Origin of the sequence: Planomicrobium sp. YIM 101495, from assembly GCF_009707665.1 — a bacterium.
Classification (GTDB): Bacteria; Bacillota; Bacilli; order Bacillales_A; family Planococcaceae; genus Planococcus.
In genome coordinates, this window is sequence record NZ_WLZW01000004.1 from 113,822 (window position 1) to 219,991 (window position 106,170).

98 protein-coding genes and 6 riboswitches (1 of these 104 running past the window's edge) are annotated in these 106,170 nt (G+C 50.5%); of the genes, 77 read left to right on the plus strand and 21 right to left on the minus strand.

Annotated elements, in window-relative coordinates; all coding sequences use genetic code 11:
* Positions 1-52, plus strand: the end of a protein-coding gene (locus GIW82_RS12945) for a dienelactone hydrolase family protein (protein WP_154750367.1). Its footprint begins 413 nt before the window's first position; 52 of the gene's 465 nt are visible here — the last part of the coding sequence; the start codon falls outside the window, past its left edge; it ends in the stop codon at positions 50-52.
* Between the two features lie 234 nt (positions 53-286).
* Here the strand turns inward: GIW82_RS12945 and GIW82_RS12950 are convergent, their stop codons facing one another.
* Entirely contained in the window at positions 287-982 is a 696-nt protein-coding gene (locus GIW82_RS12950) for an Ltp family lipoprotein (protein ID WP_154750368.1), read from the minus strand.
* A 276-nt stretch (positions 983-1,258) separates the two neighbouring features.
* On the opposite strand from GIW82_RS12950, the gene GIW82_RS12955 reads away from it, so the two are divergent.
* The 5 genes from GIW82_RS12955 (at position 1,259) to GIW82_RS12975 (ending at position 5,659) form a co-directional block, all read left to right on the plus strand.
* A complete protein-coding gene (locus GIW82_RS12955; RefSeq protein ID WP_154750369.1) occupies positions 1,259-1,840 on the plus strand; it encodes a hypothetical protein in 582 nt (193 codons plus the stop codon).
* Positions 1,841-2,055: 215 nt separating this feature from the next.
* The gene (locus tag GIW82_RS12960; protein WP_230309391.1) at positions 2,056-2,997 is read left to right on the plus strand and encodes an S-layer homology domain-containing protein; all 942 of its coding nucleotides are present in this window, start codon (positions 2,056-2,058) and stop codon (positions 2,995-2,997) included.
* A gap of 333 nt (positions 2,998-3,330) precedes the next feature.
* The gene (locus GIW82_RS12965) at positions 3,331-4,251 is read left to right on the plus strand and encodes an ABC transporter ATP-binding protein (protein WP_370456233.1); all 921 of its coding nucleotides are present in this window, start codon (positions 3,331-3,333) and stop codon (positions 4,249-4,251) included.
* Complete coding sequence (locus GIW82_RS12970) at positions 4,244-5,200, plus strand: ABC transporter permease (protein ID WP_154750370.1); 957 nt, start codon at positions 4,244-4,246, stop codon at positions 5,198-5,200. The genes GIW82_RS12965 and GIW82_RS12970 overlap by 8 nt, the downstream gene beginning before the upstream one ends.
* 33 nt (positions 5,201-5,233) lie before the next feature.
* The gene (locus GIW82_RS12975) at positions 5,234-5,659 is read left to right on the plus strand and encodes a DUF4064 domain-containing protein (protein ID WP_154750371.1); all 426 of its coding nucleotides are present in this window, start codon (positions 5,234-5,236) and stop codon (positions 5,657-5,659) included.
* Positions 5,660-5,718: 59 nt separating this feature from the next.
* On the opposite strand, the gene GIW82_RS12980 is transcribed toward GIW82_RS12975, so the two are convergent.
* Positions 5,719-6,450: an SDR family oxidoreductase gene (locus GIW82_RS12980; RefSeq protein WP_154750372.1), complete on the minus strand. Its 732-nt coding sequence runs from the start codon at positions 6,448-6,450 to the stop codon at positions 5,719-5,721.
* A gap of 234 nt (positions 6,451-6,684) precedes the next feature.
* On the opposite strand from GIW82_RS12980, the gene GIW82_RS12985 reads away from it, so the two are divergent.
* The 12 genes from GIW82_RS12985 to GIW82_RS13040 all read left to right on the plus strand — a co-directional run bounded on the left by GIW82_RS12985 (position 6,685) and on the right by GIW82_RS13040 (position 17,886).
* Entirely contained in the window at positions 6,685-7,200 is a 516-nt protein-coding gene (locus tag GIW82_RS12985; protein WP_154750373.1) for a hypothetical protein, read from the plus strand.
* A 643-nt stretch (positions 7,201-7,843) separates the two neighbouring features.
* The gene (yiaA, locus tag GIW82_RS12990; RefSeq protein ID WP_154750374.1) at positions 7,844-8,305 is read left to right on the plus strand and encodes an inner membrane protein YiaA; all 462 of its coding nucleotides are present in this window, start codon (positions 7,844-7,846) and stop codon (positions 8,303-8,305) included.
* A gap of 96 nt (positions 8,306-8,401) precedes the next feature.
* The gene (locus GIW82_RS12995; protein WP_154750375.1) at positions 8,402-9,139 is read left to right on the plus strand and encodes a plasmid pRiA4b ORF-3 family protein; all 738 of its coding nucleotides are present in this window, start codon (positions 8,402-8,404) and stop codon (positions 9,137-9,139) included.
* 92 nt (positions 9,140-9,231) lie between these two features.
* Positions 9,232-9,588, plus strand: coding sequence for a hypothetical protein (locus GIW82_RS13000; RefSeq protein WP_370456234.1), 357 nt, complete (start codon positions 9,232-9,234; stop codon positions 9,586-9,588).
* A 95-nt stretch (positions 9,589-9,683) separates the two neighbouring features.
* Positions 9,684-10,478, plus strand: a complete 795-nt coding sequence (locus GIW82_RS13005; RefSeq protein WP_154750377.1) for a hypothetical protein — start codon at positions 9,684-9,686, stop codon at positions 10,476-10,478.
* 223 nt (positions 10,479-10,701) lie between these two features.
* Positions 10,702-11,457, plus strand: a complete 756-nt coding sequence (locus tag GIW82_RS13010) for a gluconate 2-dehydrogenase subunit 3 family protein (RefSeq protein WP_154750378.1) — start codon at positions 10,702-10,704, stop codon at positions 11,455-11,457.
* 17 nt (positions 11,458-11,474) lie between these two features.
* Entirely contained in the window at positions 11,475-13,187 is a 1,713-nt protein-coding gene (locus tag GIW82_RS13015) for a GMC family oxidoreductase (RefSeq protein WP_370456235.1), read from the plus strand.
* A gap of 18 nt (positions 13,188-13,205) precedes the next feature.
* The gene (tatA, locus tag GIW82_RS13020) at positions 13,206-13,409 is read left to right on the plus strand and encodes a twin-arginine translocase TatA/TatE family subunit (RefSeq protein WP_154750379.1); all 204 of its coding nucleotides are present in this window, start codon (positions 13,206-13,208) and stop codon (positions 13,407-13,409) included.
* A gap of 10 nt (positions 13,410-13,419) precedes the next feature.
* Positions 13,420-14,280 (plus strand): twin-arginine translocase subunit TatC, encoded by an 861-nt coding sequence (tatC, locus tag GIW82_RS13025; protein ID WP_154750380.1) that lies wholly within the window; start codon positions 13,420-13,422, stop codon positions 14,278-14,280.
* A 54-nt stretch (positions 14,281-14,334) separates the two neighbouring features.
* Positions 14,335-14,524, plus strand: a riboswitch (cobalamin riboswitch).
* 167 nt (positions 14,525-14,691) lie between these two features.
* A complete protein-coding gene (locus GIW82_RS13030; RefSeq protein WP_154750381.1) occupies positions 14,692-15,237 on the plus strand; it encodes a hypothetical protein in 546 nt (181 codons plus the stop codon).
* Positions 15,234-16,202, plus strand: a complete 969-nt coding sequence (locus tag GIW82_RS13035; RefSeq protein ID WP_154750382.1) for an ABC transporter substrate-binding protein — start codon at positions 15,234-15,236, stop codon at positions 16,200-16,202. Before GIW82_RS13030 ends, GIW82_RS13035 begins: the two co-directional genes overlap by 4 nt.
* A 253-nt stretch (positions 16,203-16,455) precedes the next feature.
* Entirely contained in the window at positions 16,456-17,886 is a 1,431-nt protein-coding gene (locus GIW82_RS13040; protein ID WP_154750383.1) for a carbon starvation CstA family protein, read from the plus strand.
* A 71-nt stretch (positions 17,887-17,957) separates the two neighbouring features.
* On the opposite strand, the gene GIW82_RS13045 is transcribed toward GIW82_RS13040, so the two are convergent.
* Complete coding sequence (locus tag GIW82_RS13045) at positions 17,958-18,542, minus strand: helix-turn-helix domain-containing protein (RefSeq protein WP_154750384.1); 585 nt, start codon at positions 18,540-18,542, stop codon at positions 17,958-17,960.
* A gap of 191 nt (positions 18,543-18,733) precedes the next feature.
* Here GIW82_RS13045 and GIW82_RS14940 point away from each other — a divergent pair, with 191 nt between their 5' ends.
* Both GIW82_RS14940 and GIW82_RS13050 read left to right on the plus strand, forming a co-directional pair.
* Positions 18,734-18,898, plus strand: a complete 165-nt coding sequence (locus GIW82_RS14940) for a hypothetical protein (protein WP_230309392.1) — start codon at positions 18,734-18,736, stop codon at positions 18,896-18,898.
* The gene (locus GIW82_RS13050; RefSeq protein ID WP_230309393.1) at positions 18,850-19,794 is read left to right on the plus strand and encodes a mechanosensitive ion channel family protein; all 945 of its coding nucleotides are present in this window, start codon (positions 18,850-18,852) and stop codon (positions 19,792-19,794) included. The genes GIW82_RS14940 and GIW82_RS13050 overlap by 49 nt, the downstream gene beginning before the upstream one ends.
* Before the next feature lie 179 nt (positions 19,795-19,973).
* Here the strand turns inward: GIW82_RS13050 and GIW82_RS13055 are convergent, their stop codons facing one another.
* Entirely contained in the window at positions 19,974-20,414 is a 441-nt protein-coding gene (locus GIW82_RS13055; RefSeq protein ID WP_154750385.1) for a VOC family protein, read from the minus strand.
* A gap of 139 nt (positions 20,415-20,553) precedes the next feature.
* Here GIW82_RS13055 and nadX point away from each other — a divergent pair, with 139 nt between their 5' ends.
* From nadX to GIW82_RS13090, 7 genes are all read left to right on the plus strand, one after another.
* Positions 20,554-21,333 (plus strand): aspartate dehydrogenase, encoded by a 780-nt coding sequence (gene nadX, locus GIW82_RS13060; RefSeq protein ID WP_370456236.1) that lies wholly within the window; start codon positions 20,554-20,556, stop codon positions 21,331-21,333.
* Positions 21,334-21,442: 109 nt separating this feature from the next.
* A complete protein-coding gene (locus tag GIW82_RS13065; RefSeq protein WP_154750386.1) occupies positions 21,443-22,393 on the plus strand; it encodes a sugar-binding transcriptional regulator in 951 nt (316 codons plus the stop codon).
* 86 nt (positions 22,394-22,479) lie between these two features.
* Positions 22,480-23,118, plus strand: a complete 639-nt coding sequence (gene deoC / locus GIW82_RS13070; RefSeq protein WP_154750387.1) for a deoxyribose-phosphate aldolase — start codon at positions 22,480-22,482, stop codon at positions 23,116-23,118.
* Positions 23,119-23,151: 33 nt separating this feature from the next.
* Positions 23,152-24,504 carry an L-fucose:H+ symporter permease gene (gene fucP, locus GIW82_RS13075; protein WP_154750388.1) on the plus strand — a complete coding sequence of 451 codons (1,353 nt, stop codon included), beginning with the start codon at positions 23,152-23,154 and terminating at the stop codon, positions 24,502-24,504.
* A 15-nt stretch (positions 24,505-24,519) separates the two neighbouring features.
* A complete protein-coding gene (locus GIW82_RS13080; protein WP_154750389.1) occupies positions 24,520-25,533 on the plus strand; it encodes an aldose 1-epimerase family protein in 1,014 nt (337 codons plus the stop codon).
* 22 nt (positions 25,534-25,555) lie between these two features.
* Positions 25,556-26,458 carry a ribokinase gene (gene rbsK / locus GIW82_RS13085; RefSeq protein ID WP_154750390.1) on the plus strand — a complete coding sequence of 301 codons (903 nt, stop codon included), beginning with the start codon at positions 25,556-25,558 and terminating at the stop codon, positions 26,456-26,458.
* A gap of 201 nt (positions 26,459-26,659) precedes the next feature.
* Positions 26,660-28,162, plus strand: a complete 1,503-nt coding sequence (locus GIW82_RS13090; protein WP_154750391.1) for a phytoene desaturase family protein — start codon at positions 26,660-26,662, stop codon at positions 28,160-28,162.
* A 56-nt stretch (positions 28,163-28,218) separates the two neighbouring features.
* Here GIW82_RS13090 and GIW82_RS13095 read toward each other — a convergent pair whose 3' ends face one another.
* Positions 28,219-29,295: a CdaR family transcriptional regulator gene (locus GIW82_RS13095; RefSeq protein WP_154750392.1), complete on the minus strand. Its 1,077-nt coding sequence runs from the start codon at positions 29,293-29,295 to the stop codon at positions 28,219-28,221.
* A 133-nt stretch (positions 29,296-29,428) separates the two neighbouring features.
* On the opposite strand from GIW82_RS13095, the gene GIW82_RS13100 reads away from it, so the two are divergent.
* From GIW82_RS13100 to GIW82_RS13110, 3 genes are all read left to right on the plus strand, one after another.
* A complete protein-coding gene (locus GIW82_RS13100; protein WP_370456237.1) occupies positions 29,429-30,598 on the plus strand; it encodes a glycerate kinase in 1,170 nt (389 codons plus the stop codon).
* Positions 30,595-31,035 carry a DUF4181 domain-containing protein gene (locus GIW82_RS13105; RefSeq protein WP_154750393.1) on the plus strand — a complete coding sequence of 147 codons (441 nt, stop codon included), beginning with the start codon at positions 30,595-30,597 and terminating at the stop codon, positions 31,033-31,035. The genes GIW82_RS13100 and GIW82_RS13105 overlap by 4 nt, the downstream gene beginning before the upstream one ends.
* 120 nt (positions 31,036-31,155) lie before the next feature.
* Positions 31,156-31,749, plus strand: coding sequence for a hypothetical protein (locus GIW82_RS13110; RefSeq protein WP_154750394.1), 594 nt, complete (start codon positions 31,156-31,158; stop codon positions 31,747-31,749).
* A gap of 135 nt (positions 31,750-31,884) precedes the next feature.
* On the opposite strand, the gene GIW82_RS13115 is transcribed toward GIW82_RS13110, so the two are convergent.
* From GIW82_RS13115 to GIW82_RS13125, 3 genes are all read right to left on the minus strand, one after another.
* Complete coding sequence (locus tag GIW82_RS13115; RefSeq protein WP_154750395.1) at positions 31,885-33,066, minus strand: iron-containing alcohol dehydrogenase; 1,182 nt, start codon at positions 33,064-33,066, stop codon at positions 31,885-31,887.
* 14 nt (positions 33,067-33,080) lie between these two features.
* Positions 33,081-33,929 (minus strand): AhlS family quorum-quenching N-acyl homoserine lactonase, encoded by an 849-nt coding sequence (gene ahlS, locus GIW82_RS13120; RefSeq protein WP_154750396.1) that lies wholly within the window; start codon positions 33,927-33,929, stop codon positions 33,081-33,083.
* A gap of 123 nt (positions 33,930-34,052) precedes the next feature.
* Positions 34,053-35,246 carry an MFS transporter gene (locus tag GIW82_RS13125; protein ID WP_154750397.1) on the minus strand — a complete coding sequence of 398 codons (1,194 nt, stop codon included), beginning with the start codon at positions 35,244-35,246 and terminating at the stop codon, positions 34,053-34,055.
* A 77-nt stretch (positions 35,247-35,323) separates the two neighbouring features.
* A riboswitch (purine riboswitch) is annotated at positions 35,324-35,423 on the minus strand.
* A 236-nt stretch (positions 35,424-35,659) separates the two neighbouring features.
* On the opposite strand from GIW82_RS13125, the gene GIW82_RS13130 reads away from it, so the two are divergent.
* Together GIW82_RS13130 and GIW82_RS13135 are read left to right on the plus strand one after the other, a co-directional pair.
* The gene (locus GIW82_RS13130) at positions 35,660-39,424 is read left to right on the plus strand and encodes an AAA domain-containing protein (RefSeq protein WP_230309394.1); all 3,765 of its coding nucleotides are present in this window, start codon (positions 35,660-35,662) and stop codon (positions 39,422-39,424) included.
* A 1-nt stretch (position 39,425) separates the two neighbouring features.
* Positions 39,426-40,163, plus strand: coding sequence for a hypothetical protein (locus tag GIW82_RS13135; protein ID WP_154750399.1), 738 nt, complete (start codon positions 39,426-39,428; stop codon positions 40,161-40,163).
* Positions 40,164-40,234: 71 nt separating this feature from the next.
* Here the strand turns inward: GIW82_RS13135 and GIW82_RS13140 are convergent, their stop codons facing one another.
* Positions 40,235-41,134 (minus strand): glycine betaine ABC transporter substrate-binding protein, encoded by a 900-nt coding sequence (locus GIW82_RS13140; protein ID WP_154750400.1) that lies wholly within the window; start codon positions 41,132-41,134, stop codon positions 40,235-40,237.
* A gap of 471 nt (positions 41,135-41,605) precedes the next feature.
* Here GIW82_RS13140 and GIW82_RS13145 point away from each other — a divergent pair, with 471 nt between their 5' ends.
* Positions 41,606-42,451 (plus strand): class I SAM-dependent methyltransferase, encoded by an 846-nt coding sequence (locus tag GIW82_RS13145; RefSeq protein WP_154750401.1) that lies wholly within the window; start codon positions 41,606-41,608, stop codon positions 42,449-42,451.
* 49 nt (positions 42,452-42,500) lie between these two features.
* Here the strand turns inward: GIW82_RS13145 and GIW82_RS13150 are convergent, their stop codons facing one another.
* Entirely contained in the window at positions 42,501-42,965 is a 465-nt protein-coding gene (locus GIW82_RS13150; protein ID WP_195914056.1) for a DinB family protein, read from the minus strand.
* 305 nt (positions 42,966-43,270) lie between these two features.
* Between GIW82_RS13150 and ltaS the strand changes: the two genes are divergently transcribed.
* On the plus strand, positions 43,271-45,256 hold the full coding sequence (gene ltaS / locus GIW82_RS13155) for a lipoteichoic acid synthase (protein WP_154750403.1): 1,986 nt from the start codon (positions 43,271-43,273) through the stop codon (positions 45,254-45,256).
* A 45-nt stretch (positions 45,257-45,301) separates the two neighbouring features.
* Here the strand turns inward: ltaS and GIW82_RS13160 are convergent, their stop codons facing one another.
* The 3 genes from GIW82_RS13160 to GIW82_RS13170 form a co-directional block, all read right to left on the minus strand.
* Complete coding sequence (locus GIW82_RS13160; protein WP_154750404.1) at positions 45,302-45,439, minus strand: hypothetical protein; 138 nt, start codon at positions 45,437-45,439, stop codon at positions 45,302-45,304.
* Positions 45,405-45,953 carry a sugar O-acetyltransferase gene (locus tag GIW82_RS13165; RefSeq protein ID WP_154750405.1) on the minus strand — a complete coding sequence of 183 codons (549 nt, stop codon included), beginning with the start codon at positions 45,951-45,953 and terminating at the stop codon, positions 45,405-45,407. The genes GIW82_RS13160 and GIW82_RS13165 overlap by 35 nt, the downstream gene beginning before the upstream one ends.
* Positions 45,954-46,103: 150 nt before the next feature.
* A complete protein-coding gene (locus tag GIW82_RS13170) occupies positions 46,104-46,670 on the minus strand; it encodes a DUF4256 domain-containing protein (protein ID WP_370456238.1) in 567 nt (188 codons plus the stop codon).
* Positions 46,671-46,818: 148 nt separating this feature from the next.
* Between GIW82_RS13170 and GIW82_RS13175 the strand changes: the two genes are divergently transcribed.
* Positions 46,819-47,100, plus strand: coding sequence for a YhdT family protein (locus GIW82_RS13175; RefSeq protein WP_154750407.1), 282 nt, complete (start codon positions 46,819-46,821; stop codon positions 47,098-47,100).
* On the plus strand, positions 47,097-48,584 hold the full coding sequence (gene panF, locus GIW82_RS13180; RefSeq protein ID WP_154750408.1) for a sodium/pantothenate symporter: 1,488 nt from the start codon (positions 47,097-47,099) through the stop codon (positions 48,582-48,584). Before GIW82_RS13175 ends, panF begins: the two co-directional genes overlap by 4 nt.
* 63 nt (positions 48,585-48,647) lie before the next feature.
* On the opposite strand, the gene GIW82_RS13185 is transcribed toward panF, so the two are convergent.
* The 3 genes from GIW82_RS13185 to GIW82_RS13195 all read right to left on the minus strand — a co-directional run bounded on the left by GIW82_RS13185 (position 48,648) and on the right by GIW82_RS13195 (position 51,216).
* Complete coding sequence (locus tag GIW82_RS13185) at positions 48,648-49,067, minus strand: universal stress protein (RefSeq protein WP_154750409.1); 420 nt, start codon at positions 49,065-49,067, stop codon at positions 48,648-48,650.
* A 23-nt stretch (positions 49,068-49,090) separates the two neighbouring features.
* The gene (locus tag GIW82_RS13190; protein WP_154750410.1) at positions 49,091-50,503 is read right to left on the minus strand and encodes a SulP family inorganic anion transporter; all 1,413 of its coding nucleotides are present in this window, start codon (positions 50,501-50,503) and stop codon (positions 49,091-49,093) included.
* An 89-nt stretch (positions 50,504-50,592) separates the two neighbouring features.
* Entirely contained in the window at positions 50,593-51,216 is a 624-nt protein-coding gene (locus GIW82_RS13195; protein WP_195914057.1) for a hypothetical protein, read from the minus strand.
* 164 nt (positions 51,217-51,380) lie between these two features.
* Positions 51,381-51,555, plus strand: a riboswitch (cobalamin riboswitch).
* Between the two features lie 159 nt (positions 51,556-51,714).
* On the opposite strand from GIW82_RS13195, the gene GIW82_RS13200 reads away from it, so the two are divergent.
* From GIW82_RS13200 to GIW82_RS13240, 10 genes are all read left to right on the plus strand, one after another.
* Positions 51,715-52,197 carry an acyl-CoA thioesterase gene (locus GIW82_RS13200; RefSeq protein WP_154750411.1) on the plus strand — a complete coding sequence of 161 codons (483 nt, stop codon included), beginning with the start codon at positions 51,715-51,717 and terminating at the stop codon, positions 52,195-52,197.
* A gap of 3 nt (positions 52,198-52,200) precedes the next feature.
* Entirely contained in the window at positions 52,201-54,477 is a 2,277-nt protein-coding gene (locus GIW82_RS13205; protein ID WP_154750412.1) for a ribonucleoside-diphosphate reductase subunit alpha, read from the plus strand.
* Between the two features lie 12 nt (positions 54,478-54,489).
* Positions 54,490-55,527 carry a ribonucleotide-diphosphate reductase subunit beta gene (locus tag GIW82_RS13210; RefSeq protein WP_154750413.1) on the plus strand — a complete coding sequence of 346 codons (1,038 nt, stop codon included), beginning with the start codon at positions 54,490-54,492 and terminating at the stop codon, positions 55,525-55,527.
* Positions 55,508-55,993 carry a flavodoxin domain-containing protein gene (locus GIW82_RS13215; RefSeq protein WP_154750414.1) on the plus strand — a complete coding sequence of 162 codons (486 nt, stop codon included), beginning with the start codon at positions 55,508-55,510 and terminating at the stop codon, positions 55,991-55,993. The genes GIW82_RS13210 and GIW82_RS13215 overlap by 20 nt, the downstream gene beginning before the upstream one ends.
* Positions 55,994-56,056: 63 nt before the next feature.
* Positions 56,057-56,179, plus strand: a complete 123-nt coding sequence (locus GIW82_RS15000) for a hypothetical protein (protein WP_255475173.1) — start codon at positions 56,057-56,059, stop codon at positions 56,177-56,179.
* A gap of 142 nt (positions 56,180-56,321) precedes the next feature.
* Entirely contained in the window at positions 56,322-57,044 is a 723-nt protein-coding gene (locus GIW82_RS13220) for a hypothetical protein (protein WP_154750415.1), read from the plus strand.
* Positions 57,045-57,059: 15 nt separating this feature from the next.
* The gene (locus GIW82_RS13225) at positions 57,060-57,446 is read left to right on the plus strand and encodes a GntR family transcriptional regulator (protein WP_154750416.1); all 387 of its coding nucleotides are present in this window, start codon (positions 57,060-57,062) and stop codon (positions 57,444-57,446) included.
* On the plus strand, positions 57,443-58,405 hold the full coding sequence (locus GIW82_RS13230) for an ATP-binding cassette domain-containing protein (RefSeq protein WP_154750417.1): 963 nt from the start codon (positions 57,443-57,445) through the stop codon (positions 58,403-58,405). The genes GIW82_RS13225 and GIW82_RS13230 overlap by 4 nt, the downstream gene beginning before the upstream one ends.
* A gap of 5 nt (positions 58,406-58,410) precedes the next feature.
* Positions 58,411-59,343: an ABC transporter ATP-binding protein gene (locus GIW82_RS13235; RefSeq protein ID WP_154750418.1), complete on the plus strand. Its 933-nt coding sequence runs from the start codon at positions 58,411-58,413 to the stop codon at positions 59,341-59,343.
* Complete coding sequence (locus tag GIW82_RS13240) at positions 59,336-60,565, plus strand: ABC transporter permease (RefSeq protein ID WP_154750419.1); 1,230 nt, start codon at positions 59,336-59,338, stop codon at positions 60,563-60,565. Before GIW82_RS13235 ends, GIW82_RS13240 begins: the two co-directional genes overlap by 8 nt.
* A gap of 54 nt (positions 60,566-60,619) precedes the next feature.
* On the opposite strand, the gene GIW82_RS13245 is transcribed toward GIW82_RS13240, so the two are convergent.
* Positions 60,620-60,793: an SDR family oxidoreductase gene (locus GIW82_RS13245; protein WP_230309395.1), complete on the minus strand. Its 174-nt coding sequence runs from the start codon at positions 60,791-60,793 to the stop codon at positions 60,620-60,622.
* Positions 60,794-60,807: 14 nt separating this feature from the next.
* Between GIW82_RS13245 and GIW82_RS13250 the strand changes: the two genes are divergently transcribed.
* From GIW82_RS13250 to GIW82_RS13275, 6 genes are all read left to right on the plus strand, one after another.
* Positions 60,808-60,975 (plus strand): SCP2 sterol-binding domain-containing protein, encoded by a 168-nt coding sequence (locus GIW82_RS13250; RefSeq protein ID WP_370456239.1) that lies wholly within the window; start codon positions 60,808-60,810, stop codon positions 60,973-60,975.
* Between the two features lie 238 nt (positions 60,976-61,213).
* Positions 61,214-62,647, plus strand: a complete 1,434-nt coding sequence (locus GIW82_RS13255) for a M20/M25/M40 family metallo-hydrolase (protein ID WP_230309396.1) — start codon at positions 61,214-61,216, stop codon at positions 62,645-62,647.
* A gap of 35 nt (positions 62,648-62,682) precedes the next feature.
* A complete protein-coding gene (locus tag GIW82_RS13260; RefSeq protein ID WP_154750421.1) occupies positions 62,683-63,048 on the plus strand; it encodes a DUF6508 domain-containing protein in 366 nt (121 codons plus the stop codon).
* A gap of 100 nt (positions 63,049-63,148) precedes the next feature.
* A riboswitch (SAM riboswitch) is annotated at positions 63,149-63,260 on the plus strand.
* Positions 63,261-63,389: 129 nt separating this feature from the next.
* The gene (locus tag GIW82_RS13265; protein ID WP_154750422.1) at positions 63,390-64,499 is read left to right on the plus strand and encodes a 5-methyltetrahydropteroyltriglutamate--homocysteine S-methyltransferase; all 1,110 of its coding nucleotides are present in this window, start codon (positions 63,390-63,392) and stop codon (positions 64,497-64,499) included.
* A 177-nt stretch (positions 64,500-64,676) separates the two neighbouring features.
* On the plus strand, positions 64,677-65,738 hold the full coding sequence (locus GIW82_RS13270) for an LLM class flavin-dependent oxidoreductase (RefSeq protein ID WP_154750423.1): 1,062 nt from the start codon (positions 64,677-64,679) through the stop codon (positions 65,736-65,738).
* Positions 65,735-66,685: an ATP-grasp domain-containing protein gene (locus GIW82_RS13275; RefSeq protein WP_154750424.1), complete on the plus strand. Its 951-nt coding sequence runs from the start codon at positions 65,735-65,737 to the stop codon at positions 66,683-66,685. Before GIW82_RS13270 ends, GIW82_RS13275 begins: the two co-directional genes overlap by 4 nt.
* Positions 66,686-66,966: 281 nt before the next feature.
* Here GIW82_RS13275 and GIW82_RS13280 read toward each other — a convergent pair whose 3' ends face one another.
* Positions 66,967-67,488, minus strand: coding sequence for a hypothetical protein (locus GIW82_RS13280; RefSeq protein WP_154750425.1), 522 nt, complete (start codon positions 67,486-67,488; stop codon positions 66,967-66,969).
* A 96-nt stretch (positions 67,489-67,584) separates the two neighbouring features.
* Here GIW82_RS13280 and GIW82_RS13285 point away from each other — a divergent pair, with 96 nt between their 5' ends.
* From GIW82_RS13285 to GIW82_RS13300, 4 genes are all read left to right on the plus strand, one after another.
* Positions 67,585-68,274, plus strand: coding sequence for a response regulator transcription factor (locus GIW82_RS13285; RefSeq protein ID WP_154750426.1), 690 nt, complete (start codon positions 67,585-67,587; stop codon positions 68,272-68,274).
* The gene (locus GIW82_RS13290) at positions 68,267-69,277 is read left to right on the plus strand and encodes a sensor histidine kinase (RefSeq protein ID WP_195914058.1); all 1,011 of its coding nucleotides are present in this window, start codon (positions 68,267-68,269) and stop codon (positions 69,275-69,277) included. The genes GIW82_RS13285 and GIW82_RS13290 overlap by 8 nt, the downstream gene beginning before the upstream one ends.
* A 105-nt stretch (positions 69,278-69,382) precedes the next feature.
* Complete coding sequence (locus GIW82_RS13295; protein WP_154750427.1) at positions 69,383-70,150, plus strand: ABC transporter ATP-binding protein; 768 nt, start codon at positions 69,383-69,385, stop codon at positions 70,148-70,150.
* Positions 70,143-72,128 carry an FtsX-like permease family protein gene (locus GIW82_RS13300; RefSeq protein WP_195914059.1) on the plus strand — a complete coding sequence of 662 codons (1,986 nt, stop codon included), beginning with the start codon at positions 70,143-70,145 and terminating at the stop codon, positions 72,126-72,128. The genes GIW82_RS13295 and GIW82_RS13300 overlap by 8 nt, the downstream gene beginning before the upstream one ends.
* A 219-nt stretch (positions 72,129-72,347) precedes the next feature.
* Here GIW82_RS13300 and GIW82_RS13305 read toward each other — a convergent pair whose 3' ends face one another.
* On the minus strand, positions 72,348-73,844 hold the full coding sequence (locus GIW82_RS13305) for a peptide MFS transporter (protein WP_154750429.1): 1,497 nt from the start codon (positions 73,842-73,844) through the stop codon (positions 72,348-72,350).
* A gap of 277 nt (positions 73,845-74,121) precedes the next feature.
* Here GIW82_RS13305 and GIW82_RS13310 point away from each other — a divergent pair, with 277 nt between their 5' ends.
* The 4 genes from GIW82_RS13310 to ilvD all read left to right on the plus strand — a co-directional run bounded on the left by GIW82_RS13310 (position 74,122) and on the right by ilvD (position 77,887).
* Positions 74,122-74,877: a hypothetical protein gene (locus GIW82_RS13310; protein ID WP_154750430.1), complete on the plus strand. Its 756-nt coding sequence runs from the start codon at positions 74,122-74,124 to the stop codon at positions 74,875-74,877.
* 47 nt (positions 74,878-74,924) lie between these two features.
* Complete coding sequence (locus GIW82_RS13315) at positions 74,925-75,581, plus strand: reverse transcriptase-like protein (protein WP_154750431.1); 657 nt, start codon at positions 74,925-74,927, stop codon at positions 75,579-75,581.
* 97 nt (positions 75,582-75,678) lie between these two features.
* A complete protein-coding gene (locus GIW82_RS13320) occupies positions 75,679-75,936 on the plus strand; it encodes a hypothetical protein (RefSeq protein WP_154750432.1) in 258 nt (85 codons plus the stop codon).
* A 229-nt stretch (positions 75,937-76,165) separates the two neighbouring features.
* Positions 76,166-77,887 (plus strand): dihydroxy-acid dehydratase, encoded by a 1,722-nt coding sequence (gene ilvD / locus GIW82_RS13325; protein WP_154750433.1) that lies wholly within the window; start codon positions 76,166-76,168, stop codon positions 77,885-77,887.
* Positions 77,888-78,083: 196 nt separating this feature from the next.
* On the opposite strand, the gene GIW82_RS13330 is transcribed toward ilvD, so the two are convergent.
* Complete coding sequence (locus GIW82_RS13330; protein ID WP_154750434.1) at positions 78,084-79,247, minus strand: DNA/RNA non-specific endonuclease; 1,164 nt, start codon at positions 79,245-79,247, stop codon at positions 78,084-78,086.
* A 194-nt stretch (positions 79,248-79,441) separates the two neighbouring features.
* Between GIW82_RS13330 and GIW82_RS13335 the strand changes: the two genes are divergently transcribed.
* On the plus strand, positions 79,442-81,043 hold the full coding sequence (locus GIW82_RS13335) for an aminotransferase class V-fold PLP-dependent enzyme (protein ID WP_154750435.1): 1,602 nt from the start codon (positions 79,442-79,444) through the stop codon (positions 81,041-81,043).
* Positions 81,030-82,889: an LTA synthase family protein gene (locus GIW82_RS13340; protein ID WP_154750436.1), complete on the plus strand. Its 1,860-nt coding sequence runs from the start codon at positions 81,030-81,032 to the stop codon at positions 82,887-82,889. The genes GIW82_RS13335 and GIW82_RS13340 overlap by 14 nt, the downstream gene beginning before the upstream one ends.
* A gap of 71 nt (positions 82,890-82,960) precedes the next feature.
* Here the strand turns inward: GIW82_RS13340 and GIW82_RS13345 are convergent, their stop codons facing one another.
* The gene (locus tag GIW82_RS13345; RefSeq protein WP_154750437.1) at positions 82,961-83,407 is read right to left on the minus strand and encodes a hypothetical protein; all 447 of its coding nucleotides are present in this window, start codon (positions 83,405-83,407) and stop codon (positions 82,961-82,963) included.
* Between the two features lie 320 nt (positions 83,408-83,727).
* Between GIW82_RS13345 and GIW82_RS13350 the strand changes: the two genes are divergently transcribed.
* From GIW82_RS13350 to GIW82_RS13420, 15 genes are all read left to right on the plus strand, one after another.
* Positions 83,728-86,688 carry an AAA family ATPase gene (locus GIW82_RS13350; RefSeq protein ID WP_195914060.1) on the plus strand — a complete coding sequence of 987 codons (2,961 nt, stop codon included), beginning with the start codon at positions 83,728-83,730 and terminating at the stop codon, positions 86,686-86,688.
* Position 86,689: 1 nt separating this feature from the next.
* The gene (locus GIW82_RS13355; protein ID WP_154750439.1) at positions 86,690-87,715 is read left to right on the plus strand and encodes an McrC family protein; all 1,026 of its coding nucleotides are present in this window, start codon (positions 86,690-86,692) and stop codon (positions 87,713-87,715) included.
* 27 nt (positions 87,716-87,742) lie between these two features.
* Positions 87,743-88,156 carry a (deoxy)nucleoside triphosphate pyrophosphohydrolase gene (locus GIW82_RS13360; RefSeq protein WP_370456242.1) on the plus strand — a complete coding sequence of 138 codons (414 nt, stop codon included), beginning with the start codon at positions 87,743-87,745 and terminating at the stop codon, positions 88,154-88,156.
* A gap of 21 nt (positions 88,157-88,177) precedes the next feature.
* The gene (locus GIW82_RS13365; protein WP_154750440.1) at positions 88,178-91,075 is read left to right on the plus strand and encodes a DEAD/DEAH box helicase; all 2,898 of its coding nucleotides are present in this window, start codon (positions 88,178-88,180) and stop codon (positions 91,073-91,075) included.
* Between the two features lie 73 nt (positions 91,076-91,148).
* Complete coding sequence (locus GIW82_RS13370) at positions 91,149-91,475, plus strand: nucleoside triphosphate pyrophosphohydrolase (protein WP_154750441.1); 327 nt, start codon at positions 91,149-91,151, stop codon at positions 91,473-91,475.
* On the plus strand, positions 91,468-93,888 hold the full coding sequence (locus tag GIW82_RS13375) for a DEAD/DEAH box helicase family protein (RefSeq protein ID WP_154750442.1): 2,421 nt from the start codon (positions 91,468-91,470) through the stop codon (positions 93,886-93,888). The genes GIW82_RS13370 and GIW82_RS13375 overlap by 8 nt, the downstream gene beginning before the upstream one ends.
* A gap of 668 nt (positions 93,889-94,556) precedes the next feature.
* Positions 94,557-96,026 carry a nicotinate phosphoribosyltransferase gene (locus GIW82_RS13380; RefSeq protein ID WP_154750443.1) on the plus strand — a complete coding sequence of 490 codons (1,470 nt, stop codon included), beginning with the start codon at positions 94,557-94,559 and terminating at the stop codon, positions 96,024-96,026.
* 13 nt (positions 96,027-96,039) lie between these two features.
* A complete protein-coding gene (gene nadE / locus GIW82_RS13385; RefSeq protein ID WP_154750444.1) occupies positions 96,040-96,867 on the plus strand; it encodes an ammonia-dependent NAD(+) synthetase in 828 nt (275 codons plus the stop codon).
* 206 nt (positions 96,868-97,073) lie between these two features.
* Positions 97,074-97,226 (plus strand): hypothetical protein, encoded by a 153-nt coding sequence (locus GIW82_RS13390; protein ID WP_154750445.1) that lies wholly within the window; start codon positions 97,074-97,076, stop codon positions 97,224-97,226.
* 105 nt (positions 97,227-97,331) lie between these two features.
* On the plus strand, positions 97,332-98,282 hold the full coding sequence (locus GIW82_RS13395) for an AAA family ATPase (protein WP_154750446.1): 951 nt from the start codon (positions 97,332-97,334) through the stop codon (positions 98,280-98,282).
* Positions 98,279-99,490 (plus strand): DUF58 domain-containing protein, encoded by a 1,212-nt coding sequence (locus GIW82_RS13400; protein ID WP_154750447.1) that lies wholly within the window; start codon positions 98,279-98,281, stop codon positions 99,488-99,490. Before GIW82_RS13395 ends, GIW82_RS13400 begins: the two co-directional genes overlap by 4 nt.
* Positions 99,487-101,670: a transglutaminase TgpA family protein gene (locus tag GIW82_RS13405; RefSeq protein ID WP_370456240.1), complete on the plus strand. Its 2,184-nt coding sequence runs from the start codon at positions 99,487-99,489 to the stop codon at positions 101,668-101,670. Before GIW82_RS13400 ends, GIW82_RS13405 begins: the two co-directional genes overlap by 4 nt.
* 32 nt (positions 101,671-101,702) lie before the next feature.
* A riboswitch (purine riboswitch) is annotated at positions 101,703-101,804 on the plus strand.
* A 112-nt stretch (positions 101,805-101,916) separates the two neighbouring features.
* Positions 101,917-103,470, plus strand: a complete 1,554-nt coding sequence (gene guaA / locus GIW82_RS13410) for a glutamine-hydrolyzing GMP synthase (protein WP_154750448.1) — start codon at positions 101,917-101,919, stop codon at positions 103,468-103,470.
* Positions 103,471-103,617: 147 nt separating this feature from the next.
* Positions 103,618-104,187: a signal peptidase I gene (gene lepB, locus GIW82_RS13415; protein WP_154750449.1), complete on the plus strand. Its 570-nt coding sequence runs from the start codon at positions 103,618-103,620 to the stop codon at positions 104,185-104,187.
* A gap of 118 nt (positions 104,188-104,305) precedes the next feature.
* Positions 104,306-104,407: riboswitch (purine riboswitch) on the plus strand.
* A gap of 103 nt (positions 104,408-104,510) precedes the next feature.
* Positions 104,511-105,845, plus strand: coding sequence for an NCS2 family permease (locus GIW82_RS13420; protein WP_154750450.1), 1,335 nt, complete (start codon positions 104,511-104,513; stop codon positions 105,843-105,845).
* The last annotated feature ends 325 nt before the right edge of the window (positions 105,846-106,170 follow it).

The following is a 106,170-nucleotide window of genomic DNA, read 5'->3' on the forward strand; positions in this document are numbered from 1 at the left end:
CATCGTGCCGACTGGAGATGTATTTTTGATCTATAGTGAACACGAAAAATAGTTTGATCCGGAAGAACTGAAGGCGAAGTTAGCCGCGCATTCACAGGTGACGATGGAAATTGTTGATGGTGCCCATGGCTTTGCGGATCCTTATTCGGCGAACTATGACGCGGGGGTTACGGAAGGTTTGTTGGCCCGAATTAGGAGGTGCGCTTGTGATTAAGGGTGGCATGCCAAAGTAGATTCATCTAATGAAAAAAGATACGAGAGGCTTCTCGTATCTTTTTAAAATAGTTTACTCTAAATTATCAATTGCATATTGTGCTTCCTCAGCAGTGAACTGTTCACCATATTCGGAAACTAGTTGATCATAAACAGCTGAAGTGGACATTGCCATTTCTTCTGCATACGACTCAGCTTTTTTCAAAGCATTTTCTTTCCAATCGTGCTCAATATTATCGATAGCATATTGTGCTTCTTCTTCTGAGAATTGTTCACCATATTCAGATGTTAATTGATCATATACGCCTGCTTTTGACATATACATCGTTTGAGCATAGGACTCAGCTTTCTTCAATGCATTCTCTTTCCAATCATGCACAAGATTATCCATAGCATACTGTGCTGCATCTTCCGGGAAATGCTCGCCATACTCAGAAGTCAGTTGGTCAAATACACCTGTTTTTGACATATACATATTTTTAGCATAAGACTCAGCTTTTTTGAGAGCTGCTCTATGTTCTCTCGGTGTATCGTCTTCTTCTACCTCTTCCACTTCTTCGACGATCTCAGTTTCCTCCACATTTTCTAATTCCGTGGATTCTTCTGGAGTTGCCGTTTCAGCGTTCGTAGTATTTTCGGCTTCAACCACTTCACTTGCTGTATCTGTTTCTTCATTTGGAGAAGCGATTGCAAAAATTATAATCACTGCTATTAACCAAACCCACCATTTTTTATAAAATGGCTTATTAACTTTTACCTTTTTACTCATTTTCTTCATCCTCTCAAACCAATCTCAACTATTTATAACACATTATTACAATTTTTTATATTGATTAGGTGTATTTTGTATTTTTTTATAATTCAATTTACCTTATAGCAATCGGAATTTTTAGGTATAAAGGGAATAGGTGAATTAGATTTCTATTTTAAAAAGTTAAAGTATCTTAAAATCAGCAAGTGTAGGAGCTGATTCTCAGCAGGAATATTACCCCGCCGCGGAGAATGGAGTACGAATGGAATCTTGCCAATCAAGGGGGCGCACGCATTGATCAGGACGGTCTTTATTGCTTTAGGAGTCGGGTTCATCCTTTACATGTTAAGCAGCTTCGCCTATTTGGTTGATTTTTTGTTTTTAAATTCAATCGTCAGCTTCATCTTTTATTTCGGACTGCTCGTTGGGGCGGTCTGGAGTGTGTTGAAGTTGGACCGTCTGATCGCGAAAGGGCGCTTCATGGTGCCAATCCAAATAGTCGGCATTTTGGTGGTGGGACTATTTTTCGTTTATCAGATGTTCACGCCGCACTTCTACTCAGACCGATATTTGAAAGAAACAGGCCTGGAAAAAGTGGAGCAGTATCTTGAGTTGGGGGAACTCGGCTTGACGGGTGAAGCGCTGCGGGAGCGGACGGAGGAAGTCGCTGTTAGAGAAGTGGCATATGCGATTTCTTTGTACGGAACCAATCCGCGGCCTGAGGGAGTTAAGCAATTTGAAATCCTGGAGTTGAATCGCAGCTATAACGTGTTTGAAGTGGTGGTTGGAACCGACACGAATGACGAGAAAGCAAGCTATACCTTCTCGCGCGTCGGGCTCGGCTTCAAAATCAGCGGGCAGTCTTCATTTCAATAACGAAAAAAGAGTCGGCATCCCGGCTCTTTTTTCATGGAAACAGAAAGGAAACCCGGCTGAAGAAGCACGCGTCAAAACGCAATGAATTTCATCGAATAAATGGATAATTACGACATTAAAAAATATTTTTTTCCACCCTCTTGCTTTTCGGGATTTTCGATATATATTAATAAAGCAAGACAAAAAATACCAAACAGACGACAGGGGATAGAGTGTTGACGAACAAGTTATTTATGGCTGCATCAGTTGCAGTGGTTGCGGTGGCGAGCGTTTCTGTACCAGTGAATGCAGAGGGCGGACATACGTTTACGGATGTAGGGGCATCTTATGACGAGGCGGTCAGCTTTTTGTATGAAATGGGAATCATTAACGGGAAGACGCCTACGCAATTCGGTACGCACCACCAGTTAACACGTGGAGACGCAGCGGTGATTTTGGCGAATGCACTCGGCTTAGATACAGAGGATGCACCAGACGCCGGTTTTACAGATTTGAATAGCCGCATCAAAGGATCGGTCAATGCATTGGCGGAGTGGGAAATCGTTTCGGGAGTTACGAAAACACAGTTCAAACCGAACGAGCCATTGAGCCGCGGTGCGATGGCGAAGTTTTTAGTGGCGGGATTCGAGCTTGAAGATTTCGAAACGCCTGTACCGTTCACGGATGTCGCTGGCGTATTTACTCCATACATTGGAGCACTTTATGGAACAGGCATCACGAACGGCAAGTCCGCGACATCTTATGGCACGTACGATAACATCACGCGTGGTGAGTTCGCGAACTTGCTTTTCCGAACGTTCATGTTCATCTTCGATGAAGAGGACTCTTATCCGGACGTCTACTATCCGATAGTGTACGATGTAGCGGCATTGACGCCGACATCGATCGGGGTGGAATTCGAAGAGGCAGTTCCTGAGGAGTTCACTGCTCAAGAGATGAGCGATTACCTATTCTATATCGTCGAGTTTGAAGACGGTGAGATTGTGGAATTCTTCCCGACAGCTTACGAACTCGCTGACGACCGTTACGTGCTGACAGTCAGCCAGAGCGAATTAGACCTGAGCGGCAGAGCCGGGACGATTCTTGTAGCAAACTTGTTCACAGACACGATTATTCCTTTCGATTTTACAGAGCAGCCGGAAATGGATGCCGAATAACAGAACTGCGTTTGCCTATTGAAGGCGAGCGTAGTTTTTGTTTAGCGGGTAATTTAACCTTGCGGACAGTAAAGATACCGCTCCGGACAGTATTTCTTGAATGCGGAAAGTATTTGGCCTGTTCCGGCCAGTATTTACAAATAACTGGAAAACGGAATGGCCGAACCAACCGCTCGATTCCTGATGGGACAGTATCCACGCCAAATCGGACAGTATCGCCAATTATCCAGAAATTACACTAATACTTTTTCGAAAAAATATCTCACTTTGAGGAACTTTCCCAATGTTCATTCGTAAACATATTATGCGGAGGATAATTTGGAGGTGCGCAACGTGGTGAAGGCAGCAATGCAATTGGTCAATTTGAAAAAGACGATCGGAAAGAAGCCGATCATCAAAGGGCTTGATTTTGAAATCAGGGCCGGCGAAGTGTTCGGGTTCTTAGGCCCGAACGGGGCAGGGAAGACGACGACGATCCGGATGATGGTTGGGTTAATCGACATTACGGAAGGCGATGTGTTGATCGAAGGGAAGAGCATCAAGACGGATTTCAAGGGTGCAATCCAGCATGTCGGGGCAATCGTCGAGAATCCCGAGATGTATCCATTCCTGAGCGGTTGGAAAAACTTGAAGCAATACGCACGCATGGTGAAAGGCGTGACGGATCAGCGGATCAAGGAAGTCGTGGGATTGGTCGGGCTTGATAAGGCAATCCACGAGAAGGCAGGGCGCTACTCACTCGGAATGCGTCAGCGGCTCGGGATTGCACAGGCGCTTCTACATAGTCCATCGATTCTGATTCTGGATGAGCCAACAAATGGACTGGATCCTTCGGGCATCCGGGAAATCCGGAAGTACATACGTAATTTGGCTGAGAAGGAGAATGTCGCGGTCATCGTTTCGAGTCACTTGCTGACGGAAATCGAATTGATGTGCGACCGGATCGGCGTCATCAAGAACGGTGAACTGATCGCGATTGAAGAAGTGAAGGGCACAGAGAATGAAGAGTTGCTGAAAGAGGTTCACCTTGAGGTGGAACCGCTGGAGACGGCGAAAGCTTTCCTCGAGACACAGCTGGCCAACGAAGTCGGCGTGGATGGCAAAGAACTTTCCATATCGGTCAAGCGTGAAGAGATTCCGCACATCCTGAAAGGTTTGGTGGAGCAAGGAATCAGTATCTATAGTGTCCGCGTCATGCAAGCCACACTGGAAGATAAATTCTTTGACCTGATTGGAGAGAATACCATTGAGTAATTTCATCAACCTGATTTGGAATGAGCAGATCAAATTATATGCGAGAAAAGCGACGTGGGTCATGTTCGCTATCCTTTTGGTCATTGTCATCGGTGGCGCAATCATCACGAAGTTCTTTGGAGTCGAGACGGATTTCAAAGAATACGGCGACGATTGGCAGACGGAATTGCAAGCGGAAAATGAGCGATTGACCGCTGAGATGTCGGAGGATGAATTTGCCAGCTTCACGAATCCTGTACTTATTGATAAAAATAATTACCATTTGGAAAACGATCTTAAGCCGCAGCCATATGACGGCTGGGCATACGTGCTGGACAATAGCTTCCTGACGTCGGTCATCAGCTTGTTCACAATCATCGTCGCAGCGGGCATCATCTCGAATGAGTTCAAGTGGGGCACAATCAAGCTCTTGCTGATCCGCCCGATTTCGCGGACGAAGATCTTACTTTCCAAATATGTATCAGTCTTGATTTTCGCCTTCACCATGCTTGTCTTCTTGCTGTTGACATCGTGGATTGTCGGTGCGATCATGTTTGGAGTAAACGGCTTGAACCCGGTCGTCGTGCAGAACTTGATATCCGGTTTCGCACATAACAATGTGCTTGGTGAAATCGTGACATCTTACGGCTTCAGTCTCGTGACCTTGGTGATGATGGCGACATTCGCCTTCATGATCTCCGCCATTTTCCGAAGCAGCAGTATGGCAGTCGGTTTGGCGATCTTCTTGATGATGGCCGGCAATACGATCGTCGCGGTGCTGTCGAAATATGAATGGGCGAAATACATCCTGTTCGCCAACACGAATCTCGAGCAGTACACGAACGGCATGGGACCGGCTATTCCGGGCATGAGCATGACGTTCTCGATCATCGTGCTTGTCGTCTACTTCGTCATTTTCATCGTGGCAGCTTGGACAGCATTCACGAAGCGGGACGTCGCAGGAAACTGATTTCAATTTGAAAACAACTAGGAGGAATTTGGAATGAAACGTACACCAGAAATTATTTTAGGGATTATCGGGGCTCTCGGCTACGCATTCATGGCAGCACTTGGAGGATTCATGCTTTGGCTGCAAGGCAACAAAGACACAATGGAAGAAGCAATGACAGGAACAGGCGATCCGGAATTGGACTTGACGATGGAAGAGTTCGACACGGTCATTGATTTACTTGGCGCAGGTGGAACGATGCTACTCGCGTCTGCAATCGCTGCAGTCGTCCTTGGAATCGTTGCGATGATCTTGTTGAAAGGTAACAAAAAACCAGTCGTTTCAGGTATCATCTTCTTGATCGTTGCGGTCGGTGTTTCCATCACGACTACAGGCGTCGGAATCTTGGCTGGTATCTTCTACTTGATCGCTGGAATCATGTGTCTAGTGCGCAAACCAAAACAACAATTGACAATGTAAGAAAGCATCAGAAAACCCCCACGGAAAATGATTTCCGCGGGGGTTTTTTGCTTCCAAACTTATTTCTGCTGTCTCGGACGAATTAAGATTTCGTTGACGTCGACGTGTGCCGGCTGTTCGACCGCATAAGCGATTGCTCGTGCAATATCGTCCGCTTGCAGAAATTCCATCGCTGGGCCGCTTGCGAATCCAGAAAGAACGTCTTCGTCCGTAATCGTATCCGTCAGTTCCGTCGCGACCGCACCTGGTGACACGATTGTCGCGCGGATGTTCATCGCTGGATCGAGCTCCTGGCGCAAGCCTTCCGTGATCGCACGCACTGCGAATTTCGTACCGCTGTATACTGCGCTTCCAGGCGTGACGTCATGTCCGGCAACGGAAGAGATGTTAAGAATGTGGCCTTCGCCGCGCGCTTCCATGTGCGGAAGAACCGCCGCAATCCCGTACAAGACGCCTTTGATGTTGACGTCCACCATACGGTCCCACTCGTCGATTTTCAATTTATTCATGAACGACAATGGCATCAAGCCTGCGTTGTTGAGCATGACGTCGATCCCTCCGAACTGCTCGATCGCCGCCTCTGCTAGTGCTTTCATTTCTGCTGCTGACGTTACGTCCGTCACCTGATAAGCTGCGCGTCCACCAGCTTCCTCGATTTCCTGCTTCAATGCCATGAGGCGGTCTTCACGTCGCGCCGCCAGCATGACGGAATATCCTTTATCCGCGAATTCTTTTGCTGCTGCTTGTCCGATGCCACTGCTGGCACCAGTGATGATTACTGTTTTGCCCATCATCCATTCACTCCATTTCTATAAGCTGTCTCGTTTCGAGCACTGCCTCTAGTTTACGCCTAAACTAGGGTTTCGTGTGCAGTACTGGCGAAATTTTCGGTTCAAAGCCGGATCGGACAGTATTCGATCCAAATCGGATACTATCCGATCTGCTAGAAAACAACGGATTCAAAATTGTAAATCGATTGTCGGTCTGCTACGCTATTTAAAAGAAGCGACTGGAGGGGACTGGACATGGAGAAAATTTCGTTGGCAGAAGCCGTGAAACTGAAGAGTGTACTGGCAAAACGGATTCACGAATTGGAAGAAGAGATGGATCGCGTGGCGTTTGCGGAAGTTGAAAAAGGAAGCAAGCCGCCCAAGCAGGAGCGTCCACTTTCAATAGTAGAAGCAGAAATCGATGAGATTCGGAAGGATTTCCGGCTTCTCGACAAATTGATGTACCGTGCCAATTATGAAAACGAAGTGGACTTTAACGGCGACAGCTTGACGATTGTCGAAGCGATCGAACTGGCTACGCAGCTGCGTGCGAAAGCCCGAAAATTCAAAGGATTCGGGACGGCTGTGAAAGAATCGCCGCTTTACGGATACGGCGACAGTGTGCCGATCGTCCGGATGGCGATGTTCGATCCTGAAGAGTACCGGGTGAAGGCGGTCGAGGCGGAGCGTTTGGCTAACCGGCTGTCCAATGCCATCAACACGAAGAACTATTCCGTCATGCTCGATTTTGACGCAGAGAAATACTTTTAATCCTTGGAGCGGTGAGACTCCGCTCCAAGGCATGGAAGGAACCCTTATTTGTGCTTCGGTACAATTGCCTAATGGAAACTGGCCAACCAATGACCGATTCCCCGTTACGCTGTTACCTGTTCCCGATCACCAACTAAGGCAATTGACGGTCGATGACCAACTACAGTCGAGTTTTCCCCTCCTTCCATGAGATCCTCCTGCTTGCGAGCGGGGGGATTTTTTTGATGTTTAATGTGATGGCAATCAAAAGATGTCCTGCACTGAGGTTTTTCAAAATGCTCTTTATCTAACAGGATTGTAGCGGTCCAGCGAAGAATAAGTAGAAAGAGAAGAAATAAGTTCAAAACAAAAGGAGCATTCTCCTGTCCATAACCACCGGAGTTTCCGCTTTGTTTGTGCTGCTCGGCGTTGCGGTTTCGACGGCTTTCATTCTTTTGCGTTTAGAAAGAGTGTGTTCCAGCTGCTCCGAACAGGTTTTCATCTATCACGGTGAATCTCGCTAAAAAATGTTATGATAAAGACCATCATAACATTTTGAAAATTGAGTAAGTGTGTTAAGGAGATTGCAACCGCGTGTGTTTTTTCGCGTCTTATTGAAGAAAGAGAAATAGAATCTAACCCAAACTGAAAGGAGCTGGGAAGTATGTTAGGTGAAAAAGAAGATGATGTATTCACGAAAAAGCCGGCGGAAAAACGCAGGCTCGGCGAACCGACAAGCGCGTTCAAAGGCGCGGCTTGGGGTGCTTTGCTGATCGGGGTGTCGACGTATTTGATCGGGCTGTACAATGCGGAGATGGAATTAAACGAAAAAGGGTATTATATCACCGTGATGATCCTCGGACTTTATTCGGCGGTATCGCTCCAGAAAGCCGTCCGGGACCGTGATGAGGGGATACGCGTCACGAACTTGTACTACGGGATCAGCTGGTTTGCATTGATCGCTGCGATTTCGCTCATGGCGATCGGCCTGTTCAACGCGGGCAGCATCATTTTGAGTGAAAAAGGCTTTTACGGAATTTCCTTCGTCTTGAGTTTGTTCGCCGTCGTCACAGTCCAAAAGAACGTCCGCGATACAGAAGAAGCGAAGAGTATGGATGAGTCTTGAGAAGAGGAACAAGTAATGGGAGCTCTTGTCCACTGAAACGGGCAGGGCTTTTGTTTTGAGACAACCACACCTACAGAAAGTAAGGTGATCCATTCAATGAAATCCTATATCATCAAATTCGAACTGGAGCATTCGGAGCCGCTCATTCGGCGGCGGGTGATCATGCCGGCGGGCGCGACATTCAAAATGCTCCATGAAGTCATCCAGCAATCGACGAATTTTCAAGGAGGGTATCCCTCTGACGGATATCATCTGTTTGAATTCGATCTGCCGGAAGAGTACATTCGCGTGACGAACGATGAGGAAGCGTACACGGAACATCAAGGATTCAAAAAGAACCGGAAAATGTTCGCGGAGCGTTTGAAAAATGCGGAACCCGAGTTTCGGGAGTTCGAGGAACGCTATCAGGAGCGGCTGTCTGCAGTGGTCCGAAAACCTTCGGGCATCAAGATCGATACGTATTTGGAAAAGTACGGAGAGCTTGACTATTTGTATGATTTCGGCGATGGCTGGCGGTTCTTGATTCGCTTGGAGGACATCGTGGAGGATTATCATTTCGGCTTCCCGACACTGCTGGGCGGAGCGGAGACAGCGCCTCCGGAAGATGTCGGAGGAATTCCAGGGTTCTATGAATTTTTGAAGGCTTACCGGAATACCAAGCATCCGGAGCACAAGGAGATGAAGCAATGGACAGAAAGCCAAGGCTTCAAGGAGTACGATCCGGAAAGGATTAATGGCAGACTGAAAAACCGGCAATACAAGAAAACGGATTGGAATCAGATCCATCATGAGAACTACCGGGTAATCGAGGATAAATATCGGAAGAGCTGGTAGCTTTTTCTGACAATCATTCGGCGTCCGGAAAGAAGGTGTGTAGTATAATGATCGACTTTTTTGAAAGAAAGGCAAGGTTCACGGGCTTGGAAGTGTGGGAAATCCGGTGTGGCGGCTCACGTTATCAATTGTTTATATCGGATGAGCAGCGGAAGACTGAACTGGCCGACCTGGATTTGCCGGATACGCGGATAGAGGAAGATATGCGGGAAAACTTGATCAAGGGTGTTGTTTATTCCGGGGCGCCGGTCGAAGATGCGCATATCGAAGCGCTGGACTGCTTCACAAAGCAAATGACAGATCATGTTGCACTCGCGCATTGCCATGTGGTGCTGACGTTTCAGAAGGATGCTACGAAACGGAGTTTCGAACGGATCTTGCGGGAGGACTACGGGGTGGATTATGAAGCGGTTCCGCTTGAGCAGCTATGGCATTTGAATCAGGATTGAATTGTATACGAAAAACGTCTGTCATCCGGCAGGCGTTTTTTTCTGTGGGAAGGGAATTAAGGGTGTAAAGACATTCATGAAAGGAAGTGGGGACGATGAAGAGGAAATTGATGATGGGCGTCATGCTTTCGCTGCTGGTTGCCGGATGCGGCGCAGAAGACAGCGAGGAAGTGACGGAGCCCGAACAGGAAGTTCCGGCAGCGCCCGACTCTCCTGACGAAGTGGAAGACCAAGAACCGGAAGAAGACTCCGGACAGCAGCCTGAAGAGAACGAGACTGTGACCGACGATGTGAAGGAGCAGCTCACAACCGAAGTTCCAGTCGTCTTGCCTGAAGACATTGAAGCGTTGATGGGAGCTGGAGTTTCAGCGGTAACGCAATCGGATAGCGGTTCGTACATGGTCGCATTTTACCGAACGGTATCCGCGGTGCCGGTCAATGATCCATCACTTGGTGAACAAGAAGAACCGTTCGCTGTCTTCAAAGGCACGCGTCTCGGAAGTGCAGAGGAGGCAGCTGCCGAGATCAACTACCAGGATACTGGCGAAAGTGATGGGCTGTCGGATGTTGACCTTGGACACGGCATCACTGGTGTGCGTGAAGGCGCAGCCGGTTCACAGTATATTTCCTGGAATGAAGGGCGCTGGTCACTTGCGGTACGCGCGATGACTGATCAAGGCGATAGCTTGATAGAAGACGCGAAAGCGATTGTTGCATTCCTGGAAGAGCATCTCCTGCCTGCACCGCATCAAATCGGTGCTGCCCAGTTCGATGCGACCGATGACGGCGATTGGAACCAGCTCATCGTTTGGCAGGAAGAAGATGTTCTCTACGAAATAACGACAACGGAAGATTACGAAACGGCACTTGAGTTTGCAGTGGAGGATTGATGGGGATGAAATTTTATCCGAAGCGGAAAAGTGTGAAATAGAAAGAAGCTTTTGAAGCCAAGGGGACCCTCGAAATCCCCTCGGCTTTTTGTGTCTCCTCAGCTTTTTTCAGCACTTCACATTAATTTTTTCTAGCACATGTGTGTAGAAATTTTAAAAGAGGGTATTTGAATTAAGTATTCATAATTTTTTAAAAATAATAAAAAAAGGGAGGAAAATCAGGATGACAAAAGAGGATAAGAATTATTCCAGACGCGACTTCCTCAAGACGTCGGGAATCGCGACTGGAGCTTTAATCGGCGGTGGAATCATTGGCGGTTTAATTGGTGCGAATGTAGGCAACGACAACGCAAGCACTCCTCCTGGTTCGACGGCTGGCGAACCAGGTGAAGGAGGAGCAGGCGGCGTCAGGGGTCTCATGTTCTTCAAGAATGACGCAGAGTTCCAAATTTTAGCGCAGGCGACAGAGCGTATCTTTCCGGAAGACGATTTAGGCCCCGGGGCAATCGGCCTCGCGGTTCCTTACTTCATTGACCAGCAGCTCGCGGGGGCTTACGGTGAGAATTCGCGGGAGTATATGCAGGCGCCGTTCCTCGAAGGACAGAAGACACAAGGGTACCAAAGCCGCTTGAAGCGGAATGAAATGTTCCGGCAAGGTCTCCAAATCATGCAGCAGGAAGCACAGGACCGGTTCCAGACGGATTTCGTCGATCTCGAGGGAGAGCAGATGGACGAAATCTTGACGGCTTTCCAGGAAGAAGAGATCACGATGAAAGGCGTTTCGGCTTTGTTCTTCTTCCGGCTATTGCGTGCGGCCACTTTAGAAGGGGCTTATGCGGATCCTATTTATTCCGGAAACCAGAACATGGAAGGGTGGAAAATGAAAGGTTACCCGGGACATCAACTGTCTTACTTGAACCAGATCGATAGCGAGGAGTTTGTGGAAATAGAGCCTAAGTCGCTCGGTACGCAACATTAATCAAAGGGGGAATTGTGGTGGTCACAAATTTGGAAAAAGTGGATGTAGTAACGGTGGGGGTCGGGTGGACAGGCGGAATCATCGCGGCAGAATGTGCGAAAGCAGGATTGAAAGTCGTGGGACTGGAGCGTGGGCGTGAACGAGGAACGGAGGATTTCGCGATCGTCCACGATGAATACCGTTATGCAGTGCGCTATGAATTGATGCAGGACGTCTCGAAAGAAACTGTCACGTTCCGCAATAACCGGCAGCAGAAGGCGTTGCCTATGCGGCAGCTCGGATCATTTTTGCTAGGTGAAGGTCTCGGTGGATCAGGAACCCACTGGAATGGCCACACGTGGCGTTTTTTGCCGTACGATTTCCAGATCAAGACTTTGACTGATGAGAAGTACGGAGCGGATAAGCTGGCACCGGAGTACACGCTGCAAGACTGGGGCATCACGTACGATGAACTGGAGCCGTATTTCGATAAGTTCGAGAAGACGGCCGGCATTTCAGGTGAAGACATCAATCCATTCTGGGGGAAACGATCCAATCCGTTCCCGACACCTCCGATGAAAAAGACCCCGATTTTAAAAAAGTTCGAGACGGCCGCAACGAATTTAGGCTATACGCCGTTCATGCTGCCTTCCGCGAATTTATCGGAAGCGTACGTGAATCCGGATGGGGCTTCGATCAACGCCTGTCAGTATTGCGGATTCTGTGAACGGTTCGGCTGTGAGTACGGCGCAAAAACGTCGCCGGAGATCACGGTGGTCCCGACGGCGCGGGAAACCGGGAATTACGAAATCACTTTCAATGCGAATGTTGTAGAGGTTGTGAAAGAAGGGGATCGTGTAACCGGTGTCCGCTATTTCGATACGGTCACGTTCGAGGAATTCTTCCAGCCGGCGGAAGTCGTCGTGCTGACGAGCTATATCATGAACAACGCGAAACTCTTGATGGTCTCCAATATCGGAGAAATGTACAATCCGGACACTGGGCAAGGGACGTTGGGAAGAAATTATTGCTATCAGATTTTGCCGGGCGCTTCCGGGTTTTTCGAAGAAAAAATGAACACGTTCATGGGAGCAGGATCGCTTGGCATGACTATCGATGACTTTAACGGTGACAGTTTTGATCACGGCGACTTGGATTTCATCCACGGTGCGAGCCTGTCGATGACGCAGACGGGTATCCGCCCGATTTTGACGAATCCGGTACCGCCGGATACGCCTTCATGGGGAGCGGAATTCAAGAAGGCGTCCATCGAGAACTTCAATAAAACGTTGAGCATCGGCGGACAGGGAGCTTCGATGCCACACCGTGAGAACTATATGGCGCTCGATAGTACGTATAAAGACATTTATGGCGTGCCGCTCTTGCAATTGACATACAATTTCACAGACCAGGACCGGGCGCTTCACAAATTCCTGACGGAAAAATCCGCGGAAATCATGAAGGAGATGGGCGCGAAAACGGTAGTAGCGGGCAGCCCGATTTCAGATTATGACATTGTTCCTTACCAAACGACGCATAATACTGGTGGAACGGTAATGGGAGCGGACCCGGCTACCAGTGTGGTGAACAACTACCTGCAGCACTGGGATGCAGAGAATTTATTCGTGGTAGGCGCCGGGAATTTTGCACATAATGGCGGTTATAATCCGACAGGAACAGTCGGGGCACTTGCCTATCGCTGTGCGGAAGGCATCATTAATTACAGCAAAAATGGAGGATCACTCGTTTAATAAAGGAGGAGACATGTTATGGGCGGTTTAGCTTCAATCGGCGTTCCAGGGTTGATTATTATATTGGTGATTGTGTTGATCTTATTTGGACCTAGAAAGCTGCCGGAAATTGGCGGCGCGGTCGGCAAGACGTTGTCTGAATTCAAGCGTTCAGCGAAAGACATCATGGATGACGACGAGACACCCGAAACGAAAGAAGAAACAAAATCCGAAAAAATTTGAAGGTGGTTAAATGGATCCGTATGGAGAGCGTAAATTAGTCAGTCCGCTGCAAAAGAAAGCGGAACAGCCAGAAATCCCTGCGGTGAAAATCCCGGATCCGCCTGTCACGGAAGCGACAGCGCCACAACCTCCGGATCCGCCGGAAGGGGATTCGGAAGAGCCTGTGGAATCGCTAGTCGACCATTTAGGGGAGCTGCGAAAGCAATTGATCAAGAGTTTGTTCGTGTTCTTTTTCTTCCTGGTCGTTGTTTTTGCGACGCTGAATTTCTGGTTTCCATATGTGGTGAGAGGGCACGATCTCGTCATCCTTGGCCCGTTGGAAATCATCAAGTTCTACACATCGATTTCAGTCACGCTGGCGCTGGGATTATCGCTGCCATTCCTGAGTCATTTCATTTGGCAGTTCGTAAAGCCGGGGCTGAAAGATGAGGAGTCGAAGTTTCTCGGCTTGTATTCGCCGGTCATGCTGCTGCTATTCCTCTTCGGTGTGGCGTTCGGGTATTTCATCGTCAATCCGCTAAGCTATCAGTTTCTAGTAGGACTTGGCGCAACGAACTTCGCGGTGATGATTTCGGCAAGCGAGTATGTCCATTTCCTGATTATGACGACGGTCCCACTTGGGCTCTTGTTCGAGATGCCAATCGTGGCGTTATTCTTGTCGACACTCGGACTATTGACTTCGGGCTCGATGAAGAAGGTACGAAAATGGTCGTATCTTGTGCTCGCAATTGTCTCGGCATTGATTACGCCGCCAGATTTCATCAGCCAGCTGCTGGTGCTGGTTCCGATGGCGGTGTTGTATGAGATGAGTATTTATATCGTCAAACGGATGGAGAATAAGAAAGAGAATTTGGAGTCGCCTGTGCTTTAATGACTGATAGGGTGCTCATTCTTTGGACGGATATGCTACAATTGAACCAAGTAAATATTCATGCAGGGAAAAGGTGCTGAGCAATCAGCGTAACAGGGAATTCGGTTGAAATCCGAAGCTGTTTCCGCAACTGTAAGTGTGGATGAAACGAGGAATGCCACTGATCGGGAGTTATCCGGTCGGGAAGGGCCTCGGAGTAAAGTGATGCACGAGCCAGGAGACCTACCTTTTTCTGAACGTATTTTCGCTCTTCGGAAGATAAGGGGATTTTGCGGCAACTTTTCCTATTGACCGCTTTTTTTCGGTTTGCCGATAGTTGGAGTGCCATCCTTATTCCTGGGATGGCACTCTTTTTTTGCGGAACGATACGCCTGCTGATATTTAACTGATTTGTCATCAGGAGGTGAAAAAATGAAAAAGGATATCCGTTTTGTCTGTTACCCTTTCATGCGTGAAAGTGCTGCGACTGTGGATTTTGAAATCCGCACCGACTCCATGACGACACGGGTGGGAGAAGCGATTTCCCTCTTGGAAGATGTGCCGATGGTGTATGAAGATCTCCGCTACTTGCAGCCGATGTGCTATCACTTGAACGGCTCTGTACGCGGGAAGCTTGCTGTGACAGAAGAGGACCTTGATGTGCTTAGTGAAATGTACGACCGTTACGTCGCGCAAGTCGAAGAGGAAATCAGCACATTCGTCTTGCCGCAAGGAACATATGCCGCAACTGTTTTGCATGTATGCAGAAGCGAAGCGAAAAAATCCGTCCGTGCTTTGCACAAAGTTTCACTGGAGCGGGAAGTGCCGGAACACTTATTCGACTATACAGGACTGCTCGCGAATCTCTTCTTCGCAATGGCTGTCTTCGTTAATAAAACGCACGGCGTACATGAAATTCCATTCGTCAGTAAGTCATACCCGACCAGACCGAAAAGAAAGAAGGAGCTTAAATCATGAAAATCAATGGAATCCATTTATCTGCACTACTCGCCGCTGCTCTCCTGCTCGGCGCATGCCAATCCGGTGATACTTCAAGCGAGACACCGGAAGAGACAGCACCACAAGAAGAAACCACATCACCAGAGGAAGCGGAAACTTCCAGTTATACAGTCATAGACGATCTTGAAAAAGAAGTGACGTTCGAAGCAGTACCTGAAACGGTCGTTTCGCTGATTCCGAGCAATACGGAGATTGTCTTTGCTTTGGAAGAAGGCGAAAAACTTGTTGGTGTAACGGATTATGATACATATCCGGAAGAAGCGCTGGAGATCGAGCGCATCAGTGATTCGGTTGAATTCAACGCAGAGCGCATCATCCAATTGGATCCGGATGTCGTCCTTGCCTATTCCACAGGAGAAGCGCCGGCCGGACTTGCTTTACTTGAAGAGGCAGACATTCCGGTATTCGTCATCCAGTCCGCGACATCATTCGAAGACGTCTACGGAGATATTGAACAGCTCGCTGCAGTCTTAGCTGCGGAAGAAAAAGGCGAGGAATTAATCGAAGACATCCAGGGGCAAATAGAAGAAGTGCAACAAAAGCTCGCTTCGGTTGAGAAGAAACAAATTTACTTCGAAATCAGTCCGTCACCGGATATTTACACAATCGGCCAATCGACTTTCCAGCAAGAAATCCTAGACCATGCCCAAGTTGAAAACATTTTTAGTGACATGACCGGTTGGCCGAGCATTTCGGAAGAAGAAGTAATCACCCGCAACCCAGCGGTTATTTTGAGCAGTGTGACGTATATTGAAGATCCAATCGCTGAAATGAAAGCGCGCAGTTCATGGGACAGCATTACAGCGGTTCAAGAAGATGCGATTCACATACTTGACGCGGATGTGACGTCACGTCCCGGTCCACGTATCGGTGAAGCAGTCGAACTTGTCGCAAAAGCGGTTTACCCTGAATTGATGGAATAAGAAAAAAGTGCCGGACCTATGTCTGGCACTTTTTATCTTTTGGCCCAATGAAGAGAAGAAGACGTTCTACAGGATTGGAGTTTACTATTGTTCAAAATCAAATTGACTAATTGAAATGACTATATTATCCTTATAATTCAGAAATGATTAATAGATGCTATTCTTTCGAAGAAGGAGAAAAGACAGTCCGGGGGATTGGGAGCAGGCAATCTATTGCGTAAGCAATCACCAGAAAGAAACAGGAGGGGAAAACATGATTACATTTATTGTTTCGATTGCTTTGCTTGTGGTTGCATATTTTACATACGGAAAGTATATTGAAAAATTATTCGGTCCAATCGCCGGACGGAAAACACCGGCTTACGCCAATCATGACGGCGTCGATTTCGTGCCGATGAACAAACATAAAAACTCGTTGATTCAGCTGTTGAATATCGCAGGTACCGGTCCGATTTTCGGCCCGATCATGGGAGCGCTTTACGGCCCGGTCGCATTTTTGTGGATTGTCATCGGCTGCATTTTTGCAGGAGCGGTGCACGACTACTTGACGGGGATGATTTCCATTCGCAACAAAGGTGCACATATTCCAGAGCTTGCCGGGAAATTCCTGGGGGCAGCTTCGAAGCACCTCGTGAACTTTTTTGCATTGCTGTTGTTGCTGCTTGTCGGAACGGTATTCGTCACGACGCCAGCGTCATTGCTTGCAATACTTCTGGATGGCAAAGTAGCTGTCGCAATCTTGATTGCACTTATTTTCGTTTATTATTTCCTCTCCACTATTTTACCGATCGACAAAATCATCGGCCGTCTTTATCCTTACTTCGGTGCCGTTCTTTTGATCGGGACAATCGGAGTCGGAGGAGCGCTTTTGTTCTCTGAATATAAGATTCCGGAATTGAACTTGACGAATATGCATCCAGACAATTTGCCGATTTTCCCGATGCTGTTCTTCACGATCACTTGTGGAGCGTTGTCTGGATTCCACGCGACGCAATCACCGATCATTTCACGGACGACGCAGAATGAATCACAAGGCCGCTACATCTTCTACGGCATGATGATTGCGGAAGGGATCATCGCGATGATCTGGGCTGCAGCTGCGATGAGCATTTTCGATGGCCAGACACTATCAAGCATGATCAGCGAAGGGACTCCTTCCGCGGTCGTCAACGAAGTATCCATGACGCTTCTTGGTGCTGTTGGTGGTACGATCGCTGTTCTCGGTGCGATCGTCCTGCCGATCACTTCAGGGGATACGGCATTCCGTGCTGCGCGTTCGATCATTGCGGACTACTTGAAAATCGATCAGCAGAAAGTCATTAAGCGTCTGATGATCGCACTGCCATTGTTCGCAATCTCGATCGTCTTGACGCAGATCGACTTCAACTTGCTGTGGCGCTACTTCTCTTGGGCGAACCAAGCGACTGCCGCAATCGCACTATGGATCGCGACGATGTACTTGTACATTCAAGGTAAGAACTACTTTGTGGCATTGGCGCCAGCCATTTTCATCACATATATGGTATTTGTCTACATCTTGAACCAGAAGATCGGCTTCAACCTTGATTTGAACATCTCGTTCATTATAGGGCTGATTTTGACGATCATCCTCATGGGCATGTTCTTCGTCAAAGCGCGGAAGAACCGGGCCGACGATATCGAGACATCTGTAGCGGTAGACTAATCGGATAGAAAAAGGAACTGCCCCCGTCTCCCATTGAGACGGGGGCAGTTCCTTTAGGTTCTTGTCGGATTTCACACAAGCTGATAATACAAACCGAACTTCGTATCATACCAAAGCAGCTTGCCGTGCTTCTTTTTCGGGATACGGCTTTGCAGGCTCCATTCGGGGAATTGCTTGATCAGTTGGATCTGGTCGCCGGTTGCGAATGCCAGGAATGAGATGTAGTGCTCTTTTGTCATCGGATGGTCGCTCGAAATGAACCATTCCTGATCCGACTCCGTCAAAAGCAGCTTATTGTCATCCGTTGCTTTCTTCGCCTCCAGCTGTTCCAGCTTTCTCCCGCAGCAGGAAAGTGTAACGTCTCCTGTTGCGAGGACGATGTTATGACATGTGGTGCAAACAAAATAATTGGCTTTTTTCATGTTACCTCCTATAAAATCATTGGCCGGCAATTCGCCGTCCAGTATATTTTCGATATTCACTCCGAAGACAGCAGATAAACTCGGAAGCAGTGATACATCCGGGTAGCCTTGACCGCGCTCCCATTTGGAAATCGTCCGGTCGGACAGATGCAATTGCTCCGCTAATTGTTTTTGGGTGAAGCCTTTTTCTTTTCGTAAACGATAAATCAAATCGCCGACTTTTTGTGTATCCATTCGATCTCCTCCTGCGTATCTTTTATCATAATGAACGGTTCCTTCAACTGCAACAAACGCTCCGTAGAGTCCGAGGCTGAGGAAATCTATCCAAGAAAGAGACGGGCAGCGGGTGTTTGTTGCGGGCAGTAACAGGGGAACTATTTTAGAAAGGGTGTATCGGATGATGGCAAGGAAGGAGGGGGGAGGAATTGGACAATGCTCAAGTCTTCAAGGGCATCGAACTGTTGAAGGATTTGTCTGTGAGAGAGTTCTTCATGTTCTTCGTTTACCTATCATTGATCTTTATTCTCAAAATAGCGATTGAATGGATCTTAAAGTTTATCCTGAAGCGGACGAGTACAGTGAGCGGGTAATTCCGGTCGCCGAAACCATTTTGAACTGGCTGGCATTCTACAGTTCGATCCTGCTATTCTTGTTTTATTTCTGGAAGGAAAGATGGCTGACGTATCCATTTTATGAAACTGAAGGCGTGCAAGTGACTGTCTTTTTGATTGTGGTTGTCATCATGATCGTCACTTTTGCCAGCAGAATCGTGAAAACTTTCAACCGCCATATCATGCCCTATATATACGAGCAATTCGATATTGATGTCGGTTTGAGTTTTACCATCAACCGACTGATTTACTACATCGTGATGTTCCTTGCCCTAGCGCTGAGCTTTACGACTGTCGGACTCGACCTCACCGCATTAGGCGTCGTTTTCAGTGTGCTCGGCATCGGAATCGGGTTCGGTGTCCGCAATATTGCGGCGAATTTTGTATCCGGCATCATCATCCTGTTTGAACGGCCGATGGAAGTCGGTGAGATGGTCGAAATCGATAAAAAGATCGGGAGGATTACAAGGATCAAACTGCGTTCAACTGTCGTAGAAACGCTGAAGGATGGAACACTGATCGTGCCGAATCAATATTTCATCGAACAAATCGTCAAAAACCGCTCCAGCGCCGAATTGTTCGCGCGAGTGGAAGTAAGTGTCGCTTACGGCAGTGACACAGCAAAAGTGGAAGAATTGTTGGATGAAGCAGCGGAAAGAGAGATGTCGGCGATGAAAGGTGTCCCAATCGATCAAAAGCCAGACGTCCAATTTATTGGATTCCGCAATTCAGCATTGGATTTCCAAGTCGAAGTGCATGTCGTCAATGTAGAAATGAAAGAACGATTGGAAAGTAGAATCCGGCATGCGATTGCAAGATCATTTTTCGAGCATGGCATTGAACTGGCAAAAGCAGCCCCGCCTGCAGCAGAGTAGTTCAGTGAAGCGAAAAGGAATGCCGGATGTCTGGCGGGTGCGAAGAGGTAAGGTAGCCGACCTGACAGCTCCGCATCAAAAGAGGCTAGGATGATTGTTTATATGATTTTTGCTGAAACAACTTGATCAGAACGAAAAAAACGCCTTCCTAAACGAAGGCGTTTTCTAATGCCACTTGGTTATACTCCTTGCTCCGGGTCGACGGAAATCTGCCATTCGATGCCGAAACGGTCTTGCAGTGCGCCGTAAAGCGGACTCCAGAACGTCTCCTGCAATTCCATACTGACACCTCCGCCTTCCGATAGCTTCTGAAAAGCGTTGCGAGCTTCTTCCTTGTCATCCATCGTGAGCGTAACCGAGACGTTTGTGCCTTTTTGGAACGGGATGCCCATACCAGGTGGGACATCGGAAATCATGATCGAATCGCCATTCGCAAACACAAGCTGTGCGTTCATGACAAGATCCGCCGCTCCTTCCGGCATCCCTTCCATATCCCCTCCGTGTGCGTCTCCATAAGTCGAAATGCCAGCCAATTGTGCTCCGAGAACCTCTGCGTAAAAATGCGCTGCTTCCTTGCCATCTCCGTCAAAGTTCAAATAAGGAAATACTTTGGTGATCATTCGAATTCCCCTTTCCGGGATGAAGCTGATTTGTTACAGAAATTATAGCATGCATCGCTTTTTTCGTGAAAGAATATTCTGAAACGACAGCGAGAAACGTGTAGAATTGAAGTAATCGATTGTGAGGAGGAGATGCACGGTGAACATAGGGATTATCGGAACCGGCAATATCGCAACGTATTTATTGGAACAAGTGAACGAGAACAGACTGGCGGACGGGAAAGTCATAGCCATCTTCGGCCGCAACATTGAAGCCGGAAGTGAGCTGAGCGAACGATTCGGCGCGGACTTCTACACGGAACTCCGCCGCTTTTTGGAACTGCCGCTCGACCTCCTCGTGGAAGCGTCGACAGTCGAAGCGGCAGGCGTTTACGCACGGGACATTGTCGCAAGTGGCAAGGATCTCGTCGTCAGCAGTATCGGTGTCTTTAAAGACTTGCCGCTGCTGGATGAACTTACCGCACTGGCAACGTCGAAAGGCTCACACATTTACTTGCCGTCCGGAGCAATCGGCGGGCTGGACCTTCTGCAGTCGGCTGCATCGGCAGGCGGACTCGAACAGGTGCGCATCTCGACACGGAAGTCACCGTCTTCACTCGGCATCAAAGCGGATGCGGTGGAAACCCTTTTCGAAGGAAGTGCACGAGCAGCAGTCGAGAAATTTCCGAAGAACATCAATGTCGCGCTTGTCCTGGCACTCGCAGGCATCGGGGCAGAGAAGACGGAAGTGCGGATCATCGCCGATCCGGAAATCACCCGCAATACGCATACGATTGAAGCGGAGGGCGTTTTTGGACGGATGCAGCTGCAAGTCGAGAACAACCCGATGCCGAGCAATCCGAAGACAAGCTTGCTCGCGGCACTCAGCATCCTCGCTGTGCTGCAAAACCGCAACAAGGCACTGCGGATCGGGAACTGAAAGTCGGCGAAGCAATTCCGATTTCTTGCAACAATAAGGTTTCTAAATCAAAATAAAGTACGGAGTTATTTTGGAAGAAGGGAATACAACACGGAAAGGTGGTTGGCCATTGATAGATGAGAAGGATTTGATGAGCATCGAAGTAGCACGGATGTATTATGAATTTGACAAGACGCAGCAGGAAATTGCCGAGACGTTATCGATTTCCCGTCCGACCGTATCGAAGCTATTGAAGCATGCGAAAGAGAAGAATTTTATACAGATCACGATCGAGAGTCCGGTCGATGCGATCGGTTCGCTCGAACAAGGCTTGAAAGAGAAATTCGGCTTGAAGGATGCCAAAGTCGCCTATGTCAGCAGGAGCCGGATGCGCGATGTTGATTTTGATTTACGCAACCTGCTCGGCAAGGTGACAGCGGAGTATTTGGCCGACATCGTCAAAGACGACGATCGGATCGGGCTCAGCTGGGGGGAGACATTGTTCCAGGTTTCCCAGGAACTGAAGCCGAAATCACTGCAAGGTGTGGAGGTCGTCCAGCTGAAAGGTGGCATGAACTTGGTGGAAGCCGGGACGCACGACCAGGAAATCATGATGCAATTCGTCAAGAACTTCAACGCAAAAGGCCAGTACATCCCGCTGCCGGTCGTGTTCGAAACGGAAGCTGCCAAACAGACGATGCTGAACCAGAAGCAAACACAGAAGATCATCGACAAGATTTCCGGGATCAACATCGCACTCTACACCATCGGGACAGTGACGAAAGCTTCGCTGCTTCACCGGATGCATTACACGACGGATGAAGAATTCGCCTACTTGGAGGAGCATGCGATCTGCGACATTTGTTCCCGCTTCATTGACGAACACGGAGAAATTTGTCTGGAGGACCTGGATGCCCGCACGTTCGGCATCGGCTTGGATAAGCTGGCGGAAGTCGAGAACAGCATCCTCGTCGCTGGTGGGGAAGAGAAGCTGGAAGGGATTTACGTCGCCCTACAGAAAAAGATTCCGAACGTCCTCATTACGAACAGTATGACAGCCATTAAACTACTTGAACATTAATTGTTTGGAACAAATGTAAAATATTCATTTTACATTTGTTCTTTTTTGTGGTATTTTTTTAACAATCAAATAAAGGAGTTGGCGAAATGGAGAACAACAAATACATCGACCATACCGTATTGAAAGCGGAAGCGACGCGCCAGCAAGTCGAACAGCTAGTTGCAGAAGCGAAAGCGCATGACTTCGCAGCCGTCTGTGTCAATCCGCATTGGGTTTCCTTATGTGCAGACTTGTTGAAAGGCACAAATGTAAACGTATGCACGGTCATCGGCTTCCCGCTCGGTGCGAATACGACTGCAGTGAAAGTGTTCGAAACGGAAGATGCGATCCGCAACGGTGCGCATGAAGTAGACATGGTCATCAACATCGGCGAATTGAAGAGTGGAAACATGGCATTCGTCGAACAGGACATCCAAGCGGTTGTGGATGCAGCGAAAGAGAAAGCGTTGACGAAAGTCATCATCGAAACAAGCCTTTTGACGAAAGATGAAATTAAAGCGGTTTCAAAAATCGTCGCAAAAACAGGCGCGGAATTCATCAAGACATCCACCGGCTTCTCGACAGGTGGCGCGACAGCAGAAGACGTGCGCTTGATGGCTGAGCACTCGGGAGAAGCGGTCGAAGTGAAAGCTTCCGGCGGGGTACGCACACGCGAAGATTTCGACGCGATGGTGGAAGCCGGTGCGACACGGATCGGAACGAGCAACGGCATCGCTTTGATTTAATCGTTTCACAAACATAAAGGGGAGTGCGAGGAAATGAGTACAATCGATACAAACACGGAACCTGCGGAAAAACGCAATCCGTTGAATTTGATCAAGATGAATTCGAAGCAATTGAAAGATGGCTATTTGGATAAGACACCGATTTTCCAGTTCATCCTGCTATCACTTCTTTTCCCGTTATGGGGAGCGGCAGCAAGCCTGAATGATATTTTGATCACGCAATTCAAGCATATTTTTACGCTGAGCGACTTTGCCACGGCATTTGTCCAAAGTGCGTTCTACGCAGGATATTTTGTCGTAGCGATTCCTGCATCGCTGATCATCAAGAAAACGTCGTATAAGATCGCGATTTTGATCGGGTTGATCTGCTACATCATCGGCTGTACGTTATTTTTCCCGGCCTCGGCTGTTGCGACGTATTCTGTCTTCCTGATGGCACTATTCGCCATTGCGGTCGGCCTCAGCTTCCTTGAGACATCGGCCAATACATACAGTTCACTACTCGGACCGAAGAAAACGTCGACACTTCGTCTGAACATCTCACAAACGTTCTATCCACTCGGTTCGATCTTAGGGATCGTCCTTGGGAAATACTTAGTGTTCGGCAGTGGTGCCACGCTTGAAGAACAGATGGCCGGCATGACTTCGGCGGAACAGACGATCTTCGCGGCGGAAATGCTGCAGAAGACATTGTTGCCGTATAAATACTTGATCATGGTGCTGATTGTTGCACTGATCGTCTTCATGATCACGGAATTTCCGAAAAGCAAACCGGCCAAGGCGGCGATCGAGAACGCAAAAATCTCGGAAACGCTCAAATATTTGGCTAGTAACAAAGAGTTCATCAAAGGCATCATTACACAGTTCTTCTATGTCGGGATGCAGACAGCGGTCTGGTCGTTCACGATCCGTCTTGCGATGCAATTGAATCCGGCTATCAATGAACGCGATGCGTCGACATTCATGATCTACAGCTTCATCGCATTTTTCTTAGGGAAAATGATTGCGAACTTCATGATGAAAAGAATCTCGCCGACGAAAGTGCTGATCGGCTTCTCGGTCCTCGGCTCTCTTGCCACGTTGTACGTAACATTCGTTCCGAACATGTCGGCGGTGTACATGGCGATCGTCGTCAGCGGCCTGTTCGGTCCTTGTTGGGCAACGATCTATTCGAAGACGTTGGATGTTGTCAAAGATAAACGCCATACGGAAACAGCCGGCGCAATCATCGTCATGAGCATCATCGGCGGTGCGATCATCCCGCTTGCACAAGGATTGGTTTCGGATCTCTCGGGCTCGCTGCAATTCTCGTTCATCGTCGCATTCGTCTGCTTCATGGTCGTCGTCATTTATGCCGTCGGTCAATTGCGCCACAAAAACGTCTAGAAGGGATTTGTTCCGATGTATACGTATTTCTTGAATAAAGCGGATTTCACAACCGAACAAAAAGTGCTCCTGCAAAACGATCATTTCACAGCGGAAAGCTTCCTGTATCCGTCAGGCATTGCCGCTTTGAAGATTTCCAACGCCAAAGGGCACATGATCATCTTGCCATTCGACGGCCAAATCATTTGGGATGTGGTCTTCGACGGCAAGTCGCTGACGATGGACAACATGTTCAGCGAACCGAAAAGAGGCAATGAAATCATCGACACATACGGCTGTTTCGCGTTCCACTCGGGCCTGCTTGCGAACGGTTGCCCGGGACCGGATGATGTCCACCCGCTGCACGGGGAATTCCCGACTTCAGCGATGGACCGCAGCTACTTGATGTTCGATGAAACGACGATGACGATTCATAGCGAATTCGAATATGTCAAAGGCTTCGGCCATCACTACATGGCGAAGCCGTCTGTCACGATGACAGCGGGCACGGAAGAAATCGGCATTTCCTTGGAAGTGCAGAATCGATCGAACTACCAGAAGATGCCGCTCCAATACATGTGCCACATGAATTACGCATACGTAGAAAACGGTGTCATGACGGAGAACATTCCGGAAGATGCATTTTATTTGCGGACGTCGGTGCCGGGTCACGTCAAGCCGAATGATGACTGGAAAGCCTACATGGCGAAGCTCGAAGCTGACAAGGAGCTCATCTCGGTGCTCGACCGGCCGGAATTGTACGATCCGGAAATCTGCTTCTTCACGAAGAACTTGACGGACTACACAGACACGGCAGAATTTGAAATGAGCTATAATGGTGACAGGAAGTTTTTCATCCGTTTCGATACGGAGGAGTTCCCGTACGCGACGAGATGGCTGCTGAACAACGCAGACCAGAAAGTGGCGGCATTCGCCTTGCCGGGCACCTCGACGCCGGAAGGCTACCTTGCGGCTGAACGGGCTGGGACAGTGATCGAGCTGGAGCCAGGGGAGACACGCGTCTTCAACGTCCGGACGGGCATTAAATAATAGGTAGAATGGGGTTAATGAAATGGACATAGCAGTCATTGGTTCGAATATGGTCGATTTGATCACGTACATGGAACGCATGCCTGAAGAAGGAGAAACACTGGAAGCACCGGAGTTCGAGATGGGCTGCGGCGGGAAAGGCGCGAACCAGGCGATCGCAGCTGGCCGCCTCGGTTCCGACGTCTTGATGGTCACGAAAGTCGGCAACGATCTGTTCGGCCAGAATACGATCGAGAACTTCAAGAACAACGGCATCCGCACCGAAGCGGTCGAAGTCGGGACGAGAACGAGCGGTGTTGCACCGATTTTCGTCGACCCGCATGCGAAGAACCGCATCCTCATCATCCAAGGTGCGAACAACGAATTGCGTCCGGAATCGCTTGAGCAGCACCGCCCGGCAATCAAGGAAGTGAAATTGATTATCCTGCAATTGGAAATTCCGCTCGAGACGGTCTACGCAGCGATCGACATGGGTGTGGAGATGGGGATTCCGGTCCTTTTGAATCCAGCGCCGGCGAACCCGGAACTTGATATCGAATACGTCAAGAAGTGCACGTACTTTGCACCGAACGAATCAGAGCTTGGCATTTTGACAGGACTGCCGGTTTCGAGCTTGGCAGAAATCAAGGCGGCAGCTGCCACTTTGGTCGACAAAGGCGTCAACAACATGATCGTGACGATGGGGGACAAAGGCGTCCTATGGATGGACGGACAGAACGAACTCGTCATTGAAGGAAAGAAAGTCGATGCCATCGATACGACAGGCGCTGGCGATTCCTTCATCGGCTGCTTCGCACACTATTTGACGAAAGGCGAGAGCATCGAGTATTCATTAGGAAAAGCGAACCTCTATGCGGCGCAGGCTGTCCAGAAACGCGGCACGCAGTCGTCCTATCCGACAAAACAAGAATTCACGGCATATTGAACAACGCATTGGAAGCCATCATTACTGGGGACAGTTCCCGGGGAATGATGGCTTTTCTGTTGGCTGAACTTATATGTTTATTATACGAGGCGGGTTTCCACAACTGGAAGCAAGGGAATAGGAACGGTGATGGCGATGAAGTGAACGAGCCGTTTGGAACGTTCCGGAACAGAAAATACTTTCAAGAAGGACGGTACATATATGACCAATCCAACTAAATCCGTACTTGTAATCGGAGGAGGACTCGGCGGCTTATCCGCTGCGATTTCCCTTGCACAAAAAGGGTACAAAGTTTCTTTGTACGAGAGGAACGAACATCTTGGCGGGAAACTGAACCGCCTTGAGCAGGATGGTTTCGGCTTCGACCTTGGCCCGTCCATTTTGACGATGCCGCATATTTTCGAGAAGCTGTTCGAGGGAAGCGGCAAGCGCATGATCGATTACGTGCCGATGCAGCGGCTGAACCGGGAGTGGCGCGCGTTTTTCCCGGATGGCATTGCACTTGACCTGTTTCATGATCTTGATGTGATGGAAGCGGCCAACCCTGCGCTTTCAAAGAAAGACATCAAAGAGTATTACGCATTCTTGAAATATGCGAAACGGCTTTATGAGATGACGGAGAAAGGATACCTCGAGCGCGGTTTCGATACAGCACAGGAAGCGGTAGCCTATCACGGTGCGCTCGCCTCGTTGAGGGGGTTCGATCTGCCCCATGATCTGCACAGCTCGATTTCCAAACGCATCAGTAATCCCCACTTGCGGGATATGCTTTCCTATTTCATCAAATACGTCGGATCTTCGCCGTACGAAGCACCGGCGGTTTTGAATATGATGGCTTATATGCAGCATGCGCAAGGCTGCTGGTATGTGCCGGGCGGTATGCATAAGTTGGCGGAAGGATTGGTCCGCTTGGCGCAGGAGGCAGGGGTGGACCTCCATACCGGCATGGGAGTGAGGTGTGTGCAGACCGACCGGAAACGCGGGATCACGGGCGTCGAACTTGATGACGGCTCGGTGAAAAAAGCCGATTATTACGTGTCGAACATGGAAGTGATTCCGTTTTACAAAAAGATGGTCGATGCGAAGCCGAAATATGTGGAAAAGCTCGAGAAGAAATTCGAGCCGGCGAGTTCCGGCCTGGTCTTGCATCTCGGCGTCAAAAAAACGTATCCGTTCCTGAATCATCATAACTTCTTCTTTTCGGAGAATTTAAAGGAGCAGATGGAAAAAGTATTCATCAAGCACGAATTGCCGGATGATCCGACAATCTACCTCGTCAACACGAACAAAACGGACCCGGCGCAAGCGCCACCGGGCCACGAAAACTTGAAAATCCTGCCGCATATCCCGTACATCCAGGACCATCCGTTCACACCGGAAGACTATGCGAACTTCGAGGAGCGTGTACTGGAGAAGCTCGAGCGGATGGGACTCGCCGGATTGCGGGACAATATCGTCACGCGCGATGTTTGGACGCCGCATGACATCGAACGGATATACGGCTCAGACCGAGGGGCTATTTACGGCACGGTTTCCGACAAGAACAGCAACGGCGGCTTCAAGCATAAAAAAGAAAGCGAACTGTACGATAACCTGTACTTCGTCGGCGGCACCGTCAACCCGGGTGGCGGCATGCCGATGGTGACGTTGAGCGGCCAACAGGTGAGCGAGAAGATTGTGGAACGCGATGCGAAAAGAAACTGATTCGATCGAAGAAATGAGCCAGCCCCTGCATGGATCCATGCGGGGCTGGCTCATTTTCACTTCTGGATTAACAGCGCCAAATGGAGGGAGACGGCATCTTGGAAGTGTGCGGGATCGAGACCGGTCACTTCCTTGATTTTCTTCAGCCGGTAGCTGAGCGTGTGGCGATGGATCGCAAGGGCATCGGCGGCTTCCGCATTGTTCCGGTTGCATGCAAAGTACGCGGTCAGCGTCTCGCAGAGAGGGGTGTTCAGCTTTCCGATGACGCGGTCGGTGAAACGGTCGAGCTCGGTTTGCGGATTGCATTTCAGGAGGGCGAGCAGTTCCACATCCTCGTAGCGGATCAATTGCTGGCCGGGCATTCCGAAGGCGAGTGCGTTTTTGGCGGCCAAATAAGAATCCCGGACATCGAAAATCGTGTCGACAGCTGTCCCCATGCCAATCCGGACGAAATTCGTTTTCTTGAACAGCTGGATGACGCCTTGCAGCTTCGTCTCGAGCTTCACAGGTCCGTCGTTCGTCAGCAACAGGAAAATTTCGTTCAGCTGGGAATGGCCGACAGCGATGACTTGTCCGTGGAACCTTGTTTCGAGCTGTTCGATGATCCGTTGCGATAAGAGCGGCGGTTTTTCCAGCTCAATCAAGACGGTGACATAGGACGTTTTCTTGTCGAGGCCGATCTGCAAAATCCGTTCACGTACCGCGGCGGATAGCGGCTGGCCGCTCGTCAGTTCTTCGAAGATCAATTCGTCGCGTTTCCGGTTCCACTCGATGCTGGAAGTGATGAGCGACTGGTGGATCATCATCTCGGTCGTCAGCTGGACGAGTTCCGAGATTTCCTTCAGCTCATCCGGGTCCCCCGTCACGCCGATCACTCCGACAAGTTCGCCTTGGAAGCGGACCGGCAAGTTGACACCCGGCTTCACACCGCGCAAAGTGGCTGCGTCTGTTTCCGTCAACCAGACGGTGGTGCCGCTCTTGACGGCTTCTGCAGCTCCTTCATGGATGGAGTCGATGCGTTCTTTGTGGCCGGAAGCGAGGATCATGCCATTCGTATCCATAACATTCAAGTTCCGGTTCAGGCGGATCATCGTTTGTTCGACGATTTCTTCTGCCAATTGTTTTGTAATCATACAAACTCCTTCTTGTACAAGTATTCTGAATATTTAAGGAGGCAATATATACATTCAGTATAATGTATCTTCTTGCATGATTCATTATAATTTTGTGTAAGCGTTTAACCGATTGTTGGGAGGTTTGTCAAAAGTGAAGATTATGGCAGCACCAGATTCATTCAAAGGCACGTTGTCCGCGTTAGAGGCGGCACGTGCGATGGCAGAAGGCGTCCAATGCGCGGATCGTGAAGCGGAAGTGATTCTTCTGCCCGCAGCAGACGGCGGGGAAGGTACGATGAGCAGCATGGTCAGTGCGACCGGCGGCACATTTGCCACGCACGTCGTGGAAGATCCGCTCGGCCGGAAAGTACATGCACGTTACGGTGTGCTTGGCGATGGCAAGACGTGCATCGTTGAAATTGCGGAAGCATCAGGCTTGCCTCTCCTGAAGAAGCGAGAGCGTTCTCCGCTCACGGCCTCTTCTTACGGGACGGGGGAATTGATCCGCCATGCACTCGATGCCGGGCTCCGGACATTCATCATCGGTCTCGGCGGCAGCGCGACGAATGACGCGGGGGCGGGCATGGTGGAAGCACTCGGCATGAAATTGCTGGATCAGAATGGTGAACCGTTGCCGCGTGGTGGCAGAGCACTCGGAGATCTTGCCACGCTCGATGTGACGGCATTCGATCCGCGCATCAAAGAAAGTACATTCTTGATTGCTAGTGATGTAGAGAACCCGCTTGTCGGCGAACAAGGCGCATCCGCTATCTTCGGACCGCAAAAAGGTGCATCAAAAGAAATGGTCGCATATCTCGATGCCAATTTAGCGAACTTCGCGAACGTTGTCGAACAGCACAACGGCATCGCTCTTCATACGAAGCGTGGCGCGGGTGCGGCAGGTGGGGCAGGAGGTGTGCTTCAGGCGTTTTTCAACGGACAGATGCGGCGAGGCATCGATGTGGTGCTTGAAGCCATTTCGTTTGCGGAACACCTTGAGACGGCTGATGTCGTGTTGACCGGAGAAGGCAAGACGGATAGCCAAACCCTATCCGGCAAAACGCCATTTGGCATCGCAGAAGCGGCGGAGGAAAAAGGAAAGCCGGTCTTGCTTGTATCGGGTATGGTCGACGCGAGTAGTCTACACTTGCTTGCGCCTCATTTTACGGAAATCCATTCGGTCGTCGGGGAGACGGTCTCGAAAGCGCAGGCGATCGAGCACGCGTATGAAGAGTTGAAGAAGAAAACTGAAGCAGTCATCAAAGCATATTTTAAAAAAATAGAAGGGGAGATAAGAAGTTCGGGGGACTGTGCGGAATGATTGAAAACTTATTCCCGATGGTTAGTTCTGTTCGGCTCGTGGTGTTCCTTCTCGCATCGGCTATTGCCGTGTTTATTTTCAACTGGCTGATGAGAAAAGTGATGGAGGTGGAACGGAAGCCAATCTTTTCTTATAACCATCTGAATGAATTTCACAAAAAGGCAGATTGGACCATTCGTTGGATTACGGTTGGCGGCTATATTTTTCTTCTCATTTTTGCATTTGACAGCTTCATTTTCGGGATGTTTCTGTTAGGGATGGTTTCCGTTTCGGCACAGGAGATTTTACGGATGATAATGGAGAGGAAATACGCAGAAAACCCGAAAGATTATCTCTATACGTTCATCACACTGGTTACTACATTCGTAATCGTCTTCAGCATTGCCCAGCTGTTGTTTCCGGATCTGTTCCAGGAGATGCTCACGAATTCATTTTGATGCATCAGAAGGACCCGTCAATTAATGGCGGGTTTTTTTTCTTACGGCTTGCGACTTTCTGAAACGCGACACGTCTACTAGTGAAAGTGGATCGAAGAAAGTAGGGGTCGGATGAAAAGGATGGCTTTGTTAGTGGTCGCACTGCTCCTGATGGGTGGATGCGGGGCAATCGGGATGCCCGGGGCGCAAGTGGAGATCGATTGGGTGGATTTTGTGCATCTCAATGACGAGCAATATACAGCGATGGGTTCCGAAGTGATCGCCGGACCGGAATGGATCGGAGCGGAGCTCGGGGAAGTGGCGTTCAACGTGTCGGACAATGTGAAGGATTCAAGCTACCGGACGAAAAATGGTGATGCGGCATTTCGGGATGTCGGGACACCGATTTTCGAAGTGATTGATTCACCGGGCTTCGTTGCGGTTCAAGATGCAGCGGAAGTGCATGGCTACAGGATTTACCGGGCAGAAGCTGCACGGGATGCGCAGCCAGTTCGTTATCGGGACATGGATTTTGCGGATGTGGTGAAAGTGGAGTTCCATGAAGGATATACACAGCCATCACTCCGGAATACATTGACGGAGCCGGAAGAAATTGATCAGCTGCTGGCGTTTTTGGATGACAGCCAGGTGGATTCGACATTCTCGCCGGCAGGACAGGAACAATTTTACACGATGGTGTTTTATAGGGATGCACCGCTCGCACAATCGATCTAGTTGATGTATGACGGCACGACGTGGTTCTGGTATCCATGGGATTTGAATGTCATCGATACGGAGATTGGGAAGTTGGTCGGGGAATGAAGAATGGAGAAAGCGGAGATGCCGATTGGGGGCATCTCCGCTTCATTTTTACTCCGGCTCCACCGTTTTCCCGTCAAACGCGGACTGATAGATTTTCCGGATATCATCTCCCGAAAGCGGAAGAGGGCTTCTTGCAAGAATCCGTTTTTGTTTGACAGCATCTTCCGTCAAACTGTCGAGCGCAGAAACAGGAACATCGAAGCCGCCTAATGTATCCGGGATGCCGACATCCTGGACGATGCGTTTCAGTTCATCGACACAACGATAGGAAGCTTCTTCATCCGACAGGAAGGCGGAGTTGCTGCCGAGCGCATCAAGAATATCGGCCATGCGCGTCTCGCAGCTCTTGCGGATATAGCTCATGACATACGGCAGGAGTACCGCGTTCGAGTCGCCGTGTGCGATATGGAACTGACCACCGAGTGGGTAGGCAAGCGCATGAACACCCGCGACGCCGGCATTGAAGAATGCCAATCCCGCAAGAAAACTGCCATGGCTCATGTCGGTGCGGGCTTGCTTGTCCTCACCATAAGCTACAGCTGTTCGGAGCGAACGAGCGATCAACCGGATGGCTTGCAGTGCTAGACCGTCCGTTACAGCCGTCGCATTGACGGAAATATACGCTTCGACTGCGTGCGTCAATGCATCGATGCCGGTCGCTGCGGTCACTTTCCCAGGAACCGATACCGTCAGCGCCGGATCGACGATGGCGAGGTCAGCGAGCAGGAAGTCATGCGTCACGACATCTTTCGTCGTTTCGAGTGATAGTACTGCGATGTTCGTCACTTCCGAACCGGTGCCGGACGTCGTCGGAATGAGGATGAGCGGCAGCCCTTTCCGCTCGATGCTTTTCGTGCCGGTCAAATTCAAATAATCCGCGACTTTTCCTTCATGGGTCGCCATGACTGCGGCGAGCTTCGCCAAGTCGAGTGCGCTGCCGCCACCGATGCCGACGACCATGTCGAAATTGCCGGAGCGGGTGAAGTCGGTCAAATGTTCACCGGTCGCAAGCGGGGGTTCCGGAACGACTTCGGTATACAAAGTCACGTCATAGCCCGCTTCACGGAGCGGATCTGCCGCTTGATTGGTAAGACCGATCTTTGCAAGCAGAGGATCTGTAACAATCAAGATTTTCTTCGGGCTATGCCGGCCGACTTCCGGGACGAGCTGTTCGAGTGCGCCCCAGCCGGTGTAGCTGAGCGGAGCGAGCACCAATTTCGCAAAACTCATGTCAGTTCCCCCTGTTATTCATAGTAGCCTTCGGTCGATTTGCGGAACGTCTTGAATTGATCCGCGTCGTGACCGAACCAGACATCCGAATTTGTTTCCTTGGCAAGGCGGCGGATTTTCTCGACGGCGTAATTGTAGCCGACGGAATCGTAAAGAATGCCAGGCGGCTTGACAGGTGGTCCGAAACTTTCTGCTGTATAGATGGCGTCCGATGCGAGAATAATGCCGCCAGTTTCTGGCATATTGATCTGCAGGCCAAGCATGCCCCACGCATGGCCGCTGCCGAAATTGAGCAGCTTGATGCCTTCTGCGAGGTGCAGACCATCTTCCGTCCGTTTCACGGTTTTCCACTGCAGATTATTTTTGATCCAAGCGTCGATGTCTCCCCAAATGTACGCGCCTTCTTTTTCATTGCGCGCATACGTCTGCAAGGCGCCGTTCAATTCATCTTCGTGGACGATGATCGTCGCATTGGTGAAGAGCTCGAGACAGCCTGCGTGGTCGAGATGCAGGTGGGAAGCGACCACGTACTTGATGTCCTCAGGCCGTGTGTTCAGCTCCTCCAGCCGGTGATGCAAATAACATTCTTCCGGCATGTCGATCGGGAACAGGGTCTGCGTCACTTGCCCCCAGCGGCCGTTCGGTCCCATGGCTTCCGGATTGCAGGCGGTGTCGAACAGGATCTTGCCCTCCGGGTGGTCGATCAGAACGGTGTAGACGGGGAAGGTGACCATCTCGGTCTGGGCATTCGGATTGTGGATCGATGCCGGGTTGTGCATGGCAATCATGTAGTTTTTATCCATGGTGAGAGTGCCATTGTCCATGACATACAGCTTCGGGTTCGCTTTGATGATACCAGTCATTCAAATTCCTCCTCTCATAGTTGAGAAAATAGTATCATAATTTTCAGTTTATTGATAGTTGAATTTTCAAATGAATTAAAAAACCCCACTTCCGGGAAAATGGAAGCGGGGGTAGTGAAGGCATTAAGCTCGTTCGTCTGTCATTTCTTTTTTCGTGGATCCGGTCTTTCTGGAGACGGCAGGACGCGTCAAGGAGAAGATTGCGCATAAAAGCGCGACAACTGCGACAATACCACCGACCCATGTAGTGCTCGTGACAGATCCCGTTTCGGTCAGGACGAGGCCTCCGATTGCCGATCCGAGCGCGATGCCGACTTGCAAAGCAGAGTTGTTGAAGCTTTGCTGGATGTCGGACGTGGCCGGGTCGGTTTCAATCAAGTAGCTTTGCTGTGGCGGGGCAAGTGCCCAGCTCAGAGCGCCCCAGATGACCATGACCGGCAGGAAGAGGAACAGCGAGAACGTCGTGAGCGGCAAGACGAACAGAATCAAGGCAAAAGAGGCGATGACGATCAAGATGCTCTTCTTCGAGCCGATCGCGTCGGACAGGATCCCGCCGAATGCGCCGCCGCTGACTGCTGCGATGCCGAAAATCAAATAGCAAATACTGACCCAATAAGCGTTCAGGCCGAGCACGGATTCAAGGAACGGCGTGAAGTAGGCGTAGACGGTATAATGCGCAGCGAGCATGAACAATGTCGCAAGGTGCGCACTGCCGATCTTCGCACTGGCGACCGCTCGCAGCTGCTGGGACAACGGAACTGCCCGTCCGCCTTGGATCGGCTGGATGAACAGGGCGATCAAAATCATTGAACCGATCGAGAGCGCGGCGATGGCAAGGAAGATAAAGCGCCAGCCGAACAAGTCGGAAATGATGATCCCGATCGGCACACCGAGCACGAGGGAAGAACTGACCCCCATGAAGATCAGACCGATCGCCTTCGCACGATAAGGCGGTTCGACGATCTTCGCTGCGATTGTCAGCGACAAGATGATGATGAGCGCCGTGCTGCCGGCTGTGACGACACGTGCTGCCATCATCCAGGCGAAGTTCGGGCTGAAGTAAGTGACGATGTTTCCAACGAAGAAAATCGATAGGGAAATGAGATACAGTTTCTTCCGTTCGACTTTTGCGGTCATGACGAGCAGGACCGGTCCGGCCACTGCAAAGACAAGGGCGAAGACGGTAATCAATTGCCCGGCTGCACTCAGCGTGACATCGAATTCGTCGGCGATGGCCGGCAAGATGCCGCCGACGATCAATTCGACCAGTCCGACCGCGACGGTGGCCAAGGCGAGAATATAAACTTTCAAATTCATGTAACATCACTGATCCTTTCCAATTGTGAGAGATGGCGATTTTTTTCAGAAAACAGAAAAAAATCCTGATTACAGAAAACGAGCGGTTCGTTTGCTGTAATCAGGATTTTATGGTTCCTGGTAGAGACCCTCATGCCGTATTCTTGAGGTTATACAGAAGATATTCGGTTCGTTTCCTTCTAAAATACTACTATAGGATTGGGGCTTTTGCAAGAGAGGGAATCGAAAGGAGAACTTGGGAGCTGCGAAGAATAACGCCTCCGAACCGGACGAAGAAAAAGTTCTGCTGGATAGATGATAAAGTCCTCCCGAAAATGATATGATTGAACGATGGGCAAGAATGGAAAACGGATGAGATATCCGGATTTTTCAGTTTTGAAGAAGAACAGGTGAATCAAACGATGGCAAAATCAATGACTACAATATATGAAACTTCATTGCGTCTGACGAAGACCGCCGAGGAGAAGATGCGCGGATTCGGCGTCAGCGAGCAGGCACTGTTTGCAGGGGACCGGCCATTTGCAGCATTGATCGAGCGGTATCCGTCAGAGACGGGCGAACCGCTGTCGGTGGCGCTTCTTTTTGGCGCGGACGAAACGGCGCGGCTTACGAAAAAAGAACTTGGAGGGTCGCTTGTCCTGCATGGCGTCTTCACGGATGATCAATTGCTGGCGACGAATGTGACGCAGCGAAAAGCGGGGCAGGCACGGACAAATTGGCAGCAGGAAGGCGCATTCCTGTTCAGCAGAGGGCGCAGGACCGCTGCGCGTGAATTCTTGAAAATGGTCGAACGCATGACGCCGGCGAAAGAACGCTCGGACTATGTGAAGAAGCGGATCACCGGCTGGGAAGGCTACTTGAAAATCCAGGAGCGCGGCATGGACATTCCGGATATGCGCAGCAGCTATTCGAAGCTTGCGTTCAATCATGACTTCAGCCGCATCACTGTTTCCGGCTGCCAATTGAAGAGTGACGAATGGAAGCAGCTGAGAGGCTTGAGCGTGAAATTGGACGGCATCGACGGAGATGTCGGAACCGTGCTGAAAGCGCAGGCGAAGGCGCGTACCGTCGAAGTGGAGCTGCAGCCGTATGCAATCGAGCAGCTCCGGAAGAAAGCATCAGCGCTTCAAAGCCGCCACATCGTGTTCAGTAACTTCGCAGCGCTCAGCCAGATCCGGAGGTTGCGCCGCGGCTTTCAAGACTTGGAAAAAGGCTTCGCCACCAATCCGGACTTGGACCGCATTCTGTTCGAGGAAAAGCCGCCGGTCAAGCCGCTCAAAGCGTTCGAGAAGCTGCATTTCCAGAACCGGCTAAACGAATTCCAGCAACAAGCAGTCGCCGGGGCGATCGCAGCTGAGGACCTGTATGTCATCCAAGGACCTCCCGGAACCGGGAAGACGACGGTCATCTCGGAAATCTGTTTGCAGAACGCGAAAAAAGGCTTGAAGACGCTCGTCGCGTCGCAATCGAACCTTGCCGTCGACAATGCTCTCGGCCGGCTGCTGGCGAATAAAGACGTCCGGATTTTGCGCGTCGGCCGCACGGAAAGTATCGAAGAGGACGGTAAACGCTTTATCGAAGAAAACGTCGGGCAGTACTGGAAAGACCATACGCTGAAAGAAGTTTCCGAGCAGTACGAAGCGCGGAAAGGCCGCAGCGCACAAGTCGCAATCGACCTTGAAGAAACAGAACAGGCATACGAGCGCCTTTTGCCGGTTCACGAGCAGTGGAAACTTGCAGTAGAAGAAAAGAAACAAGCCCAGCAGCAAACCGAGAACATCCTACGTGCACTTGAAGAACTTCGGACTACGGTGAAAGCGGAAAGTGCGAAGAAACAAGAGACCGAGACGAACAAGCAGAAGCTTGTTTTACAAATAGAAGAACTTGAGCGGAAAGCTGCGGAATACGAGTCGATTCTCTCGGGTGGCAAAGACGTGGCCGGGTTCGAAGCGAAAGAACAGCACATTCGCGAACACATCAGAGAGCTGGAGCGGATGATCGCCGCGAAGGCGTTATTGGTCCAAATCGATGCGAAACAACGGCAAGTGGAGGAATTCCGGAGCGGCTTCAACCGCGCATCGTCGACCGACGGACAGCTTGAGCAACCCTCTCGTGCGCTCAGTGCCATTCGTAAAATGGATGAGCTGGAACGGTTCATGGCAGAACACCGCATCGAGGACGGAATTTCAGTGACGTATCTTGTCAATAAGATGGAAATGTCAAGGCAGCGTGTTGTGGAGTGGAAAAAGCTGAGCAAATTCAACGAGCAATTAGCTGCGGCAATCACCTACGTGGAAGCACGTGCGAGACTGCATCCAAGTCAGCTGGAAGAAGCGAAACGGCGTGCAGTACAAGGGACGGAATCGTTCACAGGGGCTGAAATCGAGGGATTCCTCGAAACGCTGCGGGGCGTGCTGAAAGGTCCGCAACGCAGTGATATGCGTATTTTGCAGACTGCGCTCGGCGAGCTTTACAAACGCCAGCAAAGCTTGTGGAGACGCGGAGCGAAGCTTGAGACACCGGAATATTACGCTGCAGAGGCGAAAAAGATCTTTCAGAAACTAAAAGAAGCAGTGGAAGAGCAATTGATGGAGCGCATGCAGAAGGATGCAACGCTTGTGGAGAAATGGAAGGCGGATATGACAGCCGCTGAACAAACCTTGTCAACGCTCGAACAGAAATACCGTTATTTGACGGACGGAATGATACAAGTACCGGATCCGGAAAGCGCGGTGCGTGAGCAGCAGGATGCACTTACAAATCTTGAAAAAGAACGGCAGCTGCACGGCCAGGCGCAAGGACTGCTGGAAGAAAATCAGGCAGAACAGAAAACGAAAACGGCACAGCTGAACGAAACGGATGTCCTGCTCGCCGAACTGAACACAAATATTGAACAGGCACAAGAAAAAATCGCCGACCATGAAGAAGAAGCGGCATCGCTCGGAGCGATTCTCGCATCACAGCCGGAAGTGGAATTCGAGGCGGTAACGAAACAATTGGCGAGCAAGGCATTCGACCGTGAATCGTTGCGCCGGGAACAGAAGAACTTGCCGCTGCTGCAGTCCGTCCAGAAGAAATGGCTCGAGTTGCTGAAGGAAGCGGACAGTCATGACTTGGACGAAATCCGCAAGCTGTACATCCGTCATGCCAACGTCATCGGCACGACCTGCGTCGCTTCGGCAAGAAAGGATTTTGCGGAAAACTATCCGAGTTTTGATGTCGTCATCATCGATGAAGTGTCGAAAGCGACACCGCCGGAACTGCTCTTGCCGATGCTGAAAGGCAAGAAGATCATTCTCGTCGGAGACCACCACCAGCTGCCGCCGCTTCTCGGCAACGATACGCTGGAAGAAACGCTGGAAGAGATGATCAACGAAGACAGCACATTCGAAGGCAAGAAGGAGCTCGAGCAATTGCTTGCCGAATCGTTATTCGAACGACTCTACAAAAACTTGCCGGCTTCGAACAAAACGATGCTCGCCATCCAGTACCGGATGCACGCGGACATCATGGAGACGATTGCACCGTTTTACGCGAAGGAGCAGGACCGTCTGCAATGCGGCATTGCAGATTCGGATGCGGAGCGGGATCACGGACTTGAATCTTCGACCGTCAACCGCAGTAACCACTTGATGTGGATTGACCTGCCGAATGAGCCTTCCTTCTTTGAAGAGCGGATGAGTGGCGGGAAGAGTTTGTTCAACGCTTCTGAGCTGAACGAAATCCGGACGCTTTTAGTGGAGCTGAACGAAGCTGCAGCAGCCGCTAAAAAGGCGGGACAGATGCCTCCCGATGGCAGGAAAAGCATCGGCGTCATCAGCTTTTACGGAGAACAGGTCAAGCGCATCCAGCGTATGATCGACCAAGAGTTGCGATTGCCGCACTTGCTTCTCCGGACAGGGACGGTCGACCGTTTCCAGGGAAGTGAAATGGATGTCATCCTCCTCAGCATGGTGCGCAACAACCGCAACGAGTACGGGGATATCGGGTTCGCGAAGGATTACCGCCGGCTGAATGTCGCACTGTCGCGGGCAAAGGAACTGCTTGTCTTGATCGGCAGCACAGACATGTTCACGAAACGGGCAAAGCAGCCTGCAGTCAGGAACATGTACAAGCACGTGCTTGACGTAGTCGCGGCAAAAGACGGACTGAAGCAAGTACAAGGAGCGGAGAATTGAGATGGATGCACTATTGAAGAAGCTGCACACGGAACTGCTCGTGCGTCCCGGCATATCGATCGTCGGAGAGAAAGCGTGGAGCTTGCCGCTCGTTTCCTACGACGTCACATTCAGCCAGGTCAAACGGCTGAAGATGGATATCTTGATGAAGATGATGCTCGCAGCGTTCAAAGAAACAGAAATCCGCCGGGCCGTGACGCTTGCAGATATGCTGCTTGTCGAGGAGTTGTTTATCCGCGACTTGATCGAAAAGATGAAGCGCGCACGACTGATCCGCTTCGAGCCGAAGGGGTATGAGCTGACCGATAAAGGCCACGCCCATTTGGAACAAGGGATTTTTGAAGAGGAGATGGACGGCGGGGAAGCACTTGTTTTCCACAGCCCGGCTCATCAAAACTTTCTGTTGGAAATCGGAGAGGTGGAAGCACCGGGAAGTTTGCCGATTTACCGTTATGCCGAAGAGCCAATGGTCGATACGGGTGCCATCAAAGGGTTGCTTAGCGCAGAGCGTTCTGAAGAGACGGAAGGCGGCTTCCGCATCATCGTGACGGGCATTACTGGCTGTGAGAAGAGGGAAGAGCATAGGATCGCGTGTGCGGAATTCCAGCTGTACGACCGGGACCAGGATATTTTCTATGCCCGCGTCTGGAATACGGGCAGCGGTTCGTGGGATGAAGTACTCAGCAAGGGGATCGAGGAGCGTGAAGTTGTTGCTTGGCGCGAGGCGATGAAGAAGTAATGCAGAAGAAAAGAACTGTTACGGGAGTGGAACCCACTCCTGTAACAGTTCTTTTTGTTTCATCTATTTCTTTATTCTTTCGGCTCCAAGTCTTCAATGGAATCGATCTCCATGTAGCTAGGAACTGCCAGGCCGTTCTTCGCGCCTTGCAAGTTGCTGCCTAGGTCGTCCAGGTTGTCTTTATGGTTTTCATAGAGCGCGCCGTGTGCAATCGGCAACCACGGGGCGATCGAGGCATCTGCTCCGTCATTGACGAGCGCCTCGAACATGACGGCCGGGTCGACATCCGTCACCGTGACGCTATATCCTTGGCTCTCCAAAACGATTTTGATGACGTTCGAAGAAGCACGTTCCGAATCCCAAGGAGTGGAAACGAGTGCAATCGAAGTGCCGCCGCCTTGCTCAGCACCTTCTGTCCACTGATCCACAGTGTCTTGATTCTCTTCAATCCAGTTTTGCGCTGCTTCTTCGAAGGAAATGTCCTGTGCTTCATGCATCACGGACTCCATGTCTTCAACTTCCCATGCGAATGCATCAAGGATTTGATAGGCACCAGGCATGTCTTCTTCAAGGCCGAGACGCGCGATTGTGTGGATGCCTTCTTCGCCTCCGAATGAACCTTCAGGATCTTCCAAGAACTTGATGTCGAATTCCGCGAACTTCCAGTGCGGGCTCCAGCCGCTTACGACGATCGGCTCTTCATTGTCGATGGCTTGGCGCAATTCCGTGACCATGCCGGCAGTGGAACTTTCATGAAGCTCCCAACCTTCCAAGTTCTCGTAATCCTCCAATGCGTCGTGCGTAAGTCCAGTCAACCCTGCTCCAGGTTCGATCCCTGTGATCGTGTACTCGAGCGCTTCGCTGATCGAGCTGTTGCTTTGCCCAGACGCCTCTTCGTCACCTCCGCAGCCTGCCAGTAATAATGAAGCGGATAGTGCGACTGTCGTGCCAACTACTTTCAACTTAACCAATTCGACTTCCTCCTTATGAAATGAAAAACGGTTGTTCGTTTTGATCGATCAATCCGGTGATGCAGAAAGAAATGCTCGCTCATGAACAAAAAATATTTCGGGTGGTGCTGCCATATGCAGCTGCGCACAGCATTTCGGCTGTATGTTGGAGCTTGGTAACCGTGTAAATGCCGGTGATTAAAACAAAGTAGGGGATTGTATGCGGATTAATCAGTAGCGATAGCTGAGGCAGTCGTGCATGCATATAGGTTTGTTCTATGGATTCGGGTGAAACGAAATGCCCAGCAAGATTCCTGTCTGCAGTCCATTCACCATCGAGTGAAAAATCACAACCATTACCAACCGTAACACTTCTAAGGAATGAATCCAACCGATAGGTCCGATGATTTCCTGAAAAGTGAATAAAGGAAATCAGTTCCTCTTTGCCGAAAGGGTAGAGCCAGGGAATGCCAGTGGAAAAGAGGCAAAAGCATGACACAGCAAACAATCAATGAAATTGTCGCCTGCATGGCCATTGCAGGCGATCACAAAGACGTACAAATGATCCAGACGAGCCACCGCCTGAAGCTGGCTGAATTTTGGGGCATCAACGAAGGTGACCGCGTGCTGGAAATCGGTTGCGGACAAGGGGATACGACCGCGGTGCTGGCACATCTCGTCGGAAAAAGCGGGCAGGTGCACGGCATCGATAGCGCACCGGAGACGTATGGTATGCCGATCACACTCGGCGACGCCATCGCGACATTGCAGCGATCGCCCCTCGGAGAACGCATCCACGTCGACTTCGAAACGGATGTCTCATCTGAGGAAATCACTTTCGCGGACAGGCAGTTCGATGTCGTCGTGTTGTCCCACAGCTCGTGGTATATGCGGTCAGCCGATGAACTGCGCGCCATTTTAGTAAAACTGCGGAAGTGGGGCAAGCGGCTCTGTTTCGCTGAATGGGACGTGCGCATCCAGACAATCGAACAATACCCGCATTTGTTGGCGGTGCTGATCCAGGCACAGTATGAAGTGTTCAAGGAGAAGAGCGAAGCGAATGTCCGGACGCTGTTCACGCCGGCCGAGCTTCAGCAACTGATCACAGAAGCCGGCTGGACGATTACGGCGGAGCGGTCGATCGATTCACCGGACTTGCAAGATGGTGATTGGGAAGTACAACAGCTTCTTGCCGACTTCGAGACGGAAACGGAAGCGCTCGAGACGATGCCAGATAAGCTAAAGAAATTGCTCGAAGCAGAGATGAATTTATTGAAGCATGCGGCTGCGACGACACCGATTAGCCCGCTCGCAGCATTTGCGCTCACAGCGGAATAAGAAACGAGCCATCCCTGCAGAGCGGATCTGCAGGGATGGCTCGTTTTTCTTATGAATTTTTGATTGCAGCTTTCCGGATGTCCTTCATGCTCGTCAAGTGCATCGCATCATGGGCAAACATGAACAACACGACTTCGCCGAGCGTCGTCATTTTCATGAATGGCTGCGGGAGCAGCGTATCCAGCTTTCCTTCGATTTGTGTGCGGAGCTGATCCGGCTGTTCGATGACGAACTTCTTCAGCTCGTCCAGTGACGGAACATCATCGCCCCAGTTCTTCGGAGAAGTGCCTGTCGCGAAAAGATCCGGGTAAGAGGCCGGCAGTTGTGACGGGATCCCGAGTGCGTTCGTGACCACGCCGTCAACAGAGACGAGTATGTGTCCTGCATTCCAACGGACCGAGTTGTTGTAAGGGGCCGGGATCATGTCAGCTTGTTCCTCCGTTACACGGTCGAGTATATCGTGAATCCAGCTGCGCCATACTTTCCACTGGCTATAAATGATTTCTTCGTTCATCTTCATCCCTCCAATTAATAGTTATCTTCTCTATACTACCGCAAAAATAAACTTTCGAAAGAAATTGTGAATAATTCTGTAAATAATGAACAATCCATCTTCCGGAAAAGCACGATAAAAAAGGACGCAACGTTGCACGAATGCTGGAAACAATGAAACTTTCGGCTGTCTTTATCGTCTATATTTTAGTACACTAATAGACGTCGTTCTTTTAAACAAAATAATAAAAATTGGATAATTCAGGCACTAGACATCTGCAAGAAGCCATTCAGACAATTATTCACTATGAGAAGGTGCAATTCAACATGGAAAAAAACGATTCGATAAAGAAGAAACCACGCAATAAATTCATCCCGCTCCTTGCGCTGGCTGTCGTGATGCTGTGGTTAAAAACATACTACATCCAAAAAACACAGTTCAAATTGGACGTCGAAGGATCGCTTCAGGAATTCCTGCTGTTCATCAATCCGCTCGGCTCCGCAATCTTGATTTTGAGTATTTCACTGCTGTTCAAGAAAAAACGGAAGTATTACGCATTGCTCGCGATTTACTTCGCAGCAAGCTTCATGACTTATGCAAATGCAGTGTACTACCGCTTCTTCAGTGATTTCATCACACTTCCGACACTGTTCCAGACGCAGAACTTCGGCGATCTTGGCGGCAGTGTGCTGACATTGATCCAACCGACGGACTTCCTGTTCTTTGCGGACGTCTTACTGATCGGAGTGATCGTCTTCTCAAAACGTTTCGAGAAGAGTACGCACACATTCAAGAAACGCGCAGTCGTCCCGGTCATGACTGCAGCACTGGCCATTTCGTTCTTCAACTTGGCGCTTGCGGAAGGCGATCGCTCGGACTTGCTGACACGTGGATTCGACCGTACGTACATCGTCAAATATCTCGGCTTGTACAACTATGCTGTGTATGACGCGGTGGAAACTGTGAAATCTTCTTCACAGCGCGTACTGGCGGACAGCGACAGCGTAACGGAAATCTTGAACTATACGAAGTCCAACTACGCGAGCCCGAATGAACAATATTTCGGAGCTGCTGAAGGAATGAACGTCATTTATCTGCATTTGGAATCGATCCAGACGTTCTTGATGGACTACGAACTGAACGGGGAAGAAGTGACGCCGTTCCTGAACTCGTTGACGCGTGATCCGGAAACGTTGTACTTCGACCGTTTCTACCACCAGACAGCGCAAGGGAAGACGTCTGATGCGGAATTCATGCTGGAGAACTCACTGTTCGGTTTGCCGAAAGGCTCTGCTTTCATCACGAAAGGGCAGAATACTTACCAAGCAGCACCAGCGATTTTGAAAGATAAAGGCTATACATCAGCCGTGTTCCACGGAAACAACGCGACATTCTGGAACCGCTCGGAAATTTATAAAGCATTCGGTTACGATTATTTCTTCGACATCGATTCGTACAAAGCCGATTCACCGAATGACATGGCGGAATATGGCGTCATGGACAAGCCGTTCCTCGAGCAGTCGGAAGTATTGCTTGAATCATTGCCGGAACCGTTCTATACGAAATTCATTACTGTCACACACCATTTCCCTTACAAGATCGCTCCCGAATTGACGACGATCGACAAGGCGACAACGGGTGACGCGAGTGTCGATAACTACTTCCAGACAGCCCGCTATGCGGACGAAGCGATCGAGCAATTCTTCACGTACTTGGAAGAGTCCGGTCTTGCGGACAACACGATGGTCGTCATGTACGGAGACCATTACGGCATCTCGGACAATCACAACCGCGCGATGAGCGAGTTGCTTGGCAAAGAGATTACGCCAGTAGAGAATACGAAGCTGCAGCGTGTGCCGCTCTTCATCCACGCACCTGGCCTTAAAGGCGGCGTAGACCACACGTACGGCGCACAAATCGATCTGCTGCCGACTGTGCTGCACTTGCTCGGGGAAGATACACAGAAATACGTCCAATTTGGAACGGATCTGTTATCTCCTGAACATGAGGAGTTGGTTGTCCTGCGGAACGGTGAAATTGCGAGTCCGGAAGTGTATTCCATCGGTGACGTATTTTACGATCCGGAAACAGGTGAGCCGATCGATGACAGCAAGCTTGAACTAGCAGAGAAGCTGAAAGAGATCGGGAACTACGAACTGGAACTGTCGGACCAAGTAGTGAACGGAGACCTTCTCCGCTTCTACACACCGACTGGATTCGAGGAAGTGGATCCATCCGATTACAATTACCAAATCAAGCCGCCGCTCCCAGTCTATGAGGCTGAGACGGATGCACCGGTAACAGCGAAATAAACGATTAGGCCCTGTAAGCTGAACTTCCAGCTTGCAGGGCCTTTTTTAAAGTATGGAATATTTTCGGATGACCGGACAAGTCGGGTCGCTCGTCCATTCGTTCATGGAACCGTCGTAGATCGCGACGTTGTGCTGGCCGAGCTCGTCTTCACCTGATGACTCTTGCTGGATTGCCGCCGACAACCGCGCCTGCAGGAACGTCTTTTACGACGATGGCACCGGAAGCGATAACGGCATTGTCACCGATCGTCACGCCAGGATTGATGACTGCGCGTCCGCCGATCCAGACATCCGAGCCGATTGTCACGGGCTTCCCGAGTTCGAGCCCGGAATTACGCTGTGCGGCTTCAATTGGGTGCGTGGCGGTGTATATATGAACACCTGGGCCGATCATGCAGTCGTTGCCGATCCGGATCTCGCACACATCGAGGAAGATGCAGTCGAAGTTGGCAAAGAAGTTTTCTCCGACATGGATGTTGAAGCCGTAATCGCAGCGGAAGGTCGGCTCGACGTGAAGTGATTCTCCTGTGGAGCCGAACAATTTTTTTAGCAGAAGTTTGCGTTCCAGTCCACTCGTTTCCGTTGTCTCATTGAACAGGCGGCTTAGTCGGTGCGCATTGGCCCGTTTTCGTTGGAGTGCGTTGTCTTGCGGGTCATACAGTTCGCCTGTTTGCATCTTTTCTTTCTCGCTCTTCATCATTGACCATTCCTTTCGTCGATTGGTTGTTTCGATGAATAGGTGCTGCTTCGAATCAGTTGAGCTCAAGATCATGAAAAGGCAGTGAAAAAAGCATGTTTCCCCGTTATACTATAATTATACAGTTCACGAGGAAACATGATTCTTGAATTATAGCTTCAACATCCCGCGGAATCCGCGTGCGCCATAATAGGAGTCCGCCCCGTTATGGTAAAGGAACACGTGGTCATAGCGGCGGTCGCAGAACAGCGCGCCGCCGAGATTTCGGATCGCCTCGGGTGTGTGGATCCAGCTCGATGTTTTCAAATCGAATGGGCCGAATTCTTGCATGGTGCGGTATTGTTCTTCTGTCAGCAGGTCGATACCGATGTCCGCTGCAACATCGTGTGCCGAGTTTTCCGGCTTATTCTTCTTACGTGCGTCGAGCGCTTTCCGGTCGTAGCAAATGCTTCTGCGGCCGGTCGGACTTTCTTTCGCAGCGTCAATGAACACCGTCTCGTTGTCGAGTACGAAGACATCCGGCTCGCCGCCGGTATCTTCCATGGCCTGGAGCGTCTGAAGTTTCGCAGGGGACTTCGCGAGCTTTTCGGCAATATCTGCCCAATCGACGCCATTATGGCGGTGCATGTGGTCTTCGAAACGGGCTCGCAGCGTCTCAAGTAATTGTTCTGTCTGTTCTGCAGAGAATGCGTTCTTGTTGGTATCGTTTGTCATCATCGATTCCTCCTGAATGAATTTTATGTAGGTGATTCAAGTATATACAAAAATCTGACTTTGGTGTGATCGATTCGATTTCCGATAGAAGGGAAGTGCAAGCTGGTCGTTTGAACGGCTGAAGCCGCGCGTGACTGCCAGCTTAATTACTATGAAAAAAACGAAAGAAAGTGAAGACTGGCGTTTCAAAATAGCGAACCGGGAAGCCTTGATCGGTGTAGGGCTCGCATTATTCAACTTTGTCTGGTGGTTCGGATTTGCCTATGGGCTCGGATCACGTCCGGTGGAAGAATATACATATGTCTTCGGATTGCCGAGCTGGTTTTTCTACAGCTGTGTCGTCGGATTCGTCACGACCGTCATTCTCGTCATCTTAGTCGTCCGCTTCTTCTTCAAAGAAGTGCCGTTTACAGAAGAGGAGGATGAGCAATGAACTGGTCCGTTATGATTCCGATGCTCGGCTTCTTGCTGATCATCTTCTTTATCGGCATCTGGGCGAGCCGCAAAAATGCGGCATCCGGTGATAGCTTCATCCAGGATTACTTTCTTGGCGGAAGGGAGCTCGGCGGTTTTGTCCTGGCGATGACGATGGTCGCGACTTACGGCAGTGCATCGAGTTTCCTCGGTGGTCCGGGAACCGCTTATACGATGGGCTTCGGCTGGGTCTTGCTCGCGATGTCGCAAGTGGTGACGGGCTATTTTGTCCTGATGATCCTCGGGAAGAAATTCGCGATTCTCGCCAGACGCTACAAAGCCATCACGCTCGTCGATTTCCTGAAAATGCGTTACAGAAGTACGGCTGTCGTCATCTTGTCGGCATTTGCCATTATCGTGTTCCTTTTCTCCGCGATGGCTGCCCAGTGGATCGGGGGCGCGCGGCTCGTCGAATCGCTGACGGGCATTTCCTATAACGGTGCTCTGTTCATCTTCGCGGTTTCGGTGCTGGTGTATGTGACAATCGGCGGCTTCCGCGCGGTTGCGGTGACGGATGCAGTACAGGGCGCCGCGATGGTGGTCGGGACTTTCGTTCTCTTAGTGGCGGTCATCATCGCAGGCGGCGGAATCCCGAACATCATCGGGGACCTGATCAGCGAGAATCCGAATCTCGTGACACCGTTCGGGAACGAAGGCAACTTATCGAAAGCATACGTGTCCTCGTTCTGGATCCTGGTCGGGGTCGGCGTCGTCGGCTTGCCGCAAATCGCGGTCCGTTCGATGGCCTATAAAAGTTCAGCCGGCATGCATCGTGCACTGATCATCGGGACAATCGTTACCGGAATCATCATGCTGAACATGCACTTGATCGGCGTCTTCGCGCGTCCGATCATGCCGGGCATCGAAGTGGGCGACACGGTCATCCCGCTCATCTCGATGGAAGTGCTGCCGCCGTGGCTCGCTGGCATCGTACTGGCAGCGCCGCTTGCGGCCATCATGTCGACGGTCGATTCACTATTGATCCTCGTCAGTTCGACCGTCGTCAAAGACGTTTACTTGAATTACATTAAACCGGACGCCACGATCAAGGCGGTCAAACGGGCGAGCTTCGGCGTGACCGCCGTGCTCGGGATCATCGTTTACATGCTGGCATTGAACCCGCCGGACTTGTTGATCTTCCTGAATCTGTTCGCGTTCGGCGGGCTGGAAGCGGCGTTCATCTGGCCGATTGTCATGGGCTTGTACTGGAAATATAGTAATAAATACGGTGCCATCGCCTCGATGATCACCGGAATCACGAGCTATATCGCGTTGCATTTCTACAACGAGGCTTACGGCAATCTGTTAGGTGTGCACACCGTTGCATTGCCGGTGCTGCTATCGTTCATCGCATTCGTCGTCTTCAGTCTGGTGATCGGGCGGAAAGCGCATAGTTTCGAGGAAGAGTGGAAAGAATTGAAACAAGAAGCGCTCGGAAAGTAAGGCAGATAATAGAAAAAAGGGATTGCACAGGACCGTTCACGACGGTCTCGGGCAATCCCTTTTCTATTTGACGATCAGTGCAGGGCATTTTACCCGTTTCATCACTTTGTGGCTGACGCTGCCGAGCATCATTTCCTGTAAACTGTTCAAGCCGCGGCTGCCGATGACGACAAGATCGGCCCGTGAATCGTTGACGTAGCGGACGATTTCAGGACCGGGGTCGCCTTTGAGGACAGTGACCGTATAAGGCACACCGGCTCCTTCAAGGACGTGCTCGACGTTGGCGATCTTGCGCTGGCGCTCCAGCAGCAAGCTGTCTTCCGATTGTGTGTGGAGACGGTCGGCGGTCGCTTTATTGAAATCGGCGACCATGACCACTTCGATTTTCGAGCCTTCCGTATAAGTTGCGATTTTCACCGCTTCTTCGGCAGCGCGTACGGCATTTTCCGAGCCGTCTGCTGCAAGGATGATGTGCTGATACATAACTTGTCCTCCTTCTCAGGCGATTAGCCGTTCAGTTTATCGAATAAGGCGCTGCTCGCAGGGTTCAACCCGCGTACTTCGACGGATTTCCCTTGCTGCTGCAGTTTCGCCGTGACACGGACGAGCGCGCCAACACTTGATTCATCCCATAGGTGACTGCTCGTCAGGTCGATGATGACGTGGTCTTCTTCTGCCATTTCGAGCGTCTGGACGAACTTCTGCGTCGAGGCGAAGAACAAGGGCCCTTCGATGAGATAGACGCCGTCACGCTTCTTGATTTTTAATTTCGAAATTGAGCCGACGAAGAACAAAGCACTTAAGACGACGCCAGCCACGACACCGATCGCGAGGTTATCCGTCCAGACCACGATTGCGACCGTGACGAACATGACGAGCGCATCGGCACGCGGAGCTGTCACGAGATACTTGAACGAGCCCCAGTCGAATGTGCCGATCGACACCATGACCATGATGCCGATCAGGACCGGCATCGGAATGTCGATGACGAGATCGCCGAGGACGATGATCAAGAACATCAGGAACACACCGGCGACGAGTGTCGAAAGTCTTCCGCGGCCGCCGGATTTGACGTTGATGACGGACTGCCCGATCATTGCACAGCCGGCCATTCCGCCGAAGAAGCCGTTGACGAAGTTGGCGATTCCTTGCCCGCGTGCTTCTCGGTTCTTATCCGATTTCGTATCGGTCATGTCGTCGACGATTTGCGCGGTCAGCAGCGATTCGAGCAGACCGACGACAGAAAGTGCAAGTGCGTAAGGCAAGATAATCTGCAATGTTTCCAAGTTGAACGGGACATCCGGCAACAGGAAGCTTGGCAAGCTTTGGGTGATCGTCCCGAGATCGCCGATCGTTTTCAGTTCGATGTTGAACAGGAAAGCCGCTGCCGTCAACAGAATGATGGCGATGAGCGGTGCCGGAATCGCTTTGAAGAAGCGGGGCAGCGTGTAGACGATCAGAAGCGTGACGCCGATAAAGACGTACGTCAACCAGCCTTCGCCGAGGAAGTGCGGCACTTGCGCCATGAAGATCAGAATCGCAAGTGCGTTGACGAAGCCGATCATGACGGCATTCGGAATGAAGCGCATGAGCCGGGCAATGCCTGAGACGCCGAGAATGACTTGGATAATCCCCGTCAAAATTGTCGCAGCAAGCAAGTAGTGAAGACCGTGATCTGCGACAAGGTCGACCATGACAAGTGCCATTGCACCGGTCGCGGCAGAAATCATTCCGGGCCGGCCGCCGACAAATGCGATGATAACTGCGATACTGAACGATGCGTACAGTCCCACCATCGGGTCGACGCCTGCGATGATGGAGAAGGCGATTGCTTCCGGAATTAACGCAAGGGCTACGACGATTCCCGACAAAATATCACCGCGAATGTTGCCGAACCATTGCTGTTGTAACGTTTGCATGAAAATTTCTTCCTTTCAATCCAGTCCACAAGTGGAATAGTGAACATGTATTTCAACTCAACTTTGTCCATCTTACCATGTTCCACTGTTTATTCTGTAAAAAGATTCAGCGACTGACCTGTATTTTCGAATGTATCGGTCGTTTCCCAATCGTATTGCAGACTGGCTCGGTTGATGGTGCGCACGGTCTGGAAGTCCTGCGAATCGTATGGAACCGTCACAGTGACGTCACCGTCGATAAATGTATAGGATAGGACACGGGATGTGCCTTCATCGACAGTCCGCACGACATGCTCGACCTGGTCCCAGGCAACGTAGACTTCTGTCAGCGACCAGAATGGATTGACGTGCACGCCATCTTCATCCAAGTAGGCATAATGGAAAATCGACAGAGCAAACAAGGGAAGCGCCAACAACAGCAGGAAGAGGTGAAGTCCGGCCAAGCGATAATCCCGTTGTTTCTTCTCAGCGTACAATTTGGTGAACAGGAACGAGAAAAGAGTGACCGCGACTAAGGCCATTCCTGCCGCGAATCCGCTGTAGGCCGCTTGCGGACGGATGAATGACAAGTGATTATAGGAAAAGAACAGCATATCTTGAATGAACATGATCACGGCCACCGGTAAGATCGGCGCCGAAATCAGTAAAATCAGACCGATCGTCAAAATGTAAGGCGTCAATGAATCTGCATCGATCTCGCGTAAAGCTTTCAAGTGCTCATCTCCCGTCCTGGCTGCATCTAATTGTTTTAGTGTACCAGATGGGAAGAAGGGCAGTCACCTACATCATAAAATCATCCTTGCAAAACAGCGTTGCATCATTTATAGTGAATGAAGTGCAAGATATAGATGTCTTGCTGTTTTAAAACACAATATATAGTACATCGAATAGAAATGGTGCCGATGAGGCTGAAAAGGGAATCCGGAAGAAACCGGAGCTGTACCCGCAACTGTAAGTGCTGACGAACTTCGAAGGTCCACTGTCTGAAGACGGGAAGGACGAAGAGAGGATGACGCATGAGCCAGGAGACCTGCCATTTTTAGAGTGTGTATGCTTCTTCGGGAACAGAGAGGCTGCAACGCGAGTGCTCTTTGGCGAACATTTTTCTGTTTAACCGAGATGCTTTAGCGTTCACAAGCCCTTTCCCAAGTCAGTGGGAGAGGGCTTTTTTCTTGCCTGAAACCCGTTGGAGCGGGAGGAGAGATGAAGATATGAGAAAAGAATTAACGACATCGGTTTCAAGAACATGTCAGACGAAGCTGGTCTTGCCGCCGGACACAAACCATATGGGCACGATTTTTGGTGGCACGATTTTGTCGTATATCGATGAAATCGGTGCGATTTCGGCAATGAAGCATAGTGGACACGCCGTGGTGACAGCATCGATCGACACAGTCAGTTTTTTATCTTCCGCCCGGACCGGTGATATTTTGACGCTTGAAGGGGTGGTCGTATCCACTGGAAGAACATCGATGGAAATTTTCGTGAAAGTAGAGTGCATGGAAAGTGCGACAAGGGAAACGCGACTGACGACGACTGCCTTCATGACGATGGTCGCCATTGATGAAGGAGGGCGGCCGGTCGCAGTGCCGGCCGTCATCCCGGAAACGCCGGAAGAAAGGCGTCTGGCGCAAAGCGCGAAGTTTCGCAAACAGCGCAGAATGGAATCAGCGAATTACGGAAAGGAGATGTAGAGGATGACGATGAAAACAGACGTGGTAAATGAACAGGTCATACAGACGATCCGCCGGGCAGAAGAGGAATTCAGCCTGGACGTCAGCGCTTTGCTAAAACGGTTGGAGAAGACGGAAGCTGCAAGCGCGTGCCAAAAAGCGATGGGCTATGCGCTTGACCGCATTTCCATGAATGAGCCTTCGTGGACATTCCTCGCGGCAAGACTTCATTTAATCGAATTATACGGGACAGCTGCAGCAAACAGAGGAACGGGAGATTCTGGCACGTACGGTTCTTTCTATCCATTGCTTCAGCAGCTGACGGCAAAAGGCATTTATTCCGAGCGTTTGCTGGACACGTATTCGGCGGAGGAAATCGAAGAATTGAGCCAAGTGATCGACCCAACGAAAGATGAGCTGTTCACCTATATCGGCCTTTTCCTGCTCGCAGATCGGTATTTGGCGAAAGACCACGAAGGACATGTATACGAACTGCCGCAAGAACGTTTTCTGATCATCGCCATGACGCTGATGCAAGAAGAGCCGGAAGCGAAACGTCTCGGCTTCGTAAAAGAAGCGTACTGGGCGCTGTCGAATCAATTCATGACGGTCGCCACACCTACACTCGCGAACGCGGGCAAAAGCTTCGGCCAACTGTCTTCCTGCTTCATCGACACGGTGGAAGATTCACTCGACGGCATTTACTTGAACAATTGGGACGTTGCACGCCTCAGCAAAGACGGCGGAGGGCTCGGCGTCTATTACGGCAAAGTGCGGGCACTTGGCTCGGACATCAAAAAATTCAAAGGCAATTCGTCGGGCGTCATTCCGTGGATCCGTCTGCTCAATGATACAGCCGTTTCCGTAGATCAGCTCGGTCAGCGACAAGGGGCCGTCGCAGTGTATTTGGATATTTTCCACAAGGATATCATGAACGGCTTTTTGGATTTGAAGACGAATAACGGGGATGAGCGACGGAAAGCGCATGATCTGTTTACCGGCGTCTGCATCCCTGACTTGTTCATGGAACGGCTCGAGCAAAAAGATGACAGCGGCCGCAGCATCGGCGAATGGCATACGTTCTGCCCGCACGAAGTGAAACAGATCATGGGCTGGAAAGATGAGAACGGAGAGCCGCTCGGACTGGAAGACTTTTACGACGAGACGGACCGGGCATTCTTCACGGAGAAATATGAAGAAGCGGTCAACCATCCGCTGCTCCCGCGCAAGACATACCGTGCGATGGATGTGATGGCGCGGATCATGATCGCCCAGCTCGAAACGGGCACGCCGTATATGTTTTACCGCGATGAAGTGAACCGCCAGAATCCGAACAAACGGACACTTGGCCGGACAACGATTTACTGCAGTAACTTGTGCACGGAAATTGCCCAGAACATGTCACCGACGACGATTGTGGAAGAATTCGTCAATGAGGACGGCTACCAAGTGATTGTCCGGAAGCCGGGCGATTTCGTCGTCTGCAACTTGTCATCCGTCAACTTGCCGAAAGCGGTCGGAGCGGATGTGCTAGAACGCTTGATTCCGGTCCAGATGCGGATGCTCGACAACGTTATTGACCTGAACACGATTTCAGTGGGGCAGGCAGAAGCGACCAACCGGAAATACCGCGCAGTCGGATTAGGAACTTTCGGCTGGCATCATCTTCTCGCATTGAAAGGCATCCACTGGGAGTCGGAAGAAGCTGTCGCATATGCCGATGAACTTTACGAAACGATCGCATTTCTTGCCATCGAGTCATCCATGGAGTTGGCACGCGAGAAAGGGGCTTATTCTGAGTTTAACGGTTCGGAATGGCAGTCGGGCAGTTATTTTGACAGACGCGCCTACAAAGACGAACGGTGGCAGTCGCTCCGCAGCCAAGTCGCGGAATCCGGCGTCCGGAACGGCTGGATGATGGCAGTCGCGCCGAACTCATCGACCGCTAAAATCGGCGGGTCCACAGACGGTATCGATCCGCTTTATGCAGTGGAATATGCGGAAGAAAAGAAGAATTTTAAATTCAAAGTGACGGCACCGGACTTGGACCACCGCACGTACGATTATTACCGCAATACGCGGCATACGATCGATCAGAAGTGGAGTATCCGCCAGAACGCTGCCCGGCAGCGCCATATCGACCAGGGCATTTCGTTCAATTTGTATGTCCATCATGCAATCAAAGCGAAAGAGCTGTTGGCGTTGCATTTGGAAGCATGGCAGAGCGGTTTGAAAACGACGTATTATGTCAGAAGCACCTCGCAGGCAGAACTGGACATGTGCGAAGCTTGTGAAAGTTGAGGAGGAATAAGGATGCAGCAATTAACGAAAAAAGGATTGTTCAATCCGGACGAACCGAATAAATCGACGGGGATCATTAATGGCCAGTCGTCAGGTTTGTTGAATTGGAATGATATCGCGTATCCACAAATGTATGAATTATACGAGGCGCTGTTATCGAACTTCTGGAAGGCGCAGGAAATCAATATGCAGGATGATATCAAACAATGGAGCACGCTGAGCGCGTGTGAACAGGACGTGTTCCTTCGGGTCAATACACAGCTCGCGTCACTCGACAGCCTGCAGACACCGACGATGAGTAATGTCATGGACTACGTGACAGACTCCAGCTTCAAAGCGATTTTTGCAGTGATTTCGCAGCAGGAGGCGGTCCATAACGAGTCGTATTCCTATATACTCAGCTCCCTCGTGCCGCTGAGCGAGCAAAATGCCAGATTCGATCAGGCGAAGTCCGATCCGCTGGTGCGAAAACGCAATGCGCTGATCTTGGAAGCGTACGAAGCATTCCGCAGCGAACCGGGACCGGAGACGCTTCTCCGACTCGGTGTCAATTCGATCATTCTGGAAGGCATTTATTTCTACGCGGGATTCGCATTTTTCTACCACTTGGCGAGACAACAGAAAATGCTGCGGACGAGCACGATGATTTCCTATATCCAGCGTGATGAGATGCAGCACGCGTATTTCATCAGCCAATTCGTCCGCATTCTCCTTCAGGAAAACCCAGAACTTGACACGGAAGAAAACCGGCAGTACATCACGGATGTCATCAGGAAAGCTGTCGAGCTGGAGCAGGAATGGGCGCGCACTTTGTTCGAAGGAATCGATGGCATCGATGCAGAGGAATTCGAAGGCTATGTCGAGTACTTGGCGAACAAACGCCTCCGCCAGCTCGGATTCCCGAATTTGTACGAAGAAAGGGACAATCCGATGCCGTGGATCCAGGTATTCGATGACGGCATGATGAACCAGACCAAATCTGATTTCTTCGAGCAAAAATCCCGTGCATATGCGAAAGTATCACAGGAAAATGGCTTCGACGAATTATAAACCGCGGATCGCTGTCATCTATATATCAGTCAGTGGCCACACGGCGCAGCTTGCATTGCAGATGGCGGGAGCATTGGAACATTACGGCCGGGTGGAGATTCATGAAGTTTGTTCGATGCCTGTCGCGCTTCTTCGGGAAGTGGACATTTTAGCGGTCGGGACGTACACATGGGACAGTGGCGAGCTGCCGAAAGGGATGGAAGAAGTATACGAAGACATCGAACAGCTCGGTAGAAAAGAACTTGTCACCATCGCGTTCGGGACGGGAGACCGATTTTATCCGAACTTCTGCGGCGGCGTCGACTTGCTGCGGGACATGCTGTATGTGCAGACGACTTTGGCCGCAGTGCTGAAAGTTGAGCTGGCGCCGCAGCCGAAAGACAAGGAGCGCTGTACACTCGCTGCAGCCAGGGCCATTGAGAAATGGGAACATCTCTTAAAAAAGAATAATTGTGCACATGCCTGAAACTTCTTTCGCTTCTTTTCGTACAAGTAAGCAAGAGATGGTGACGAGAGGAGCTTGAGGAAAATGGCGAACGTTCAAAAGCGGAAGAAAGAGCGGGACTGGTGGTTTTGGGATGCGCTCTTCACAGCAGGAGAGATTCTATTCTATGTGCCGCGGCTCGTATTCAGGTTATTCAAAGATTTTTAATCGTATAAGAAATGCATGAGAGAGCCGGATTTTCGGCTCTTTTTTTAATTTGTCTGAAAAAAAGTGGTTGACATTGTTTATAATTTCTTGATACTGTGTATATGAGTATAAACAGTATCACAGTTGAGAGGGGTTTTTCACATTGACAGATTGGAAACTTGCTGCCCGTTTGGCGAAAACAGAATTGGCGGCTTCAAAAAAATCATTTTTCACATTGCTGGTGTTTTTCTTGCTCATGAGTTTCACTTTTGTCAATTCGTTTGAAGTATATGCAGCAGGTGATTTCTTTTTCTTTGATTTTATTTTCCTGCTCGTCTTTCTTGTCTTTCCTTCCTGGATGAAAGGGAAGGAATTCCAGATGGCGAAGCTGGGCGGAGATTTATGGACGGTGCCAGCACTCGTCATGCTGCAGCAATTGCCGATCAAAAAGGACGTCATTGTAAAGAGCCGCTTTCTGATCTACGGGATCCATTCAGCTGTGTTCCAGTTGCTCCTCCTGATTGCGCTGCCGACTTTCTCAACCGAATTCCGCGAACTGGTGACGCCTCTGTCGCTCATCGCATTCGTCATCATCTGGATGTCGCTGTCGGTCGCTGCCGGATTTGTAATGGTGGCGTCAGAAGCGGGAGGGAACTTCGGTACGAAAGCATTCCTCGCAGCCTGGCTCTGGATCGCACTTGCGGTCGCGGCGATGTACTTCCTGTTTCCGGTGCTCTTTCCAGAAGGCTTCGTCATGTGGACGATTCACGTCGCGGGAGACTGGCCGTTCCTTGTAATTCCCGCAGCGATTCTCCTCGGCTATGGGGGCTGGCGTTACTGGCAGTATGTGATGAAACGCGACATGGCGAAAGCGGATTATTTATGAGAGGGGGACGAACCATTGTTGCCGATCCGATTATCCAAAGAGTCGCGTGAACCGATTTATCACCAAGTGGAACAACAGTTGAAGGCGCTCATCGCGGGCGGCCATCTCGCCCCTGGCATGCCGCTGCCGTCCATCCGGGCCCTCTCGAAAGACCTCGGCATCTCGGTCATCACGATACGCCGGTCATATCAGAACCTGGAAGCGCAAGAGTTCATCGAGACCATCCACGGAAAAGGCACATTCGTTGCGGAAACGAAGAAAGGGATGATGGAACAAGTGAAGATTTCATCAGTTTACGAAAGCTTCGAACAGGCGATCCAAAATGCGCGCAATTACGATTACACCGAACAGGAAATCGAGCAGATTTTCCGTGAAGTGATGAAAGGGGAGGAAGGGCAATGAGCGAATGGCTTCGGATAGACGCTGTACAAAAGACGGTCGATGAGTTCCGGCTCGGCCCGATCGACTTGATGATTGAACCCGGAACGATCACGGTGATTGCAGGCATGAATGGTTCGGGTAAGAGCACATTGCTGAAGCTCATCATGGGGCTCGCCAAACTCGACCACGGCCGCATCATCGTCGGAGGCAAACCGGTAGGGGGAGCGGACGAGGACTGGAAACAGCACATCACCTACGTGCCGCAGAAGCTGATCGGCTGGGATCCGTATACAGGAGAGGCCTTGAAAGGGCTGATTGCGCCGCTTTACGGTGGATGGGATGAAGAATTGTTCCAAAAAATAATCAAATCGTTCAACATTCCGCTTAGCAAGCGATTCGGCAAAATGTCGCCCGGCCTGCAGCAGAAACTTGCCCTGGCACTCGCTTTGCCGAGGGGAACGCGGCTCATGATCCTGGACGAGCCGATGAACTCTCTCGACATTCCGTCGCGGAAAGGACTGACCGATCTGCTCGCCGACTGGATGGAAGTGGAAGAACGCGCCATCCTCATGACGAGCCACCAGGTGGAGGACATCCGGAAATTGGCGGATTTCATCTTCCTGATGCAAAACGGCGAGACGCTCGGCCATTACGAAAAAGAGCAGTTGACCGAAAGCTATCGGCGCTACTGGATTGACCGGATGCCGGATGGGGAGATTCCAGAAGAACTCGCGCGCGGCCACATGGACGTCGTTACGGCAATGCCGGAAGCGGCTGAGCAATATTTCGAAAAGCACGGCATCAATGTTATGGACCAGTCGGGAATCGAGCTGGAAGAAATCATCAGCTACTTGCTGGACCAAAAGCCATTGAGACGGGTGTCTGGCATCGAGGTGCCAGACACCAAAGTGCCAGACACCAAAGTGCCAGACCCCAAAGTGCCAGACCCCAAAGTGCCAGACACCCAAAAGAAAGGATGAGAAAAATGGAAACGATGCTGAAAGTGGAAGGCTTGAAAAAAGCATTCAAGGATAAAACGATCCTGTCGGGCATTTCGTTCGAAGTGAAAAAAGGCGAGATCATGGCGCTTCTCGGACCGAACGGAGCGGGGAAATCGACGACGATCCGGAACATCATGGGAATCATGTATCCGGACGCGGGGTCGATCGCATTTGAAGGACGTCAGGAAAAAGAGATTCCGCGTGACCGGATCGGTTATTTGCCGGAAGAGCGGGGACTTTACAAAAACGTCAAAGTGATGGACATTCTCCTGTACCTTGCGGATCTGAAAAATTATCCGAAAGACAAGGCGAAGCAGCGGGCACTGGCATACTTGGAGAAGTTCGGCCTCGAAGGGAAAGACAAAGTGAACGTCGAGGAGCTGTCCAAAGGGATGGGCCAAAAAGTGCAGTTCATCGCATCGATTCTCCATGAACCCGAACTGCTCATCCTGGACGAACCTTTTTCCGGACTCGATCCGGTCAGTCAGGAATTATTTAAAGATGAGATCCGCAGTTTGGCGGACAACGGCACGGCAATCTTGTTGTCGTCCCACCAGATGAACTTGGTGGAGGAGATGGCGGACCGGCTGTTCCTGATCCACCGCGGCCAGCAAGTCATCTACGGACCGCTTGCGGATGTGAAAAAGCAATATGCCAATTTCAAATGTACGATATTGGGTGCAAATAGCCACGAGCAACTGGCAAGCTTGCCGGACGTCGAGCGCGTGATACGACAAGGCGACAAAGATGTCTTATATTTATCGAAGGATGTGCAGCCGGCCTTGTGGATGCGCAATATGCCGCCGGAACTCGACATCCAGGAATTTTCGATCGACCGGATATCCTTGCACGAAATCTTCATCGATATCGCCACTGACCGAAATCTTTTGAAAGAGGGGCGTGAAGAACATGCGTAACACGATGAAAGTTGCCAAATGGGAAATCATGCGGAATATGAAGAGCAAATCGTTCCTGATCGGGATGTTCTTGACACCGATCATTTTCCTCGCATTTCTTCTAGTTCCGCAATTGTTCGCGGGTTCGGATGATGAAGGGGCTTCGTCGACAGTTTACGTCAACGACGAACTCGGTGTCTTTGCGGAAATGGAAGCACTCGTCGCGCGCGCTGGTGTCGACTGGAAAGTTGTCCAAACCGACCGGCCGGAAAGCGAGGCACAGGAGCTGCTTGCTGAAAATGATGATGCCGCTTATGTGTTGATTACGGAAGAGGCGCTTCAAAGCGGAACCGTAACAGTCCACACGAATGACGACACGAACACATCGTTAGCAAGTGAAGTCCAGCTTCTGGGCGTTCCACTACAGGAGCGGCAAATCGAAGCGATGGGACTGACTTCCGAACAGGCGGTTGCGCTGGCACAAGGCATTGTCTTTGAGGAAGTAACGGAAGAAGCGGCAGGCGTGGACGACATGGCAAGCGGGGAAGACGCAGCATTCTTAGAACGCATCGTTCCGGGGGCTTTTGCGGCTGTCGTCTTGTTGTCCATCGTCTTTACGGGCATGGCGATCTTCACGAGCGCCTCCCAAGAAAAGAAAGACAAAATCGCAGAGATTATACTGTCGTCACTGACGCCGGGTGAATTGATGCAAGGGAAAATCCTCGGCTACTTCGTACTTGGGATCATCCAGCTGATCGTCTTCGTTGTGCTGGTGCTGCCAGTGCTCGTCTGGCGGACGGATGTGCCGATCCTCGAATATCTGCTCGTACCGGAATTAATGTTGCTGCTGTTGATCGCGGTTCTCGGCTACTGGCTGTATGCATCGATCTTCGTCGGCATCGGCGCCACGATGGCGGATATGTCGACTGCCGGCAACTTCCAAGGCTTCGTCATGATGCTGCCGTTCAGTCCGTTCATCTTCGTCGGACCGGTATTCGCCGATCCGAGTGGCATTTGGGCACAGATCGGAAGCTACATTCCGTTCACTTCGCCGGGCGTTCTGATTCTGCGCCTGTCGCTGCTGGAGGAGTGGCCGTGGGTGGAAATCATCATTGCGACAGCCATCCTCATCGTCAGCGGCTGGATCTGCATGAAGCTCGCTGGTAAGATTTTCAAGACCGGCATCCTGCTTTACGGAAAAAATGCGACGCCAGGCGAGATTTTGAAATGGCTGCGTGCTTAAGTTGAAATAGGAAAAGGGAGGAAATCAGCAACTGATTTCCTTCCTTTTTGCTTATTAGTATGCGCTCCAGCCGAAGTCAGCTGCCAGCGTGACACCGCTGAGGTATGTGGAATCATCAGAAGCGAGGAACAATGCGATGTTCGCGATTTCTTGCGTCGTGCCTGCTTTCGGCATCATGTTGACGCCGCGTGTTGCGTCGCTCATCCCGAATTCATCGATGTTCATCATATTCGTTGTGAGTGGTGTCGGAATGTACGCTGATCCTGTCGAATGACAACTTCCACAAGTTCCTGGCATGTAAGCTGAACGGCACAGTCGCTTTCATGACGGGGAAGTTAAAAGTCAACGGCGATATGACGAAAGCGCTCAAGCTCGAGAGCATCATCAAGCAGTACGATTTGAATCTATAATTTATGGAGCCGGCATGGGGGAACCCTCTGTGCTGGCTTTTTTAATGGAGTAGTTCTTTGGGCATCCCAGCTCCTAGGCGAAAAACCCCTTACTGCTCATTTCGGAATTGGTCTTTTTGGAATCCCCGTCTCGATCCTTCTGACTGTTTTCAGAATATTTAAAGGACTCTGTGTTTCGTGAAGCGAAAGATGTTTAACGGCTTTATGAGCTGAAAAAATTTCAAAGGGGCGAAATGGATTGACGAAAAACGTGAAAACACATGGTCCGACGTTAAAGAAATTGGTACTAAGCTATGCATTGGTAGGGGCGCTAGCATTCGGAGCATTACCTGCAGCGATGCCGACTGCTGAAGCGGGAAGCCCGCTTGTTACGACAGCTGCGGCAGCGGCAGTTTCGGGACAGGACCAGAAAATTATCAAACGTGTAGAAGCGGCACGCGCCATTGAGCATGTCCGTTACCTTTCTGAAGAAATCGGTCCGCGTGTTGGTGGATTGGAAGGTGAGAAAATCGCCGCGGATTACATCGCTGCGGAATTTAGCAAGCTCGGCTTCGAAGTCGAGTACCAGCCATTCCCGGTTGCGGATCAATATGTCGGAGCTGCTGCATTCAGTGATGGCACAGTTTGGGATATGGGTGCTGCACCGAACGGCAAAATTAGTAATGAAAGTGTTTCAGGCGAAGTAATTTACGTTGAAGGTGGACTTGATGCCGCAGATTTTCCTGCTGATACGCAAGGGAAAATCGTGTTGTTGACACGTGAAGCGTCGACATCTGCCTATCGCTCACAAGTTGCGAACGCAATCGATGCAGGAGCGGCTGGCGTCATCTTGCAAAGTGTCAATGGAAGCCGTGGAAACTACGGTTCAACGTTCAACCCGAACTTGACGACGGCGGCAGATGTTCCGGTATTCGGCGCGGCATTCATCCAAGGCGAGTGGCTGAAAGACCAGCTTGCTGAAGGTGCGGTTAACCTTGATTTGACAGCGGTTCACCACACGGACCTCGAATCACTGAACGTCATCGCAACGAAAAAAGCGAAAAACAAGAAAGCTGGCGACTCAGAGGTGTTGTTGACTGCACACATGGACAGCGTACTCGGAGCACCTGGTGCAAACGATAACGCTTCCGGTGTCGGCTTGATGCTGGAAGTCGCGCGTGTCGTGAAGAGCTACAACACGGACAAAGATTTGAAATTCGTTGCATTCGGCTCTGAAGAACGTGGGCTACTAGGTGCACGTCACTACGTAGATCAGCTGTCACAGCCTGAGCGCGACCGCATTGACGGCGTCTTTAACGCAGACATGGTCGCAACGAGCTATGACAAAGCAACGCACCTTTATGCGATGACAGTCGATGGCTCTGAAAACTTGGTGACTGATGCATCACTGGCTGCTGGCGCACGCCTCGGCAACTCGGACATCCAAGCCGGCCGTTTCGGCTCGAGTGACCACGTCCCATTCCATAATGCCGGCATTCCTGCTGCACTCTTCATCTGGATGGGCATCGATAGCTGGGATCCACTCGTGTACCATATCGAGAAAGTGTACCACACACCACAGGATACGATTGAAGACAACATTTCCGAAGAGCGCATGCAGTCTGCTCTTGAAGTGATTGGCGCAGGCGTCTTCGATGTTGTCCGCAAACAGACACCAGGAAATAAACGCTAAGACGATCTGCCCGTTTTGACGAAAGGGGGAGCAGGATGGAAACATATGAGGACTTGTATGCGTATTTGCCTTATTTCGAAAAACGGGCAGCTGAGAGCTACGTGAATCACGGGAGCTGCAGTGATGAAATGAATGCCTTTATCGCGAGCATCGAAGACGTCGATTTCGTTGATGTGCACTATAATGAAACACTCGACAAATACGACATCCCGGATCATGACGCATTGAAGCGGGCGATTCCACAAGCGGATCCGCTCCTCTTGCGTGCAGCGTTCACGCACATGATGCGCGCCGAACGTTTTTCGGAAGGGGCATGGGCGGAGTACGAGAAGCAAGGGATGTTCCTTGCCGCGCTCAAACGTCTCGGGGAGCTGTTCGGCTATCCGCCACCTCAAAAATGAATTTGAAGATTGTTCGAACAATTTTCATTATTTCTCTTGCAAAACTTTTGATATTCGTTTATTGTTAAATCCATTGAACGGCTCATAATTTCATATGTAATTCTTATCAAGAGAGACGGAGGGACTTGGCCCTGTGATGTCTCAGCAACCGGCCTGACGAAGGCAATGGTGCTAATTCCAGCAGACGGAGTGATCCGTCTGGAAGATGAGAAGAAACCATTCCCGCAAAGGGGCTTTCTTCTTACGCATGAAGAAAGCCCCTTTTTTTGCTTGGAAAAAAGGTGCTTGATAAGAAAGATTGAAACGACTGTTCGAAAAAAATGAGAAAGAAGGAATTCAAAATGACGACGACAACAGCAATCGGAACACCTTTCAAAGCGGACCACGTAGGGAGCCTCCTGCGGCCTGAAAGCATCCACCAGGCAAGAAAAGAGTTTAAGGAAGGAGTGATCACGGCAGAGCAATTGCGTGAAATCGAAACGGAAGAAATCAAGCGCATCGTCGATAAGCAACTCGAGATCGGTTTGAAAGCGGTGACGGACGGGGAATTCCGCCGCACGTTCTGGCATACTGACTTCATGAGCCATATCGGCGGCTTTGAAGGATACACGCCGGAGCACGGCTACCAGTTCAACAAAGGCGAAACGGAAGCATATGACGTCCGCAACATCGGAAAGATCTCGTTCGATCCGGCACATCCGTTCGTCCGTGACTTTGTCGAATTCAAGGAAATCGTCGGCGGCCGCGCCGTGCCGAAGCTGACGATCCCGAGCCCGAACCAGTTTTTCAATGAAGGCATCCGCGACGCCTCCATTTACCCGGATGTCGAAGATTACGCGAAAGACATCATCAAGGCTTACCGCGATGCACTGAAGGCTTTCTACGAAGCGGGCGCGCGCTACATCCAATTCGACGACGTCTATATCGCCGGGCTGTCGTCGCCGGACATCCCGTTCAACGAAGGCGAGTTCGACCGCGACTTCCTGATCGACCTGGCGCTGCGCGTGGCAAACAGCGTGCTCGAAGGAAAGCCGGAAGACCTTACTGTGACGACGCACTTGTGCCGCGGCAACTACCGCTCGGACTGGGCATTCGAAGGCAGTTACGCACTCATCGCGCCGACGTTGTTCGCGAAAGAGAATGTGGACGGCTTCTTCCTGGAGTATGACGATGACCGTTCGGGCAGTTTCCAGCCGCTCTCACACATTCCCGCAGGCGGTCCGCGTGTCGTGCTCGGCGTCTTCACTTCGAAAAACGGAGAGCTCGAAGACAAGGAAACAATCAAAGCGCGCGTTGCGGAAGCCGCGAAATTCGTGCCGCTCGAGCAGCTGTGCATCTCACCGCAATGTGGCTTCGCCTCGACGCACCACGGCAATGTGTTGACGGAAGAGGCGCAGTGGGAAAAGCTGCGCTACATCATCGAAATTTCTGAAGAGATTTTCGGAAAATAAGAACGAACAACATGCTGCAGCAGCCGGTTATGGGCGCTGCAGCAATTTTTAGCAGGTATTTCGGCATTCGAAAAAACTTCTGAAAAAACCTAGTTTACTGGTAGGTATTATAGGTTTAATATATAATACGATTACTCGAATGAAGAACGCCTCAGTGAAGAAAGGAATCGATGATAGATGAAATATGGATTTTGGATGCCGATTTTCGGCGGCTGGCTGCGCAATGTGGAAGACGAGAACATGCCGGCTACATTTGATTACGCAAAAGAGGTTTCTCAGTCAGCGGAGAAGTGGGGCTACGACACGACGTTGATCGCTGAGCTGAACCTGAACGATATAAAAGGGACAGAAGCAGATTCGCTGGAAGCCTGGTCGACAGCTGCAGCAATTGCGGCAGTCACCGACAAGCTCGAAATCATGACGGCGATCCGCCCGGCGTTCCACAACCCGGCTGTGACAGCAAAAATGGCGGCGAACATCGACCAGATTTCGAATGGCCGCTTCACGCTGAACGTCGTCTCTGCCTGGTGGGCGGAGGAAGCGAAGCAATACGGCGGGGAATTCACGGAGCACGATGAGCGCTACGACCGGACGGATGAATTTCTGCAAGTGATGAAAGGCATGTGGACGGAAGAGGAATTCTCATTCAAAGGGAAATACTACGACATCCAGAACGCGCGCCTTGCACCGAAGCCGGTCCAGCGCCCGAACCCGCTGCTATATGCAGGAGGGGAAAGCCCGCGCGGCAAACGTTCGATTGTCGAAGGCTGCGATGCATACGTCATGCACGGCGGGACAGTGGAAGAAATCGCCGAAAAAGTGCAAGGCATGAAAGAGTTGCGCGCTGAAGCAGGGAAAGAGCCGCTGGCGTCGTTCGGCATGGCGGCGTTCGTCGTCTGCCGTGACACGGAAGAAGAAGTGAAAGCGGAGTACGACCGCATCGTCAGCATGAAGGAATCAGCGGGCTACGCGGGTTACGATGATTTCGTCTCGAAATCCCAGCTCGAGCAGCAAGTGAAGCTGGAAGATTATTCGGTGTCCAACCGCGGATTGCGTCCGAATCTGATTGGCACGCCAGAAGTGATCGCCGACCGGATCCTCGCCTATGAAGATGCGGGAGTGGACTTGTTGCTGCTGCAATTCTCGCCGCAGCTGGAAGAGATGGAGCGGTTCGCGGAAAAAGTGATGCCGCTCGTGGAAGAAAAACGGAAAGCACGTGAAGGAGTGGAAATCCAATGACCGAAAAAATATACGTAATCCATGAAAATGAAGAATGGACGACTCACCTGTTCAAACGTCTTGATGAACTGGGGCTGCCTTATGAGGACTGGTTCATCGATAACGGACTTGTCGATTTAGGCAGCACGCCGCCGGAAGGTGTATTCTACAGCCGCATGAGCGCATCATCACACACGCGCGGACACCGCTTCGCACCGGAAATGGCAGATGCGGTGCTCGCTTGGCTGGAGCATCACGGCCGAACAGTGTTCAACGGCACGCGCGCATTGCGTCTCGAAGTCAGCAAAGTCAACCAGTACATGGCGCTGAATGCTGCAGAGATCCGTACACCGAAAACGATCGCGGCGAACGGCCGTGACGAAATTTTGGCAGCAGCCGAAAAATTGGGCGTCTCCTCGTTCATAACGAAGCATAACCGTGCCGGCAAAGGACTCGGTGTCCGCCTGTTCCATTCACAGGAAGGTCTGTGCCAATGCGTGGACGGCGATGAATTCGACCCGTCCGTCGACGGCATCACGCTGATCCAGGAATATGTCCAGGCGCCGGAACCGTTCATCACTCGCTGTGAATTCGTCGGTGGCAAATTCGTCTACGCCGTGCAGGTCGATACGTCGGAAGGCTTCGAATTGTGCCCGGCGGATGCATGCGCAATCGACGACTTGTTCTGCCCGGCCGGCGAAGGGGTGGAAGAGAATCCGAAGTTCCAGATCGTCGAAGGCTTCGACGACCCGATCATCGCGAAATACGAAGAATTCCTGCGCCGTAACGAAATCGCTGTTGCCGGCATCGAATTCATCCGCAATGCGGACGGCGAAATCTTCACGTATGACGTCAATACGAACACGAACTATAACTCCGACGCAGAAGCGGCTGCCGGCAAATACGGCATGCTCGAACTGGCGAAGTTCCTCGGCAAGGAATTGGGGAAATCAGCGGTCTTGGTATGACAAATGAGTCGGCGCGAATTTTCGCGCCGGCTTTTTGTGTGGAGCGGTTTTTTGCCGGTGGTGTTTTTAATTGTGCAGATTTTCGATTTGGTTGCGCAGATGCCACATTTAGTTGCGTTTTTCCGAAAATGAGCGTCTCATAGATCAAGCCAACCTTCTGCGACGAAGCCGTAATGTGACGCAGGAGCGCTTCGTTGCAGTATCCAGCATAATGGTTGCAGAATAATCGATTTGGTTGCAGAATCCAGCCGCTTCGTTGCAGTATACCCAAAAAATCTTCCTCACAAAATCTCCCCAAGAATCTCCTCAAGAAGCTCCGACTCATCGCTGTAGATTTTGTACATGAAGTACCCGAGTACGGCGAGAGCGAGTGGCAAGAAAGAGTCATCACTTTTTCCTTCGATCTGGATGGAAGCGCGCAGTACGGCGCCACCTGTTTCGACCGTAGCAACCTTCCGGCCGGCAAATTTCACCTCGATGCCTTTTGTCCATGTTTCGAGGAGTTCGACCGGATGCTCGTGCATTTTGCCCGTCACACAAAAATACAGTATGCTGTTTGCAGGGTGATCTTTCAGGATGAATTCATCGCCACCCCAAAGAAGGCGGTAAGTGGCAAAAAGCAAGCGGCCGCGCTTGATGCCAAGCGTCGCATGTTCGCCGTTCATGTCGAAACGAAAGGAATGCCGTTTTTCGTTGCCCGGCACGTCGACACGCTGGACGGTCGCGACGGTCGTTCCTTCGTCGTCCGTGATTTCGATCGCTTTTGTCCCATTCCATAATCTCTGTTTCAATTGATAAGTCATGCAATACACCTCTTTTCTAAAAGTCTGTTCATTTATTTACGCTTAAGCTATACATAAGTTTCATCCAAATTAACAACTTACGAAGGAAGGGATCCGATGTTCAAAATCATGATAGTGGAAGACGATCCGACCATCGCGGGCATTTTGCAGGAGGAATTGGAGAAATGGAATTACGGTACGGTGCGGCCGGACGATTTCAGCCGGGTGCTGGACGTCTTCAAGGAAACCGCGCCCCAGCTTGTGCTGCTCGACATCGGCCTGCCGGTGTTCAACGGCTATTATTGGTGCCAGGAGATCCGCAAAATTTCGCAGGTGCCGATCATTTTCATTTCTTCGCGCAGCGACAATATGGATATCGTCATGGCCATCCAGATGGGGGCGGACGATTTCATCGCGAAGCCGTTCGACCTGACGGTGGCGGTCGCGAAAACACAGGCGCTGCTGCGGCGCACGTATGATTTCCAGGGAACGGATTCGTTCCTGAATTTCCACGGAGCGGTGTTGAAATCGGGGGAGAGCCGGCTTCATGCGAACGGGGAAACGATCGACCTGACCCGGACGGAACTGCGGATCCTCGAGATGCTGTTCCAGCAGGGCGGCAAGTACGTGACGCGCGAAAACCTGATGGTGCAGCTCTGGGAAGACGAGTCGTTCGTCGATGACAATACGCTTGCGGTCAACATCGCACGGCTCCGCAAAAAACTGGCGGGCATCGGCTTGCCTTCCTTCATCGTCACGAAAAAAGGGGTCGGCTATGCGCTGCATCACGGTGGCGCAGATGAATGAGACGCATGGGAAAAGCTTTCTCCGGTCGGCCGTCCCGCAAGTGATCGTGTTTTTCATGATGCTCACCGTCTTCAGCGCGATCCACCTGCTGGCGAGGCTGCCGCTCCCTTATTTATGGTATGCACTGGAGCTCTCGTCGGTGCTGTTTCTGCTGTACTTATTGGTGCAATGGCCGCGTTACCGGCGCCGCATGTCCGCGCTGCAACGGATGCAGGAGGAGACGCCGCAGCGGCTGGACGGCTTTCCGGAAGGCAGCGACCCGGCGGATGAACTGTACCAGCGGAAAATCCTGGCGCTCGCGGAAGAACGCCGGCTGCACAAGGCGGAGGAAGCGGAGCGCCGGAGCGACCAGCTCGATTATTTTACGCTCTGGCTCCACCAGATCAAGACGCCGCTTGCAGCATTGAATCTGCTGGTGAAACGCGGAGCGGTCGCGGACAGTGCCGCGAAGCAGGCGGAACAGGAGCTGCTCCGGCTCGAAGATTACACGCATATGGCGCTCAATTATGTGAAGCTGGAAGAGGCGGGCGCAGACCTGGAATTGTCCGACACGGACGTCGACGCTGTCATCAAAGCGGCGCTGAAGAAATACGCCATCCTTTTCATCCATAAAGGCATTTCGCTCGATTACGAGCCGACGGGACTGCGCGCCGTGACGGACTCCAATTGGCTGCGGATCATGATCGAGCAGATCCTGTCCAACAGCCTGAAGTACACGCCGTCCGGCACGATCACGTTTCGGCGGGACCCGGAGCACGAACAGAGCCTCTGCATCGAAGACACGGGCATCGGGATCCGGGAAGAGGACCTGCCGCGCATTTTCAATAAAGGCTATTCCGGCCTGAACGGGCGGCTCCATGAAAAGTCGACGGGGCTCGGGCTGTTCCTCGTCCAGAACATCAGCCGCCGTCTCGGCCACAGGATCCGGATCGCGTCGAAGCACGGCAAAGGAACGGCGGTCACGATCAGCCTCCAGCGCGAGGACATTGGTTCATTCGACTAGGGAGTCTTACGATTTCGTAAGATTCCTTTTCCGTTTGTAAGGACACGTACAGGCAGCGGAACACAACGGGCCGTAAAATGGAATTAACAAGAAGGAGGAATCGTGATGGCTTTACTTGAAATCAAACATCTTGAAAAAGTATATACGGCCCGTTTTTCGAACCAGAAGACAGCCGCATTGAACGACGTGAATTTTTCGGTGGAGGCAGGGGAGTTCGTGTCGATCATGGGCGAGTCGGGATCCGGGAAGACAACGCTGCTCAATATTATTTCGACACTGGACGATCCGACGGGCGGGGAAGTGTACCTCGGCGGCGAACCGCTGTCGAAGATCCGCGACAAGGAAGTGTCGGCATTCCGCCGCAAGACGCTCGGCTTCGTGTTCCAGGACTTCAACCTGCTCGATAATTTCTCGAACAGGGACAATATCCTGCTGCCGCTCGTGCTGTCCAAGACGCCCGTGCGGGAAATGCGGGAGCGCATCCAGCCGATCGCGGAACGCCTCGGCATCGACGGGCTGCTGGACAAATTCCCGTACGAGATCTCGGGCGGGCAGAAGCAGCGCGTCGCCGTGGCGCGGGCGCTCATTACCGACCCGAAACTGATCCTTGCCGATGAGCCGACGGGTGCGCTCGATTCGAAAGCTTCGCAGAACCTGCTCGGGATTTTGAAAGACATCAACGAAGCGGGCCAGACGGTGCTCATGGTGACGCACAGCACGCGTGCCGCGAGCTATTCGAACCGTGTACTGTTCATCCGTGACGGAGCGGTTTTCCATGAGATTTACCGGGGCAATCAAAGCTCGGAGGAATTCATGGAGCGCATCAGCCAGTCGTTCACCGTGCTTGCCGGACGGGGTGAGGGACGTGACTAACCGGTTCTTCTCTTCGCTCGCGATCCGCAATATCCGCTCGAACAGCCAATTGTACATCCCGTACGGCATCTCGGCCGTCGCGGTCATCGCGATGTTCTATATGATGATGTCACTCATCGGCAACGACTTCGTACAGGGACGCTCCAGTACGCTCCCGAGCCTGTTCGCTTTCGGAGCTTTGGTCATCGGGGTGTTCTCTGCGATTTTCATCCTGTACACGAACAGTTTTCTGATCAAGCGCCGCCTGAAGGAATTCGGCCTGTACGGTGTGCTGGGGCTTGAGAGAAAGCACATCATCAAAATCCTGTTTTTCGAAACTTTGTTCACAGGCGCCGCCAGTATCGTGCTCGGCCTTTTAGCCGGCCAGATCTTCGGCCGTCTCGTGTTCATGCTGCTGAATTACCTGATGCGGCTGCCCGGCGAAATCACTTACACGAGTTCGCTGTCCGCAGCGGCGGCTGTGCTCGCATTGTTCACGATCATCTTTGCGGCGGCATTCCTCTACAACCTGCTTCGTTTCACGATCGCCAAGCCGGTGCGTCTGCTGAAAGGCGGCAACGAAGGGGAAAAGGAACCGAAAGGCTCGCTGCTTTTGTTCCTGCTCGGCCTCGGATTGGTCGGCGGCGGCTACTGGATTTCACTGACGATCGACAATGCGCTTGACGCGCTCGTCTGGTTTTTCGGTGCGGTGCTGCTCGTGATCGCCGGCACGTATCTGCTGTTCATGTCGGGCTCGATTTTCGTGCTGAAGGCGTTGAAGAACAACGACCGGATCTATTACCGGCCGGGTGCGTTCATTTCTATCTCGGGCATGATCTATCGGATGAAGCAGAACGCAGCGGGGCTAGCGAATATCACGGTTCTTGCCTGCATGGTCATCATCGCCGTCGCGACGACCGTCGCGCTTTACGCGGGTGCCGAAGAGACGCTGAACAACCGCTTCCCGGCGGAAAACAATTGGACGGTCTACGGGGAAGAAATGAGTCTGGAAGAAGTACAGGCGCTGTACGAACAGGCGCTGACGGAGCTCGAAACGGAAGCGGCCGCGCTGGATCTCGAAGTGGTGAACCTGCAATCGCTCCGCTACCAGATGCTGTTCGGCTCGCTCAACGGCACGGCCTTCGAAATCATGGATTCCGGTTTTACCGGCAGCCTGCCGCTGTTCACCCAGATCATGCCGCTGGAAGATTATAACCGCATGAACGGTACGTCCCATACCCTTGCGGAAGGCGAAATGCTCGTGAATCATTCGGCCGGCCCGTATGAAAAAGGCGAGCTGGAAGTCGGCGGAAAAGTTTACAGCACGCAGCCGGCCGATTCACTGGAAGGGGAAGTTGACCAGGGGATCACGGAAACGATGACGCTGGTCGTTGCGGATCTTGCGGAGATTGACGCAATCATGTCGCATTACCGCGAAAATTCACCGGGCGCCATCACGGATACGCTGTCCTTCATGCTGATGTGGGACACCGAAGGCGAAGAAGCGCAGGAGACCGCATATGTGCAGCGGATGGAGCAGGTCGCCCGCTATAATTACGAGAACATCTCGAATTACGAAGGGCGTGAGCGGTACCGGGCGGAATGGTACAGCACGAACGGCGGCTTCCTGTTCCTCGGTGTGTTCCTCGGCCTCTTGTTCACGATCGGTGCGATGCTGATCACGTACTTCAAGCAGGTGTCGGAAGGATTCGACGACCGGCGGAAATTCCAGATCATGCAGAAAGTCGGACTCGACAAAGACATGATCAAGGATTCGACGCGCCACCAGCTCGTCTGGATGTTCTTCCTGCCGCTCGTGACGGCGAGTGTGCACGTACTGTTCGCGTATCCGATCGTGCGGCAATTGCTGCTGATGTTCGGAATTACGAACGAGGCACTGTGGCTTTGGTCGCTTGCGGGCGTCATCGTGGCCTTTGCGCTGCTGTACTACCTGATTTACCGCATCACCTCGCGTGTGTATTACCGGATTGTGCAGTAAGGGGTGTTTGGAGTCGGCGCTTGCGCCGGCTTTTTTGTTGTTTATTTGCGACATTCGGGCGGTTGGTTGCGTCATTTTCATTTTGGTTGCGACATATCGCCGGATCGTTGCGACATATCGGATTTGGTTGCGACATATTGAGTTTTAGTTGCAACTTCCCCCAAAAACCACAAAAAAGCCTCCGGAAGCGATCAAGCTTTCGGAGGCTTTCAAATTTTATCAGCGCACACCCTTCATGAACCGCTGGATGAACGGTGACACGAGGAACAGCAGGAGCGCGAGCGCAATCGCTGCTCCGCCGATGATGCCGAAATACAATAATTCGGTGTCTTCGGAGTAGAACTGCACGAGTTGTGCGTTGATCGCCTGCGCGGCTGCGTTCGACAGGAACCAGAGGCTCATCGTCTGTGCAGAGAACGCAACCGGCGCAAGTTTTGTCGTGGCGGACAGGCCGACCGGCGACAGGCAGAGCTCGCCGAGTACGACGATGAAATAGCTCAGCACGAGCCAGAGCGGGCTGACGAGTGCATCTGCTCCGCCGAAGTATACCGGCAGCAGGATGATGAGGAACGAAAGCCCCGCAAACAGCAGGCCGAGTGAGAACTTCTGCGGAATCGACGGCTGGCGGTCACCGAGCCGTACCCAGAACCAGGCGAACACCGGCGCCAGCACGATGATGAACAGCGGGTTCAGCGACTGGAACAGCGCCGGGGAAATTTCGTAGCCCAGGAAGTTCAGGTTCGTGCGTGTATCGGCGTAAAGCGCAAGGATCGTGGCGCCCTGTTCCTGGATGACCCAGAACATGACGGCAGCAATGAAAAGCGGTATGTAGGCGAGCAGGCGTGAACGTTCCGTTTCTGTCGTCTTCTTGCTGCGGTACATGACGATGAAATACGCAGTCGGGATCAGGATTCCGAGCACACCGACCGTATTGATGAAGCTGTCGAATGTCAGGAAGCCGCGATCCAGGCCGAGGTAAACGACGGCGCCGATCAGCAGCGCGGCGACTGTGAAAGTTTTGACCGTACGCGATTTCTCTTCTTTGGAAAGAGGGTTCGGCACGATGGTTCCGGCGAGGCCAAGGTTTTTCTTTTTCGTCACAAGGAACAAGACGAGTCCGATGAACATCCCGATCGCCGCGATCGAAAAGCCAAGGTGGAAATTGAGTTTCATGCCGATTTCACCGACAAGAATCGGGGAAAGGAATGCCCCCATATTGATTCCCATGTAGAAAATCGAGAAACCTGCGTCTCGGCGGTTGTCTTCCTCTGCATAAATTTCACCGACGACACTTGAAACGTTCGGTTTAAGTAAACCTGTACCAAGAACAATCAGCACCATCGAGACGAAGAACATCGCGAGGTTGCCAGGGATGGCAAGGACGATATGACCAAGCATGATGAAAATACCGCCGTAGAAGACGGCCCTTGAAGTTCCGAAGATCCGGTCAGCTAACCAGCCGCCGATGATTCCGGACATATAGACGAGAGATCCGTAGATGGACATGATGGCTAAAGCCAGGTTCTGGTCGAGCCCGAGTCCGCCTTGGGACACTTCATAGTACATATAGTAAACAAGGATGGCTCTCATACCGTAATAAGAGAAACGCTCCCAGAATTCTGTGAAGAACAAAGTGAATAGTCCTTTAGGGTGACCAAAGAAACCTTTTTGGGGAACACTTTTGACAACCTCTTCACGAGTAAACTTGTCAGACATCTTACGACCTCCTAATTAGTGTATTTTACTATAATACTTTTTTCTTCTGAGAAAAGCAAAAGATTTTTAATAACTAAATAGTCCTTATTTCATAAAGGTTTATGGATGGAAGGATTAAAGGGATTAACTATTTTAATATACTAAAATAGTTTAAATCATCAAAATCAACAGAATGTTGAAATGCGTAAACATAGTAAGCAATGAACTGGTACAACATCCAAGCAGGAAAAGCGATCACTTTTATGGAATTCCTCTAAGTAAGAAGGAGGCGATCTGATTGTTCAAGCAATTTTTCGAGGCAGAAGATATCGCCGAGCAGCTCAAGTCCGTATCGGCGGAAGAAGGAGAGCAGGCAGCGTCGTATTTCGAAGAAGAGAACTACGACGTCATCGGCTTCAGGGAGAACGGGGAAGTGACAGGCTACCTCGAGAAAGGGAACGTCGCCGATATGGCCGACTTGAAGGCGTCGGCAGTGCCGTTCCGCGTATCGGATCTCCTGACACGCAACACCGAACTGCTGGATACATTGGAGCATCTCGGAAAACAGCCGCACCTGTTCATCATCAACAAGTCGGAAGTCGACTGCATCATCACGCTGGCGGACGTCCAGAAGCCCGCTGTGCGGATGCTGTTCTTCGGTGTCGTCACGATGTTCGAGAACCGGCTCGCCGAACTGATCCACCACACGTATCCGGACGACTTCTGGACAGACGCGTTGAAAGAGCACCGGGTCGTGAAGGCACGGGACTTGTATGAGAAGCTCCGGGCGCGCAACCAGGAAACGAACTTGATCGCTTGCACGCAGTTCGCGGACAAAACGGAAATCCTGCTTAGTGATGCGGTATTGCTCGAGCAACATACCGGACTGAGCAAGACGAAGGCCGACGAACTGTTCAGCCGCATCCGCCGCCTGCGCGATGATCTGGCGCATGCCCAGTCGCTCGCGGATTGGTTCGAGAACTACGACCCGGTCGGGATGATCCGGCAGCTCCAGGAAATCATCCGGCGCATCGACCGGACGCTCGGTCGCTAGATTCGTTTTGCTGCTTGCGGGTAATATAGGACTAGGGAGGAAGCGATATGAAAATTCGAATCGAATGGCATTACCATACACCGAAAGGGCTGAACACCGTGTTCCAGTCGGATGAGATGACGGCGGGCGAAGCGGTCGTTCTCGCGGAAGACTTGACCCACACCGGACGGGCCAAAAAACTCGTCTTGACCGACCAGTTCGACAGCACGTGGACGTTGAAGGAACTGCGCGGCTATGTCAAAGGCATCGAGACGGATCCGCATAACATCATGCTGTCATTCGACGGGGGATTCGACCGCGGCACGGGGAAGGCGGGACTCGGCTGCGTGATTCAATATGAACAGAACGGCAAGTTTTACCGGTTCCGTGCGAATCGCGCACTGACACAGCTCAGCTCGAACAACGAAGCGGAATATGCGGCTCTTCACTTCGCACTGGAACAGGCGCAGGAACTCGGCGTCCATGATATTCCGCTCACCATTTTCGGCGACTCGCGCGTCGTCATCCAGCAGATGAGCGGCGAATGGCCGGTCATGGAACCCGATCTCGCCAAATGGGCCGACCGCATCGACGCAAGAATGGAGTCGCTCGGCCTCCATCCGGAATACCACCTCGTTCCGCGGAAGGAAAACATGGAAGCGGACCGGCTCGCTACACAATCGCTGAACGGTGTAGAAGTGTCGGCGACTGTAGAACTGGATTAAAAGGCATGCATCTATAGAAGGAAAAGGTCCGTCCCGCCTGTGGACGTGAACAGAACCCCTTTGTTACAGTAGAGGAAATCAGCGAGGAGGGATGATGATGGATTTACTCAGTATCGCCTTAGGCCTTGCGATTGCGAGCCTTCTGTTGATTGCTTACGCACAATCGCAGCAAATCAAGTTCTTGAAAGGACAGCTGGCGAAACGGTTGCCACAGATAGACGCGAAAGAACTCGAAGCGCAGGCGGCGGAGAAGCTGCAGACGGTCGGACCGATCAAAGCGGTCAAATTCTTGCGGGAAGAATACGGCATGTCGATGGTCGACGCGAAAAAACTCGTTGATTCAGTGAAACACTAATTTGGATGGAAGGGCCTGATCCGGTGAAACGGATGCAGGCCCTTTCTTATTGTCAGGAGAAAAACGTTATTGCAATATACGCGAAATATATGAAAGCCCTTACATATAATTGCTTTTTGTCGGAACCGCTGTTTTTTCAAAATAATTTAAAAGAAATTAAAAGAATAGATTGAATTGAACGAAAATAGTTCTATAATGGAAGGAATACTTTTGTGAAAGGATGAGAGGAATGACAGAAAAAGATTTGCGGATCCGCAGTAAAGTGTTCAGTGAAGGGGCGATGAAAGCGCCAAACCGGGCCATGCTCCGGGCAGTGGGAGTGACAGACGAGGACTTCAAGAAGCCGATGGTCGGCATCGCTTCGACATGGAGCGAAGTAACGCCGTGTAACATACATATCCACGACCTCGCCGTCAGAGCCAAAAAAGGTGCCAGACAAGCGGGAGCTGTTCCGTTCATCTTCAATACGATCACCGTATCCGACGGCATCTCGATGGGAACGGAAGGGATGAAGTTCTCACTCCCGAGCCGTGACGTCATCGCCGATTCGATCGAGACGGTGGTCGGAGCGGAAAGCTTGGACGGCCTCGTCGCAATCGGCGGCTGTGACAAGAACATTCCCGGCTGTCTGATCGCCATCGCGAACGCGGAAGTGCCAGCAGTATTTGTCTACGGCGGCACGATCGCACCGGGACGCAACAACGGTCAGGACATTGACATCGTCTCAGTGTTCGAAGGCGTCGGCCAGCACAATAACGGCACGATCGACGATGAAGCGCTCCGCAAAGTCGAATGTGCAGCTTGTCCGGGCGCGGGTTCATGCGGCGGCATGTACACGGCCAACACGATGGCCTCCGCTGCAGAAGCGATGGGCATCAGCCTGCCTGGTTCCTCATCCAACCCGGCGGAGTCCGGCGGCAAGCTCGCAGACTGTGAAGCGGCGGGAGAAGCGGTCTACAACCTGCTCGACAAGGGAATCTACCCGAAAGACATCATGACGAAAGAGGCGTTCGAGAACGCCATCACCGTCGTCATGGCACTCGGGGGCTCGACGAACGCCATCCTGCACTTGCTTGCGATCTCACATGCGGCGGAAGTGGACTTGACGATCGACGACTTCGACCGCTTGCAGAAAACCGTGCCGCATCTTGCGGACCTGAAGCCGAGCGGCAAATACGTTATGCAGGACCTGCACCGTGTAGGGGGTGTCCAGGCAGTCATGAAGATGCTGCTGGAAGGCGGCTACTTGCACGGCGACTGCATGACTGTCACAGGCAAAACGGTCGCCGAGAACTTGGCGGACGCACCGTCGCTCGTTGACGGCCAGGACGTCATCATGCCGTTCGACAATCCGAAACGGAAAGACGGCCCGCTCGTCGTCCTGCGCGGCAACTTGTCACCGAAAGGCGCCGTCGCGAAAGTATCCGGCGTCAAAGTCAGCCGCCACACAGGACCGGCACGCGTCTTCGATACCGAAAAAGAAGCGACAGCTGCTGTCATGGCGAACGAAATCAACGAAGGCGACGTTCTCGTCATCCGCTATGTCGGACCAAAAGGCGGTCCGGGCATGCCGGAAATGCTATCTGTCTCGGCCATTCTCGTCGGCAAAGGCATGGGAGAGTCCGTTGCGTTGCTGACAGACGGACGTTTCTCCGGCGGGACACACGGCCTTGTCGTCGGCCACATCGCACCGGAAGCGCAAGTCGGCGGCCCGATTGCGTTGCTGAAAGAAGGCGACGTGGTCACAATCGACTCAGACCTGCAGGAGATTTCGGTCGATGTATCCGAAGCGGAACTCACGGAACGCCGCAAGCACTGGACTGCGCCGCCGCTGACGCGTAAAGGCGTGCTCGGCAAGTACGCGCACAACGTGTCGTGTTCTTCGCAAGGAGCGGTGACGGATTATTTGAATCGCACTGTGGAAAAGGTCGTAGCAGGTGCTTCGAAATAAAGGAAATGAAACAGCCGGCGGAAAAGGGGAGGTCCCTTTCCGCCGGCTATTTTTGCGTTTTCGGGTGGGTGTTGGCGATTCTGCAACAAAGATAGGGCATACTGCAACAAACAGAAAAAAAGGAGTACTGCCGAAAGTCACAAGCGCGACTTTCGGCAGTACTCCTGTTCACTTTCTTCTAGTTTGAAGAAAAACCTTATTCCCCAACCATCCCATCCCCGTCACGGTCGTCCATGTACGGGTACAGCCAGTGGTCGGAATAGATCGGCATGCTGAAGCCTGCATCTTTCGCTTCTTTGATCGTCACTTTGCCGTTGCCATTCGTATCCACAGCGGAAACGTCGCCACCTGTGCTCGAGCCGTTTGAACTCGCGGCTGGTGCCGGTGCCGCTTCCGCAGGCTCACTCTTCGTCAACCCGAGGGATGCGTTGATATCATCCGGGTTGGCGTTGTTGAATTTGTCGACCACTTTATTCCCCTTCACGGTATACGTGTATTGGTAGCTGGACGGAATCTGAGTGTTCGTATTCGCGTACGTGATGATCGCTTCGAAATCCGTCGCGCCGCCCGCATCGCGGATTACCTTTTCCATATACGCCTGGTCGCCGTGGCGGTTGAGCGTGCTTTCCTGCGGCGTGATGTTATAAGCATTCGATACGCCGCCGAGTGAATCCGCAATCACGTGTCCTTCGTCCAGAATGTCGCTTTCGACGCCTGGCACTTTCGCTTCATCGGAATAGTAGCGGCCGGTCGACAGAACAGGCTCGTTCGCATCGTCCTGTAACGCAATCTTGGCCGCAACGACACGTACGAGCTGGCCGTGTTCATTCGTGAACGCCCAGTACTCACGGTCGCCGAAGCCGATATCCACGACCACATTCGCTTCGCGGTGGCCGGACAAGTCACCGCCGTCCACCTGGATCAATTGATGTCCGTCAAACTCTTCAGCCTGCGCTTCTTCCGCAGCCTTCTCATTCGCGATGCGCTCCTGTTCAGCCGCTTCTTTCTCTTTCGCCAATTTCGCAGCTACCGCTTTTTCTTCAGCTTCCTGTTCAGCCGCAAGGCGCGCTTCTTCCTTCTCTACCGCGGCCTGTTTCTCAGCTTCTTCTTCCGCTAAACGCTGTTCTTCCTCGGCTTCCACCTGTTCACTTTCAACAGCACTCGCCGACTCGACTTCATCGGATGTCGAGACCATGCCGATCACGGATCCCATCAGCAATACAAACGAAGCACCGGTTGCGATCCCGGCCTGCTTCACGCTCAAGCCTTTCTTGAAAAACAGACGGACAAGCACCATCACGACACTTGCTGCGAGGGCTACGAAAGCGGCAAGAAATAACAAGACAAATAACACAATCATTTGAACGTTCCTCCTGGTGAATGTTAAAATAGTAGAATAATTTTCCAAGATTGACTATAGCACAGAATCACAAGTAATTACTATTGAATGTCAAAAAACCACAGCGGAAGCCGACGGAATTCACAATTTCGAAACTTTTCACGCTGCGATTCGTTATCGTATAGTACATAGCTTCGACTCAAGGGGGACTCGAAATGAAAGCGCGCACGCTCACTTACAAACTAGCATCCGAACCGGATGAGATGGAAGGAATCCACCGGTTGAACTACGAAACGTTCGTCGAAGAAATCCCGCAGCATCAGCGGAACCGGGAGCGGCGGCTCGTCGACAAATTCGACAAAGAAAACATCTACCTCATCGCGAAAGACGGGGAAGAGGTCGTCGGGATGATCGCCGTGCGCAACAATCGCCCGTTCTCGCTCGACCACAAACTGGAAGACCTTGACCGGCATTTGCCGGAAGGCGCGAAACCTTGCGAAGTCCGGCTGCTTTCGGTGAAAAAAGAGTACCGGAAAACGCTAGTATTCTACCAGCTGGCGAAGTTGCTTGTAGACTACTGCCTCGAATGCGGCTTCGACGTCGCGCTCATCTCCGGCACCGATCGCCAGCTCCGACTGTACACGCGCATCGGGTTCCAGCCGTTCGCGGAGATGGTCGGCACAGAAGGCGCCATGTTCCAACCGATGTACTTGACAAAAGAGCGGTTCGAAACGACATCTCTGGCATTCTCGAAACTGATGCAAGGCAGGAAACGCCCGGATCCGCTGAACTTCCTGCCCGGTCCGGTGCCGATCCATAAGGAAATCGAACGCGCATTCAGCAAACCAGCCGTATCCCACCGCGCGCCGCACTTCATCCGGAAGATGCAGGACGTCCGGAGGGAGCTGTGCAGGCTCGTCAATGCAGAGCACGCCCAGATCGCAGTCGGCACAGGCACGCTCGCGAACGACCTCGTCGCTGCGCAAATCAAGCGCATCCGTGGAAAAGGGCTGATCCTCGCAAACGGCGAATTCGGCCACCGGCTCATCGATCACGCCGCGAGACTCGGTCTCCAGTTTGACACGCTCGAAAAGTCGTGGCATGAAAAGCTGTCGCTACAAGAAATCGAAGCGTTCATCACGGAAGACACCGCTTGGCTCTGGACCGTCCACTGCGAGACGTCCACCGGCTTCCTTTACGATCTGGAAGGACTCAAGCGACTAGCGAAAACGTATAGCATGTCGCTCTGCATCGATGCTTGCAGTTCCGTCGGCATCGTCCCTGTCGACTTGGAAGGCGTCCATCTCGCGAGCACTGTCAGCGGCAAAGCGCTCGCATCATTTCCCGGACTCGCCGTCGTCTTCCACCGGGAACCCATTACACCCGACCCGTCCATCCCGCGCTACTTGGACCTGGGACAGTACGCGGTATCGGGCAGTATTCCGTACACGCATTCGTCCAATCTCGTCGCCGCCTTTAGCGAAGCGTTGAAACATGTGGACGTGGAACGGAAGGCAGCGCTCGGAAATGCTGCACGAAACATTCTCCAGGACGCCGGCATCCCGGTGCTCGGCGATGCCGACTATTCACCTGGCATCTTGACGATTCCGCTCGAAGAAGGCGTCTCCTCGAAAGACACCGGCGACCGGCTTCGGGAGCGGGGCATCATCGTCAGCTACGAAAGTGATTACTTGCTGGAGCGGAACTGGATCCAGTTTGCGCTGATGGGAGCGATTACGCTGGCAGATTTCGAAAGGGCGCTTGGAGTTCTCCAGAAAGTTTTACGCAGGGAGCTGGTTTCAGATGGAGCTCACTGACACCGGGTCCAAAAACCCGGCCGGTATCCGATTGACGCTGCTCGTCACGGGCATCCTTTGTCTGAAGACGGTGATCATCTGCTTCGTCGGATTTAAGCTGCCGGTCCAGTCGTTTTTTGATGTGGTATTAATCCTTACAGGTTCGATCGGATCGCTCCTGCTGGTCATGGGGTTCAGCTTTTATTTCGGCGAAAAGGTGAACCGCTTCGTGCTGTTCGGATTCATGGTGCTGGGCACGGGCATCCTTTACGGGGACCTGCTGTATTACCGTTTCTACAACGATTTCGTCAGTGCGCCGATCCTGTTCCAGTTCGCCAATGTCGGCGGCCTTGGCGCAAGCACCGTCGAATTGATGAGTCCTTGGGACGTGTTCCTGTTTCTCGACCTGCCCCTCATTGCCTGGCTTCTCCTCCGAACGAAGGACGGGCTTACGGTGCCGAAAGGGATCAAGAGAAAGTACGTCGCATTCGGCGTAGCGCTCATCGTGCTCACCGTCAGCCTTGGACTCGTCAAATCCGTCCACCTGTTCTCCGACTCCTACGACCGGGAGCAGGTCGTCAAATCGCTCGGACCGCTCAATTACCACGTGTACGACATTGTGCTCGGACTCGCGGCACCCCTGCAGCGGCTGACGATGACGGAGACGAAAGCGCACGCGTCCATCGAATACCTGCAGCAGGAAGACCCCGGACGCACGGAGCTCTTCGGGATCGCGGAAGGCAAGAACATCGTCTTCATTTCCCTGGAGTCCATGCAGGACTTCGTCATCAACCAGCAAGTGAACGGGGAGGAAGTGACGCCGTTCCTGAACGAACTCATCAAGGAAAGCTTCTACTTCAACCAGGTGTATGACCAGACCGCGCAAGGGAAGACGTCCGACGCCGAATTCATGGTCGACACGAGTCTTTACCCGCTCGCGAGCGGATCGGTCTTTGTGAGACGTCCGGACAACACGTTCCACAGCCTGCCTCACATCCTGCAGGAAGAAGGGGATTACTACGCCGCGACGTTCCACGGCAACGTCGACACGTTCTGGAACCGCGACGTCATGTACGAGTCCCTCGGCTACGACCGCTTCTTCTCGAAGGACGATTACACCGTCACCGAAGCCAATTCGGTCAATTACGGGCTGAAAGATATTCCGTTCTTCAAGCAGTCCGCCACGTTCATGCAGAACTTGCCGGAACCGTATTACGCGAAATTCCTGACACTCACGAACCATTTCCCGTTCCTGCTCGAAGAGGACGACCTCTTCATCGACCCGGCCGATACGGAAGAAGACGTCGTCAACCGCTACATCACCACCGTCCGCTACTTGGACGAATCGCTCGAAACCTTCTTCGCGACGCTGAAAGAGGAAGGCATGTACGAAGACACCATCTTCGTCCTCGCCGGCGACCATTACGGCATCTCGGAAAAATACGAAGACGGCCTCAACGAACTGCTCGGCACAGAAGCCACCGTCGAAAGCGGCATGAAGCACCAGCAGATCCCGCTGATCATCCACATCCCGGGACAGACGGGCGAAACCATCTCCACCCCGGGCGGCGCCATCGACATCCGGCCGACCCTGCTCCACCTCATGGGCATCAACGCCGAAAACCGCTACGCGTTCGGCTACAACCTGTTCACGCGCGACAGCGCCCATCCTGTCATCTTCCGGGACGGCAGCTTTATCTCCGACGACCACGTCTACAAAGACAACATCTGCTACAGCAAGGAAACCGGAGCGGTCATCGACGAAGAAGCCTGCGGGCCGGACCTCGAAACCGTGCGCAAGGAATTAAAGTTGTCGGATAAGATTATTTTTGGGGATTTGCTGAGGTTTGTGGTGGAAGAAGAATAAATAAGCAAAGAACCGGCCGGAGGATTTAACATTCCCCGGCCGGTTCTTTGCTGTTTAAAGAGGGCAGTCCATCAATTGGTTTGCTCTGACTTAGCAGTCCTGATCCCTTTCAGCCACTTCTTATACTTCCGCTCATCCGGCTCCCAGTCCCGAATCACTTCCTGAATCTTCAGCAGCTCCTGCATATACCGATAGATCTCAGCAGAGAAGACACCATCATGTCCTTCCAGCCCGTAACAACCCCAATACGGCTCGAGCATCTCATCAATCCACTCAATCAAATCCGCTTTCTTCGGGTAAAGGAAATACACACTCTTATGCAGATCCTCCTCATAACTCATCTCCCAATCGATATACGACCTGCGAATCGACTCATAATCATCAATATACGGATGATCGAAATCGTCCGGTCCGCCTTCAAATACCTCAAAGCAACCATCTGAACAAAACAGATTGCCATCACTGTCCACCCGCCGCTCAAGCCTTGGTTTCTTTCTGCATACTTTGCATCGTTTCATTATGAACCCCTCCTGTGTAATTGCTTATTGGCAATATACATAGGCATATTGAAAACTGTTATATTGAAATTTAGTTTTGATGCATTAATATAATTCGAACAGATATTTGAAGAGGGGAGAACAGAAGAGTTAGAGAAAACTAAAAATGAATTCCAGTAAAGATAATAAGATCTTGTTTGGGAATATTTAGATTTGTCAATTAAATTTGGCTTATAAGAGGTATAATATAGACAACCTGAATTAGAAAAAATTACACACTTTACATATCTCAATTCATTCTAGAGTGAAATTGCTGCTAAAAATTCGAAAGGATGATGATTTTGGCTGAGCAAATTATATACGACACAGCGCTCGAGATTACAAAAGATCAGTGGTTAGAAATGCTTAGAAACGAGGAAGTCTTTCAAGAAAGAGACAGGCAAATGATTTTGGCAATTATGCAATATGACGGTCGCCCGCATGCTACACCTATTGCACATGCAATTGGACTAAAAGGTAGGGGAGCAATTAATCTGCAGGTGGACCGGCTGGGCAAACGAATCATGCAATACCTTCCAGAAGTTGAGTATCCAAAACGAGATAACGGTAAAGATAGAACTTGGCATATCCCATTCCTTGGCGAATGGCAACCTGATCGCAATCGATTTATATGGGCTCTGCGCCCTACCCTCGAACAAGCGGCAGAAATTTACTTCGAAGAAGATTTGAAAGAAGGAAAAGCCATGCCTTCTCAAACCGAGTACTCCGAAATTAGAAAAAAACTATTCGATAGCTCTTATATCGATATGGCGCATAGAAGATACATAAAATTTAAAGAGAATAAGCTCTACGACGAGGCATATAAAATTGAAGTGCTTTCCCGTTTGAATGAGTTTTTAAAAGGGCAAGAAATTAACCGTCTAACTGTAGTTGATATTGTCAAAAAGCTGCAGAAGGAAAATCCAAGTGCCGGGAGCTTCGTCCACTGGAGCAACACGGCTGACTTAGTGAAGTTTGCCGAAGCAAAACCTGCAAGGGTGGCAGAATTGCTTAACGAGCTCTATAACTCTGAAGCTCCGGTTAGCGAACGAATTGAAAAGTTCAGAGAAGAAGGTAAAGTATTTAGTGGGGAAATATCACTTGGGGCGCCGCTTTTTGGTTATTTACTGGCTGCCAAAGACTATAAAGAATACCCAATTTATAAACAAGAAGTATTTACTGCGATTAGAGCGGATTATGATATCGATTTTAAACTGGGAGTGGCAGGGAAAAATTATGAAGTTTACCGCTATATTTGCAACCTGGCTTTAGAGCGTTTCAAACGTGAAAATCCATCTCTTACCGCGCTTGATATCCAAGATTTCTTTTATTGCGCTGCAACTTACGACCAGATAAAAGTAGAAAGTGCGATGGATTACTTATTCGATCTGTCAACAAAACTCGGACAGTTTGAAAAAGATCAAGGATTGATGCTGCAAACAATAGCAGATATGGATCCCGAAATATTGGAGAAGGTTAGCGATCAATATCGGAACACGGAGAAAGTGAATTTGATTCGTCATAAAATTATTGAAAAGATATTGGAAGACGGAATGGCGTCCATTGAGGATATAGAAGGAATCAAACAGGAGATCAGTAAAAGGTACGATACAAAAATTTTAAACTCCTGGAGTGATTTTTCGATTCTCTTCCAGCTATACTATTTTGACAAAAAGCAGAAAGTCCACACAGAACTCACGAAAATACACCGTGCGATCCGACAATTTGAAGAGTTGAAAGACCTTAAATTATTTGAAGATAGAGTATTGAACGGCTATAGCTGGAACAATCAATTTGGAACGTCACGCTGTTGGCTGGCTGTTTATGAAGCGGAGCATGCAAACCATCGCGTAGCACCACAATTGTTCGTGGCCATCGATCCGCAAGGCATTGAATATGGCCTGCACAACGGTGATGAACATCCAGAAGCTGGGCAAAGAAGTGTTGCGCATGTTAGGAACGCAGAAATCTTTTCTTATGAAGATTTCCACAACAAAATTATCGATGTTCTTGATGAATTTATTAGCAAAGAAAATGAGATTGCACCAGTGATCCAACCTATACATGAACTCACGAAAGACAAATGGTCTGAACTGTTAGCAGACAGCAATATTTTTCAGGAAAAAGATTTGGTTTACTTGACGAAAATGTATGAGTTGGGAGGACAGGCAACTGCAACTCAATTAGGTGAAGCATTAGGGATGAGCCGGAATTCTTTCAATAGTCCCGTAGTCAATTTAGCAAAAAGAATAAAAGAAGAAACAGAGTTAGAAGAAGTGCACCGGGATGACGGAAGTGTTTGTTATTGGTGCGTGTTGTTTGAAGGCGAATATGAAGAGAGCAATCATTTCTTATGGCGCTTAAAACCAAATTTAAAGGAAGCTCTTGGAGAAACAATTGGGGAGCAGCAAATTTATGAGTCCTATTCCAAAGAATCATTTCTTGAAGAAGTCTTTATCGATGAGAAGACTTATGACAAGATCGTAAGCCTTTTAAAATATAAGAAAAACATCATCCTGCAAGGTCCTCCTGGAGTAGGGAAAACGTTTGTTTCAAAAAGGTTGGCATACTCTCTCATGGGTACAAAAGATGAAAGCCGGGTTGAAATGGTGCAATTCCATCAGAATTATTCATACGAAGATTTTGTGATGGGATTCCGTCCGAAAGAAAACGGATTTTCTCTTCAATACGGAGTTTTCTATGATTTTTGCCAGCGTGCTTTAAACAACCCTGAAGAAGATTATTACTTTATTATAGATGAAATCAACCGGGGTAATCTATCGAAAATTTTCGGCGAATTATTCATGCTGATTGAGCGTGACAAGCGCGATGAATTTGTTACGATGGGCTATTCAAAACAGAAATTTACAGTACCTAGCAATCTCCACTTGATTGGTACGATGAATACAGCCGACCGTTCATTGGCACAGCTTGAAGTAGCTTTACGCCGTCGTTTTGCTTTTGTCACACTAGAACCGGTATTCGATGAAAAATGGCGTCAGCACATGATTAAAGAAAATGTCACTGTTGAAATGGTCAGCAAAATCCAACAGACAGTCGAAAAGCTAAATCATGAAATCATTAATGATTATCAGCTCGGAAGCGGCTACGCAATTGGACACTCATTCTTCTCAGCCAAGCCGGAGGACATGAGTGAAAATCATTGGTTCGATGGGATCATGAGTTTTGAGATTCTACCTCTATTGCAAGAATACTTTTTCGACCGCCCTGAAATAGTCGAGCAACTGGCAGAGGATATATAGTATGGAAGAACTCTTTAAGGTTCCGATCCGAAACCTTTTCGTCCTCTTAAGCTACACCGACAATATGCCAGAACTGATCAACAGCATGAATGCCGTAGATGAAGACTTAATCACTTATGACTTTATCTGCAAACAGTTCTTAAAAGAAGTAGAGAAAGTGAATCGCCGTGGTTTGGCGAAAGACTATGTAGCGGTAACAGAACCTACTAATCGTTTGGCCGGCCGGATGGTAATGGAAGAGTCAATGCCTTATATCATTTCAAAAAAACCGATTGTGGTTTGTGAGAAAGATGAATACACAGCGAATATCTGGCTGAATCAATTAATCAAATCTACCTTGAAGTCGATTACTTTAAATCAATATGTGAAGCAAGAAACAAAAGTGCATAGTTTTAAGTACATGGAATTAATGCCAGAAGTCGAGGCTCCTCCGATCACCAAATCATCTTTTGCCCAAATGACATTTGGCCGCCATAATGTACATTATAATCGGGTGCTGCAGATTGCACTTCTATTGCATGAAATGACGCTACTGTCGCATAGAAATGGTAACTGGAGCTTGTTCTCAGCTCAGCTAGATGAACGCTCGCTAAACGGTATTTTTGAAAAGTTTCTGTTCAACTTCTATAAAATTGAACAGAAAGATTACCGTGTAAAAGCAGAAGGAATGCAATGGAAACTGGAAGGCAAGAAAGCATTTCTCCCAGGCATGCGGACCGATGTATCTTTAACCCATAAGAACAAGCCGGAAAAAATAATTGTTGATGCTAAGTTTTACAAGGATATATTCCAAGTTCATTACGGAAAGTTATCGTTCCGCAGCGATAATATGTATCAGTTATTCACGTATTTGATGCATCAGGAGCAGGAGCTGAATTTACGAGGGATTCTTATCTATCCGTTTAATGGCAGTGCTGTTGACGAAAAATATGTATGGAATGAGCGGATGACCATGGAAGTGGTGACTTTGGATTTGGATGGATCTTGGAAAGACATTTATCATAAGCTTAAGCAAGTTATTAGTTAATAGTAATAACTGTAGGAGGTAATAAAAATCGAGTCGAAGAAAAACATTCACGTAGTAGGAGCAGTCATCACAGATAGCGGAAAAATTCTTTGTGCGCAACGGGGTTTCGAGAAATCGTTACCAGGACTTTGGGAATTTCCTGGAGGGAAAATAGAACCGGAAGAAACACCACAACAAGCTTTGCAAAGAGAGATCCGAGAAGAGATGCATTGTGAAATTGAAATTGGGGAGCAAGTGGAGCACACGGTATATGAATACGATTTCGGCGTTGTACATCTGACGACTTTTTACTGCCAATTAATTAAAGGGACACCCGTATTGACGGAGCATATTGCCATCAAGTGGTTGACGACAGCGGAATTGGAACAATTGGAATGGGCACCAGCGGATATTCCAGCGATTGAAAAGTTAGCGCAGAATGTTGAGCAGCTGCCATATTAGAATGTGATGGGTGGGAGAACCATGAACTTTTTGCAGAACTTACAGGATTCTTTATACAAAGGGTTCGTTGATCAGACAAAGCCCAGCAGTGAACGCTATAAGCCAACATTGCTTATTAATAATGCGAAAACAAATGAGCATGTGTTAAATTCCCTTGTAGAAGAACTGGAACACTGCGAGTCATTTATCTTTTCTGTAGCGTTCATTACCGAAAGTGGCTTGGCAACGTTGAAATCACATTTTTTGGATTTACATCAAAAAGGAATTAAAGGACGCATTCTGACTTCAACCTTTTTGAATTTCAATCAACCGAAAGTCTTTAAAGAATTATTGAAGCTGACAAATGTTGAGGTGCGTCTTTCAGGAATGAAAGGCTTCCATTCAAAAGGCTATATTTTTTCACACAAGACGCATCAAACGTTGATCGTCGGGAGCTCCAATTTAACTGCCCAAGCGCTTAAAGTAAATTACGAATGGAATGTGAAGTTGAGCTCGCATGAAAATGGAGACTTGGTCCATCATTTTAATAACCAATTCGAAGAAGTTTGGGCGGAATCGCAAGCTCTTACGCCGGAGTGGATTGAAGAGTACGAGAAAACATATGTGCCAACCGATTTTAGGAGAGAAGCGAGTAAAGTTGCGGAATTGCCGGAAGCTTACCAGCGAAACTCGATCACAGAAGCATTGGAGATCGAACCTAATAAAATGCAACGAGTAGCATTGAAGGAAATACAGGCGGTGCGCGAAGCAGGGCATGATAGAGGATTGGTGGTTTCAGCGACAGGAACTGGTAAGACTTATTTATCTGCTTTTGACGTGCGAAGTTTTGCGCCGAAACGCATGCTATTTATTGTACATAGAGAACAAATTCTGCAAAAAGCGAAATCAGATTTCATGCAAATTCTCGGAGGCATGGAAAAGGATTTCGGTATTCTTTCTGGTTCAAGCCGACAAACGGATGCACGTTATTTGTTCGCAACCATCCAGACCATTTCAAAAGATTCGACGCTACAGCAACTGAATCCGGAAGCGTTTGATTATATTTTAATTGACGAAGTGCATAAAGCTGGTGCGAAATCCTATCTGAAAGTCATTGAGCATTTCAAGCCGAAGTTTTTGATGGGCATGACAGCGACACCGGAACGTACGGATGATTTTAATATTTATGAGCTATTCGATTACAATATTGCGTATGAAATTCGCTTGCAAGAAGCGATGGAAGAAGATATGTTGTGCCCATTTCATTATTACGGGGTGACGGACGTCGAGTACGAAGAAGGTGTGATCGATGAAGCTACGGCTTTTGCGAAATTGGTTACCGAGGAGCGCGTAGATCATATTCTCGAAAAGATTCACTATTACGGCCACTCAGGCGATAAAGTTCGAGGACTAATGTTCTGCAGCCGGAAAGAAGAAGCTTTGCAGCTGTCGTTGGAATTAAATCGAAGAGGTTTGCGAACAATGGCCCTGACAGGTGATCATTCGCAAGAAGAACGTCTCCGCCAAGTTGAGTTGTTAGAAAGTGAGCAGCTTGATTATATTTTGACCGTCGATATTTTTAACGAAGGTATCGATATACCGAGCGTCAATCAAGTCGTTATGCTGCGCCAAACGCAATCGAGCATTATTTTCATTCAGCAATTAGGTCGCGGTTTACGCAAGCACAATTCAAAAGAATTCGTAACGATCATCGACTTTATCGGGAACTACAAGAACAATTACCTCATTCCTGTAGCATTGTCTGGTGACCGCTCACAAAACAAAGACAATATCCGTCGACGTATGAAAGATACGAGCTATATCAAAGGCATTTCTACAGTGAACTTTGAAGCGATTGCAAAGAATCGTGTATTTAGCGCAATCAAGCGCAGTAATTTGTCAGATATGAAATTGTTGCGAGATGCCTATATCGAACTGAAAAATCGAATTGGTCATGTTCCGCAATTGCAGGATTTTATCCGGCATAATTCCATTGATCCGTTAGTTATCGTACAGAAATATAATAATTACTATCGCTTCTTGCTGAAGTTAAAAGAAATTGAGCCCGCTCTTTCTATATATGAAGAACAAGTGATCACCATGTTGTCGCTGGAGATTCTTAACGGCAAGCGGAAGCATGAAATTCTCTTGCTTGATTTGCTTATGAAACAGCCTAGTGTATCTCTTGAGAAATATCGAGAATGTTTAGCGGAGAATGGTTGCTATGTGGATAATGAAACATTAGCATCTGTTCAACGCATTTTGGATTTAAGCTTCTACAATATTAGTTCGCAGAAGAAATATGGTGGAAAGCCTTTAGTCGTTGCAGACGAAGCGAGTAACTTTAGTTTTCATGAACAGTTAAAACATCGCTTGGAGTCAAATCCAGTATTTAAATCAATGGTTCTCGATCTTATTGAGAGTTCATTTGAATTAAGCAAGCAATATACGTGTGAGGAGCCTCTTACTCTCTATAAAAAATATACACGTAAAGATGCGTGCCGCTTATTAAATTGGTATAACGATGAAAGTTCGACTATGTATGGATATAAAACGAAGCATGGCACCTGTCCGATTTTCGTCACTTACCACAAGCATGAAGAAGTCGAATCAAGCGTCGCTTATAGTGAAGAATTTATCAACCAAGAAATTTTCAAATGGTCAACACGCAGCAACCGCACACTTCAGTCGCCAGAAGTGCAAACGATCATCAACGCAGAGCAGAACAACATCGACCTTCACCTCTTCATTAAGAAAGACAACGATGAGGGTGGCGACTTTTATTACTTGGGGAAAGCTATTCCAGACCAACAAGCAGGTGAGCAATCAACAATGCAAGATAAAAAAGGTAAAACAATCCCTGTAGTGCATATGAACTTGTTGTTGGAGAATAGTGTGGAGAGTAAGTTGTTTTATTATATTGGAAGTGAAGAGGTTTAATGGCGTTTGTATAGATCAAAGTTTTATCAATTACTGCTTATGAGTAATGAATCGAGAAGAAGGAGAAATTCCAATGCCAATCCATAACAAATTAGTCCGCGACCGAATTCCTGAAGTAATCGAAGCGACAGGAAAAGCTTTCTCAACACGCATCCTTGATGAAGAAGAGTACAAAGTTGAATTGAAAAAGAAAATGCAGGAAGAACTCACTGAATATCTCGCCGCAACTTCCGATGAAGAGGCTGTCGAAGAACTTGCCGATTTGCTGGAGTTGATTCATGCCGCTGCCACGATTCACGGTGCAAGCGTTGAAGAGCTTGAAGAAGTTCGGAAGGTGAAAGCTGAAAAGCGTGGCGGCTTTGCTGAACGCATTTATTTAATTGAGGTTAAAGATGACTAAGCTGGAACTGGTGACCGCGCAGCTGCGTACGCACCTGGAGAGGCTTTCGGAGGATGCGGTTGAGGTTCATTGGGTGACTGCGTTTGCCATGAAGTCTGGCGTGAAGCTCGTTGTGCCGTTTTTGAAAAAGGCGATGCAAAGAGGAGTACCGGTGAAATTGCTCGTCGGCGATTATTTGTTCATCACGCAGCCGGAAGCGCTGGGGCTTCTTCTCGCAGAATTGCCTGAAGCGGAGATCCGGCTATGGCGGAGCGGCGGAGCTTCTTTTCACCCGAAGGCTTATTTGTTCCGGGGAAGTGAGCATTCGCATCTGATTGTCGGTTCATCGAATCTCTCCGCTTCCGCGTTAACGCGAGGAGTCGAATGGAACTTGATTGCGCCGACTTCAGTAGACTCTGAAGTGTTCGAAGAAGCAGTCACGCATTTTCACGAATTGTTTTATGCGGAGCAGACAATCCCATTGAACGGAGAGACACTGGCTGAATACACAGCCATGCACGAGAAGGCGAACTTGAAGAGACCATTCAGCCCGACCTGGTCGGAAGCGGAAGAAGTAGATTTGACACTTGGGGTGTCGCAGCAGCAGGAGATTGCGGAAACTGCCGCTCCGTATCAACGTGATCTCGTTCCGCGTCCAGCACAAGAGGAAGCCCTCGCTGCTTTGGAAGAGACAATGGCAGCGGAATACGACCGCGCAATGGTTGTGCTTGCGACGGGACTCGGTAAGACTTATTTGGCTGCTTTTTTTGCTGAGCGGTTTCAGCGGGTGCTGTTCGTCGCACACCGGGAAGAAATTCTGATTCAGGCAAAGCAATCATTTGAGCATGTACACCCGGATCGGTCGGCTGCATTTTATAATGCGAATGAGAAAGACGTCGATGCAGACTTCATTTTTGCTTCGATCTATACGCTCGGCAGCCAATTTCATTTGGACCGTTTTGCGCCGGACGCTTTTGATTTGATTGTAGTGGATGAATTTCATCATGCGGCCGCTCCGACGTATGAGCGCTTGCTCCAACATTTCACGCCGAAGTTTTTGCTTGGCATCACGGCAACTCCTGATCGAATGGACAATAAAGATGTATATGCGCTATGTAACGGCAACGTCGCGATCTCGATTCATTTTCTTGAAGCGATCGAGCGCAATTGGCTCGCGCCGTTTAATTATTACGGTGTATACGACGACACAGATTATTCTGCGATTCGCTGGCTGGGTAAGCGGTATGACGAAGAAGAGCTGCTTGCTGTACAGCTTCGGGAAGACTTTGCGAAGAAGATTTTGGAGAAGTGGAGAACGCATAAACAAACGAGGACGATCGCTTTTTGTTCTTCAGTCAAGCAAGCAGTGTTCATGAACGACTTCTTTGTGCGGAATGGAATTCGTTCTATTGTGCTTCACAGCGGTACGCCGGCAGATGCAAGAAGAACCGCCAGAGCGCGCCTGGATAGTGGCGAGCTGGAAGTGATCTTCACAGTTGACCTCTTTAATGAAGGTGTAGATATTCCGCAGGTTGATACGCTTCTTTTTATCCGTCCAACTGAATCGCTGACCGTCTACACCCAGCAAATTGGCCGGGGCTTGCGCATTGCAGAAGGAAAAACGCATTGTGTGATTATCGACTTCATTGGGAACTACCGGAATGCTGACTTGAAGCTGTCTGTCTTCGATACAGCGGCAGGCAATGGGAAATATAATAAAGCGATCGAGCCTCTTGTACCGGAGTCCTGTGATTTTAATTTGGATTTGCAGGTCGTCAATTTGCTTGAAGAAATCCGAAAAAAGCGGGCGCCGAGAAAAGAAACTGCTGTTATGGCATTTAGAGCGCTTAAGCGAGAATTGGGCAGAAGACCGACTTACTTGGAATTTCATTTGCATGCCAAAATCAATTCAGGAATTGTAAAGGAGCAATTTAAGAGTTGGTTTGCTCTGCTGGTATATGCAAATGAATTGAATGAAGTTGAAAAAGCTGTCTGGCAAAATCATAAAGATTGGCTATTTGAATTAGAAAGAACCAGGATGAATAAAAGTTACAAAATGGTTGTGTTGAAATACATGCTGTCAAAAGGACTAGCGAACTGGACGGCTCCAGTCACACCAGTAGAAGTTGCTCCTTTCTTCCATCACTATTTAATGGAGAAAGACTATAGAAAAAATCTTGATTTCAATGATGAAAAGACGCGTAAATTTCATAAATACAATGAGGCTGCTATTGCTAAACATATCGCAGACATGCCCATGACTAAATGGAGTGAAGACGAGAAGAAAGGATTAGTAACTTTTGAACAAGATCTTTTCTCATTAAACTTGAAGATTGATCCATCAGAAAATCACTTCATATATGAGTGGACAAAAGAAGTTGTAGAGTACCTATTGCAAGATCATTTTGAAAAGAAGGGGAAGCGAAGTAATTAAGTTTCTCTTCTTGTTTATAGAAGAAATTTAATGGTCATATTTCTAATGGGTTTTATTAGAATATGATGACAGGATATAAAGTAAAACAGCGGAGACTCCTGTGGGATAGCGCAGTGCCGAGATCCACTCTGGAGAGCGGAGCGATTCAGAGTTAGCTCGGCGCAAGCCCACTGGACGCGGAGCTGTTTTACGGAATATCCGATTTATAAATCATACAAAATTAGAAGAGGGCCATTCTCCCGTTAAGGAGAACAGCCCTCTGTTTTGTTTAAGGTAACATTAGTTGCCGATTTATAAAGTTCATCCCGAGAAACTCGGGGTATCTTATTTATAGAAAAGAATCGTTTTCCATGCCGCGGTCAATCATTCCACTGGATGTTTCTAACCTAGACGACGTAAACCCTACCTTCTTTTACGTCCTTGCGATCCTGTAATCGCGCCAGTGTGAATAAGTATCTACAAAATCATTCCGTAGAATGCCAGATATCGAGTTGCAATGTTACCAGTTTGTGTTAACTTACTAACTATACCACAGCGCGGAATGCAAGTCAAAGTGTAGGATTCGGGAGAAAAGGGAAGAGAGAGGGAAAGACGATGACTAAAGTTCGACACATTTCGTGTATAATGGACAGCAACGACTGCATTCGACAAAAAGGAGTTTAATTCATATGACAACGTACAGTGACGACAGTTTGACCCTCCATACGGATCTTTACCAAATCAACATGGCGGAAGCCTACTGGGCACAAGGGGTCCATGAGCGCAAGGCCGTCTTCGAGCTGTTCTTCCGGAAGCTGCCATTCGGCAACGGCTACGCCATCTTTGCCGGATTGGAGCGGGTGCTGCGGTACCTGGAAGACTTCCGGTTCAGCGACAGCGACATCGCCTACTTGCGGGATGAGCTTGCGTACAGTGACGATTTCCTTACGTACTTAAAGGAAGTCCGGTTCACAGGAGATGTCTATTCGGTCGTGGAAGGGGAGCTTGTGTTTCAGAACGAGCCATTGCTCCGCATCGAAGCGCCGCTCATCGAAGCGCAGCTGATCGAGACGGCGCTATTGAACATCGTTAATTACCAAACGCTCATCGCGACAAAAGCGAGTCGTATCAAACAAGTGGCGAAAGACGAAACCGTCATGGAGTTCGGTTCGCGCCGTGCGCAGGAAATGGACGCGGCAATATGGGGAGCACGTGCAGCATTCATCGGCGGGGTCGAGTCGACAAGTAACGTACGCGCCGGGAAATTATTCGGCTTGCCGGTTGCCGGGACGCACGCCCATTCACTAGTGCAAGCGTACCGCGACGAGTATGCGGCGTTCCATGCCTATGCGGCACGCCACAAAGATTGCGTCTTCCTCGTCGACACGTACGACACGCTCCGCTCGGGTGTTCCGACGGCGATCCGTGTCGCAAAAGAGCTCGGCGACAAGATCAACTTCATCGGGATCCGCCTGGACAGCGGAGACATTGCGTTCCTATCAAAAGCCGCGCGGAAAATGCTCGATGAAGCTGGATTCCCGGATGCGAAGATCGTCGTTTCGAACGACCTTGACGAATACACGATCCTGAACTTGAAAGCGCAAGGCGCGCAAGTGGATTCATGGGGGATCGGCACGAAGCTGATCACGGCCTATGACCAGCCGGCACTCGGCGCGGTGTACAAGATCGTCTCGATCGAGAACAGCGAAGGCGAGATGGAGGACACGATCAAGATTTCGGGCAACGCTGAGAAAGTGACGACGCCCGGCCTGAAGAACGTTTACCGCATCATCGACAAGGAAAACGGAAAATCACAAGGGGACTATATCGCGATGCACGATGAGGACCCGGCGTCTGAAGACCGTCTGAAGATGTTCCACCCGGTCCACACGTTCGTCTCGAAGTTCGTGACGAATTTCGAAGCGGTCAACATTCACCGGCAAGTGATCCGAGGCGGCGAAGTGATGTACGAAACGCCGGCGCTGGTGGACATCCAGTCGTATGCGCACGACAATCTTGATTTGTTATGGGACGAGTACAAACGCTCGCTTAACCCGGAGGAATATCCGGTCGACCTCAGCCAGAAGTGCTGGGACAACAAAATGCGCAACATCGAAGAAGTGAAAGAATCGATCCAAGATTTGAAAATCAGACGATAAGGAGGAGTTCTGCATGACTTCATTGCAGCAGCAAATCATTGATGAATTGAAAGTACAGCCGGAGATCGACCCGCAAGCGGAAATTCGCCGGACGGTCGATTTTCTGAAAGATTACTTGAAAGGGCATCCCTTCTTGAAAGGGTACGTCCTCGGCATTTCCGGCGGACAGGATTCGACGCTCGCGGGCAGGCTCGCGCAACTGGCGGTCGATGAATTGAATGAAGAAACGGGTGGCGTCGACTACGGATTCTATGCACTGCGCTTGCCGTACGGGGAGCAGTTCGACGAAGGGGATGCGCAGGATGCCATCGACTTCATCGCGCCGACGAAAGTTTATACGATCAATATTAAAGACGCGGTCGACGCGAGTGCCCGCGCGATGGAAGCTGCTGGCATTGTGCTGTCCGATTTTACCAAAGGCAACGAAAAAGCGCGTGAACGGATGAAGGCGCAGTTCTCGGCAGCTGCGATGCACAGCGCGGTCGTCCTCGGCACGGATCATGCGGCGGAAGCGATCACCGGTTTCTACACGAAGTTCGGCGACGGTGCGGCGGACGTCATGCCGCTTTTCCGACTGAACAAGCGGCAAGGACGCGCGATGCTGAAGGAGCTCGGCTGTCCGGAGCATCTTTATTTGAAGATCCCGACGGCTGACCTCGAAGACGACAAGCCGGCCATCCCGGACGAAGTCGCTCTCGGCATCACCTATGACATGATCGACGATTACCTCGAAGGCAAGTCGATCCCGAAAGAAGCGCAGGAACGTCTGGAAGGCTACTACATGAAGTCCCGGCACAAGCGCCATCTGCCGGTCACGGTCTTTGATGATTTTTGGAAATGAATATAAAGTGGGCTGTTCCCGAGATTCTTGGGGGCAGTCCTTTTTTGTCTCTTTGTTTCCTGCTGGTTTAGAACCCAAGGGTATAGCGAAGCGTGGCCCCAAAGAAATATGCAGTTGCCCAAAATAGAATGAACTAAAAAATTCTCTCTTCCCTAATTCACCTACACCCCAGCGCAGAAGCGGCATGGACTGGGCGGAGGGAGAAGATGAGCGATCCGCAGTTCAGCTTCTTCCGGGAGTCCTGTCCGGAGCACCAAGCGATTGCACCACTCGGAACCTCATACTCCTTCGAGAAGTCCTCTCCCGAGCGACAAGCGTCCGACAGCTATTTCCACCTCCAACTGACCCATCAAAACTAAGTGCTGAAAGTTGAGTTCTAGCGGTTTTTTCTGTATGCTTATAGCAATATTGTGACAATTCCGCCCCTAGGTCTGAGGAACGGAATTTCACCTGGAGGAATGACGATGACCCCTACACAACAGCTGAAAAATGTAATCGACAATATCGAAAAAGTGATCATCGGCAAACGCGAAGTCGCCGAACTGAGTGTCGTCGCGATGCTTGCGGGAGGACACGTACTGCTCGAAGATGTCCCGGGAGTCGGCAAGACCATGCTTGTGCGCGCGCTCGCCAAGTCGGTCGGAGCGGAATTCAAGCGGATTCAGTTCACGCCGGACTTATTGCCGTCGGATGTCGTCGGCGTCTCGATCTACAACCCGAAGGAGATGGAATTCAACTTCCGGCCGGGCCCGATTATGGGCAACCTCGTACTGGCCGATGAGATCAACCGGACTTCCCCGAAAACACAATCCGCGTTACTCGAAGCGATGGAAGAGTCTTCAGTCACGGTCGATGGCGTGACAATGCAGATTCCCAAACCGTTTTTCGTCATGGCGACTCAAAACCCGATCGAGTACGAAGGCACGTATCCACTGCCGGAAGCGCAACTGGACCGGTTCCTCATCAAAGTGAAGATGGGCTATCCAACCGAGCGCGAGGAGATGGAAGTGTTGAGCCGCGTGCAACAAGCGGCACCGATCGAAGAACTAACCTCCGTTATGACGCTCGAAGAATTGAAAGCACTCCAAAAAGAAGTGAAAAGTGTTCATGTCGATGAGACGATCCGCAGCTACATCGTTGAGCTGGCAGGACGGACGCGAAACGAATCGTACGTTTACTTAGGTGCGAGTCCGCGTGGCTCGATTGCTTTGATGCGTGCATCCCAAGCGTATGCCATGCTGCAAGGGCGTGATTACGTCATTCCGGACGATGTGCAGCACCTTGTCATTCCGGTATTCAGCCACCGCATCATCATGCGGCCGGAAGCGCGCTACGAAGGCATCACCGCGGAAGAAATCATCGAACGGATCGTGATCCGCACGAAAGTTCCGGTGCAGAGGCTCGTGGAACAATGAAGCGTCTCATCACCGCACTGAAAAGGTGGGGGCAGCTCGTGTTCGTAACGGTCATTTTGCTCGGGGCCTTTTCATTCGCGATGTTCCAGGGAGGCTTCGTCAGCTGGTTCATCTTCTATATGATTCTGCCGTTCGTCCTCTACTCACTATTGTTGGCGCTGTATCCGCTCAAGTCGATGAAGTGGGAGCGCGAAGTCGAGTCCGCGCAGCTCCGGAGAGGGGATTCGCTCAACTCGACAATCCGGCTCAGCCGGGTCTTCCCGTTTCCGCTCCTCTACACAGTCTTATCGGAACAAGCCGACGATGCCTTATTAAAAGCAGGCGCCGGCCGTGATCGCAAGATGGTCTTGCTCGGCTTCCGGAAACAAGCGGAATGGACATTCAAGCGCGACAACATGCCGCGCGGGGAATACATACTCGAAGGCATCGAGATTGAGACAGCAGATTTCTTCGGATGGGTTCGGAAGTCACGTGAAGTTCCGCTTCCCCAAAAAGTCCTTGTCTACCCACGCATCACAGAAATTCCATACCAGCCAATCGATGTCCGCTACGATCAAGGTGCATCGGCGGCTCCTTTTACATTCGTCAAAGATACGACAATGGCTTCAGGCATCCGCGACTACCAGCCGGGCGACCGGGTGTCATGGATCCACTGGAAATCGTTCGCGCGTACACAGACGATGCAGACGAAGGAATTCGAAGCACGCCAATCACAAGACTTGGTACTGCTCGATGACCGTGCGCAGTCGGACAAGTTCGAGCTGCAAGTGGAGCTTGTAGCGTCATTGCTCCGTTCCGTTGTCCGTTCGAATTCAGGACTCGTCTACCTGTCTGCCGGCCGTTCGGTGGATTATTTCCCGAACATCCGAACAGAAGGAGAATATCAGCAAGTGCTGACGCATCTCGCGAAAGTCCAGCCCGATGCAATGGAGCTCCGGGCGGAAGAAGTGAGCCGGCGCCTGCAGCAGCTGCAGCCGCCGCTTGTCTTGTATGTGACAGCGCGTCTGACTGATGAAATGGCTTCTGCGGTCATGCGCGGCAACGGCCAGCGCCGGACGTGCGTTTGTTTCGTTGTGATGGAAGCGGGCGAAGTATTGACGGCGGAAGAACGTGCCGTCCACGAGACCGCAAGTGCGCGGGGCATGATCGTCAAAACGGTCCGGCAAGAAGAATTCGCCGGCGTCTTCAAGGAGGTGAACCACCCGTGAATTCCATCTCCAAACAACCGCTGTTCATGGCGATTCTTTACCTTTTGGCGTTTTTCCTGCTCGCCGAGTGGCTATCACCCGTCATTGAATTGACATCGACAGGGCACCGCACCGTTTTCCTTGTCTTTATCGGAGCGGGGTTGCTCCTATCCTATTTGAAATGCCCGTGGTGGATTTCAGGTCCGCTGAAGGTCCTCTATATGTTATGGGCGGTCGGCTACATCTTCCTTGAGAATTCGTTCTTCGGGGAAGGGCTCTGGATGACGCTTACGGAAGATTTCAGAAAGAATTTCAGTGCGCTTGCCGATCAAAATTGGAACGGCACGACGGATATTTTCCGGACCATCCTGTTCTTCGTCCTTCTTTGGATGGCGGTTTATCTCCTTCATTACTGGGTCGGGTTCCGTTCGAGCATTTTCCTATTCTACGCACTTACCGTCATTTACATCGCGGTGCTCGATACGTTCACGACGTACCCGGGAAATGCGGCGATCATCCGCGTCATGGTCATTGGTCTGGTGCTTGCCGGACTGCTGCACTTGGCAAGGTGGTCGCGCCGCCACGGCTTTTCGGTCAATAGCGAGAAGGCGCTGTTCTTCATCGGACCACTCGTCGTCATGGTCGGTATTGCGGCCATCACGGCAATGTATTTGCCGAAAGCAGGACCGGTCTGGCCGGACCCTGTACCGTACATCGTTTCATATTCAGGGCAGGGCGGCAGCGGAACGGCTGGCAATGGCGTCGGGCGGATCGGTTACGGTGTCGATGACAGTCAGCTCGGCGGCTCGTTCGTCGGGGATGACAGCCCTGTCTTTACGGCGGAAGTCACGGACGGACAATACTGGAAAGTCGAATCACGTGATACATATACCGGCAAAGGCTGGGAAATGTCAGGTGAAGCGGAAGCAGTGACCGTCTATACGGATGGGGAAACGCTCGCGACCGATTTCGAAGTCGGTCCTGAAGAAGATGCAGACCGGGCAGCAGTTTCCATGCAGCAAAGCTTCCCGTTCGCACTGTATCCGTATGGTCTGGAGTCGCTGGCGATGGACGAAGGCGCAAGTTATGAATATAATGCGGCAGATCAGCGCATCGAAACGTTCCGGAACGGGGAAGCGCTGGAACCGACGGATTACGCGGCGGCATACAGCGAACCGGCATTCAGCTTGAGTGCCTTGCGCGCGACGACACGGGAAGACTTGGCGGGATTGTCGCTCGAGTTCGACCGGTACAAGCAGTTGCCGTCCGATTTGCCGGAGCGCGTCCGTGAGTTAGCAAACGAGATTACGGCGGATGCCGGCAGTGTCTACGATATGACCGCAGCGATCGAACGCTACTTCGGCTCGAACGGCTTTGAATATAGCCAGACGGACATCCCGATGCCGGATGATAATCAAGATTACGTCGATCAATTCCTATTCGAGACGAAGCGCGGGTATTGTGATAACTTCTCGACTTCGATGGTCGTCATGCTGCGCTCGCTCGACATTCCGGCACGCTGGGTCAAGGGCTTTAATGAAGGGGAAGAGATTGCTGCAGGCAGCGACCTTTACCAGATCACGAACAACAACGCCCACTCGTGGGTGGAAGCGTATATGCCTGGTGTCGGCTGGATGGTCTTCGAACCGACGATCGGCTTTGACGGCGGGTCGGATATCGACTTCGACTTGGATGTCGACACGACCGAGCCAGATACGCCGGAAGTTCCGGAACGTCCGGAAGTCGAGCCGCCACTTCCTGAAGAAGGAGATACGGGATCGGCTAGTGAAGACGACAGCTTCGGCGAGGCACTTGCAGCATTCGTCGACAAGCATAAAGGGAAATTGCTCTTGGTTCCGGTCATTTTGTTAGTGATCGCGCTCTTGTTGTTCTGGCAGCGCCGTAAATGGTTGCCGAAAGTACTCATCCCGTATTACCGGAGGAAAAAAGGCGAGTCGGACTCGTTCGAGAAAGCGTATAGGCGTCTTCTAAAACAGCTGGACCGCTACGGTATCCGGAGAAAGCAGGGTGAAACGCTCCGCTCGTATGCATCGTACGTTGATTCATCGTTCGGCACACAAGACATGAGCCGCCTGACGAAAGCGTATGAAGCACTCGTATACGGTGGCAAGGTTTCTTCCGAAGAATGGGAAGAGCTAAGGGAAAGTTGGGAAAATTTAATCAATCGGACTAGAGGTTGATTTTGAACGTCGCAAATTGTACAATGAGGGAAATTGAATGAACCAGGTTCCCTCATATATGTCCGATAATATGGATCGGATGTCTCTACCAAGTTACCGGAAATGACTTGACTATGAAGGTGGATACGGCATGTTTATTTGTGCTGTTTTCCACCTTTTTTGGAGGTAGAGCAAAAGAACGCGAGGAGGCTTTTTTCGCGTTCTTTTGTTATTTATAGCCTGAAACGAATCGAAGAGGTGGATAATATGTCAGCAAGCCCATTGTTGAAAGAACAGAAGAAAATTATCGTTTTGGATTTTGGCAGCCAGTACAACCAATTGATCACGCGTCGCATCCGTGAACTCGGTGTTTACAGTGAATTGCACCCGCACACGATCACGGCGCAGGAAGTGACGGACATGAATGCAGTCGGAATCATCTTCTCCGGCGGACCGAACTCGGTTTACGACGCTGGTGCGTTTTCAGTCGACGAAGCGATCTTTGACCTCGGCTTGCCGATCTTCGGGATATGCTACGGCATGCAGCTGATGGCGCTGAAACTTGGCGGAGGCGTCGAGAAGGCGAAGAACCGCGAGTACGGCAAAGCGGAATTGAAACTGCTGAAGGAAAGCGGGATATTCCGCGAGCTTCCGACAGAGCAGATCGTCTGGATGAGCCACGGAGATCTTGTTACGGCAACACCGCCTGGCTTCGAAGTGATCGGCACGAGCGAAAGCTGCCCGATCGCAGCGATGGCTGATGAAGAGCGTAAATTCTACGGCGTTCAGTTCCACCCGGAAGTTCGCCACTCGATTCACGGCACGGAACTATTGAAGCAATTCGTCCTGGATGTCTGCGAAGTGGAAGCGGACTGGACGATGGAAAGCTTCATCGAACTTGAAGTACAGAAGATCCGCGCGCAAGTGGGCGACAAGAAAGTTTTGTGCGCATTGAGCGGCGGCGTTGACTCTTCAGTCGTTGCGGTCTTGATCCACAAAGCGATCGGCGACCAGTTGACATGTATGTTCGTTGACCACGGCCTGCTGCGTAAAGGCGAAGCAGAAAGTGTTATGGAAACATTCGCGAAAGACTTCAAAATGAACATGATCAAAATCGATGCACGCGAGCGCTTCATGAAAAAGCTTGACGGTGTATCGGATCCTGAACAAAAACGTAAAATCATCGGCAACGAATTCATCTACGTCTTCGATGACGAAGCGGCGAAGCTTGAAGGCATGGACTTCCTTGCGCAGGGAACGCTTTACACAGACATCATCGAAAGCGGTACAGCAACAGCACAAACAATCAAATCGCACCACAACGTCGGCGGACTTCCGGAAGATATGCAGTTCGAATTGATCGAACCGCTGAACACGCTGTTCAAAGACGAAGTGCGTGCACTCGGCACAGAGCTTGGCATGCCGGATGAAATCGTTTGGCGCCAGCCGTTCCCAGGTCCGGGTCTTGGTATCCGCATAATGGGCGCAGTAACAGAAGAGAAACTGGAAATCGTCCGCGAATCGGATTGGATTTTGCGTGACGAAATCCGCAAGGCCGGTCTTGAGCGCGACGTATGGCAATACTTCACGGTGCTTCCGGACATCCGTTCGGTCGGTGTGATGGGTGATGCCCGTACATACGACTACGCGATCGGCATCCGTGCCGTGACATCGATCGATGGCATGACTTCCGACTGGGCACGCATCCCGTGGGATGTGCTGGAGAAAATCTCCGTCCGCATCGTCAACGAAGTGGACCACATCAACCGCGTGCTGTATGATATCACGAGCAAGCCACCAGCGACAATTGAGTGGGAATAATTTAATTTAGCGATCAAGAGGAATCCCCTTCATCCGAGTATCGGAAGAAGGGGGTTTTTTTGCCCGCTGAAATTTGGAACCTCGGCCGTGGGTCACTCGTCAACTAACTTGAGAAAAGGGCAGGGCTGGAACGAAGGGGATGTGGGAATGGATAAGGAAATCGAAGGGAAAAATGAAGTGTGGGAATGGGCTAAAGCGATCGGGATTGCACTGCTGCTGGCGGCTGGAATCCGCTATTTCCTCTTCGCATCGATTGTCGTCGAAGGCGCCTCTATGATGCCGACGCTGGAAAACGGCGATATGGTCGTCGTGAACAAAATCGGGCCAAGACTGACAGAATATGACCGCTTCGATGTGGTGGTATTCGATGTGGATGAAGAGACGAAATACATCAAGCGTATCATCGGTTTGCCTGGCGACCGCATTGTTTATGACAACGATGCGCTATTCATTAACGGAAAGAAATACGAGGAAAATTATCTCGACGACTACAAAGAGGCGCTGGACGGCAAAAGAACCTTGACTGGAAACTTTACGCTGGAAGAGAAGTTGGGCGAATTGGCAGTGCCGGAAGGACATTACTTTGTGCTGGGTGATAACCGCCGGAAAAGCACGGATAGCCGGGATCCACTTGTCGGATTCGTCGAAGCTTCCCGGATCGTCGGGACGGCGGATGTCATCTTTCTGCCAGTGCCCCACTTGAAAATCATTGAATGAGGGGAGAAACATTGTAAAAAGTTAAGCTTGTTTGTCTTTTTTACGAACTTACCTCTGTTTAAAAAGAAGAATGTTCGTGTTTCGGGTTGTTTCTTTCAATTTCTCATGTTATATTGAAATTGAAATTAAATAACGTTGTCGTATAACGTCGGGGATATGGCCCGAAAGTTTCTACCGAGTCACCGTAAAAGACTCGACTACGATTTAGTCTGCTTTTGGGGCAGGACCTCCTTAGGTGGAGGATAAATCACGCGTATACGGCATTTTGCTGTATACGTTTTTTATTTGGCCTTTATACGACGGCAATCGGAGGAACGACGGAAATGAAAAACTATTTTCAGTTTGATGAACTGGGAACGAACTATCGCCGCGAGTTTATCGGCGGCCTGACTACATTCTTGGCGATGGCCTACATTTTGGTCGTCAACCCGCTGACACTCTCTCTGTCATCGGTGGAAGGTTTGCCGGACAGCATGCGCATGGACTACGGCGCAGTATTCATGGCAACTGCCCTGGCTGCGGCCGTCGGGTGTTTCGCGATGGGCTTTATCGGAAAGTACCCGATCGCACTGGCACCAGGCATGGGGCTTAACGCATTCTTCGCTTACACGGTTATTTTGACTTACGGCATTCCTTGGCAGACAGCTTTGACAGGTATCCTTTTCTCAGGACTTATCTTTATCCTTCTGACATTGACTGGCTTGCGTGAGACAATCATCAACGCGATCCCGGAACAACTGAAATATGCAGTTGGTGCCGGAATCGGACTTTATATCACATTCATCGGGCTTCAAAACGCAGAAATCATCGTCGGCAACCCGGATACGATGGTCGGCCTCGGTGATTTGACGAACCCGTCCACGTTGCTGGCAATCTTCGGTTTGTTCATTACAGTCATCTTCATGGTGCGCGGCATCAAAGGTGGAATTTTCTTCGGTATGTTGATTGCAGCGGTTGTCGGTATGATCTTCTCGATCGTTGACCTGCCAAGCGCAATCGTCGGGAACATCCCGAGCATGGCACCGACGTTCGGTGTGGCATTCGAACCGATCTTCAACGATCCAGGCTCGCTCTTGACGATTCAATTCCTTGTCGTCGTCCTGACATTCCTGTTCGTTGACTTCTTCGATACAGCAGGAACGCTCGTAGCGGTAGCGAACCAAGCGAACTTGATCAAAGATGGCAAGCTGCCACGTGCAGGGAAAGCGTTATTCGCTGACTCACTTGCGACTGTAGCTGGAGCAATCTTCGGAACATCGACAACAACTTCTTACATCGAATCGACTGCAGGGGTTGCAGCTGGAGCCCGCTCCGGATTCGCGGCGGTCGTAACAGGCGCACTGTTCTTGGTTGCCATCCTGTTTTACCCGCTGCTCGAAGTCATCACAAGTGCAGTAACTGCACCAGCACTGATCATCGTCGGTGTATTGATGGTTTCAGCACTGGGGAAAATCAACTGGGGGCAGATGGAAATCGCAGTACCCGCTTTCCTGACAATGATCGCCATGCCGCTCGGCTACAGCATCGCGACAGGAATCGCAATCGGCTTTGTGTTCTATCCGATTACCATGCTAGTCGCAGGAAAACGAAAAGAGATTCATCCGATCATGTACGGCCTGTTCGTTATCTTCATCCTGTATTTCATTTTCCTAGCCTAAATATTTTGAGCAAAAAGCTGCCAGCAATTACGCCGGCAGCTTTTTGCGTTCTCGGGAAAGTCGGAGGCGAGAAGTCGTCCTATTATAGAAGAAACCCGAAATCGGGGAGAGATTTAGAAACTCGAAACTTGTAACAGGAATGTAATACAAAAGAGTGAATTTTCTGTTATAATGAAAGGACTATAAAACTTCGCCAAAAGTGTTGACTCTTATTTTAGAGCATGATATATTAGTCAAGTCGCCAAACGAGGTGGCAAAAACGAAACAACATGAACCTTGAAAACTGAACAGCAAAACGTTGATGAAATAGTTACTGATCAGCCTC

Excerpts from the sequence above, each read along its gene's own strand:
- GIW82_RS13135 (WP_154750399.1), top strand. The coding sequence starts at position 39,426 with ATGGATGCACTATTGAAGAAGCTGCACACGGAACTGCTCGTGCGTCCC.
- guaA (WP_154750448.1), top strand. The coding sequence starts at position 101,917 with ATGTCAGCAAGCCCATTGTTGAAAGAACAGAAGAAAATTATCGTTTTG.
- GIW82_RS13340 (WP_154750436.1), top strand. The coding sequence starts at position 81,030 with ATGGAGCTCACTGACACCGGGTCCAAAAACCCGGCCGGTATCCGATTG.
- GIW82_RS13005 (WP_154750377.1), top strand. The coding sequence starts at position 9,684 with ATGAAGAGGAAATTGATGATGGGCGTCATGCTTTCGCTGCTGGTTGCC.
- GIW82_RS13115 (WP_154750395.1), bottom strand. The coding sequence starts at position 33,066 with ATGAGTTTTGCGAAATTGGTGCTCGCTCCGCTCAGCTACACCGGCTGG.
- GIW82_RS13055 (WP_154750385.1), bottom strand. The coding sequence starts at position 20,414 with ATGATCACCAAAGTATTTCCTTATTTGAACTTTGACGGAGATGGCAAG.
- GIW82_RS13365 (WP_154750440.1), top strand. The coding sequence starts at position 88,178 with ATGAACTTTTTGCAGAACTTACAGGATTCTTTATACAAAGGGTTCGTT.
- GIW82_RS13210 (WP_154750413.1), top strand. The coding sequence starts at position 54,490 with ATGCAGCAATTAACGAAAAAAGGATTGTTCAATCCGGACGAACCGAAT.
- GIW82_RS13170 (WP_370456238.1), bottom strand. The coding sequence starts at position 46,670 with ATGATGACAAACGATACCAACAAGAACGCATTCTCTGCAGAACAGACA.
- GIW82_RS13130 (WP_230309394.1), top strand. The coding sequence starts at position 35,660 with ATGACTACAATATATGAAACTTCATTGCGTCTGACGAAGACCGCCGAG.
- lepB (WP_154750449.1), top strand. The coding sequence starts at position 103,618 with ATGGATAAGGAAATCGAAGGGAAAAATGAAGTGTGGGAATGGGCTAAA.
- GIW82_RS13240 (WP_154750419.1), top strand. The coding sequence starts at position 59,336 with ATGCGTAACACGATGAAAGTTGCCAAATGGGAAATCATGCGGAATATG.
- GIW82_RS13370 (WP_154750441.1), top strand. The coding sequence starts at position 91,149 with ATGCCAATCCATAACAAATTAGTCCGCGACCGAATTCCTGAAGTAATC.
- GIW82_RS13230 (WP_154750417.1), top strand. The coding sequence starts at position 57,443 with ATGAGCGAATGGCTTCGGATAGACGCTGTACAAAAGACGGTCGATGAG.
- GIW82_RS13110 (WP_154750394.1), top strand. The coding sequence starts at position 31,156 with ATGGCTTTGTTAGTGGTCGCACTGCTCCTGATGGGTGGATGCGGGGCA.
- GIW82_RS13375 (WP_154750442.1), top strand. The coding sequence starts at position 91,468 with ATGACTAAGCTGGAACTGGTGACCGCGCAGCTGCGTACGCACCTGGAG.
- GIW82_RS13285 (WP_154750426.1), top strand. The coding sequence starts at position 67,585 with ATGTTCAAAATCATGATAGTGGAAGACGATCCGACCATCGCGGGCATT.
- GIW82_RS13045 (WP_154750384.1), bottom strand. The coding sequence starts at position 18,542 with ATGGATACACAAAAAGTCGGCGATTTGATTTATCGTTTACGAAAAGAA.
- GIW82_RS13205 (WP_154750412.1), top strand. The coding sequence starts at position 52,201 with ATGACGATGAAAACAGACGTGGTAAATGAACAGGTCATACAGACGATC.
- GIW82_RS13095 (WP_154750392.1), bottom strand. The coding sequence starts at position 29,295 with ATGATTACAAAACAATTGGCAGAAGAAATCGTCGAACAAACGATGATC.
- GIW82_RS13290 (WP_195914058.1), top strand. The coding sequence starts at position 68,267 with ATGAATGAGACGCATGGGAAAAGCTTTCTCCGGTCGGCCGTCCCGCAA.
- yiaA (WP_154750374.1), top strand. The coding sequence starts at position 7,844 with ATGTTAGGTGAAAAAGAAGATGATGTATTCACGAAAAAGCCGGCGGAA.
- GIW82_RS13010 (WP_154750378.1), top strand. The coding sequence starts at position 10,702 with ATGACAAAAGAGGATAAGAATTATTCCAGACGCGACTTCCTCAAGACG.
- GIW82_RS13050 (WP_230309393.1), top strand. The coding sequence starts at position 18,850 with ATGGATCTTAAAGTTTATCCTGAAGCGGACGAGTACAGTGAGCGGGTA.
- panF (WP_154750408.1), top strand. The coding sequence starts at position 47,097 with ATGAACTGGTCCGTTATGATTCCGATGCTCGGCTTCTTGCTGATCATC.
- GIW82_RS13105 (WP_154750393.1), top strand. The coding sequence starts at position 30,595 with ATGATTGAAAACTTATTCCCGATGGTTAGTTCTGTTCGGCTCGTGGTG.
- GIW82_RS13090 (WP_154750391.1), top strand. The coding sequence starts at position 26,660 with ATGACCAATCCAACTAAATCCGTACTTGTAATCGGAGGAGGACTCGGC.
- fucP (WP_154750388.1), top strand. The coding sequence starts at position 23,152 with ATGAGTACAATCGATACAAACACGGAACCTGCGGAAAAACGCAATCCG.
- GIW82_RS13355 (WP_154750439.1), top strand. The coding sequence starts at position 86,690 with ATGGAAGAACTCTTTAAGGTTCCGATCCGAAACCTTTTCGTCCTCTTA.
- GIW82_RS12985 (WP_154750373.1), top strand. The coding sequence starts at position 6,685 with ATGGAGAAAATTTCGTTGGCAGAAGCCGTGAAACTGAAGAGTGTACTG.
- GIW82_RS13215 (WP_154750414.1), top strand. The coding sequence starts at position 55,508 with ATGGCTTCGACGAATTATAAACCGCGGATCGCTGTCATCTATATATCA.
- GIW82_RS13035 (WP_154750382.1), top strand. The coding sequence starts at position 15,234 with ATGAAAATCAATGGAATCCATTTATCTGCACTACTCGCCGCTGCTCTC.
- GIW82_RS13080 (WP_154750389.1), top strand. The coding sequence starts at position 24,520 with ATGTATACGTATTTCTTGAATAAAGCGGATTTCACAACCGAACAAAAA.
- ahlS (WP_154750396.1), bottom strand. The coding sequence starts at position 33,929 with ATGACTGGTATCATCAAAGCGAACCCGAAGCTGTATGTCATGGACAAT.
- GIW82_RS13275 (WP_154750424.1), top strand. The coding sequence starts at position 65,735 with ATGACCGAAAAAATATACGTAATCCATGAAAATGAAGAATGGACGACT.
- tatA (WP_154750379.1), top strand. The coding sequence starts at position 13,206 with ATGGGCGGTTTAGCTTCAATCGGCGTTCCAGGGTTGATTATTATATTG.
- deoC (WP_154750387.1), top strand. The coding sequence starts at position 22,480 with ATGGAGAACAACAAATACATCGACCATACCGTATTGAAAGCGGAAGCG.
- GIW82_RS13345 (WP_154750437.1), bottom strand. The coding sequence starts at position 83,407 with ATGAAACGATGCAAAGTATGCAGAAAGAAACCAAGGCTTGAGCGGCGG.
- GIW82_RS12995 (WP_154750375.1), top strand. The coding sequence starts at position 8,402 with ATGAAATCCTATATCATCAAATTCGAACTGGAGCATTCGGAGCCGCTC.
- GIW82_RS13245 (WP_230309395.1), bottom strand. The coding sequence starts at position 60,793 with ATGATGAACATCGATGAATTCGGGATGAGCGACGCAACACGCGGCGTC.
- GIW82_RS13315 (WP_154750431.1), top strand. The coding sequence starts at position 74,925 with ATGAAAATTCGAATCGAATGGCATTACCATACACCGAAAGGGCTGAAC.
- GIW82_RS13280 (WP_154750425.1), bottom strand. The coding sequence starts at position 67,488 with ATGACTTATCAATTGAAACAGAGATTATGGAATGGGACAAAAGCGATC.
- GIW82_RS13260 (WP_154750421.1), top strand. The coding sequence starts at position 62,683 with ATGGAAACATATGAGGACTTGTATGCGTATTTGCCTTATTTCGAAAAA.
- GIW82_RS13185 (WP_154750409.1), bottom strand. The coding sequence starts at position 49,067 with ATGTATCAGCACATCATCCTTGCAGCAGACGGCTCGGAAAATGCCGTA.
- GIW82_RS15000 (WP_255475173.1), top strand. The coding sequence starts at position 56,057 with ATGGCGAACGTTCAAAAGCGGAAGAAAGAGCGGGACTGGTGGTTTTGG.
- GIW82_RS12975 (WP_154750371.1), top strand. The coding sequence starts at position 5,234 with ATGAAACGTACACCAGAAATTATTTTAGGGATTATCGGGGCTCTCGGC.
- ltaS (WP_154750403.1), top strand. The coding sequence starts at position 43,271 with ATGGAAAAAAACGATTCGATAAAGAAGAAACCACGCAATAAATTCATC.
- GIW82_RS13320 (WP_154750432.1), top strand. The coding sequence starts at position 75,679 with ATGGATTTACTCAGTATCGCCTTAGGCCTTGCGATTGCGAGCCTTCTG.
- GIW82_RS13175 (WP_154750407.1), top strand. The coding sequence starts at position 46,819 with ATGAAAAAAACGAAAGAAAGTGAAGACTGGCGTTTCAAAATAGCGAAC.
- GIW82_RS13380 (WP_154750443.1), top strand. The coding sequence starts at position 94,557 with ATGACAACGTACAGTGACGACAGTTTGACCCTCCATACGGATCTTTAC.
- GIW82_RS13165 (WP_154750405.1), bottom strand. The coding sequence starts at position 45,953 with ATGAAGAGCGAGAAAGAAAAGATGCAAACAGGCGAACTGTATGACCCG.
- GIW82_RS13390 (WP_154750445.1), top strand. The coding sequence starts at position 97,074 with ATGAGCGATCCGCAGTTCAGCTTCTTCCGGGAGTCCTGTCCGGAGCAC.
- GIW82_RS13305 (WP_154750429.1), bottom strand. The coding sequence starts at position 73,844 with ATGTCTGACAAGTTTACTCGTGAAGAGGTTGTCAAAAGTGTTCCCCAA.
- GIW82_RS13125 (WP_154750397.1), bottom strand. The coding sequence starts at position 35,246 with ATGAATTTGAAAGTTTATATTCTCGCCTTGGCCACCGTCGCGGTCGGA.
- tatC (WP_154750380.1), top strand. The coding sequence starts at position 13,420 with ATGGATCCGTATGGAGAGCGTAAATTAGTCAGTCCGCTGCAAAAGAAA.
- GIW82_RS13235 (WP_154750418.1), top strand. The coding sequence starts at position 58,411 with ATGGAAACGATGCTGAAAGTGGAAGGCTTGAAAAAAGCATTCAAGGAT.
- GIW82_RS13335 (WP_154750435.1), top strand. The coding sequence starts at position 79,442 with ATGAAAGCGCGCACGCTCACTTACAAACTAGCATCCGAACCGGATGAG.
- rbsK (WP_154750390.1), top strand. The coding sequence starts at position 25,556 with ATGGACATAGCAGTCATTGGTTCGAATATGGTCGATTTGATCACGTAC.
- GIW82_RS13265 (WP_154750422.1), top strand. The coding sequence starts at position 63,390 with ATGACGACGACAACAGCAATCGGAACACCTTTCAAAGCGGACCACGTA.
- GIW82_RS13295 (WP_154750427.1), top strand. The coding sequence starts at position 69,383 with ATGGCTTTACTTGAAATCAAACATCTTGAAAAAGTATATACGGCCCGT.
- GIW82_RS13395 (WP_154750446.1), top strand. The coding sequence starts at position 97,332 with ATGACCCCTACACAACAGCTGAAAAATGTAATCGACAATATCGAAAAA.
- ilvD (WP_154750433.1), top strand. The coding sequence starts at position 76,166 with ATGACAGAAAAAGATTTGCGGATCCGCAGTAAAGTGTTCAGTGAAGGG.
- GIW82_RS13420 (WP_154750450.1), top strand. The coding sequence starts at position 104,511 with ATGAAAAACTATTTTCAGTTTGATGAACTGGGAACGAACTATCGCCGC.
- GIW82_RS13145 (WP_154750401.1), top strand. The coding sequence starts at position 41,606 with ATGACACAGCAAACAATCAATGAAATTGTCGCCTGCATGGCCATTGCA.
- GIW82_RS13200 (WP_154750411.1), top strand. The coding sequence starts at position 51,715 with ATGAGAAAAGAATTAACGACATCGGTTTCAAGAACATGTCAGACGAAG.
- GIW82_RS13030 (WP_154750381.1), top strand. The coding sequence starts at position 14,692 with ATGAAAAAGGATATCCGTTTTGTCTGTTACCCTTTCATGCGTGAAAGT.
- GIW82_RS13400 (WP_154750447.1), top strand. The coding sequence starts at position 98,279 with ATGAAGCGTCTCATCACCGCACTGAAAAGGTGGGGGCAGCTCGTGTTC.
- GIW82_RS13270 (WP_154750423.1), top strand. The coding sequence starts at position 64,677 with ATGAAATATGGATTTTGGATGCCGATTTTCGGCGGCTGGCTGCGCAAT.
- GIW82_RS13150 (WP_195914056.1), bottom strand. The coding sequence starts at position 42,965 with ATGAACGAAGAAATCATTTATAGCCAGTGGAAAGTATGGCGCAGCTGG.
- GIW82_RS13040 (WP_154750383.1), top strand. The coding sequence starts at position 16,456 with ATGATTACATTTATTGTTTCGATTGCTTTGCTTGTGGTTGCATATTTT.
- GIW82_RS12980 (WP_154750372.1), bottom strand. The coding sequence starts at position 6,450 with ATGGGCAAAACAGTAATCATCACTGGTGCCAGCAGTGGCATCGGACAA.
- GIW82_RS13190 (WP_154750410.1), bottom strand. The coding sequence starts at position 50,503 with ATGCAAACGTTACAACAGCAATGGTTCGGCAACATTCGCGGTGATATT.
- nadE (WP_154750444.1), top strand. The coding sequence starts at position 96,040 with ATGACTTCATTGCAGCAGCAAATCATTGATGAATTGAAAGTACAGCCG.
- GIW82_RS13330 (WP_154750434.1), bottom strand. The coding sequence starts at position 79,247 with ATGATTGTGTTATTTGTCTTGTTATTTCTTGCCGCTTTCGTAGCCCTC.
- GIW82_RS12950 (WP_154750368.1), bottom strand. The coding sequence starts at position 982 with ATGAGTAAAAAGGTAAAAGTTAATAAGCCATTTTATAAAAAATGGTGG.